Origin of the sequence: Brevibacillus migulae (assembly GCF_004521915.1) — a bacterium.
GTDB lineage: Bacteria > Bacillota > Bacilli > Brevibacillales > Brevibacillaceae > Brevibacillus_F > Brevibacillus_F migulae.
This window is the reverse complement of record NZ_SDKD01000016.1, coordinates 1-115343: the sequence shown is the minus strand read 5'-3', so window position 1 is coordinate 115343 and position 115343 is coordinate 1. Positions and strand designations below refer to the sequence as shown.

The window sequence follows — 115343 nt, the reverse complement described above, 5'->3', positions numbered from 1 at the left end:
TCAATCTGTGCGGCAGTATGAATGCTGCTCGCCCTTTCCAAAAGAGTCACAGGCTCTGACATCCAGTAACAGGATACATACGGCCTCAGTAATGGGGAAGCACTCCTTTCCACGTACCGATAGGAAGTGACCCGGCCATTACCTTGAATGGGACGAAATAATGAACTTAGCTTCGCATGCATCCGATTCCCCTCCTCTATTCTATCATCTTATGACAGCTGCTTTTTTCCAGCAACAGGAAAGCAGACGAAAAGGAGGGGCTTGCGGTTCTTTACTATGCTTTCAGCCGATCCGGATTCAATCCGAGCAGCGCCGGATGAACAAACAATCCGTCTTTGCGAATCAATACATCATCAAACCAGATTTCACCACCGCCATACTCCGGCCTTTGGATGCTGATCAAGTCCCAGTGGATGATGCTGCGGTTGCCATTGTCAGCAGCTTCATAGGCGCGTCCCGGTGTCAAATGAAAGCTGCCGGCAATCTTTTCGTCAAACAAGATGTCCCCCATCGGATTTAGGATATACGGATTGAAAGCGATGGCGAATTCCCCGATATAGCGAGCACCTTCGTCGCTGTCCAAGATCTCAATGAGCTTCTCCGTATGATTGGCAGACGCCTCCACAATTTTCCCATTCTGAAACGTTAGACGCACATTTTCAAACGTAGTTCCCTTATAGTTGCTGGGCGTATTGTAGGTGATGACCCCCTCGATCGAATCGCGAACCGGTGATGTGTACACTTCGCCATCAGGAACATTCCCTTTCCCCGCTGCGATCTTTGTCCCGATTCCCTTAATCGAAAAAGTGAGCTCTGTTCCCGGTCCTGTTATCCGGACCTTGTCCGTCCGGTCCATCAGTTCATGAAGCGGCTGGCATGCTTCGTACATCCTGCGATAGTCCATGGCACAGACGTCAAAATAAAATTGGGTGAAAGCCTCTGTAGACATGTTCGCCTTTTGCGCCAAGGAGGCAGTGGGGTAGTTAATACGTACTCCTTTTGAGCGATTATCGACATAGTGAAAAATATCCTCAAATGCCATGCCGTAGATTCTGCTCTTTTCCTCCGGTACATCCCTCATCTCACTGTCGTTCGTTAAACCGTATATGCCGATAAACCCATGCATGCCCTGCCAAAATGGCTTTTCCCATTCAGCGAGCTGTACCGCCTGTGCCTCCGACAATCCTTTCATCCATTCCCGCTGCAGCGACGGGCGCTGTATACGAACGTGGGGAAACGCACCTTTGGCGTACAGTTGCTTGACCAATTCCTTGGCTAGCTCTTCTCCTTGATCGACAACCATCACCATGACGTGCTCCCCGGCTTGCACATCCAGACTGTAAGAAATCAGATTTTCTGCAATCTTGCTTATACGCTCATCATTCATACCCATGCTCCCCCTTGTCATCAACTCTCCTTTTATGATAAATCCCGATTGTCAGAGCATGATCAGAGCAAAAAAAAAAAAAGAACACCCTCTCAGGTGCTCCTCACAACCGTCCTATGTAGGCGAAAGTATCGCTTAACTAAACTGCTTCTCTGCCAAGATCCCGCGAATCTTGGTGGACAACAGATCCAATGCTACGCGGTTGTATCCGCCCTCAGGAATAATCACATCCGCGTAACGCTTGGTCGGCTCGATGAACTGCAGGTGCATCGGACGCACCACCGACAGATACTGATTCACCACCGAGTCCAGTGTTCTTCCGCGCTCTTCAATGTCCCGCTGGATTCTGCGTACGATGCGCACATCGGCATCCGTATCCACAAAGACCTTGATATCCATCAAATCACGGATACGCGGATCTTCCAAAATCAGCATGCCTTCCAGGATAATGACATCCTTCGGCTCTACCAAAATGGTGTTTGGCTGACGATTATGGATTTTGAAATCATAAATCGGTTTTTGGATCGGCCGACGTGCGAGCAACTCTTGCAGATGAAACATCAGCAAATCGTTGTCAAAGGCGAAGGGGTGATCGTAATTGGTAAGTACACGTTCTTCCATGCTCAGATGGCTTTGGTCCTTATAATAGGAATCCTGTTCGATCAAGGTAACACTCTCATTCTGAAACTGTCGATAAAGCTCCGTAGCTACCGTGGTTTTGCCGGATCCGCTTCCCCCGGCTACCCCAATCAATACGGGGTGACCCATGATGATGTCTCCTTCCTCTTGCTCGTGCAAACATTTTTCAAAAACTGCCTACGTCTGTTGTTTTTTCACGCTAACCGCAATGCCGTCTCCTACGGGGAGAAAGACTGTTTCCAATAAAGGATGATCCCGAAGCCCTTCGTTAAAGCGGATCAGCTTGTCCACCATCGGACGCAAACGCTTCTCCACCTGTTCAGGCTGAGCGACCAGACCGCGAAACAGTACGTTATCGCAAATGACGAGTCCGCCATCGGCCAGATGAGGCAAGTACAAATCAAGAAACTTCTGATATTGGCCCTTTGATGCATCAATAAACAGACAATCAAATCGGTAATGCTCCGGCAATCCGGCTGTCGCATCTCCGGCTATGATCTCGATTCGATCCTGAAGTCCTGCTTCTCGAATATTCTGCTCAGCGCGGACAATGCGCTCCTGATCAAGCTCCATCGTCACTACTTTTGCCTGCGGAGCCGCCTCGGCCAGCCATATCGCAGAGTAACCGATCGCCGTCCCCACCTCCAAAATCGAAGTCGGACGATGCAGCAGCAGCAGCAAGCGCAGCGTTTGGGCACCAGGAAGCTGTATGATGGGAATTCCTTCGGCCGCTGCCTCCGCCTCCATGCGGCTGAGCAGCGGGGAACGCTCGGGTACCAGCTTTGTCAGGTAGGCCTCTATTGTTGGATTGGTAATCACAGGTTTCACCCCCGTTAAAACTGGCAACCGGAATAGTATACCATAGGTTGTGGGTCGAACACAGTCTAAATCACCAGTTTCCGCGACTTTTTGCATCTTTCGACAGATGCTCTTCAAAAGTTTTGGAGAAATAGTGCTCCGAGGTCCCATCCTTTTTCGTCACAAAAAAGAAGTAATCATGGGAAACCGGCTGAACGACTGCAGCGAGGGATGCTCTTCCCGGACTGGCAATCGGTCCAGGCGGAAGTCCCGGATTGATGTATGTGTTATACGGACTTTTCACTTCCAGATCCGCAAAGGTAATCCGATCACGCTGTTTTCCCAGGACGAACTGGACGGTGGCGCAGGACTGCAGCATCCACTTGTCCCGAATGCGGTTATAAAACACACCGGCTACGATCGGTCTTTCTTTGTCCACCACGACTTCGCGCTCGACAATCGAGGCGAGATTGACCGCCTGATCCAGTGTCATATTCCGTTTTTTCAACGCCTCCAGCCATTCCGGTTTCATCTCTTTTTGAAATTGGCCCAGCATTTTGGCAATAATTTCGTGTGCAGTAGCCCCTTTTTTCACTTCATAGGTTTCCGGGAACAGATACCCTTCCAAGCGATGCTTGCGATCCTTGCTTTTCGGGATCTGGGCTACGAACGGGAACTCCGGAAAAGCGCCTTCATTGACTTCCTTTAAAAAGGCCGCTTTGTCGACCAGCTTTTGTTCAGCAAGCCGGTTGGCAATCTGTTCCACATTCAACCCTTCCGGAATCGTAAAGCGCACGGCTTCAACAACAGCTTCACCGTTTGCCATCGTATTCAACAGCTCATCGATAGTTTGCCCGACTTGGAAATTGTAATTACCTGCCTGCAGGCGATTTCCGATGCCCTTGCTTTGGGCATAATAAGCAAACAGCGTACCATTGCGGATCAGTCCCTGCTGCTCCAAGAGTTGTCCAATCTCACGAACGGATGTGCCAGGCGGGATGCTCACTGCCTTTTTCACTGCTTGTCCCTCTGCGGTGACAGGCTGCAGCTGCGAGTATAGATAGAAACCACCGCTTCCAAGGACCACTATGAGTAAGAGACCCAAGAGGGCGATGATCTTCGGCAATCGTCCTCTGCGTCTGCGCTTTTCGTCTTGTTTGATGCTCTTCATCGGCTGATTATCCTTCTCTTTCTTTTGAATCTGCATCTTATCCTCCTCCCTTTGCATATCGTTCTCCATTATAACGGAGATTGTCCGCGCTTGCATCATGGGCAAAAGAAAAAGAAGGGCACGCGGCCCCTCTTAGATACTATCATCTTTCTCCAAATCGGCAATCAGCGTTTCAAAGGTAGCCTCAACCTGCTCCCACTCTTCATCATCTTCAATGGGGGCCAGCATATCGGTTCCTTCATAGCGCAGGAAGTGCACCTCATACTCCTCTTGCTCTTCCTGGTCTACGGGGACAAGCACGAGATAGGAGCGATCTTCGATATCAAAAATATACATGATCCGAAAATCTCTGGGCTCTTCTGTACCTTCTTCCGTAAGGGCGATCACGTCGCCTACTTCAAACTCTTCCATCATCTCTTCACTCATGGAATCACCTCGATTTCGCGTCCAGATAACCCTGCAGGATTAACACGGCCGCCATTTTATCAATCACTTTTTTTCGTTTTTGCCTGCTCACATCTGCTGCAATCAGCATCTTCTGGGCGGCCATCGTGGTCAATCGCTCATCCCACAAGTGGACGGGAAGCGATGTGCGAGCAGCTACCTTTTCCGCAAATGCTTTACAGTTTTCTCCGCTGGGACCAATCGTGCCGTTCATGTTTTTCGGCAAGCCGACGACAATCTCGGTGATCTGGTACTCTTGGATCAATGCTTGCAGGCGGTTGAAATCTTTTTCGTTGGACTGACGCTGGATGGTTTCTATGCCTTGGGCGGTCCAGCCCATTTCGTCGCTGACCGCCACTCCAATCGTCCGTTCTCCGACATCAAGCCCCATAATCCGCATGCTGTCACTCCTGTACTATCTTTCAGCGATTCTGTGACAAATATACCTTTACCAGTTCTTCCAACAATCGATCACGTTCAATTTTCCCGATCAGACTGCGTGCATTATTGTGGCGTGGAATAAAAGCCGGATCACCTGAAAGCAAATAACCGACAATTTGGGTGATGGGATTGTACCCTTTTTCCTGGAGCGCATTGTACACCTCTGTCAGGGTTTCCCGCACATCTGACTCGCTGGTCTCGTTGGGTACCGTGTACTTCATGGTATTGTCCATGGAATTCATTACCAACACCTCGATTCACCATACAGAAAGGATATTCCTTCCTGGTTTCATTCTCTATCAAGTCTATTCGCCTTTTGACCAGGCAAATCCTTGTTTTTCCACAACATTTTTCTTTTCTAACTGTTTTTCGACATTACTTGGCTGCCGTTTGGGTTTGCACCAAATCCTTCACAAGCTCGAGGGCTTCCGCCAGCTTCGCCGGGTCTTTTCCGCCCGCTTGCGCCATGTCTGGACGACCGCCGCCGCCACCGCCGCAGCGTGTAGCAACTTCTTTGATGATCTTGCCCGCATGGAAGCCTTGGTCCATCAGGTCCTTGGTTACCCCTGCTACCAGATTTACTTTGTCTCCCTCTACCGCACCCAATACGATCACGGCGGAGCCCAGCTTGTTTTTCAGCTCATCCACCATGCCGCGCAAGCTGTCCATGTCGACTGCGGAAACGCGTGCCGCCAAGACATTCACGCCAGCAATCTGCTTCATCTGCTCGGTGAGGGAAGCTGCTTCGATATTACCCAATTTGCCGCGCAGGGATTCATTTTCGCGCTGCACTTCTTTCAGCTGCTGCTGCAATCCTTCCACACGTGCCGGAGTTTCAGACAGGAGCGGAGATTTGATCACACTTGCCACTTCACGGAGCGTTTGCAGCTGTGCGTTGAGATATTGGTATGCACCACGGCCTGTCACTGCTTCAATCCGGCGAGTTCCGGCACCAATTCCGCCTTCGCTTATGATCTTGAACAAGCCGATCTCTGCTGTGTTGGTCACATGGCAGCCGCCGCACAGCTCCAGGCTGTATTCGCCCACTTGCACGACACGGACCACATCTCCATATTTTTCACCGAACAAAGCCATCGCGCCCATTGCTTTCGCTTCGGTCAAAGACTTGTTCATGATGTTCACGCCGATGTTTTCCCATACTTTCTGGTTGACGATCGCTTCAATTTGATTCAGTTCTTCCGGAGTGATCGAGCTGATATGGGTAAAGTCAAAGCGTAAACGCTCCGGTGCTACCAGAGAGCCCGCCTGATTGACGTGTGTGCCCAATACGTCTTTCAACGCTTGATGCAGCAAGTGGGTCGCGGTATGGTTTTTGACAATATCCAGTCGCGCTTCCCGATTTACTTCCGCACGGATGGAAGCTCCCACACGCAACGTGCCAGCCTCGACAACTGCCGCGTGTACATGCTGGCCCATCGGCGCTTTTTGCACATCGGTCACACGGACTTTTACTTCATCCGAAATCAAGTAGCCTTCATCATTGATCTGACCGCCGCTTTCCGCGTAGAAAGGTGTCCGCTCCAGTACGAACTGGATGGTTTGTCCCTCTTCCGCAGATTCAACCAGCTGGTTGTTTGCAATGATTGCTGCAACTTTGGTATTCACTACCAATTCATTATACCCAACAAATTCACTCTTAACCGTGAGCTCGCTCAAGACGCCGCCTTGTGTCTGCATGCTGTCCACTTCCTGGCGGGCAGCACGGGCGCGTTCGCGCTGTTCTTCCATCGCTTGCTCAAAGCCTTCACGGTCAACGGTCAATCCATGCTCTAGCGCGAAGTCTTCGGTCAGGTCGATCGGGAAGCCGTACGTATCATACAGCTTGAAGGAATCAGCGCCGGACAACTGCGTTTTGCCGGCTGCTTTTGTCGCTTCTACCATTTGCGCAAGAATGGCGAGACCATCATTCAATGTTTCATGGAAACGCTCTTCTTCGCCGCGAATAACTTTTTCAATGAACGCCCGCTTCTCGACTACTTCCGGGTAGAATTCGCCCATCATATCCCCGACTGTCTTTGTCAGGGTGTACAGGAACGGCTTTTCAATACCGAGCATTTTGCCCATGCGCACAGCGCGGCGCAGCAGACGGCGGATGACGTAGCCACGGCCTTCATTGGACGGCAGCGCACCATCACCGATAGCAAACACGACAGTACGTGTATGGTCCGCGATGACCTTCAGGGCAACGTCCAGTTCTGGATTCGATTTATAGGCAACACCGGAGATGCGGCTTGTTTCTTCAATCAATGGGAACAACAAGTCGGTTTCATAGTTGTTGTCCACGCCTTGCAGAATGGAAGCGAGACGCTCCAAGCCAGCACCGGTATCGATGTTTTTCTTCGGCAGCGGCGTGTAGGTGCCATCCGGATTATGGTTGAATTGGGAAAATACCAGGTTCCATACTTCCAGATAGCGTTCATTTTCCCCGCCTGGATACAGCTCTGGATCGTTCGGATCGTTGCCAAATGCTTCTCCGCGGTCGAAGAAGATCTCGGTATTCGGGCCGCTTGGTCCTTCCCCGATGTCCCAGAAGTTTCCTTCGAGGCGAATGATGCGCTCTTCCGGAATGCCAATCTTTTTGTTCCAGTATTCGAATGCTTCGTCATCTTCCGGGTGAATCGTGACGGACAGCTTTTCCGGATCGAAGCCGATCCACTCAGGGCTTGTCAGGAACTCCCACGCCCACTCGATCGCTTCTTCCTTGAAATAGTCGCCGATGGAAAAGTTTCCGAGCATTTCAAAGAAGGTATGGTGGCGCGCGGTACGCCCTACATTCTCAATGTCATTGGTGCGGATCGATTTTTGCGAATTGGTGATGCGCGGGTTATCCGGAATGATCCGGCCGTCAAAGTATTTCTTCAACGTAGCGACCCCGCTGTTGATCCACAAAAGCGAAGGGTCGTCATGCGGAATCAGCGATGCGCTGGGTTCAACGTGGTGACCTTTGCTGACAAAGAAATCGAGAAACATTTTACGGATTTGATTGCCTGTGAGTTTCTTCAAGGTATGAATCCTCCTTATAAGGTATTTCGGAAGCTTGGCTGCACCCTTTGGGGAGCCCTAGTTGCACTTATGCCTATTAGAATTTTGATGAAATTCTAATAGACGAAAAAAAGCCCCCATCCCCTCAGGGACGAGAACTTGTCGTTAACTCGCGGTACCACCCTGCTTACAAAATGAAAATCCCCTGATGTTCGGGAACTGCATCTGTCGCTTTCATGACGGTAACGGTGTCGGCCGCCGGTTTTTGCCCGGTCTCCGGAATAGCTTTCGGTTCCTCTTCTTCTGGTCATTCTCTCAACCTAGGAATAACCTCTCTGTAGAAGGGCTGAAACGTACTCGTTCCTTCATGGATCCTTTTTCTAGCATTCTGAACGTATTATAAGTTTTTTCGTAAGCCTGTGTCAACTTTCATGGTACAAAAGCGCTATGCGGCTGATGATGACTTTGCAGGCTGCCAGAATCGGCACGGCCAAGATCATTCCCAAAATCCCCCCCATCACCTCACCCGCCAACAGCGCCATGATGATCATGAGCGGATGCAGATGCAGAGAGCGTCCTACGATATTTGGCGAAAGAACGTTGCCCTCCAGCATCTGTATAACAAGGTTGACTACTGCTACAAGCAACACCTTCTTCGTTGAGATCGTCAGTGCAACGACCAAAGCGGGAGCAGCCCCAATCAACGGGCCGACGTAAGGAATGATGTTGGTGATGCAAACAAACGAGGCCAATATGAACGGATAGGGCATATCAATGAACCAATAACCCAGGTATGCGAGCACGCCCACCAACAACGCAACAATCATTTGACCATGTATGTATTTTCCCAAAGAATCATTGACATCCCGCAGGATCATCAGCGTCTGCTTGCGGTATTTTGCAGGCAGAAGCGCCATGCCTGTCTGTTGGACATCTTTCATATCTTTTAACAAATAAAAAGCGATAAACGGAACGACCGCGTAGGCCAGCAGCTTGTCTACCATACTGCGGGCATTATTAATGAAAGAGCTGATTCCCTGAGCCATTTTCTCCTGGGATTGGATGATGACGCGATCGACACCGTTGGAGACACTCTCCGGCAGAAAATATTTATGAGCTTCCCATTCCTGCATCCAGGTATCATACCATTTTGTCAGGCGCGGCAGGTCATCGGAGAGTTCCACCAACTGCCTGGCAAAAATCGGGATCGCATTCATCAACCCGATGGAAACCACCAGGATAAAAAGCACATAGATCAAAAGGACAGCGATCATCCGGGGGACTCTTCGCCTTTCCAGGGCTTGGACCACAGGCAGCAGCAAATAAGCAATGACGAGGCCGACAAAAAAAGGGACGACCATCTCGCCAAGCAAATGAAAGATTTTCGCAAGCAACGGGCGTAAGATCCAGAGGAGATTAACAATCACCAGAAAGAGAATTGCGTAGACCAAAGAGCTGAATAAGCGGTTTCGCCAAGGCTCGTTCACAGTCTGTCCCCCCTCTGATCGGCTACTCCTTTTAGATTGTGCTTCCGTCAGGGGAAACATGTATCTCTTGACACTTTTCTTCCCCGTGGTTTAAAATTGATTCAGTAAGTGGATACACCCAAAGGGGAGTAGCTGGACAACAAACGTCGTCATTACGGGATTTCATATCCCCGGCTTTGTTGGCAACCTCGTGTTGTAAGCAAGACCTTTGCCGTTTCAGGTAAAGGTCTTTTTCTGTTTGAAAACGGCCTTTGCTGGACTGCAAAGGTCGTTTTTTTTCTGGCTCAAGGCTTGTTTTCGCCTGTATCCGGGAAACCACAGACAGAAAGGATAGGTGAGGGGAAATGGAAATTTTATTGACACCGGCGTTTTGGTCTTCCTTGTTAGCTATTATTATGATTGATCTCATCCTCGCAGGAGACAACGCCATCGTGATTGGACTCGCTGCACGCAAGCTTCCCAAGGAACAGCAAAAGAAAGCCGTCATTTGGGGTACGGTGGGAGCGGTCGTCATTCGTGCTGTAGCAACGCTTGCTGTGGTATGGTTGTTGAAAATCCCAGGTTTGCTCCTCGTCGGCGGACTGATGCTGATCTGGATCGCTTACAAACTGCTCGTCGACCATAAGGAAGAAGAGAACGTAAAGGCGGGCGATAGTCTCTGGGCTGCCATCCGCACCATCATCATCGCGGATGCCGCGATGGGATTGGATAACGTCATCGCCGTTGCCGGAGCAGCGCATGGCGACTTCCTGCTCGTGATTCTTGGTCTTTTAATCAGCGTACCGATCATGGTATGGGGAAGCACCTTGATTCTGAAGGTGATGGAGCGTTTTCCCATCGTCATTTACCTCGGTTCCGGGGTATTGGCTTGGACCGCAGCAACCATGCTGATCAAAGAACCGCTGATTCATTCATACTTTGTCGGCAAACCTGTTTTGGAATGGGGAGTCATCATCAGCGTGATTGCCGCTGTACTGATTTTGGGCCGCGTCGCTAACTCTCATCGTCCAGAACCAAAAAAGGAAATCGATGTTGTCGAACAATCATAATGTACGCAAAAAGAAAGACGCCTGATTGGGCGTCTTTTTGGTTTGCAAACGTTATTTCATGACAGCGGGAACCAATCTTGTCGCTGATTTCATCATCTGTCTTCCCCAGCGGCCCCACGTCCGACCCGCGAGTAACATACGTACAGCCCTCATGGAGCCCTTGCGGCGACGTGGCAGCATCATATACCCAATGCCGGCGATGACGCCCCCGGTTACGATAATCCCAACCAAATTGCGTCCACTCATGCTGACACCCCCTCAGAAGATGGCCAAGCTTGTTTGTTAGTGAGCGGGCATGGGCTGGTCTTCCAAAAAGAGATCATTCAAGGAATGAAGCGAGCCATCTTCCTCTACCTGGTAAACGGAAGAAATTTGCTCACCCGCCACACTCATTTCAATGTAGCAATTCCAGCAGTAATACTGATTGGTTCCAATTTTCCCTACATCCTTGGAACTACAGTTTGGACAAATCACACGCATGCTTAAGTCCCCCTTGCACCTTCACGCCAGGACACGATTTGAATCCGGCACTATTAAATGTTGTTTTCCAATGACGACGGACGGCGTGGCATGAAGGCGGCGTCGCCCTTCCTTCACATCCGCTATCCAGCCGTTTGACAGTTCATACCCTATCAGTTTCTCCCAGTCCGGGAGAAAGTAAACATCTTCCACCTTGCCCATGAGTTCGCCGGATGTCGTCAAAACCGCTTTTCCTTTTAGCCGGTTGGGACCGGTCAGAAAAGCGATCATGTCCTTTGCTGCGAGATTGTGCAATGGAGCCGCCGCTGCATCACTGCGAACGGTGAGGCAATCATCCCCTACCGCGTAGAGCATGTCCAAAGGTACATAGGTTCCTGCCTGAAACCAAGTCTCTTCTGTCACCAAGAACCCCAGCACGCGCCACTGTTGGTCGCAAAGAATGTCGCGGACCTTTCCCAGCTCCGCACCTGATTCGAGCGAGAGAATAGGCAACCCGATTACATCCATTGCTTTGCGCATTAGGGACATCCCCCTTCCGCCTTTTTAGTATCCGGCACAAAGGGCCACCCCATGCTCAGTAAACTGTTCCAGCAGCAAGTGCGCTCTAGGAAGAGCGAAGCCTCTCTTCCAGATGCGAGTAACGTACGCCTTCATCATCATTTTCCACGGCAACCCGAAAAGACTCGGGGTCCCCGCAGAGAATCAAAAACGACTTGCTCCTTGTAATCCCTGTATAGGCAAGCTTTCTGCGCAACATCCGGTAGTAATTACGGACAAAAGGCATGATCACGATGGGAAATTCGCTTCCCTGCGATTTATGAACAGAACAACAGTAAGCAAGCGTCAATTGGTGATACTGGGAACGCCGGTATACGACCTCTCTTCCATCGAACGAGACCACCAGCATTTCTTCATTTTCCTGGTTTTCATTGGGGCGGAAAATGGCCACGATTTCGCCCATATCCCCATTGAACACTTGTTCTTCTCCGTTATTGACCAATTGCAGCACTTTATCTCCCGTGCGAAAAACCGTTTCGCCAAATTGGACTTCCCGCTTCCCTTCCCGCTTGGGATTAAACAGCTGCTGCAGCTCTTCGTTCAGTTGGTTGACTCCTGCTGTTCCTTTGTAAATCGGTGCGAGCACCTGAATATCTTTTGCCGTATATCCTTTTTTTACGGCCCCGAGGCAAATTTGTTTCACTGCTTCTGCAATTTCTTGTGGCGAACTTGTGAAAAATCGCCGATCCGGGGTTGTATCCATCAAATCTGCCGGTACAATGCCCTGCCGTACCGAGTGGGCCAGACGAATAATGGAGGACTGCTCCATCTGTCGGTATATCTCGGTGAGCTGTACACGCGGAAGCAGATTGGAATTAATGATGTCCAACAAGACATTGCCGGGACCAACCGATGGAAGCTGGTCCGGGTCGCCCACCATGATGATTTGCATATCATCCGGCAAAGCGCGAAACAATTGATTGGCAAGCCAGATGTCAACCATGGACATTTCATCCACGATCAATAGCTTCCCTCGGACGGGATGCTCGTTGTCATGTTCAAACCCATCGCCCTTCCAGCCGAGCAGACGGTGGATCGTCATGGCCGGAAGTCCTGTCGTCTCCGTCATGCGCTTTGCTGCTCGGCCAGTGGGTGCCGCCAGAACGATGGGAAACGGATTTTCGATCGGATCGTATTTTTTCGGATTCAAATCAATCCCGTGCAAATACGCAAACACGCGGCAAATCCCGCGAATCACCGTCGTTTTTCCGGTTCCCGGTCCGCCTGTTAAAAGCAGCAGCCCAGAGCTGATCGCCCGCTCCACCGCTTCCCGCTGTGCCGGCGCGTAGCTGATGCCCAGCTCTTCCTCGACGGCCCCGAGTGCTTTGTAAAACTCGGACTGCGGGAAGCTGCCAAAATCGGTCCTTTCCGAAAAATGCCGCAGCCGCTTGGCCAATCCGATTTCAGCGAAAAAGAGGGAAGGTAGATAGAGTCGTTCTTCCTCCCAGACAATTTTTTGCTCGGCAAAAAGCTGCTGCAGACAGCTCAAAATATCATCGGCGGTAAAGCTATGTCCCCCGCATTCCTGCAACAGACGCAGCGTCCGTTCACAGGCTTCCGCTTGGGGCGTATACACATTTCCTTCTCCGTACGCCGATTCCTGCAGCACATACAGACAAGCTGCTTTGGCCCGCTCGGGTGAGGAAGCTGAGATTCCTGTCGTACGGGCAATATCATCCGCTCGTTTGAACCCGATCCCTTGAATGTCTTCGATCAGCCTGTACGGCGTCTCGGTCAGAACCGTCATGGTGTCGAGCTTGTACATCTGGTAGATACGCAGTGCCAGATGGACGCCAATGCCAAAATCATAAAGAAAGACCATCGTACGCTCAAGAGAACGATGTTCCAGAACCGAATCAAAAATTTGCTTTGCCCGCGGCGAGGAGATCCCGGGTATCTCCTCCAGACGTTCGGGATGATCGGCAATAATCGTCAAAGCATCTATCCCCAGATGGTCTACGATCCGCTTGGCCATTTTCTTGCCGATACCCGAAAAAAGCCCGCTTGCCAGGTAGCGTTCCACCCCTGCACGAGTCTTGGGTGCTTCCCGTTCATAGCGGGCTGCCGCATACTGCACCCCGAATTTGGGATGTGTTTTCCATTCTCCATAAAAGGTGAAAATCTCTTCTTCGTGCGGCCGGGGGAAGTTCCCCACTACCACCACATCCGATTCCTTTACCTGCTCCGAGGATTCTTCTATTTTCAGGCGGATCACGCCGTACCAATTGTCTTCGTTATAAAAAATTTCCTGCACAACCGTGCCGCGAATAAAGCTTTCAGTAAAAAGCGGGAGCATTTGTTGAGACATGAATGCCGCCTCCCCGTTGGAAATTGGGCCCCATTGCATGTGAAGATCCCCGTACAGACGTAAAAATCCACTTTGAGCAAAGTGGATTTTTACCAGATAGCGTCGTTTTAAATTGTAAACCGTTTTATCCGCTCTGACAACCTTTGTGATTCAAGGAACCGATAGCGTTGCCCATTCGGGATGAGTGCATTTCTCCATAAGCAGAAAAACGCCCCGAAGCATTACACGAATGCCTCGGAGCGATTACACGCGGTAGCTTGCCATCTTCACTTTCCGCTAACCAGCTTCATTTCATTATTTTTTTGTTACCAATTCCAGATCAACCGGGATAAAGCTTTCCACTTTCTCCCCTTTTTTCACTTTCAACGCTGTTTGTACGGCAGTCTCACCGATCGCAGCAGGTTTTTGCGCAACAGTCGCTGCCATTTTGCCTTCGTTCACCGCTTTTACCGCATCATCGGTAGCGTCAAAGCCTACCACCATGATTTGTTTGCCCGCTGCTTCGATTGCTTGCAGCGCGCCGAGTGCCATCTCGTCGTTATGAGCGAAAACGGCTTGGATGTCTTGGTTGCCTTGCAGGATATTTTCCATTACGGTCATCCCTTTAGCGCGGTCAAAGTCGGCTGGCTGCGTAGCCACTACTTTTACGCCGTCTTTGCCGTCAACTGCTTCATGGAAGCCTTTCCCGCGGTCACGGGCAGCGGAAGTACCAGCAATCCCTTCCAATTCCACGAGGTTGCCTTTACCACCAAGTGTTTCCAGGATGTAATCGCCAGCCATTTTTCCGCCTTTTACGTTATCGGAAGCGATGTGGGAAACCACTTGTCCACCTTCAGCGGCACGGTCAACCGTGATGACTGGGATATTCGCTTTATTTGCCGCTTCTACCGCAGTAGCGATCGCTGCGCTGTCTGTCGGGTTGATCAGGATCACATCTACTTTCTTTTGAATCAAGTCTTCCACGCCGCTGATTTGCTTCGCTGTATCATCTTGCGCGTCGACGACAATCAGTTCAGCGCCCGCATCTTTTGCTGCTTTTTCCGCGCCATCTTTCAACGTCACGAAGAACGGGTTATTTTGAGTGGAAATAGACAGGCCGATGGTTACTTTGTCAGAAGCATTGTTTGCTGCACCTTGTTCAGGTGCTTTGTTTTCCAGATTGGACTGAGTGGAGCAGCCTACGAGCATCAATGCAGCCAGAGATGAAGCCATGGCCATTTTCATCAGTTTGTTCATGTTTGATTTCCCCTTTTTGTTTTGTTTATTTATTTGGATTTTGATCGGTCGAGCAATACTGCGATCAGAATCACTCCGCCTTTGACAACCTGTTGGTAGAAGGAGGAGACATTGAGCAGATTGAGACCGTTATCCAACACACCAATTATCATTGCCCCGATGAGGGTACCCACGATCCATCCTTTCCCTCCGGAGAGGCTGGTGCCGCCGAGCACGACGGCCGCGATGGCATCCAGCTCGTACGACATCCCTGCCGTCGCTTGCGCTGAATTGAGACGGGAGGTCAGGATAATCCCGCTCAAGGCTGCCAAAAGACCGCTGATCGAATATACGAAGATTTTTACTCTGCTTGTATTGATACCAGACAGCTTGGTCGCTTCCTCATTGCTTCCCAGTGCGTATACGTGACGACCAAACGTGGAGTGCTTCAGGATGACATAGAGAATGGCAAACGCGATCAACATCCAGATAATCGGCATCGGAATATCCAGGAAAAATCCTTTTCCGAAGAGGGCAAAGCTATCCGGAAGACCCGTAATCGGCTTCCCTTCCGTGTACACGAGCGTCAAACCGCGGAACACGGTCATCGTAGCCAAGGTTGCGATAAAGGGAGCCACTTTTCCTTTTGCGATGAGGATCCCGTTGGCCGCGCCCATCACCGCTCCTGCCGCCAGCCCGACCATGATCGCTACAAACGGATCGGTACCGCTCGCCATCATTCCCGCTGCCAGCGCACTGGACAAGGCGAAGATGGAGCCGACGGACAAATCGATTCCGCCTGTCAAAATGACGAAGGTCATCCCAAAAGCGATCAGCGCATTGATCGAGATTTGCCGCAGCACGTTGAACATATTGCTCACCGTCAAGAAATCGCTGCTGATTAATGAGAGCGCTACGAAAATCACTACCAGCCCCACCAAGGAGCCCATCCGTTGAAATATGGCTTTGCTAACCGTTTGTTTTGCTTCAGCCTGCATGTCGATTCTCCCCTCCTGTCGCAGCATGCATGATCTTCTCCTGTGTCGCCTCTTCTCGAGACAGCTCGGCGGTCACGCGGCCCTCATGCATGACGATGATGCGATCGCTCATCCCAAGCACTTCCGGCAGCTCCGAGGAGATCATGATGATGGCGACTCCTTCTTTTGCCAGCTGATTCATCAGATCATAAATTTCCTTTTTCGCCCCGATGTCTACCCCTCTGGTCGGTTCGTCGAGGATCAGAATCTTCGGTTTGGTCGCCAGCCATTTGCCGATGACAACTTTTTGCTGGTTCCCCCCGCTCAAGGCTCCTACCACTTGCTCCGCGTGCGGGGTGCGGATGTGCAGCTTTTCAATCGTCTCCTCGGAGAGAACCGCTTCTTTCTTGCGCTTCATGAAACCGGATACAGAAAGTGTCGCCAGATTGGGCAGCGACAGGTTTTCCCGGATGGAGAGCGATAATATCAGCCCCTCATGCTTCCGGTCCTCCGTGACGAGAGCGATCCCCGCGCCAATCGCATCAATCGGTTTGCGAATGGTCGTTTCTTTTCCATCAATCAAGATTTTTCCGTGAGTGGCAGGTGTCACACCGAACAGCACTTTGGCCACTTCGGTTCGACCCGCTCCCATCAGGCCCGCAAGTCCCAAGATTTCGCCGCTTCGTACGGAGAAGGAAATATCGCGCAGCTTTTGCCCCAACGACATGCTTTCCACGCGCAACCTTTCTTCGCCTGGCGTGATCTCGATTTTCGGGAAACGGTCATTGATGTCGCGTCCCACCATCATCCGCACCAATTCATCCATATCGGTTTCCTTCGTGTTGCGTGTTCCGATGTATTTTCCGTCACGCAGCACGGTGATGCGGTCGCTGATTTGAAATATCTCTTCCATACGGTGCGAGATGTAAATCATCCCCACGCCTTTCGCTTTCAAGGCAGCGATCACTTCAAATAATTTTTCGATCTCCCGGTCTGTCAAGGCTGCTGTCGGTTCGTCCAGCACCAGGATATCCGCCTGCATCGATAACGCTTTGGCGATCTCCACCATTTGCTGCTGCCCTACGGAGAGCTCCTCGACGATCGTGCGCGGATCGAGGTCCATCCCCAGCTGCTTCAGATAGCGCTCGGCTTCTGAGCGCATTTTCTTCCAGTTGACGAATGGAGTCTTGCCGTGTTTGAATTCGCGTCCGAGAAAAATATTTTCCATGACGGATAAATACGGAATCAAGTTCAATTCCTGATGGATGATCGAGATTCCCAAGCCTTCCGCAACCTTCGTCGAGGTGATCTCTTCCGGCTTCCCTTTGACGATGATCGTGCCGCTGTCTTTGGTGTAAATGCCATTTAAAATTTTCATCAGGGTCGATTTTCCCGCACCGTTTTCCCCCATCAGGGCGTGCAGTTCACCGGCGTACAGGGAGAATTGCACATTTTGCAGGACTTTGACTCCCGGAAATGATTTGTCGATCTCCTTCATTTCGAGCAACATTTCAGCCATACAACCATCCTCCTCTCCTTAGAAAATGACGCCGGCCTTCAGAATCACATTAGCATACGGGGTGAACTCACCGGTACGGATGATGGCTTTTGCCTTTTGGGTAAGCTCTTTAAATTCCTCATGGGAAACGGTTACAAGATCCACTTTGCCCAATGTCTCTTTCATGCTTGCCTCCAGATCCGGGCTGACGACCGCCATTTCCTTGGCAACGATTGCGCTCTCTACCTGCATTTCCAGCAGAACGGTTTCGAGTGTTTCCAAAAAAGTGGGGACGCCTTCCTTGAGAGCCAGGTCAATCCGTTTTACGTGATCGGGAATCGGCAATCCGCTGTCGCATATGACGATTTGATCGGTATGTCCCAATTTTCCGATGACCTCGGAAATTTCACTGTTCAAAATCCCGATTTTTTTCATGATGCTCACCCCTTCTTGCTGATAAAATTTTCGACCTGTTCAAGCGTGGGCATACCTTGCTGTGCGCCCATCTTGGTGACAGCCAATGCAGCGACCTTGCTGGCAAAGACGACCGCTTCCGGGATTCTTCTTCCTGATCCGATGGCGACGGCAAGACCTGCATTGAAGGAATCTCCCGCTCCGGTGGTATCCACAACCTCCACCTTGTAGGCTGGCACGATTTCTACCTGACCGCTTTGATCCAGGAAGGCTGCGCCTTTTGAACCTAGTGTGGTGATGACGTGCTGCACACCTTTGCTTTGCAGCGCTTGCATCGCTTGCTGCAGTTCTACTTCACCGATTTCGAAGCCGGCGAGCTGATAGACTTCCGTTTCGTTTGGCGTCAGGATATCGATGGCGGCAAACAGTCGATCAGGCAAGGCTTGCGCGGGTGCCGGATTTAAAATGACCTGCTTGCCCAAGTGCTTGGCTTTTTCTGCGGCGTAGATCACTGTCTCCAGCGGAATTTCCAGCTGGAGCATGACCACGTCCGCGTCTGCGATCGCCTGCTCATGCTTGTCGATATCCTCGGTGGTGCAATATGCATTCGCACCGGGAACCACGATAATGCTGTTGTCGCCATCCGCAAGCAGGATGTTGGCGATGCCGGTCGCTGCCTGCTCGACGCTTTTGATGGTCTGGCAATCGATCCCTTCCTGCTGCATGGAAGCGAGCAGCTGCTTGCCGAAAGCGTCTTGCCCGACTGACCCGATCATGCTTGTATGCGCTCCCAATCTGGCAGAAGCGACTGCCTGATTGGCCCCTTTGCCTCCCGGGATAAAATGCGCCTGTTGGCCCAGGATGGTTTCCCCCATTCGCGGCGCCCGCTGCGCTTCAATCACGATATCCATATTTAAACTGCCGATAACCGCAATTTTTGGTTTATTCATCCGTTTCTCTTCCCCTTTTTGTCGACCCTCTCCGTATCAAGCTGACTTCCAGCTCATGAATGGGATTGGCTTTTACCGTAGCGGTTATTTTTTCGATCAGTACCTTTGCGGCAAGGCTTCCCATCTCATATATCGGCTGGGCGACTGTCGTGATCTCCGGCTCGGTAATCTCGGTCAGGGCAATCCCGTCAAAGCCGCAGATGGCGACTTCTTCGGGCACTTTTTTCCCCAATCGATACAGCGCCTTGAGCGCTCCAACCGCCATGAGGTCATTGCCCGCAAAGATCCCATCCACATCCGGATGTCTGGACAGCAATTGCTCAATCGCCTTCATTCCGCCATCGATCCGAAAGTTGCCTGGTACCATCAGACTGGGCGAGTACCAGGGCAAATGCCGCACAGCGTCCTCGTAGCCTGTCATTCGTTCCTTGGCGGTCAAGAATTCTTGCGGACCGTAAATGTGTGCGATCCGTTTGCAGCCGACCTCGAGCAAATGCTTCACTGCCAGCTGGGCACCTTCGTAGTTTTTCGACCGGACGACACTGAATGTATCCTGAATGGGCGCTCGGTCGAGAATGACAAGCGGCAAATCATTCTTTTGCATCTCCTCCACGTCTGTTTCGTCCAGCGTGTTGGAGGCGAAGATGATGCCGTCGATATATTTTTTCTTCAAGACTTCGATGTAAGAGCGTTCCTTTACTCCGTGATCATCGGAATTGCAAAGGATCACCGTGTAGCCTAGCTGATGGGCGACGTCCTCGACCCCTCTTGCCATCTCCGGGAAAAACGGGTTGGAGATATCCGGCAAGATGAGTGCAATCGTCCCTGTTCGTTTTCCTGCCAAGCCCCTTGCCACCGCATTGGGCTCATATTGAAGCTGCTGAATCGCGGTGATTACCTTCTGCTCCGTTTCTTTATTCACGTATCCATTTTTGTTAAGCACGCGGGAAACGGTTGCAACGGAAACACCCGCTAGCTTCGCAACATCACGTATGGTTGCCAAAAGCATCATCACCACCAAATGTGTAACCGGTTACACATGAGAGATAAAAAAAAGGTAAATCAAGGGGAATTCATATGTGAAACCGGTTACATCTCTTTCACACTTTTAAATTACTCCTTTCTTTTCAAACTGTCAACCTATTTTAAGCAAATTTGAATGTTTTGCTGTCGTACCATGCGATTCATCCAGATGAATCAGGACGAAAAAAAACCGCACAATCTGTTAGCTTGTTACCGCTAAACCAGAAAGTACGGCTTATTCTCATTTTACCAATCGATGGACGATCTGTACGATTTTCGTTGCTGCTTGTTCGATTTCTTCCAACGTATTCGTGATCCCGAAGCTGAAGCGAATGGCCGATTTTGCCCGTTCATCGTCCAGCTTCATCGCTTGCAGTACATGGGACAGCTCCAACGATCCGGAAGTACAAGCAGAGCCACTGGCTGCCGCGACCCCGGCCAAATCCAGATTCATCAGCATGGTCTCAGTATGGACGCCTGGAAAGCTGACATTGAGGATATGCGGCAAGTAATGTGTGGGATGTCCATTGACCACATAGGAAATCGCCGCTTCGTTCCAGATCGCCAGCATGCGCTTGCGGAACGATTCGTACTTCTCTTGTCGTTTTGCTTTTTCCGCCATGGCGATTTTCGCGGCCTCGGCAAACCCGACGATGCCTGCCACGTTTTCAGTCCCCGCCCGGCGCTTCCGTTCTTGTGAGCCGCCGTGCATATGCGGCAGAAACGGTACGGTGCGAGACATGTATAAAGCTCCGATCCCTTTTGGCCCATTCACCTTATGAGCAGAAATGGAAAGCAGATCGACCGGCAGCTTATTCGCCTCAAACGCCACCGATCCAAACGCCTGCACCGCATCCGTGTGGAACAAGATTCCCTGTTCATGCAAAAAAGCGCCGATTTCCTCGATCGGCTGAATCGTTCCAACCTCGTTGTTTCCGTACATGATCGAAACGAGGATCGTATCTGGTCGAATTGCTTTTTTCAGCTCCCCGAGGGAAACCATGCCGGTCTGATCCACCGCCAGATAGGTCACCTCAAACCCGATTTGCTCCAAATATTCACAGGCATGCAGCACGGCATGGTGCTCGATCTGGCTCGTAATGATGTGCTTCCCTTTTTCCCGATTGGCCATGGCCACGCCAATCAAGGCCATATTGTCCGCCTCCGTGCCGCCGCTGGTAAACACCAGCTGCGACGGCTCTGCCCCCAGAATCTGGGCAATTTCCTCCCGTGCCTTTTCCATGGCCATGCGTGCCTGCCGTCCAAATCCATGCAAGCTTGAAGGATTGCCATAAAACTCACCCAGAAACGGCTGCATCGCTTCCCTCACACGCGGATGTACCGGGGTGGTTGCTGCGTGATCCAGATATACGTATGATTGTGCGATCACCTATCCATCACCTAGCTCTTCTTAAATGTAAAACATATAGCCGTCCGACAAGCCATCATCCTGGAAGCTGATCAAATCCTTCAAGGTCGTGGAATCCAGGACAGCGGAAATGCTGTCGCGAATGCGCAGCCAAAGATAACGCTTTGCCGGATCTTCTTCCTCCGCAAATTCAACCGGGCTGATCGGTCCTTCCAGCACGCGGATGATATCGCCCGACGTAATTTCTTCCGGCGCTTTTGAAAGCACATAGCCGCCATAGGCACCGCGAATGCTTTTTACCAGTCCGGCATTGCGCAAAGGAGCGATCAATTGCTCCAGATAGTGCTCCGACAAGTCATGCCGCTGGGCGATGCTTTTCAGAGAGACCGGCCCTTCGCCAAAGCGATTCGCCAGCTCCATCATGATAGTCAAACCATAGCGACCCTTGGTGGAAATCTTCAATGTACAACTCTCCTCTTGTTGCCTTCGCAAAGGCTTTTATCTGGTATAATTCCCATGAACTGTTATCCCCTGCGCACATGACTGCCTCCCCGAGTGGAGAACAATAGGGTGAGGGGGTGAGTGGAATGGCTACAAACAAAGCATCAGAACGCGGACGCAATCATCCGTCGCAAACGCTCTATGATCAACCTGCCGGCACCATTGCTCACAAAGCGCGCTATGGTGCAAGCGAAGTGAGCAAGCAGCCGAATGAAGAGGGCGATCTGCCCAATAAGCCAGGCGGAACGGTGCGCACCTAAATCTTCCTCTGGCAAACTCCTGATGGATTCGTCCATGAGGAGTTTTTTTGTCCATATTGCCGCTCGTTACTCCCGTCCCTGCTGCTTTCTTCTTTGCTGCAGCGCCAAGATCTGCTGTTCATAGCCGATCGGCTTCGGCTGGTAAAACGTATAATCCACGCCGTCCGGCAAATACTGCTGCGGTACATAGCCTTCGGGATAGTTGTGCGGATAAAGATACCCTTCTCCGTGTCCAAGTCGGGCTGCCCCTTTATAGCTTTGATCCCGCAAATGAACCGGAACGGGCTTGTGCCCTTCATTCCGGATGGTGGCAAGCGCTTGGTTGATCCCGTTGTAGGCGGCATTGCTTTTCGGAGCGGCGGCCAGATAGGTGGTCGCTTGCGCCAAAGGAATGCGTCCCTCCGGCATCCCGATCAGCTCCAATGCCTGAAAACAGGAACAAGCCACCTGCAATGCCTGCGGATCCGCATTGCCAATGTCTTCCGATGCCGAAATGATCAAGCGTCGGGCAATGAAGCGCGGGTCTTCCCCCGCATCGATCATCCGCGCCAGCCAATAGAGCGCTGCGTCCGGATCCGAACCGCGAATGGATTTGATAAACGCAGAGATCGTATCATAATGATTATCCCCACTTTTGTCGTATCGTACAGCCCTGCGCTGAATCGATTCCACCGCCACATCGAGGGTGATGAGAATCGATCCGTCCGCCTGTACCGGCGTCGTCGTGGCGGCAAGCTCCAATGCATTCAACAGTCTGCGCGCATCGCCCTCAGCATAGCGAATCAAATGGTCGGCCGCTTCCGTCGTGATGCTGACGTTCAGCTCTCCCAAGCCTTTTGCCTTGTCCGTTAGCGCCCGATCAATGACCTGGCGCAATTCTTCTTCCGTCAGGGATTGCAGCGCAAAAATTTGCGAGCGGGACAACAATGCTGCGTTTACCTCAAAAAACGGATTTTCCGTGGTAGCGCCAATCAAGATGATGGTCCCCTCTTCTACATAAGGCAGCAAAGCATCCTGCTGCGCCTTGTTAAACCGATGGATCTCGTCAATAAACAAAGTGGTGCGCCGCTTTTCCATATGCAGGCGTTCCTTTGCTTCGTCCACCACTTTGCGGATATCGGCGACTCCCGCTGTCACCGCATTAAGCTCCGCAAAATACGAGCGGGTCGTGCGGGCGATCACTTTTGCCAAGGTCGTTTTCCCGGTGCCTGGCGGGCCATAGAAAATCAGCGAGGAGACTTGATCCGCCTCGATCGCTCTCCGCAATAATTTGCCCGGGCCCAGGATGTGGGATTGCCCCAGCACCTCCTGAATGGTTTCTGGCCGCATCCGGGCGGCAAGCGGCTTCAGCTTGCCTGTGTCTTCCTGTTCATACGCAAACGAAAATAAATCCATGTCCGGCAACCTTTCTTGTTCTACCCTGCAATTTCTTCCGCTTTGTCTAACTTCCATTCTATCTTAACAGAATGAATTCGCAAGTTGAATCCCTACCTGCGTACTCTGTTTTATTCCATTTCCCTACGCAGCTTCGGGAACAGGCTTTTTTGCCGCCTCGCGTACCCGCTTGCCAAATGGCCCTATCGCATATTTCCCATACGGAAGCAGACTGATGACCTTGGTGAATGCCACGGAAACAGCCGCAGCGAGAAGGGTTGCGAGCAATGTCATGCCCAGCTCCGAACCCCATGGCACAAATTTCCGCAATCCGGCAATCACGTAATTAAGGATCATGGCATGTACGAGATACGCTCCAAAGGAGTAGTTTCCAATGAACGAAAAAACGGCAAACAATCGTTGGTGGTGTGCCTGAATCAGTCGGGCCGCTCCATACAGCAGGATGATTTCACAAAGGGTGTAAAGAAACATGCTTGGCTTAAGGGAAGTAGATTGATTGAGATTGACACCGCCCGTAGCAAACAAGGCTTGGCCCACGATCAAAAACAGGAGCAAAAAGAGACCCCCGTTCCAGATGGCGCTTCTTTTGATGAAGGCTCTCCACTTGTACAGAGCAAGACCTGCAACGCCCCCGACGATAAAATAAAAGCTGTAAAAGAGAAAATTGCGATCGCGATAGTCAATCAAGAAAACTTGCATCATCCGCGAATCAAAATGAAGCTTTCTCGTCGGGATATACACGGCCGAAAACCACATCAAAGCCCCATATGCTAGACCACAAGTGATAAGAATCGTCCAAAACTGCCCACGCGCCTTCCCCTCCAACCGCTTTGCTGCCCATCGGTATAGCGGGAAGACCAGATAGCATTGAAAGATCATGACGACAAACCAGAGATGGTAGGCGGCAGTTCCGCTTAAGAGCTCCTTACCGAGGCCTTTCATCCCTGCCCAATCGAAGGTAGGTAGTCCATGATAATAGTACATATAGATCCCGCTCCAGATCAGATACGGAATCAGAATATCGACAGCCCGCTTACGAATAAAACTGGCGTAATGAATCTTTTGATAATAGTTGTAAAATAGAACAATTCCCGTAATCAGCACAAATGTCGGCACGGCAAACTTGGCGAGGTTGAACAAGATGCCAAGCATCGCCGCCTCCTGCAGGCTGATCTCCGGGCGACGTATATAAGCACCGATGGCATGCTGCAGTACAACAGCTAGAAATGCCATTCCCCGCATGATATCCAATTCATCGATGCGTTCCTTCCCGCCCTTTTGCATGATTAAAAGCTCCCCTTCCCAACAGATACACACAACATAAGACTAGTAGGAGCCAGAAAAGGTTACATCATGTTGTCGGAAAAAGAAAAACCGCCTTTCCTTTCACAAAAAGACGGTCAATCGCTCTGAACTTTTTATCCTTTGGCCGGCTGCCAATCAAGCAGATCACGTACAACTACGCTTGCCATGATCAAGCCCGCCACGGAAGGAACAAAGGCATTGCTTGCCGGCGGCTGCTTGACTTTGCGAATCGGTGAATCCGGATTGCTGACGATCTGTTCACGGACATCCGTGCGAGTCGTTACCGGAATCTCTCGGGAGTAGACCACTTTGACGCCTTTATAGATGCCTTCTTTGCGCAGCTCCCGGCGAATCACCTTGGCGATCGGGTCATAGCTTGTTTTGGAGATGTCCTCCACCTCAAAGCGGGTCGGGTCCATTTTGTTGGCTGCCCCCATGCTGGAGATGATCGGGATGTTGCGCTTTTTCGCTTCGATGATCAGATGAATTTTCGCGGAAACGGTATCGATCGCATCCACGATATAATCCGGTTTATGGGCAAACAGCTGTTCAGCCGTTTCTTCGTTATAAAAGAAGTTGAGAGTAATGACCTCGCATTCCGGATTGATGCTGGCAATGCGCTCCTTCATCAATTCGGTTTTCTCTTGGCCAATCGTATTGAGGTTGGCATGGATTTGCCGATTGATATTGGTGATATCCACGACGTCCTTGTCCAACAGAATCAATCTGCCTACGCCGGTGCGAGCCAACGCCTCGACGGTAAAGGAACCGACGCCCCCCACTCCGAGCACGGCGACCGTTGTGTTTTTCAATTTCTCCAGTCCTTCAGGTCCGAAGGCTAATTCACATCGGGAAAATTGGTGTAGCATGCCGTAACAACCTTTCACTTGTTGATGGGATAATGGTAAACAAATCGGAAAAGTAGGAATGAGATCCTTAGAAAAGAGCCCCATTATGCCGTGCGCTCCCTTCGTTTTGAACCTGCAGCTAGCAGGTGGGTGTCCTGCCTATTCACGAATGACGTCCACTCTAACGAGGCATGCCAGCGTGAAACCGGACGACGAACTCCCTAAACAAATCTTGTGGCTCAAAACGATCGGTTGACACGTACATCGCAGGGCTCTTTGTTTGTGCTTCTGTTGACCGCGAGCGGTCGGACCGACACGGTCTTATCCGTATCGGTTGATCTGTCCGTATGTTATCACAGTGGAAGGTACGGTTTCAAGTTGACCGCTCTTCCCTTATGATTTTACTTCTTCCTTCACAGCAGTGGTCTCGATATGAAGCTCACGCAGCTGATCCCAGTCTACTTCGCCTGGCGCATTCACCATCAGGTCGCTCGCACTTGCTGTTTTCGGGAAGGCGATGACATCACGCAGGTTGTTGCGTCCAGCCAGCAGCATGATCACGCGGTCGAGGCCAAGCGCCATACCACCATGCGGCGGTGTGCCGTATTCGAACGCATCCAGCAGGAAGCCGAACTTCTCCTTCGCTTCTTCCGGGCTGTGACCCAAGAGCTTGAACATTTTCTCCTGAATATCGCGCTGGAAGATCCGCATCGAACCACCACCCAGCTCGTAGCCGTTGAGCACCATATCGTACGCTTGCGCACGCACTTTGCCTGGATCGGTGTCCAAAAGATGCAGGTCCTCGTCTTTCGGACGGGTGAATGGATGGTGCAGCGCTACGAAACGTCCTGCGTCTTCATCCCACTCTACCAGCGGGAAGTCTACGACCCACAGGAACGCGAACTTGCTGTTGTCGATCAGGCCTAGCTCTGCGCCCAGTTTGGAGCGTAGCGCGCCCAATGCGTCCGCCACCACTTTCGGCTTATCCGCGACGAACAGGAGCAGGTCTCCTTCCCCAGCATCCATGCGCTGCTTCAGTGCTTCGATCTCTTCTTCCTTGAAGAATTTCGCGATCGGGCCTTTTACCTCGCCATCTTTGAACGCGATATAGGCTAGCCCCTTCGCGCCGTAGCGGTTCGTGAATTTTTGCAGATCATCCGCTTCTTTGCGGGAGTAATGGCCGCAGCCTTTCGCATTGATCGCTTTCACTTGCCCGCCGCTTGCGACAGTGCTCGCGAACACTTTGAAATCGCTGTCCTTCACGAGATCGGACACTTCTACCAGCTCCATGCCAAAGCGCACGTCCGGCTTGTCTGAACCGTAGCGAGACATCGCTTCCGCGTATGTCAGGCGCGGGAATGGTGTTGGCACATCAATGCCGAGCGTTTTCTTGAACACGTGAGCAACCATGTTTTCCATCATCGGGAGCAGCTCCTCCATCTGCAGGAAGGAGGTCTCGATGTCGACCTGGGTAAATTCAGGCTGACGGTCCGCACGCAAATCTTCATCGCGGAAGCAGCGCACGATCTGATAGTAGCGCTCGAAACCGGACACCATCAAGAGCTGCTTGAACAGCTGCGGAGATTGCGGCAGGGCGTAGAATTCGCCCGGATGCACACGGGATGGCACCAAATAGTCGCGTGCCCCTTCCGGCGTGCTCTTGGTCAGCATCGGCGTTTCGACTTCGAGGAAGCCATTTTCATCCAGGTAGTCGCGGAATGCTTTCGCCGCTTTGCTGCGCAGGATGAAGTTGCGCTGCATCTCCGGACGGCGCAGGTCCAGGTAACGGTGTTTCAGGCGCAGCTGCTCATCTACCTCGATGCCATCCTCGATTTCAAACGGAGGTGTTTTCGCCTTGTTGATGATCGTGATCTCGGAGATGTGTACTTCGATTTCTCCTGTTTTCAGCTTCGGATTGACCGCTTCTGCTGCACGTGCCACTACTTTTCCTTTTACAGAAAGCACGTATTCGCTGCGGGCTTTGTCCGCAATTTCCCACGCTTCTTTGTTGAATTCCGGGTTAAATACGATTTGCACGATGCCGGTACGGTCACGCAGGTCGATAAAGATGACGCCGCCCAAGTCACGACGGGTTTTTACCCAACCGTTCAGGGTCACTTCCTGCCCGATCTGCTCCTTGCTTACTTCTCCACAAAAAATGGTTCTGGTGTTCCATTCCATGACTGATTCCTCCACTTTTTCATTCTGTCGCTGTCAATTTATTTGCGTAACACGTTCACCAATTCTGCTGCCGCGATTTCTTTCTGTTCGCCTGTGGCCATTTCTTTTACGACTACTGTGTTGTTCGCCAGCTCGGACTCACCGATGATCACCGTGTATTGGGCAGTGAGGCGATCCGCTGCTTTGAGCTGTGCTTTCATTTTGCGATCCAGATAGTCCATCTCAGCGGCCACTCCTGCGCGGCGCAGCTGGTCAACCAGAGTAAAAGCAACCTCTTTCGCTTCCGGAGTCTGTACGACAATGTAGCAATCGATGCCGGTTTTTACCGGAAGCTCGATGCCTTGCTTTTGCAGGGCGAGCATCAGGCGCTCCACGCCAAACGCGAAGCCGATCCCCGGCATGTCGTCGCCGCCCAATTCCGCCACCAGACCGTTGTAGCGTCCGCCACCACATAGTGTTTCCACTGCGCCGATTTCTGCCATTTTTATTTCAAAGGCAGTGAGCGTGTAGTAATCCAATCCGCGTACAAGGCGAGGATCCACTACAAATGGGATGCCGAGCGCGGTCAAATATTTTTGCACGGAGGCGAAGTGTGCGGCCGACTCTTCGCTCAGGTGCTCCAACAACGAGGGTGCGTTTTTGGTCAGCTCCTGGTCCTTTGGCACCTTACAGTCGAGGACGCGCAATGGATTGCGGTCAATACGGGATTGGCAGTCTTCGCACAGCTCGTGACGAATATCATTCAGAAACGCGAGCAGGTGGGTGCGGTGACGTTCCCGATCCTCGCGTGTACCGACGCTGTTCATGTCGACGCGCAGTCCCTTCAGCCCCATCTCCTCGTAAAAGCGGAACACCATCGCGATCATTTCCGCATCAATCGATGGATCGCTGGAACCCAACGTCTCCGCGCCGATCTGGGTAAACTGGCGCAAACGGCCTGCCTGCGGGCGCTCGTGACGGAACATGGGACCGATATAATAGAGCTTGGTAGGCTGATTGGGCGAGCCGTACATTTTGTTCTCCACATAGGAGCGCACAACGCCTGCCGTATTCTCCGGACGCAGCGTCAGTTGATCCTCGCTGCGCGGATTTTTCACACTGTACATCTCTTTTTCTACGATGTCTGTCGTCTCGCCGACACCGCGCTGAAACAGCTCGGTATATTCGAACAGCGGCGTGCGGATTTCCTGATAATTAAACCGACGAAAATGCTCGCGTGCTTTGGCCTCTATATATTGCCACTGCTCAACTGTTCCTGGCAGAATATCTTGCGTGCCGCGCGGGATCTGAATTCTCGCCATCCTAACTTCCTCCTTCTTTCACACGAACCTGTGTAATAAAGAAAACTTGGGTCCGCCAAGCTTTTGGCGGTGCCTTCGTTGTCCTTAGATCGATGGGATTTTTTTATTAATTCCTATCGACAAATAAAAAACTCCCGCCCCTGACATGTATGCTGCTACATGTCAGGGACGAGAGATTCTCCCGTGGTGCCACCCTGCTTGGATATCCTGAGGATACCCCGCTTGACGAGCTTCGCTGCAGAGACTTGCCTGCATCGTAAAGCTCTCCATCCGTTAACGCCGGTCTACGCCTTACAGTTACTTGACCGTAGTCTTTCACTGGGGTCTTCAGGGAAGTCATTCGCCACGTCGTCATAGGAACACACTCTCAGCCACGGCGTGTTCTCTCTGGCTATGCGTTGCATGGGTACTTGGTCCCGTCATCAGATCAATTGGTAAAACTTTATATGGAATCATAGCAAATGCTCGTTTCCGAGTCAATGTATCGACTCGGAAAAATATTTTTTCTTTAAGATTGGGCCACTTGCCCCCCATAAATCGCGTCCATATCTTCAAGCTTGGCTTTGACCAATTCCCGATACGTCTCGTTATACGTCTTCGGATCTTTCGGATTCGGCCAGCGCGTCAGCTTGCCCGAGCCCGGCTGCATCAGCTTGGAAACCGCTCCGCAGCCCAAGCCGAGGATCGACTGCACCTCTTCCATGATCATGATGTTATAGATGCTTTCCTGGCCCGGCATGGAATAACCGACGTTCTCCAGATTGCCGAGGATATTTTTTTGGCGATACAAATAATAGGGCTGGTAGCCTTGCTCCCGCGTCCATTTTTCGGCGAGCTCCATCATCGCGCGGATTTCATCCCGATCGGCCACGCGGTAGCGTTCCTTGTTTTGGGTCATTTCTGAAGCGCGTTTGAAGGATAGGGTATGCACAGTCAAAGAGGCGGGCATCAGCTTCCCAACTTCCTCCAGGCTATGAGTGAATTCCGCCAGTCCTTCATTCGGCAGCCCGATGATCAGGTCCATGTTGATATTGCGCAGCCCCATCTCCATAGCGAGATGATATTTTTCAATCGTCTCTTCGACCGTATGATGACGGCCGATGGCATGCAGCGTCTCCTGCGTAAAGGACTGCGGATTGATGCTGATGCGGTCTACGTTCCACTTTTTCATGACCGCCAGCTTTTCAGGCGTGATCGTGTCCGGGCGTCCCGCTTCCACCGTCAATTCCCGTACGTTGTCCATATGCGGAAATGATTCATGGATGGAGGCAAACAGCCGATCCATATCGTCTGCCGTGATGCTTGTTGGCGTTCCTCCCCCGAAATAGATGGACGTGATGCGCTGATCATGCTTTTTCAACCATGCGCCGACCTGCTCGATTTCGTAGTGGAGCCCCTCGAGAAACGGATTGACGGAAGCGGTATGGCTTTTGATCGCATACGCGGGAAACGTGCAGTAAGCACACTTCGTCGGGCAAAACGGAATGCCGATGTATACCGAAAGCTCCTGATCGATCGAATAAAAATCCGGCACAACGGCCAGCTGCAGGTCTACGATCTTTTGCAGCAGTTCAAGCTTGTAGGGACGCACCATATAATCGGTACGCAAGCGGCGATGCGCTTCTTCCTTGGTCATTCCCGACGAAAGAAACTGATGCAGCAGCTTGGTCGGACGAATCCCGGTTAAAATGCCCCAGCCCTGTTCCACTCCGGTCAGCTGTTCCATCAGCATGAGTAGCGTGTAGCTGATCGCTTGCTTTGCCGTCTTGCGCATGCTCTTTTCATCGAAGGCAAGATAGAGACGGTCGTAGTCGTACGTAAAGCGAGTCTCCCCTTTTTCGATAATCCCGAGCGTATGAACACCCTTTTCCCCGGGCTGCAAGGTGAGCTGGATATATGTTTCACCATTGGTTGGTATATACTCAGTAACAAAACGAATCTCTGGTTCTTCTTCAAAAAGGGCAAGAATCAAGCCGATCTCCCGCTCAAAAGAATGCCCTTCGCATTTTACGACAATCATGGATTCACCTGCTTTTCAGTATGACATCCCTCATCTTATCGAACCTGAAAAGCCCGGTCAATGCGAAAACAGTGGTTCTACCGTTTCATCCGATGCCGCAAACGCTGTATATCTTGGATGCTGATCTGAAACTCTTGTGATAATTCCACGTCATTATAAGTGGACTCTTTTTCCAGAAAGTCATGAAAGTCTACCGAAAACAGTTTCTTGCTGGATTCCCTTGCGATGATCCCATTTCTTGATTGGCGCATCCTTTTCCACCTTCCTGCAAGCTGATTCTCGCTTTTCCTCCTATTCTTGCCATAAAGTGGCGCTTTGATGTGAGAATTTGTCGGTTTGTGCAGGAAAATGAAGGCAGAATCCCGAAAGACTATCATGGCAGTCCGCCTTTCGTTTTCACACAGGCGGCTGAGTCATACTTAGCATAGAAAGGATGTCCTCCGTGTTTACTCGCATGAAGCTACACGTGCGTATTTTGCTCATCCTGTCACTCTTCGCCCTGCCCTTTACCGCATGGGCCGCTGCCGGTGAAGTACAAGTGACTGTCGATAAGCTCAACGTTCGTTCCGGTCCCAGTCTAAACGATCCCGTCATGACGACGGTTTCCAAAAATACAGTCCTTCCCGTCTTAAGTGAACAAGCCAACTGGGTGAAAGTAAAGCTTCCGGGCGGGCAAGAAGGCTGGCTGGCTGCCTGGATGGTCAAGTCCATCCCGACCGCCGCAGCACAAAAGAAAATAACCAGCAAAGTAACCAACTTGAACATCCGCTCGGGACCAAGTCAGACCTTTCCCGTGGTGGCCAATATCAATCCGGGACAAGCCTATCCCATCCTGCAAAAAAGCGGGGAATGGGTGCAAATCCAGCTTTCCGGGGGGAAAACAGGCTGGGCTGCCGGCTGGCTGGTAACCGAATCCGGCGCGACCACGGCTCCACCTGCCAAAGAGCCCGCGACTGCTCCAACCACTTCGGCACAGAAACCAGCTTCGTCACCAGTACTGGTGACCCAACAGGGCGGCATGGTCACGGTGCATCATTCACCCTATATCTACCCGGAGCCCAACAGCAGTCTGACTGCAATCGGCCAGCTGAGCCCCGGCATGACGGTGAAACAGCTGGCGGAGCAGAGCGGTTGGCTCAAAATTGACATTGATGGCGTCGTTGGCTGGATTTCCAAAACCGAGCAAGCTCCTCCGCCGCTGACCGTTACACCGCAAACACCGACGCAGACGACACCGCCTGCCGCACCCCCGACCGCCAATGAAACCGGTATCGGAAAGGCAAACGTCACCTCGTCCATGGTCAATTTGCGGAGTCAGCCTACGACAGACAGCGACCTCATCTCTACGCTGACGCAAGGGGCAAGCCTTACCCTATTGGAACAGCAGGGTGACTGGTATAAGGTCAAAACATCGGATGGCAGCGAAGGCTGGGTAGCTGGCTGGTTGATCAATGTGGAACAGGCTCCTGTGTCGGCTGAAGCATTCGTTACGATTCTCAATCCAGATACCAATGTCCGCTCCGGTCCGGGAACCACCTATGATATCGTTGGTCGTGTCCAGGCGGGTGAGCGATATGCGATTGTCAAAAAAGATGACGATTGGTTCCAAATCAAGCTGGCAAACGGTTCTACGGGATACATAGCCGGCTGGCTGGTAAGCGCAGACGGCACGGACAACGTAGTCAAAGGAAATGAATTGGTGAATAAAGTCATCGTGGTGGATGCCGGACACGGCGGCGATGACAATGGCGCCACCGGCTCCAGCTTCTCCACCCTGGAAAAAACAATCAATCTGCAGGTCGCATTGCTGCTGAAAAACAAGCTGGAAGCGGCAGGCGCAAAAGTTATCATGACGCGCAGCGATGACCGCAAGCTGACCTTGCAAAACCGGGTAGATGTCGCGATTAACAACAATGCCGATATATTTGTCAGCATCCATCACAACACTCATCCGAACTCGTTGACAAACGGTACGATCGTGTTTTACTACAACGAGGGAAAATCGAGCCAGCTTGCCTCTCTGGTGCAATCGGAGATCGTCCGTTCCACCTCTTACAAAGACCTGAATGCTCGCTTTGGCAACTATTTTGTTCTCCGTGAGAATCCGGTTGTCTCGATCCTTGCTGAAATCGGATTTCTGTCCAATTACCAGGAAGAAATCCGCTTGCGCTCCTCCAAACAGCAGGAGTTGGCTGCAGATGGTCTGTACAAAGGCATTCTTCGATACTTTGCCGCCCAATCACCATAACAGCAAAAAAAGGAGTCCGAACTGCTGCTCGGCTCCTTTTTTTGTGGAGATCAATAAAACATCTGGGCACAGTAGACAACAATCGTGACCGTAATACTGCACAGCATCGTGGAAAGCAGTACGGTCTGTGCCGCATATTCCGGATGATTGTCGTATTCCAAAGCGAATAGGGCACTGTTGCGCGAGCTCGGGAATGAACTGGCAATCAGCAAAGCTTGTGCTGTCGTCCCCTCTAATCCAAGTACAAAAATAATGCACACCGCAATCAATGGCGACAAGAGCAACCGCCCTACGAGACTGAGGAAAAGCGGCAGCGAGATCCCCTCAAAACGGAGAAAGGCACTCTGCGCTCCCAGCGTGACCAAGGCGATCGCCAGAAACGCATCCGCCGCATTCTCAACCGGTTTCCATAAGACAGAAGGCAGCTGCAGATGGAAATGATTCATGACCAGCCCCAGCAGAAAAGCATAGATGACGGGATTTTTGACCATCTCCCGAACCGCGCTTGTTCCTTTGCTCTTAACGGACATCGCATTCATGAGACCGTACGTGTAGGTGAGCAGGTTCTGAAAGATGCTGACTACCACCTGAATGGAAGCCCCCAATGGATTGGCGTGAAACACCAGCTGGCTGACTGGCAAGCCAAAATTCCCCGAATTGTTGAGAACCACGCTGTTTTCAAACGTGGCTGACAACGCACGATCAAATTTCGCAACCTTGGCGATGGCTGTGCTGACAACGATCAAACAAAGATTTTGCAGGATCAAGAAACCGAGTATGCCGATAAACGTTTGACCGTTCATTTTGCTTTCGTAGATGTTGACAAAGCTGACAGCCGGCAGCAGAAAATACGTGGTGATTTTGGATAAAGTATTCATGTCGAATGAGAACTTTCGATGCAAAAATGCCCCTACGCCGATCAGCGCGAAAACAGGCAGGATAACTTGATATACGATCAGAAATAGGACGTTCATACACGTTGACTCCTTTTTACAGCAGCTCGAATATTTGGATGGAGACGGAATAATGGTTTTCGTAGGTCACGCAAAGAGCATGATCATAGGTGTCCGTGCTTTCTTCTTGAATCTCTTTGATGCCGACCAGCGGCAAGCAGAAAAACCTCCCTGTCTGAGGCTCGCTTATGAGAAGGCTGTCGTTTCCGAGCAGGACCTTTCCTTTCGAGATATAGGTGGTGAAATGAAACCCTTCTGCACGCAGATCATCCTGCAGCAGGGCATCAAAGTCTTTTCCTTCATGGCTCTTCATGAAATTGATCAAGCTGGTTCGTTGGTCGCCCATCCCTTTACTTCCCCCTTCTTTCCACATGATAGTACCGATTTGTCATTCTTTAAAATACAATTCTTTTATTACGATCCATAACGAAAAGGAATGGTTTTGCAAACATGGTGGTAGGGGAAGGGAAGAGAGGGCGGGGCTTACGTTCTTGCCACACCCGCAAGGGAGTGGAGACTGTCCGGTTCCGCTTCCAAAAACGGTACGTCGCGCAACAAGTTTCGAAGAAGCTTATTCAACCGGTGGGGTTTGCGCGACAAACGTGTACCGTTTTTGGAAGCTCCACCTCTGTAGGTGTGACAAAGACTCCGCCCGTCCCTCTCTTCCCTTCCTCACGTAGCGTTTGGCTTAACCCTAACCATCGAATAGATGAAAAGAAAAAGCATGAATGTACAAAAAAGATCACTCATGCACAAGCACAAGTGATCCATTACACAATTGATATGAAGGTAACACGTTACTAAAGGTCATGGATGAAATCGAGCCCCTCTACAAACTCTACAAACGCCTTGACCAGATTCATTTGCAGATCGCTCTCGTGGTAAAACATCCATGTGTTGCGGACAAGCGGTTCTCCCGCCTCGTTTTCGAGGTTGATCCGGTACAACTCTTTGTTCTTTTCGACCAGCACGCTAGGCAAGATCCCATAGCCCAATCCGTTCACGACCATTTCCTTGCAGGTATCCGCCTTGTCCACCTCCATGCCGATCAAAGGAGGATGAGAAAAGGTGCCGCTCCACCAATTGTCAATCATGCTCTTGAGCAGGATGTCGGTCTGATAGTCAATCCTGGGCAGATTGGGGAGCTCGTGAAGCTCTATTTTCTCCCTGGAGGTGATGCAGATGTTTTCTTGAAACAAGAGCTTCTTGGCATCCGACCATTGATAGTCGCCGCGGACCATGCCCACATGCACATCTTGATGATAGGCCATCGTGAAAATGTCCTTGCTCCAGCCGGTCGTCACGCTGAATTCTACCTTGGGGTACTGTTCGCGAAAGAGCTTCAGCAAGCGGGGCAGCTTGTGCTGGGTAATGTAGTTTGACACACCCAGACGCAGTGTTCCGCTTACCTCCTGCTCCATATTGAGCGCCCTTTCCTTGATTTGGCGCAACCGCCGCAGCATGTCCTCCGCGCATTTGGCCAAATATTCGCCTTGCGGGGTAAAATGCACCCCTTTTGTTCCCCGCTGCACGATGGTCACCTTGAACTCTTTCTCGATCTGCTGCAGCCGTTTCGTCAAGGAAGGCTGCGATATGTAGAGGCTCTGAGCCGTTTTCGTGATATTCTTCTTTTCGTATAACAGCTTTAGGATCAGCCAATCCCTTTCGTCCATGTTTTATGACTCCACAATCAAAGTAACCGGCCCGTGATTCAGCAGCCTGACGTCCATCATCGCGCCAAAACGTCCTGTTTCCACATGCAGGCCCTTTTCCCGCAGCTTGGCATTGAACAGGTCATACAGCGGCTCTGCCTGCTCGGGACGTGCGGCCGCCATGAAATTGGGTCTGCGCCCTTTGCGGCAATCCCCATAGAGCGTAAATTGCGAGATCGAGAGGATTTGTCCACCCGTATCCAGTACGGATAGATTCATCTTCTCCTCGGCATCTTCAAATATGCGCAGGTTCGCGACTTTTTCCGCAACAAATTCTACATCCTTCTCTGTATCCGTGTGCGTGACACCGACCAGCAGAACCAAGCCGTGCTCGATCTGCCCGACGATTTCTCCCCCTACCGTCACGCTAGCTTCTTTGGAACGCTGCACTACCACTCGCATCTTGCTGCTCCTCCTTTGCAAAATTTGCTGCGTCTGTACCATGACATATACGAAAAATAGACCCGACGCCGGAAATAACGTCGGGTGCTTGAATCGCTTACGTACTTAAAATACGACGAACGGAATAAATGTCTTTGATGCGTTTGATGCGCTCTACGACCTTGTGCAGGTGGTCGAGGTTTCCAATGGAAATGGTCATGTGTATCGTCGCTACCCGGTTTTTATCGGCCTTGCCGCTGACCGCTGAAATATTGGTTTTCGTTTCAGCCACCGCCTGCAGCACGTCATTGAGCAGACCATTGCGATCGTTTCCGGTAATTTCAATATCAACCTGATAGTTGTGCTTGAGCGTGCTTTCCCAATCGACATCAATCAAGCGCTCATTGCATTCCTCCGCCAGTACGTTCGGACAGTCGCTTCGATGGACGGAAACTCCTCTGCCTCGCGTCACGAAGCCAATGATCTGGTCCCCCGGTACTGGCGAACAACAGCGGGAGAGACGCACCAGCAGGTTGTCGACACCGCGGACCTGAACCCCTGACTCACTCCGACCGGCCTTCGAGGTAGATGCCGGTTTGAACTCCGGAATCGCCTGCTCATCCCGCTCACGGCGCAGCTTTTCGGTCAGGCGTGTCGTGATTTGCGAAGCAGTGATCCCGCCGTAGCCAACAGCCGCGTACATGTCTTCCTCACCCTGGAAGTTGAACTTGTCGGCAACCTCTTTGAGATTTTCGGCCGTCAGCACCTCTTTAACATCAAAGCCGCGCGCCTTGATTTCCATCTCGACCATCTGCTGGCCTTTGATCACGTTTTCTTCCCGCTTTTCTTTCTTGAACCATTGCTTGATTTTATTGCGCGCATGAGCCGATTTGGCGATTTTCAACCAATCCTGGCTTGGTCCGTACGAATGCTTGGAGGTCAAAATCTCTACGATATCTCCGGTACGAAGCGCAAAGTCGAGCGGCACGATCTTCCCGTTGACCTTCGCCCCGACGGTCCGGTTTCCGACAGCCGAGTGAATCCGATAGGCAAAGTCGAGCGGTACGGAGCCTTTTGGCAGCTCGACGACATCACCTTTTGGCGTGAATACGAAGACCGTATCCGAGAACAGATCCTGCTTGAGTGATTCCATAAATTCCTGGGCATTTGGCGTTTCTTCCTGACCGCCCTGTATGATTTCACGCAGGTTTCCGATCTTCTCGGCAAACGTGCCCTGTACCACGCTTTTGCCTTCCTTGTACGCCCAGTGGGCCGCGATCCCGATTTCTGCCGTCTGGTGCATTTCCCAGGTGCGGATCTGCACCTCTAGCGGCTCTCCTTTCGGCCCGATTACCGTCGTATGCAAGGATTGATACATATTTGGCTTCGGCATCGCGATATAGTCCTTGAAGCGGCCCGGCATTGGTTTCCACAGGGTGTGCACGATCCCGAGAACTGCATAGCAATCGCGAATGTCATTGACGATGATACGTAGCGCAAGCAAGTCGTAAATCTCATAGAACTGCTTGTTTTGCGTCGTCATTTTTTTATAGATGCTGTATAGATGCTTGGGACGTCCGGAAATTTCCGCCTCGATATGCAGCTCATCCAGCTTTTCCTGGATCATCTCGGACGCTTCGTGGATGTACCCTTCCCGCTCGGCCCGTTTCTTCTGCATGAGATTGACGATCCGGTAATATTGCTGCGGATTCAGATACCGCAAAGCCGTATCCTCCAGCTCCCATTTCACGGAGGCGATCCCGAGTCTGTGGGCAAGCGGTGCAAAGATTTCCAGCGTCTCATCGGAAATCTCGCGCTGCTTTTCCTCCGACATGTGGCGCAGGGTCCGCATATTGTGCAAGCGGTCAGCCAGCTTGATCATGATGACACGAATATCCTGTGCCATCGCCACCAGCATTTTGCGGTGGTTTTCCGCCAACTGCTCTTCTTTTGACTTATATTTAATTTTGTCCAGCTTGGTCACGCCATCAACCAGCAGCGCGACTTCATTCCCAAACTGTTCTCGCAAGTAGTCCAATGTGATTTCTGTATCTTCAACGACGTCATGAAGCAGCCCCGCTGCAATGGTTACGGCATCCATATGCAAATTGACCAGAATGCCTGCAACGGCTATCGGATGCATGATGTAAGGAACGCCTGATTTCCGCACCTGGCCGGTATGTGCTTGATCTGCCAACACATACGCACGCCGGATCATATCCAGATCCTTTTCCGGTAAATAGCTGCTCGCTTTTTGTAATACTTCTTCCATGCCCGTTGTCATAGTTCCCTTCCCTTATCCTCTCAAACTTTACTCATTTACTCTCGTAAGGGTGGAAATGCGCTGTCGTTTAACAAAAGCTTGTACAAAGCGACATACTCCGCTGACGATTTTTGCTGTATTTCATCTTATTATCTTGTAATCCGATACGGTTGTAAAGCAATTACGCTGATCAAAATATGGAGATCTGCCAAAAAAACGAAAAAACGGGCAAATGCCCGTTCTTCTTTACCCACATTAATATTGAACGAGAGATTTAACCGGGATATTGCCCAGATGCTTCCGTCCATCCAAATAAGAAAGCTCGATGAAAAAAGCCGCGCCGACAACCACACCGCCCAGCTGCTCAACGAGTTTGATGGTAGTCGTGATCGTTCCGCCTGTCGCCAGCAGATCATCCGCGATGAGCACACGTTGCCCTTTTTTGATCGCATCCGCATGCATCGCCAAAGAGTCTTTTCCATACTCCAGGCTGTAGTCCGCTTTGATGGTCTCATAAGGCAGCTTGCCTTCTTTGCGCACAGGAATAAACCCAATTTCCAACGAAGTTGCTAGCGGAGCCCCGACTACGAAGCCGCGTGCTTCCGGTCCTGCCACAACCTCTGCATCCAAGTCCTTGGCGAAAGCAGACAGCTCATCAATCGCTGCTTTGTACGCTTTGCCGTCCTTCAACAAGGTCGTAATGTCTTTGAACCTGATACCTGGCTGAGGAAAGTCAGGAATAACGCGAATATACTCTTTAAAATCCATATGATGGCCTCCTATGGAGTGGTTGGTTCCACCCATTGATTCAAGTATTGAACAAGGTTGTCGTATGAGGATAGAAGCAACTCGGTTGCAAGCTCGGCCTCTTCCAGCCAATCCTTGTAGATTTGGGATTGATCAAGCTGCTTTTTACTAACCTCGGGCATCAGCTGATAGCGATCCTGTTCTTCACGGATGAAGCTTAATTCCGTAAATACCGCCAGCATGCCGTCAAGCATATTCCGTTTGATCTGCAGCTTTCGGGCGAGTGCATCCAATTGATGCTTTTCGATCGAAGGAAAACGGCTGAACAGCTGATACAACTGTTTGAACTGCTCACGGCTCGGTGCCTGAATCCGTTCCAAGCCAAGATCAGGGTCCCCAAACAAACAATAAATTCTCTCCACATGGGCAGTATCCTGCAAGATCTTGCCCAAAACGGATTTCTTTTTTGGTAAATCATATAAGACAAGTGTATGATACCCTTTTGCATCCTCTAAAAACAAGTCATTTTCGACAAAACGATGGTGGATGCAGTGCAATGCCTTGGCGACGCCTTCACTCGCCGCAGCCGTCTGTGCATACCCGAGCAGCGCTTCATGCACTGCCGCGTCGAAGACAATCGTCAACGTGTTCGCTTGATTGGCCAAAGGAAGCCACTTGCCTTCCTTGTTCTTGCTGCCGCGCCAATCAAAAATTTGCCGATGCGGGACGGAAAGATCCCGGATGACCATCTGCGGCTTTTTGATGCCATTCCATTCATTGATCGACAGCTCGCCTACAACATGCAGCTTGGCTTTCGCCGTAATCTGCTCCATAGCCTCCGCCCACGAAAAGCCGATCGCATCCAGCGATACCGTGTCCTGCTGCAGGGTACACTTCAGATGGGTGTTATCACGCCCGATTTTGCGAATGCCTTGTGCTTGTGTATCCTTGATGGTCACAAGCGGCGTCGGATTCCCCATCCCAAACGGAGCGAGCGCTTCCAGCTGTTCCACAAGCTCCACATTCACTTCGGAAAGCTCCACCGACAGATCGACTTTTGTCAATGGGATATAGTCCTCCGGCTTTAGCCATTCATTCGCCAACTTGTTCAGCTTCATACGCAATTCAGGAAGATGTTCCACCGGCAGTGTCATGCCTGCTGCCATGGTGTGCCCGCCATAATGAGGCAGGAGCTCCTTGCATTCTGTCAAAGCTTCGTACATATCAAAGCCGGCGATACTGCGCGCGGACCCTTTCGCTGTTCCCTTTTCCGGATCAATGCCCAACACGATCGTCGGACGGTAAAAGCGTTCAACCATGCGTGAGGCCACAATCCCTACGACGCCTACATTCCAGCCTTCCTTCGCGAGGACAAGGACGCCGTTTTCTTCCGGCGGATAATCGGCCAGCACCATCGCGATGGCCTCTTCGGTCATGGTTTGTACAAGCTCCTGCCTTTCCTTGTTCAGATCATCCAGCAGCTGGGCGTAATGCTCCGCTTCCTGGACATCATCTGTCGTCAGCAGCTTCACCGCCGCTTCAGCGGTCTCCAAACGTCCGACCGCATTGATGCGCGGTCCGATCGCAAAGCCGACATTCCCCGCGCTGAGCTCCGTATCCGCCAGACCGCATACCCGGATCAAGGCTTGCAATCCGATGTTGCGGGTCTGATTGAGACGTCGCAGCCCCATGCTTGCCAACAGCCGATTTTCATCCACTAACGGAACGAGGTCGGCAATCGTGCCGATCGAAGCCAAATCAAGCAAATGAAGAGGCGGTTCCTCCAGCAATGCAGTCGCCAATTTAAAGGCAACCCCAACCCCCGCCAGCATGTCAAAGGGGTAGGAACAGCCCGGCTTCTTCGGATTGATGACTGCATACGCATCCGGGATGACCGCCGGCGGTTCATGGTGATCCGTGACGATGACGTCCAGACCGATTGATTTGGCAAATTCAACCTGCTCCACCGCACTGATGCCTGTGTCGACCGTGACAATCAGTTTGTATCCTGACTGCTGCAAATGCGCAAGCGCCTGGTTATTTAAACCGTACCCTTCCTTGAAGCGATTCGGAATGTAATAATCGAAGACAGCTCCCAATTGCCGCATGGTATGCACCATCAAGGATGTTGAGCTGACACCATCCGCGTCGTAGTCTCCATAAATACAGATCGGTTCCTTCAGCCGGATCGCTTCGCGGATGCGGTGAACGCTCTTTTCCATCCCATCAAGCCTATATGGATCATGAAATTGCTCAACACCTACATGTAAAAAAGATCGCGCTTTCTGTGGCGTATCAATCCCGCGGATCACCAACAACCGGGCGATCAGCGGCGATATCCCGCATTCGTCTGCGATCTCCTGCGCTAGCCCATCGTCATACGTGGCCAGTTGCCAACGCGTTTTCGCTTTCAGCATAGGCCTTCCTCCAATCCACATCTAATTATATGAAAAGGGGAAGGCACTGACAATATAAGAGATTAATGAAGATACTCCCTTTCCGGGGAATCATACGTTTCAGGCGGCATAAAATGGGTATTCGTCTCATCATAGGGATTGATGTGCACGAAAACACCCCGCACCTTTGAAAAGTTCGCGAGCAAGGCTTGCTTCACTTGCTTTCCAATGCGATGCCCTTCCTCAACCGTGATGGAGGGTTCCACACTCACCTTTACATCCACGATCAGATAATGGCCGTATTCGCGGGCATGCAGCGTATCGATACGCAATACTCCGGGTACCGCTTCCACCGCCTGTCGCAGATCTGTGGTTTCCTCTTCATGCAGGACATGATCCAATGTCGTATGAATCGATTCGATGAGGATGTTGTATGCCATCTTGAAGACAAGCAGAGATACAAAAATTCCTGCGACCGGGTCAAGATAGAGCAGCCACGGAATGCCAAAGCGTCCCCCCACGATTGCTCCGCCAATCCCGATCAATGCAGCAAAAGAGGAGAATACATCCGAGCGATGCTCCCACGCGTTGGCGATTAAAGATTGGCTGTTTAATTTTTTGCCCAGGTTGTACTTATAACGAAACATCCATTCTTTCAACCCCATGGAGCCAACCGCCGCCCAGATCGCGATCATTTCCGGTGCATGCAAAGGGGCAAATAACGAATCCACCGATGACATGCCGATCTCAAAACCCACGACCCCAAGCAATACAGCAACAATGATCGCGGCGACCGATTCTGCCTTCCCGTGACCATACGGATGATCTTCATCGGGCGGGCGGTCCGCAGCCCGTAATCCGATCAGTACAGCAACGGACCCGATCACGTCGGATGCTGAATGTACAGCATCCGCAATTAACGCTTGGGACCTGCCGATGAGGCCGATCACGAGCTTGGCCCCTGCCAGAAGAATATTTCCCACGATGCCGACCCATGCCGCAAACTGTGCCTGTGCCAGTCGATTGTCCAACGATTTCCCTCCTGTGACAATGTGATATACATACAGGATTCGCATCGGACATGGCGTTTCATACAAAAAAGAAAAACCGCGGAACTGTTGTCCGCGGCTTTTCATGTTAGCTCTCGTTTGGCGCTGAGGAGAAACGCTGTCTCGCCATCTCTCTTTTTTTCAAGGTTACCCATACTTGCGCAGCAATGAAGATGGAGGAATACGTACCGCTCACCAGACCAAAAATCAGCGCCAGGGAGAAATTGCGAATTCCTTCGCTACCGAACAAGGTAATCGCCAATGCAGTGAAAAATACGGTCGCTACTGTGTAAATGGAGCGTCGCATCGTTTGCCACAAGCTGACATTCACCATATGCTCCAGATCCTCGACCGTCTTCACCTTCATCGAACGAAGGTTTTCGCGAATCCGGTCAAAGATGACGATCGTATCGTTGATGGAATAACCGACGATGGTCAAAATCGCCGCGATAAACGTCAAGTCAATCTCCAGTCGGAACAAGGAGAAAAAGGCGATCGGGATAAACGCGTCATGCAGCAATGCAACTACGCAGGCGATCCCGAACAAAAATTGGAAGCGAATCGCGATATAGATCACAATCCCTACCGAAGCGATCGCGATGGCTAAGCCGGCTTTTCCAACCAGCTCTCGTGCAATGGACGGGTCAACCGTCGACTCTTGCTTGGTCACCTGGGGTCCATATTTTGCTTTAAGGGCCTCTTCCACTTTAACCAGCTTTTGGGCTTCGATTACTTGTTCAAAACGTGTCGCAGCTTGGAAGTTACCGTAGGTCGTAACCGGCGTAAATTGAACGCCCGGCAATTGCTCCTTGATCACCGCTTCTACATCCGCTGTCTTGAACTCTTTGCCAATCAACAGATCGAGGCGGGTACCCGCTTTGAAATCCACACCCAGATTCAAGCCCATGATCAGCATCGTGAGCAAACCCAGAATCAAAATCGTTGCGGAGACGGCGTATGCTTTCCGACGGTTTTTTACGATATCGAACTTAACGACTGTATCTTGTTGATTAGAGCTCACCGATTTCACTCTCCTTTACACCGTACCACACTGGCTTTTTAAACATGTTGGCACGAATGACCAACCACAGGAGGAAACGGGAACCGAATACGTTCGTAATGAGACTCACGATGATGGTCATGACCAGCGTAACGGCAAAGCCCTGGATCGCGCTGGAACCAAAGAAAAACAGTACCCCTGCCGCAATGATGGTGGTAACATGGCCGTCAATGATCGTAATGAAGGAACGGCGCTGACCTGCACGGAATGCGGAAAGTACAGTCTTGCCTGCACGAAGCTCCTCTTGAATCCGCTCTGTCGTAATAATGTTGGCATCCACGGCCATCCCCACGGAGAGAATAAAGCCGGCAATCCCTGGCAAGGTAAGCGTAGCGTCCATCCAATCGAGGACAACCAAGCAAAAATAACAGAAAACAGCCAATGTAATGTTGGCAATCATCCCTGGCAAGCGATAAACCACCAGCATAAAAATCAGGATCAGTGCCCCGCCGATGTAACCGGCGTAGATGGTTTTTTGCAAGGCCATTGCACCCAAGCTGGCACCAACCGAGGTAACCTGCTTCTCGATCAATTTGGCTGGCAATGCACCGGAGTTCAAGATACTGGCGAGCTCTTGCGCGGATTCAACCGTATACTCACCGGTAATGGTCGCTGTACCACCCGTAATGGCTTGTTGAATGACCGGATTTGTGATGACGTTTTCGTCCAAATAAATGGCCATATGCTTCCCAATGTAAGTCCGGGTTACATCCTCAAGCTTTTTCGGATCTTTAAACTTTAACACAACAAGTGGTTTGTTCAGATTGTCATAACCTACGGATGCTCCACCCGGAGCCAAATCGGCACCTCTGAAGAGCACTTGTCCCGCCTCATTTCGGAACTCAAGAACAGCAGGTTTGCCGATCAGCGAACGGAGCTTGTCCTGATCAGCGGTTTGCGTAGCAATTTTAACGCGAATCCGATTGGGAAGCTCGATGGTCACATCCGGTTCAGTTACCCCCCCGATGTTCACCCGCTTCTCTACCATTTCCGCGGTAGCTTGCAGCAATTCGGTTGTCACTTTTTGATTCGCTTCCAGCGGCTCTACCTCGTACAGGATCTCGAAGCCCCCCTGCAGATCAAGGCCAAGCGTAATTTTGTTTGCAACTGGAACTGTTGTCGTGATGAGCAATGCAGCCAAAGCACCCACCACAATCAGGAACAAGACTAATCTGCTCCATTTAATCATCTTCTCTGTAACCTCCCCTGGGACTCGTCCCTTTTGAACGCTCCCTCTTACAACCCCTTGTTGTCAATATGCCCATTATAGCCAAGTGCTAAAAACAGGTCAAATTGCGTGTAAAAATTACGAATTATTGCGGTAGACCTTCATCATTTGCCAGTTCATATACTTGGTCGTTTTTAGAGACAAAATGTCATTGACGAGCTTGTGAAGGGCAGGAAATTCCTTGTAGGAGGAGGCGACACATTCCCAGATGTCTTTGGGAGATACATTGTCATACCCCAACATCTCGAACTCCTCTGCCTTGCTTTTGCACAGATTGTACACCTCCATAAACAGCTCCTCTTCGGTGAAACCGTTCAAGTCGGACATCTCTTTCTTCTCCCCTTTTTGAAAATAGTCATTCTCCTAGCGGCACGTCCATATTCTTACAGTAGGCACAAAAATCGAACCATTCGTAAAGGAAAGGGCTTTTCCATGAGACAATCATTTCTTTACGGTACCGTCATCCTCATCGTATCGGGAGCCATCACCAAAATTCTCGGGTTCGCAAATCGCATCGTCTTCTCACGCATCATCGGTGCAGAAGGAGTGGGCTTGTACCAAATGGTGGTCCCCATCCTGTATTTCCTCATCACGCTCACCACATTTGGCCTGCCTGTCGCCATCGCCAAACAGGTAGCAGAAACCGAAGCGGCCCGCGATCCGAAACAGACCCGGCGCGTTCTACTCCTCTCCTTGTTGATCACCGGGGGGATCAGCCTGGTTGTCTGCTTGCTGCTTTTCCTGAGTGCACGGTGGCTGACGCAATGGCTGTTTACCGATCCACGGGCGTATATTGTACTGTTGGCAGCCATCCCTGTCATCCCGATCGCCAGCTTTTCCTCCGTGCTGCGGGGATATTTCCAAGGAAAGCATAACATGATTCCTACGGCAGCATCGCAGCTTCTGGAGCAGATCGTCCGTATGGTGCTGGTGGTCGTCATGACCCTCTCCTTTTTGGACAGGGGCGTCGAGTATGCTACAGCTGGAGCGGTTGCCAGCATCATTTTCGGCGAAGCTGCCGGATTGCTGTACATCATCTGGCAATATCGCCGAGGCAGCAAGCAAACGGCAGAGAAGCTGATCCGCACTCCCGTCTTCACTTCTCTTCAGCAAAGCCGGGATACGCTGTGGCAGCTGCTGTCCGTATCGTTTCCGGTCACCATGAGCAGACTTGTCGGGTCCATCGCTTATGTATTGGAGCCAATGGTCGTACCCTTCGCTTTAATTTACGCTGGCTTTCAGATTGCCGAGGCTACTTCGCTTTACGGCCAGTTTGCCGGGATGGCGGTGCCGCTCCTCTTGTTCCCGACGTTTTTGACGTATTCCTTGTCGGTTTCTCTCGTCCCGGCAGTGGCCGAGGCCGCTTTTCAAAAGAACAGCCGCATGGTCCACCGGCGGATTTATCAATCCATGCGAATCACATTAGTCATCGGCGCGCCTTGCACCGTCTTGCTGTATGTATTTGCCGAGCCGCTTTGTCAATTGCTGTATGGTGATCCCGCGGTCGGCATTTTGCTGAAGGAATTGGCTCCCTTTTCTGTCTTTTTATTCTTTCAGGCACCGCTGGCTGCGGCATTGCAGGGGCTGGATCAGGCCAACGTGGTTTTCCGCAACACCTTTATCTCCGCAATCGTCAAAACCGTTGCCATGTTTGTGATTACGGCTCAACCCGCTTTTGGGATCCACGGCGCGGTCATTGCCCTGAACTTGGGTATCACGCTGACCACGTTGCTGCATTTTGCCAGTCTGATGAAAGGGATTGGCTTTACCATTCAATTCAGCGACTTTGCGAAAATTGGCGCCGCCATGTTTGCCATGGGCTACAGCGGCTCCTATATGGCAAATTATTGGTTCACCAACCTCACCATCGGCCAAAGCCTGCTGTTCAGCTCCTTTTTCAGCTCCTTGCTCTACCTGCTGCTGCTGATCGCACTTCGCATTTTGGGCAAACAGGACGTAGCCCGCATCCCTTGGGTCGGCGAACAGCTTGCCTTGTTTTTTCCCCGCCGCTAAGCTAATGCTTCGGGCGGGGTTTGTCTTTTCGGTCAATGAACAATTTTCCTTGGTTATCGATACTGCAAAAGCTGATCTCCTTGACATCCTTGATGCCATGCTTGCGGATTTCTTTTTTCAGCCAAAATTTATTCTGCCCGATCTTTCCCAGGGCATCGTCGCGGATCTTGCCATCCAGAATGAGCGGAATGGGCAGTCCCTGAAACGTGACCGGACCTACCGGCTTCGGCGGATCCATGTGCAAGTCTTCTCTCGTTACAGCGTGCTTGGATTCCTTTGGAAAGACGCTCATCTGTCCGGTAGGCTCCAAGATCGCGAATTCCACATCAGCCAAATTATTGATATTTTTTTGCCGCAAATGCACCATTAAATCATCCATATTCAATCGATTCCGCCGCATGGCTTCTTCCCGGATTTCCCCGTTTTCAATAATTAAATCCGCCGAGCCGTCTACGACATCGCGAATTTTCTTGCTCCGCATGGAGAGATAGGACATCCCGATTTCCAACAGTGCGATCATTACCATCGGCACATAAAAGTATATGCCCGGCCGATCTACCTGATCGATCGCCAGCACCGCCATTTCCGCGAGCATGATGGAAATGACCACATCAAAGACAGACAGCTTCCCCAGCTCTCGCTTGCCCATCAGGCGGAGCAAGATAAGCAGGAAGAAATACGTAAAAAGGGTGCGCAGCAAAATGGTAGTGAATTCCACTTTGTCCGACCTCCCGCTTTCGATAGTACCCATAGTCTTCTGCGGGAAGGTCCACCCCTATGCGGCGAAGCTTGCGGGAATCAATTCCTGCCTGCTACAGCCATTTTCTCTTTTTGAAGATATACAGCATGGAAAAGGTCATGAGCAGCATGATGGACAAGGCGATCATCAGCATATACGGTTCCGCTTCATGCCCCAGCCACGAAAAAGTATTCATCCCAAACAGGCCAGTGATAAAGGTCAATGGCAGGATGATCGTGGAGATAATGGTAAGCACTCGCATGTTTTCCGTGGTTTTCGCACTGATGATGGTGTAATACGTATCCAATGCCCCATTCACAAGATCACGCGAAGTTTCCGTCGAGTCGGCGATCCGCTCCAGGTGATCCGTCAAGTCAATATAAAATGGCAGGTTTTCTTCCGATATGTCGAAGGAATAACGGCCATTGACGTTGGCAAAAATTCGTTTTTGCGGAATAATGACGCGTCTGATCAAAATCAGCGTTCGTTTCAGCGCGAGGAACTCCTCTGTGATTTCTTCCATTTGATGTTCATAAATTTCATCTTCCAGCTCGTCGACGCGCACGCTGATTCGATCCATAATTGGGAAGTATTCATCAGTAATCCCATCCACAATCGCATATAAAAGGTAATCAGGCCCTCTGTTCAAAAAGCTGTTGGTACGGTGGCACTGTGCCGCGATCCGGCCGATCGTATTCATGGGCGACTTATGAATCGTCACAATATAATTGGGACCCAAGAATACATTCAACTCGACTGTCGTAATCTCATTATCGCTTTCCTCATTGTAGCGCAATGCATGGAAAACGAAGAAATAATACTCTTCATATTTATCCACTTTTGCACGCGGACTGACATGCAGACAGTCCTCAATGGCCAGCGGGTGGAAATCAAAGATTTTGGCGATGTACTGCAATTCATTGTTGCCGACATCATACAAATCGATCCACAGCAAATCCTCCGGCGAACGCAGCCATTCATCTTTTTTCTCGAGATCCACGTCATGAAACATCTTCTGGTCCGAGTGATTGTAAAAGTAAGTTTTGATCATCTCTTCACCCCCGTCTGGTTCCTCATTCATCATACGAAAATTCTTCCTGATGTTCAACGCAGAAGATGAATAAGGCGACCAAGCCCCTCATATAGATGTACAAACTTTACCTAAGAGGAGGGGTTTCATTGCGGAGTACATCCACCTCTGTCATTACCGGGTTGGTATCGACGTTCGGCCTGGTCCTGATCGGATCATTGCTCACTGCGCTGCTGCTGGCGTTTACCAGTCTTCGGGAAAGCACGCTTCCTTATTTTACGTATACCATCAACGTCATCAGCCTGCTCATCGGCGGCTTCATAACCGGCCGGCGTTGCGGGGGGAAGGGCTGGTACTACGGGGGATTGACGGGAGCTGCCTACTTCTTCCTGGTCCTTCTGATCGGCTTTCTCGGTTTTGACGCACCTATGCAATTTTCCACCCTTTTCTACCTGTTTGGAGCCTTTATTTTGGCGGCGCTTGGCGGCGTGATCGGCGTCAATTCCACATCAAAAAGATATTCGTAGATGACGGTCGTGATTGGCAGGAGCGAAAATTCGTTCCTGCTTTTTTCTTGCTTGAAAGTCACTACCAAAATCGGAACATATGTTCTATAATGAAGAAACGATCATGAAACAGCACCTGGACACCATTCCAAGCGAGGGGGATTTCCATGAATCACGCTTTTCATGTTACAGAGCTGGAGCATTTTATCGTTCAAGCAAAACGGAACACGTATGTGGGCAACGGAACACGCTTATTGCCTTACCGTCTCCACTCAAAAGACTTGCAATTCTCCCTAGGGGAATGGATTTATCACGACAGCTACTTTGGCGAAAGCGACTTTATCGGCCAAGAGGTCGTGTACTTTCAGAAGAAGCCGGTATGGGCGATGAATTATTTTGGCTATATCCTGCAGCCGGAACGAATTACGTCACATGCTGCGGGACTTATCATTAAGAAAAGCTTGTCGCTCATGTATGAGGAAGACAGGTTTTTAGGTGCTTTTGAACATCAGGATGGAGCCATGAAATATGTAGATACAAACCAAGGGGATGTAAAGCTCTTTACCGGGAAGGAATGGATCGAACAAGAGGGAGAAGTCCTTTACGAGCTCGTGTATCATGGCGGTATTTTGAAAGCATAAAAATACGAATGAAAAAAGGAGCTGATCCCTTGGAAAGGGTCAGCTCCTTCGTATGTATGTCAGGATTTTACTTCTTCCGTTTTGTCACTCTCAGAAGATGCTGCAGGGGCTGCATTGCTGCTGCTGATTACGTTATTGATCGCACCGCGGTCAAACGCCACGTTCACATTGTGAGCAATGCGCAGCGTCACGCTGTCATCAGAGATGTCCTGAATGGTTCCGTGCATACCGCCGATTGTCACCACTTTATCTCCCTTTTTCAAAGCTGACAGCATTTGGTTGCGTTGTTTGGTACGCTTTTGCTGCGGACGGATCAAAAGAAAATAGAAGATCGCGATCATGACGATGATCGGCAAAAACTGTTGAATGCCTTGCATGGGAAAATCCTCCTTTTAACGTTAAAATGATCTATCTTCACCCAAACCATATTGGGCGAAAAACTGGTCGCGGAAATCAGCGAGCCGGTCTTCCCAAATTGCTTGTCTCACCTGCTCCATCAGTTTGATGAGGAAATGCAGATTGTGGTAGGTGGTGAGACGAATGCCAAAGGTCTCCTCTGCTTTGATCAGATGGCGAATGTAGGCACGTGTGTAATTTTTGCATGTGTAGCAATCGCACGCAGGATCCAGCGGCGTATAATCACGAGCGTATTTCGCATTTTTGATGACCAGACGCCCTTGGCTTGTCATGCATGTCCCATTTCGCGCAATGCGAGTCGGCAGGACGCAGTCGAACATGTCGATGCCGCGGATAGCGCCTTCGATCAAAGCATCAGGCGAACCGACTCCCATCAGATAACGAGGCTTGTTCGCTGGAAGCAGCGGCGTCGTATAATCGAGCACCTCATACATCAGCGGAAATGGTTCCCCTACGCTGAGCCCGCCAACCGCATAACCCGGAAAGTCCATGGAAACAAGATCTCGGGCACTTTGCTCACGCAGATCCCGGTACATCCCGCCCTGCACGATTCCAAACAGCGCTTGCTCCTGCGGACGCTGATGGGCTTTGAGACAGCGCTCTGCCCAACGGGTTGTCCGTTCCATCGACTGCTTAACATAATCATATTCAGCAGGGTAGGGTGCGCATTCATCAAAAGCCATAAAAATATCGGCACCCAACGCATTTTGAATCTGCGTCGCTTCTTCCGGCCCGATAAAGAGCTTTTCCCCATTCAGATGGGAACGGAAGGTAACCCCTTCTTCCGTAATTTTCCGCATGTTGCTCAAGCTGAACACTTGAAACCCGCCGCTGTCCGTCAAGACTGCGCCGGACCAGTTCATGAACTTGTGCAATCCGCCCGCCTCACGGACGATTTCATGTCCGGGCCGCAGGAACAGATGGTAGGTATTGCTGAGGATGATTCCTGCCCCCATCTGTTTCAACTCTTCGGGGCTCATCGTTTTCACGGTTGCTTGCGTACCTACCGGCATAAAGACAGGCGTATCAATCGTACCGTGGGGGGTGTGCAATTTTCCAAGCCGTGCCCCCGTTTGCTTGCATGTTTTTATCAATTCATAGCGTACAGCCAATCTCTCGCACTCCTTAGGTTCATTAACTGAAAGTCTAGTTGAGTGAAGCCGCATTCCTTCGAAAGTACCAAGCCGTTTAGGAAGCTTTTACTATTATAGAGGGAATGGCACAGAATCACAAGGATAGAAGCTTTTCCTCAGAGGATCAGCATGGCATCGCCGAAGCTGAAAAACCGATACCGATGGGCAATGGCTGTCTTGTATGCGTTCAGGACATGCTCTCGTCCTGCCAAAGCGCTCACCAGCATGACAAGGGTCGACTTGGGCAAGTGAAAATTGGTGATCAGTCCATCGATGATCGAAAACTCATAGCCGGGATAAATGAATATATCTGTCCATCCCGACGCTGCGACCAGCTTGCCGCCGTAATCTCTGCCGATGGTTTCCAGCGTCCGGCATGAGGTGGTGCCGACTGCGATGACCCGCCTTCCCTCCGCTTTCGCTGCATTCACCACTTGTGCCGTCTGTTCAGACACCTCATAATACTCAGCATGCATGACATGCTCTTCCACCGAATCCGCACTCACGGGACGGAAAGTTCCCAAGCCAACATGAAGGGTCAGGTAGGCGATCTGAACGCCTTTTTCTTCGAGTTTTTGCAAATATTCGCGGGTAAAATGCAGACCGGCTGTGGGAGCCGCCGCCGAGCCTCTTTCCTTTGCATACACCGTCTGGTAACGCTCTTTGTCTTCCAGTTGGGCATGAATATACGGCGGCAGCGGCATCGAGCCCAGCTGATCCAAAATCTCGTAGAAGATTCCTTCGTAATGAAAGCGAATGATCCTTCCTCCCGTTTCGGTGATCTCTTCGCATATACAGCGGAGCCGTCCATCTCCAAAGACGATCTGCGTTCCGACTTTTACCCGTTTTCCCGGTTTTACGAGAGTCTCCCAGCGGTCATCTCCCAGGGAACGCAGGAGCAGCAGCTCAATGTTGGCTCCCGTGTCCTCCTTCACTCCGATCAGTCTCGCCGGCATTACACGGCTGTCATTCAACACCAGCACATCCCCCGCCTGGAGGAAGTCGATCAAGTCCGTGAATTTTCGATGCTGCAGCTCCCCTGTTTCCTTTTGCAAAACAAGCAGGCGTGATGCCGTGCGATCCTCCAGCGGATGCTGCGCGATCAACTCTTCTGGCAAGTCAAAATCAAACTGATGTACATCCACGTTTCTCTATCTCCTCTGTCGTACGAATACCCCACACGGCCAACAACCCATGTGGGGCTTGCAATGCTTTCCCTGCTGCGAATGGTCAGACTATTAATCATCGATCTTAATGCCACGGTAATAGTGTTGCAAGATTTCCTTGTAGTCATACCCTTGCTCGGCCATCGCTTTGGCCCCGTATTGCGAAACACCCAACCCGTGTCCGAAGCCTTGTCCGCGCAAGAGGAACATCTGGTCTTTGGTTGCGACCCGCCAGTTTCCGCCTCCATCCAGGATCAAAAAGGAATCCGCATAGCTGTTTGGAAGCGACAGTTTCTTTCCTGCCCCCATGGCATACCAATCATGAGCATCACCGGAGACGGTTGTCTTTTTCCCATTCGCTCCGATCGCGGTGATGGTCCCCATTTGCTCAACCTCAAACTTGGTGCTGCGCAGTGAGCTCTCTCCCTGCTTGAATACCGAGCGAAACGCATCGGGCGAAGACACTTTCAGCTCCTTGCCGTCCGCTTCCATCTCTATCACGCGTCCGGATGGGCCTCGCTTGGTGACCTCGAGCGATTGGATCGGCGTGGAAAAGGTGGTTCCTTTGTTAGCCTTTTGGCTGGTGTTGATCATGGCGGTGATCTCGCTAGCCGTATAAGGACCCCTTGTCCAAGCATAGGCATTTTCCTCCGGCTCCTGCCGGATGATGGTCACTTCGGTTCCGAGCGGCAGCGATTGGATCACTTTATGGTACGTGGTGCTCGGCCCGGAGCGGAAATTCAAATTGTCCGTGTTCACCCTTCCGATGGATAGCCCCAGTTCATTGGTTTCTCCATTCATCGTGACAAAATCGTTGCGAACGTACCCGATTGTGCCATCCTGCAAGGAAACCATATACCATTGGTTAGCTGCATTGGCTGGATAGGCGTCATCGCTCTCGACCGGCCGCAAATAAGGGACCTCATTCCCCCACACTTCCGTACCGTCAGCAGTCATGCCGCCCGCATTGGAATAGAACAGCGCTTCGATGATTTTCCCGCGATACTGCAGCACTTCTCCTTCCGTCTTGTCCACCGCCTTGCGCACATCGGCTGCTTCCTTCGTGGCTCCCATGTAGGCCTGCTCCAGCACCGTGTCCGAGACATCAGCGATCCCGTATTTGTCTGGCTGGGACAAGGCTCGGGTACGTGCCAGGACAGCTTGTGCCTTTAGCGCCTCCAAAGGCCAACCGGTCTGCATCTCCGCTCCGACTACGCCGTACAGATATTGTTCTACCGGGAGCTCGTTGATCAGCGTCAGCTTGCCCTTGTATTCGGATACCTCCATGTCCCCGTGATAACGCCGCTGTTCTCTTTCTACTACGCCGATCAGCTCATCTTTTCCCTTTTGGGGAGAAACCGTCAATTTGACTTCAGGCGAAAAGGTGTATGAAACCGCCGTCTCGCCGCTTCCGTCGATTACTTCCTCACTGACAAGTACATATTCTTCGCTCGACGGCTCTTTATAGGAGAAGCGCGGAAACTTGGCCGAAGCCTTCGCTTCGAGAGTATGCAGCTGATCCTCGGATTTTTCCGCGCCGATCCATACTGCATAGTCGGCTTTCTTGCTGCCGCCTACCAATACGGTGTAGGCAGGGATTCCAGCATCTTCAAACTCCTCTACCCATTTTTCCGCTTCTTTCAAAGATTTGAACTCATCGACCTCGAGATGGTAGGGCCCGATGATCTCAGGATTTGTCCCAGTGGCCTGTGCTGCGGTTTTTGCCTGCGTCTGGGCAAGCTGATACGTATCGTACGTCCCGCTCATGACCCGGTATGTATTCTTGTTCCCTTTCTTCACCAGCCGAATCTGCGCGTCAAGCTTTCGCTGGCTTAGCTGCTGCGCAATCCTTTGTGCCTCGTTCAGACTGCTGGTTTCCTTGGCGATCAGCTGGAATTCATCCACACGAAAACGCATGGTCTCCTCATCGACGTCCGGCAGATCCGTCTCGTTTTTTCCCGATAGCGAAAGCGAAAATCCAGTCTCGCTGGTCAGCGTATAGGCAGGCAGCGTATTCCGGTAGCCTTGCCCATTATCAATAAACAGGGCAACACGGATGTCTTTCTGCGCTGCTGAAGCCGTAGTATCTATAGAAGTGAGGGTCAGGGTTAGAAAACCTGCTGCCAAGAGCGATCTTCGTCCCAGCCATCGATTGTTCATGGCGAAAACGTCCTTTCTTTCACAACTCTTGTCGAAAATTGCCTATAACAGTCTTTGTTTTCGACAAAGCCCAATCTATTTCCTTCCTTTTCCTCCGAAATGGGACCAGAGAAATGCCTATAGCCGAAAAATATTGTCGAAAATTTACAAACGTTCAAACTTTTTTATCCCTACTTAATGGTTTTACGCTATGATGTTTCCAACCCAGTTGCACGCGGAGGGACTCATATGCGCTTGATTCGTTACTGGCCATTCGGTATGCTCATCGTGTTTTTATTCATCGGATTTCTTTTTCTGCCTGCGATCAGCTCGATTACCGGCCCCGCCATCACCTCATCCTCTGTCTTGCTGCACGAGCAAATGGACACATTTTATCCGCTTGGTGTTACCGAACGGATCAAATACAGTTATCCCAATCGCCCATTCGACACAGACCTGACGATAGAGGGGATCGGCTGGCAGGGCGGGCAAGCTTTTCTTCTCTGTTCGGCACGCGTACGCACACAGGAAAATACGTATTCCCACATGCCCAAGCATTTTTCACCTCGCGTCACGTATAAGGGGAAGACCGTTCTCTTTTCCAAAACCTTATGGAGCGAAGGCGCCAGCGGCAATTTCAATGGCAGTCTGTATCGGTATGCGGTGGCTGCGGACGATCCCGTATTCCTGCCGATCAATACGCTGCCAGATGCGATTCAGGTCAGCGAAGCGAAATACCCGCTTCCATCCAGCCTGCCAGCTGCCCGGCTGCTCCCCGCCCTTCCCCTCTTGGAAGCAACCATCGGCAGCGTGGAGAAACAAATCAGCAGCGATGATCTTACCTATCAAGTGACGGGGCTGGAAATCAATGAGCATACTCGCGAGATTACCCTCCTCGTCACAAGCGAAATAGGCGGGGATGAAACGAGCTTCTTTTTATTGCAGGATGACAAGGGCAGGATGTATAGCTTTGAACACGATTCCTTGCCTCTTCATTATGAATCCGGTGAAAACGAAGTACGGCTGAAAATAGCAGAACCGCTGCCGGGGGATATCTCGCATTTGAAGCTAGTGCTTTTTGAAGGAGAATTTCAACAATCGGCTCTCTATAACGTGTCATCGCAGGCCAGCATCCAGATCTTTTAGAGGTGCCCCGATGCGCTTCTCCTACTTACAACGTTCTTCCATCTAATAGAGAGTAGGAGTTGGGTAGCATGCAACTCGATCGATATATCTCGGGTCTATCCCATAAAACACCCAATCGAAACCATTCCATCTATAACCGGAAATTTCACCATACTCCACCCTTGTCGGATAAAACCAGTAGGGGCTTCCTTGGGTGGGCCATACATATGTGTATTGATACATACAGTCAATGATATAGGTAGAGTATGGCTGCAGAGGAAATTGGGAAGGGGGCGGAGACGTAGGAGGGCCGTATGCCATTCGTTTCACTCCTTTTATTTTGTCATCAATAATATAGCTATGAACGAATGACTAGGTTGGATTGGGCGTAACAAGCATGAGTTTGCGATCGTTCCCATGATTAGAAAAACTCCTTGCCACTTGGCAAGGAGTTTTGTTTGTAAACGTATGCTCATTTGAAAAGACGAAACAGGTAGCTGATCAACGATAACACAATGCTGATTACGATACAGGTGACCACCGGAAAATAGAAGCGGAAATTGTCCTTTTCTACCGCGATGTCGCCTGGGAGCCGGCCAAAGGGGATGAATCTACCGCCCACTTGCCAGATAATCCCGATTATGACGAGGATCACTCCCCCGATAATAAGCAGCTTGGCTACCGGATTCATGCTTTCATCTCCCGTCCAAAATGTGCGTAGGCACTGGCCGTTACCGTACGGCCGCGTGGCGTGCGCTGCATAAAACCGATTTGCAGCAAGTACGGTTCATATACATCCTCGATCGTCTGGGATTCCTCCCCGATAGTGGCGGCGATCGTATCCAAGCCTACCGGTCCGCCTCCAAAAAGATCGATGATGGAAAGCAGCAGCTTGTGGTCGATATGGTCCAGACCGCATGCATCAACCTGCAGCCGCTGCAGCGCTTCTTTGGCGATCTCGTTGGTGATGATTCCTTGCCCTTTTACCTGCGCAAAATCCCTCACCCGCTTCAACAGACGATTGGCGATACGCGGAGTGCCTCTGGATCGCCGGGCGATTTCCATCGCGCCTTCTTCTTTGATCCCGATCTGCAAAATATCCGCGGCTCGGCTCACGATAAAAGCGAGCTCATTCACCGTGTAATATTCCAATCGATTCACTACGCCGAAACGATCCCGCAGCGGCGCAGAAAGCATCCCCGCACGCGTCGTCGCCCCGACCAGCGTAAAAGGCGGCAAATCAATCCGCACACTGCGAGCGCTCGGGCCTTTTCCGATGATGATATCCAGCGCAAAATCTTCCATCGCTGGATAGAGCACTTCCTCGACGCTGCGATTGAGGCGATGGATTTCGTCTACAAACAGGACATCGCCTTCCTGCAGATTGGTCAGGATCGCGGCCAAATCACCCGGTCGATCGATCGCGGGCCCAGACGTGGTACGGATATTGACGCCGAGCTCATTCGCAATGATTTGCGATAACGTAGTTTTGCCCAATCCTGGAGGCCCGTACAACAATACATGATCCAAAGGTTCATTTCGCATCTTAGCCGCTTCGATGAACACCTTGAGATTTTCCTTCACCTGCTGCTGGCCGATGTATTCATTCAAGTAACGGGGGCGCAGACTGCCTTCGATGTTTTCATCGTCCCACTGCATATGGGTGGTGATCAATCGGTCGTCCATCTCCATGTATGCTTACCCCCTCAAGAGCAGGGAAAGCCCCTGCTTTACGAGCTGCTCGGTAGGTGTCCCGCTCTGCGCCTTTTCCGCCAATGCGCCTCGTATCTGCTGAATTTCTGCATCCGAATAACCCAGCGCCAGCAACGCGTCGATCGCTTCGTCCAAGGATTGTCTCCCCGGCACCTCCGGACTTTGCGGAGAAAGCGCCGCCGCGGCGAAGATGGAAGGCGTATACCCTTTCAATTTGTCCTTCAGATCAATGATAATCCGCTGCGCCGTCTTTTTGCCGATACCCGGGAACTTCGTCAGATACGTGACATTCTCCTGTTGCACCGCCGTCACGATCTGTTCCGGCGTAGCGCCAGCCAGAATGGCTAAAGCCCCTTTTGGCCCGATGCCCGATACCTCCAGCAGCTTGCGATACAGGTCACGCTCGTCACGGGTGGGGAAGCCGTACAGCTGGATCGCATCCTCCCTTACGTGGTGATGGGTAAAAAACCGGCATGTTTCCCCGTCGCGCGAGACAAACGCGTACGGATTCGGGCAAAACACCCGATACCCGATGCCGCCTGTTTCCACGACGACATATTCCGGATCCAGATATGCTATTTTTCCTTCTACAAAATCGATCATCGCTGAGCACCTTCCGAAAAACTATGATAAGTACGAAATTGCGCATGGGTAATGGCAATACCTAAAGCATCCGCCACGTCATCCGGCTTCGGCACCTTCTGCAGCTTGAGCAGAATGCGCACCATCTCCTGAATTTGCTTTTTGTCTGCCGCACCGTATCCGGTTACCGCTTGCTTCACCTGCAAGGGGGTATATTCGTGAACCGGAATACCTGCCAGCTCAGCAGCCAGCAAAATGACCCCACGTGCTTGCCCTACCGTAAATGCCGTAGTCACATTTTTATTAAAAAACAGTTTTTCAACCGCCATCTCGTCTGGCTTGTACGTGGCGAGCAAGCTTTGCATCGATTCAAAAATTTGCTTCAAACGCAGCGGCACGGAAAGTCCCGCTTCTGTTTGTATGCTTCCATATTGAATCGGAATCAGCTGACTCCCCTTTTTCTCCAAGACACCAAACCCCACGATTGCGATACCGGGGTCAATTCCAATGATCCGCATGATTCACTCTCCGCTACATGTTGCTTCTCCTAACTGTACCATAATCGGCCGAAAAAGCGAACATGCATTTGCAAAAGGCATGTACTGCAAACACAAAAAACCCAACCCCTGTTAGAGGATTGGGCTTCACGCCGCCATTTAATGTTTGTTCATACCGAGAGCATCTGCCTGATCATGCTGCATATGGGCGTATTCATCCACGCCCTCCTGCATGTTCTCGTGGATCATATTAATCCGTCGATAATCGAGCTTGTTGTGCCCTTGGTTCAATTGAACATACAAACGCTGATGGAATTGGTCCTTGTAGCTTCCCCGTGGCATCGAAGACATGCGACAAGACTCCCCCTTCGCTAAATGGCGTCGTATGACATCAGTATGGCGCTCCTCGGAAGCATTTATGTAATGCTTCGATTGGAAGAAGAACGGATGCACATACTACTGGCAGGGGTGAAATTCATGCGCAAAGGTCATTTACTCGCAGCCATCTTGCTAGTATTGCTCGTCGTTCCCTTTCCCACATACGCTGGCGAAAGAAACACGATTCAAATATCCGTTCCCGTCTCACCGAAAGCAGCTCGGGTAATCACCGTAAAAGTGGTCGATAATCCCAAATTCGTGAAGCGGCTTTTGCGTGCGCCGATCTTAAAAGCCACGCAGACGCCCGAATTTCCACGGGCTACGATCCAGCTGCGCAAGCGTACCTTTCTATACGATTCGATGGACAGGCTGTTTGAGCCCGCAAAAAAGCAACAGCTGCTTCTGTCCACAGACTTGCGTGAAACACTTGATTTTTACATATCTCAGGCAGAAAAGCAGTATTACGGCCAATTGTTGGCATGGGAAGCGGTTCGCAAGCATTTTTCGCGGATGTCCTATGCCGATGTGGTTGACCTGGAAACTGGCCAACGGTTCCGTGTCCAGCGCAGGGCCGGAAGCCGACATGCGGACGTCCAGCCGCTCACCCGCAAAGACACGGAAATCATGAAGCGAATTTACCAAGGGAAATGGAGCTGGAGACGCCGCGCGATTCTTGTCCTTGTGGATGACAAGGCGTATGCTGCCTCCATGCACGGCATGCCGCATGGGGCGGGGGCTATCGCGAACAACGGGTTCCACGGGCATTTTTGCATCCATTTTGCCGGCAGTACCACCCACACGCGCAACGAACCTGATCCGAGCCACAGCCTAATGATCATGAAAGCGTCAGGCAAGCTTCCGACGCAGCTGATGGAGGCCGAGCCCCATCAATTGATCGAATGGTTTTTGACAGCCGTTCACGAGCACGACGAATCAATCTGGCGCCAAATGACCACCAGCGCCATGCCGCTCCCCTTTCCGCCAGACCAGCTGGAAGCATTGCGTTACGACAATCCTGAAATTCCGGTGGGAGATCAGTCTCTCCTGACCGCTTTCATTCCGGTCAGGGTTCGTTATTATGCAAAGGGGCAAAAGGAGCAAGCTCAAACATGGTGCTTTTACCTGAACCGTTCTTCCCTGGTTGAACGCTGGAAAATCGCTGATATTTTTATCACGGACTAAAAGTTTCATCCAGACAAAAATTACACGTGCCCCTCCCTGTCATCAAATGGTACAATGAAAGGATGAAACTGACACGGGAGTATTGGTAACCATGGACAAACGATTGCGGGAATTTGACTTTATACGGGCCTTTGCCGCTCTTTCCGTCATTGCCATTCACGTCACAGCTGGCTATCTCTCATCCAATCAGCTGGCCTACGTGTGGAATCAGGCAATGCGATATGCAGTTCCCTTGTTTATTATCTTGTCAGGCTTTTTGCTGTATCACGTGGATAAAGGCAGACCTCCGCTTCCTTATGGCGCTTTTTTGAAGAAGCGGTTTCAAAAAGTGCTTTGGCCGTATCTGTTTTGGACGGTGCTGTATGTGGTATACAGCGGACAGGCAAAGTGGGGCGAGTGGCTATCCGGTCAATGGTGGCAACCGTTGAAATTAAGCCTGGAGCACCTGGTGAAAGGTACGGGCTATGTTCATTTGTATTTTGTCTTGATCGTCCTACAGCTGTATGTCCTGTATCCCCTTTTGCGCCGTTGGCTGGAGAAGCATCTGCCTTCCTTGCTGCTCGCTTCACTGCTCTTGACCGGTTTGGCGCAGACCTTGATTTATTTGCATCAGCTGCAGGTTCTCGTGCTGCCAAGTTTATGGATCCCCTATGTCAGCCTGTTTCCGATCTGGCTTTTCTACTTTGTCTTCGGGATGGCTGCCGCTCTGCATAAGTCAGCATGGGAATCCCGATTGAATAACAGGTTGATCGGTCTCGCTGTTTGTTGGCTCGTATCGCTGGTGCTCTTGTTAGTCGACAGCCGCTATACGCAAACGCATGCTTCTTCGATTAAACCTAGCGTGATGCTGTACTGTCTGACCAGCTACTTCTTTTTCTACATGGTCGCCCTACGCTTCAAGCATCTGGGTAATCTTGCTGGGCGCTGGCTGGACTGGCTTTCGCTGCACTCGTTTATGATTTTCCTCTTACACCCGCTCATGCTCAGCCTGTTGGCCAAGCATTATCCACAGCTGTGGCCCGGCACAAAAGGAATGCTGTTTCTGTTCCTTGCCACTACGCTGAGCACGGTCTTACTCACGTATTTGCTGAGCTTCTTGCCGGCCTCGGTCTGGATCGGCGGCGTCTATCAAAAGAAACAAAAAGCCGAGCGTCAAGCCGTTTCCGGTTAAATGCCATATCGCACACACCCCCGTTCGCCTTGTACCATACATGTGCCGAACGGGGGTGTGTGTTTAATGCGCTTCTACCATTGATTCTTCTGTCTGAAATTCGCTAAAGGTCGAAAGGACGCTGTTGTATTCCGAAAGATCACGGACTCTAATCCCTTTTTGCAGCAGCGCAATCTCCTCCTTCGGCAGGGCTGCCTCCATTTTTGCACGATTGATCTGATAAAAGCTTTGGATCACGTTTTGCTCGCCTGGCACGCCATTGAACAGCGTGAGAACACCGTCCGGAGACAAGCCAAAATAACCATTTTCCTTGCATGAAGGGGCTATGTCATTCTCCCGCTTCAGCAGGATCAGTTTCCCTTCCTCGCTGGCGATGATTTCCCAGCCTTTATAGTCGGACAATATCTGTTCAAACGATTCCTTGCCCAGCACTATCCGTTCCTCTTCTTTTACTCCGCACAGATAGCTGCGGGCCAGCACCAATTCATGCGGCTTGCCCATCGCTTCCACCGCTGAGCGGTAGGTCTCCTCGAGCAGCGGCAAAGCGCTCTTGCCTTCGCTCCCCTGATTCGCCATCCAATAGGTTCCACCCGAGATGATCCCGATCAATAGTATTGCCCACGACAAAAAGAACCCTCTATGTCGTTTCATGGCCGAATTTGCTCCTTCACCTGCATTTTTTCCTAGTATTTCCAACAAAAAGATCAGCTATACTTGCGCTTTTCAAGTATTCGCAAATATTCCGATAAGTTAACAAAGGTATAACCTTTCTTGTCTACCAATTCTTACATTTCTGTGATACATTAAAAATGTTCGTCATTAAACCTTATTTTATTGGAGGAATTCGTCAAATGAAGAAAGCTAGCAAGCAGAAGTTTGTCGGTAGTCTTCTCGCTGCGACATTGGTTGTAAGCGCTTTGTCTTTCCCATTGACTCCTGTCAGTGCGGCAACAACTTCCACGCTCAAATTGAGATTGCTGGAGACGACAGACATCCACACAAACATCGTGAACTATGATTACTATCAGGACAAAACCACAGATGAATTCGGTTTGGCCAAAACAGCGAATCTGATCAAAAAGGCGCGGGAAGAAGCGAAAAACAGCTTGCTTTTCGACAATGGCGACCTGATTCAAGGTAACCCTCTCGGAGATTATGTAGCGAAGATTGATCCGCTGCAAGATGGCGAAACACACCCTGTTTTCAAAGCAATGAACCTGCTCGACTATGATGCAGCCAACATCGGGAACCATGAATTCAACTTCGGCTTGGACCATTTGCAAAAGAGCTTGAAAGGTTCCAAATTCCCATATGTAAATGCAAACGTTTACGTAGATGACAAAGATAAAGATCCAAGCAATGACAAAAACTACTTCACTCCTTATCAAATCCTGGAGCGCACGTTCAAAGATGAAGCAGGAAAAGATGTAACCCTGAAAGTCGGTGTCATCGGTTTTGTTCCTCCGCAAATCATGGTTTGGGACAAAAACAACCTGACTGGAAAAGTCATTGCAAAAGATATCGTGGAAACCGCGAAAAAATATGTTCCGGAAATGAAAGAAAAAGGCGCTGACATTGTCGTAGCGATCGCTCACTCCGGACTCGGCTCTGCAGAAGAACCGGTTAACACCGAAAGCGCAAGCTACCAATTGACCCAAGTAGAAGGCATTGACGCCGTTCTCTTTGGCCATGCTCATGGCGTATTCCCTGGAAAAGGCTTTGACAATATTCCTGGCGTTGACAATACGAAAGGTCTCGTAAACGGCAAGCCTGCTGTAATGCCTGGCTTCTGGGGCAATAACCTCGGCGTGGTTGATATGACCTTGGAGCAAGTAGATGGCAAATGGAAAGTGGCCGATGCTGTCTCCAAAGCGGTTCCGATCTATGACAGCGCAAACAAAAAAGCACTGGTTGATGCTGATCAAACGATCGTAGATGCTGTGAAAGAAGATCATGATCATACCGTAGAGTGGGTTCGTTCCGCTGTCGGTACAACAACTGCTCCAATCCACAGCTTCTTCTCCCTCGTACAAGATGATCCATCTGTACAAATCGTAACCAATGCACAAAAATGGTACGTGGAGAAAAATATTAAAGGTACCGAATACGAAGGCATTCCGGTTCTTTCTGCTGGCGCTCCTTTCAAAGCAGGCGGACGTAGCGGCGCTTCCTACTACACCAATATTCCTGCAGGCACCATCGCGATCAAAAACGTTTCCGACCTTTACATTTATCCGAACACATTGAAAGCTGTACTGGTCAATGGTGCTACGGTACAAGAATGGTTGGAGCGTTCCGCTGGCCAATTCAACCAGATCGATCCGAAGAAAACCGAAGAACAAGCGCTCATCAATGAAGAATTCCGTACGTACAACTTCGACATCATTGATGGTGTAACGTATGAAGTGGATGTGACTGAGCCTTCCAAGTACGACCCAGATGGCAAACTGGTTAACGAAAAAGCAAACCGTATTAAAAATCTGCAATTCAATGGAAAACCTGTGAAGAAAGATGACAAATTCATCGTGGTAACCAATAACTACCGTGCAGGTGGCGGTGGTAACTTCCCAGGTCTCGATGGAAGCAATATCATCATCGACTCTCCAGATGAAAACCGTCAAGTTGTGATTGACTACATCCTGGCTAACAAGGAAATCAATCCATCCGCTGACAACAACTGGACCATCGCTCCGGTAAAAGGCGATGTAAATGTTACCTTCATCACTTCTCCAGATGCGAAGCCATTTGCTGAAAAATTGTCCAACATGAAATATATCACGACTGAACAAAGCGGTTTTGCCAAATTCTCGCTCGATCTGTCCAAAAAGTAATCGCTCGACAGCAAAAAGAAGCTGATGCCTTGTCATCAGCTTCTTTTCTTTTATCCAACAAAATGGTAGGCCCCCCATGGCGAGCGCTGCAGGATTTGATTCTCTGCAGCAAGGAACCGATTCCGTTCTTCCCGAAATCTCGCCTCCATCAGCAGCAGCTGCTGGACGTTCCGGGCACGATAGCCGGACCGCTTCCCATATACGCCGGTCACTTCCCGCAAGAAGTTATCCGGATAGCGAAGCAATTGATGGATCATCCATATTTGGTTGTCACTCAGCGGATTGATTTTATTATAAGCATCGATCCCCTCAAAGAACGCATACACCGAATAGCCGTGCAGCAAGAGGATACGCCCAAAAAACTGGACCAGATCGGCTAACTGCATATCAAAGGCAACTGTATCCAAATCAATGAGAAAACAGCTCCCTCTGTCCGCAATCAGGAAATTATGGCTGGCTACATCCCGGTGCGCAAGCGTACCTTCCATGGAAGCCTGATTCATCTCACCGATCAGTTGAATCTTGTAGGAGCGTTCAATCGTTTCCCCTGCATCCCTGAGGACGTCTTCGGACATGGCGAGAATGATTTGCTCCAACCGATTCTGAGGTCCATATCTGTGGATGGTTTCAAGAATCTGTTTAAATTCGTCAAGCCTTCCTTCCCATTTATCCAAAAGCGGCGGCTGGTATCCGGCTATGGGTATCACGTGAGGAAAACCTCTTGCTGCCAGATGAAAACGGGCCAATGTGGAAATGGAACGTTTCATATCCAGGATTAAGGAATGATTCGCTTCTCTGCCATCAATCGCCTTCATCACTGTGTAATATCGGGAACCAATGGGAATCACCTTGTTTCCCTCTGCATCGCCCACATACTGTACCGTATGATGAAATCCATGATCATGCAGGGTATCTGCCAGATCGGTCACCCAATCCGCCTTTTCTTTTTGTTTATATCCCTTCACAATCCACATTCCTCGGTCGGTTTTTGCCAACCATACATTCCTGCGCGGTCTTACCCCATGTATATGACAGCGAAACGCTTTTTGCAGAGAAGAAAGCAATCGTTTATCCATGGCGGAGCCTAGGACGATGAAGTAGAATCCTCATGTCCATGCTCCCAGTGCGGCCATACCTCATGTTGGGGTGAAGGTGCCATGAATGGAGACATGGGGTACATCGAACTGTGCATATGGCCATGGGGTGTCATGCTGGATCCGTGTCCTCCTTGATAGGGCTGCGCATAAGGTTGCTGACCCCAGGAGGAAGACGGTGAATAAGGAGCTGCTTGCCATTGCTCTCCTGCCACTTCGGTCCGATCCGATTCGACGCAATCTTCGGTAGATGCCATCGAGGATTCCCCAAACGAAGATTGATCATCGGACTCATGATGGTACGATTCATGGTGTTGGTAGTGGTAGAAGGAAGAAGACTGCGATTCCTGATGCATGGGAGACGTATGCATAGGAGACGTATACATCGGCATCATATGCATGGGCGGGAGCGGCGGACAAAGCGGCATGGTATATTGCATTTGTGGCAAGTATGGTGTAGGCCTGCATGGTTGGCAAGGATTAAAGGGCATCTGCTGCATAGGCGGGCGATAGCGCGGCTGTGGCTGTGGCTGCGGCGGTTGGACCTGTTGGATCGGCTGCTGCGGCTGTGGAATGATGTAGATTTGCGGCGGCATCGGCGGCATGACCTGTACCGGTGGCATCATCTGCCTCTGTGGAGCTGGCATTGGAGCTGGCATTGGTGCAGGCGGAGTCGCAGGTGCTGGGTAAACCGGTGGCTGATAGATCGGCGGCTGATAGATCGGTGCTTGGTATACGGGCGGTTGCATGTTTACTGGCGGCATTTGCTGGATAGGAGCTTGCGGTGCCGGCTGTGCTGGAAGCTGCGGCAGCGGAGTCGCAGGCTGCTGCGATTGAATGTTGATTTGTGGTGCTGGTGAAGGCATGGGTGGTGGCGTTGGCGATGGTGCTATCGGACGCTCCTTCGCTTCCGGCATGACTCTTTCAGGCAGCTCCATTTCAGGTGCTTCCTGACGCTCTTCCATGTCTTCCTCAATTACCCGTGGTCGTTGCTCTACCTGTGGCGGTACCACTGGCGGTTCTTCCATTTCAGGGGTTGGCACTGGTGCTTCTTTTACGGGCCGCGATGGCTCAAACTGACCTTGCTCCTCACGTGGGCGTACGGGAACGCGTCTGGATGGGATTTTAATCCTAGCCCCTGGATAGATCACATCAGGAGTTGTCAGTTGGTCGTTCAGTCGCAGCAGTTCCTGGAAATCCACACCGTACCGTTTGGCTATCTTCCACATTGTATCGCCTTTTTGCACAATATGAATCCTCACGTAGCGATTCTCCTCCAATCTCTTTCACTAAGTCCATACCATGGTATGCACCCATGGGCTTTTTGCTCTCCTCCCGAGAAAAAGAGTCCCAGCCTAAATTTGTAAGGTGGCTTTGTCGTATGAATACTGCTGTGGTGGAGGAGAAGCGCATTTTCTGGCTCCGCTTCATTCTACGTCCGCAGGGATGTTATTCTGTCCGCTCCAAAGCGAACACGCGGGAACGGCAAAAAGCAGCACCACTTCGAAGCTTACTCAAGTTTGCCCTTCGGATCCACGTGTTCGCTTCTACGCTAGGATGGACTCCGCAGGCGCTCCTCCAGAAAATGCGCTTCTCCTACGGTACGACTCCGGAAAACAGCCCAATAAAAATCAAAAAGACTGCCGGGAATGTTCCCAACAGCCTGATATCATCCTTATTCGCTCTCTGTCACTCTAGTGCGGACATATAACGGATAGGTCCCTAACTGGCGCAGCTGACAGCCAAGCGCTTCAATTTCCGCAAAAGCACCCGGCAACAAGACGTCGTCCATGTGCTGCTCGATATCAATGACGAAATAATAACTGCCCAGCCCTCTTTTTGTTGGGCGTGATTCAATTCTGGAGAGGTTGATCTTTCTCCAGGCAAATGCCGCCAGCACCTGATACAACGCCCCTGGGAAATCCTCGGGCAGTGTCACCAGGATGGTTGTCTTTTCGATCGAAGACGCCGGGAGCTCCGGTGGGTTCTGTTTGCCTACCAGCACGAAGCGCGTGTAGTTATTATCGTAATCTTCAATGTTTTGTCGGGCAAACTGCAGCGGATAGATGTCCGTCAGCAGTCGCGTTCCGATTGCGGCCCATGCCTCTTCCGGGTTCTCGCTGACGATTTTCGCAGCCATGGCCGTGCTGTTGGTATACTCGATCTCCGCTTGCGGCAGGTGCTCTTTGATAAAGTGATGGCATTGGGCTACCGCATGCGGATGTGACAGCACTTTGCGAATTTGGTTCAAGGCAAGCGGCAGGGAGCGCTTGGCCACGACCAAATGCTGAGAAATGGGAATCGCGACCTCCGCATAAATGGGGAGCTCTTCCTCATGTATCAGCCAATCCAGCGTGATATTTACGGTTCCCTCGATCGTATTTTCCAATGGCACTAAAGCGTAGGTAGCTTGATCCGTCGCGACGGCTTTCAAGGCGTCCATGATACTTGGATAAGGCTGGTACGAGATCTCTTCTTGCAAAGGCAGCGTACGGGCTGCTTCTTCTGTAAACGTCCCATTTGGTCCCAAAAAAGCAAGTATGGTCTTCATGGCATCTCCCATCCTACAATTACTCTCTCTTTTCGATCCGCACTCCTTGGTTATCTGCTGCCAGCACCATGGAACGGTAACTTATCCTGTATTTTGCCATGATTCCTTCGACGAAAGCAAGCAATCTTTCTTTTTGCTCATCCCCTGCATAGAAAAATAAAGTCGTCGGTCCTGCCCCGCTTAGCGCTGCCCCCAACGCTCCATGGTCCGTCGCATCCGTCAGCATTTCCTGCAATCCCGGCACTAGCTTTGCCCGATACGGTTGATGGAGGCGATCCCGCATCGCTTTCCCCAACAAATCCAAGCGTCCTTGTGCCAGAGCTGCGACCAACAGGCTGCTGTGTCCGATATTGTAGACAAAATCAGCTCTGCTGTAGGAGTCTGGAAGGGCTTTGCGAGCTTCCTCCGTAGACAGCCAGTAATCCGGAATCACGACAAGTGTCTGCAACCCTTCCGGTACCGGAAGCTTGACATAAGGAACGCTCGTTTCTCCTTCCTCCGGCATGCTGGCGACGACCACGCCTCCAAAAAAAGAAGCGCCGACATTGTCGGGATGCCCCTCCATGTCACTGGCCATCGCAAACAGCTGGTCCTGTGAAAACGGCTCACCCGCCAACGCATTTGCCGCTGTCAATGCTCCTACGATGGCAGCAGCACTGCTTCCCAACCCCCTTGTCAGCGGAATATGCGACTCCACTTCGATCATGAGCTCAGGAGCAGGCAAGCCTGCCTTTGCAAAAAGCGCTGCTGCAGTCTGATAAAGCAAATTGCTTTTATCCGCCTGAATCCCTTCCATTTCTTTGCCGATCAGTTTGATGGCGGTTTGATCCGCCAGCGCCATGGTAAGCTCTGTGTAAAGCTGGAACGCCATGCCCAGCGAATCAAAACCCGGTCCTAGATTAGCCGTACTGGCGGGCACTCGCACCCGCACCGATCTGACATCCACCTGCTCATTCACCTGCTTTGTCGGCCTTGATTAGCGATAGCACGGCATCACGGCTAGCCGGTACAGTACGAGGTTCCTCCGCGATTACCTTCAGCGCGATGTTCGGATCTTTCAAGCCATGCCCAGTCAATACGCAAGCAATCGTTGCCCCCTCGCCCAGCTTGCCTTCTCTGCGGAGCTTCACGATACCCGCCAGTGAAGCTGCAGAAGCCGGTTCACAGAAGATCCCCTCCTGGCTGGCCAGCATCCGGTACGCTTCCAGAATCTCTTCATCCGTGACTGCATGGATTTGTCCGTCAGATTCTCGCAAAGCCTTCAAGGCACCTTCCTTGCTCGCCGGGTTGCCAATACGGATAGCTGTCGCAATTGTTTCCGGATTGGTTACCGTTTCGCCAATCACCAGGGGAGCGGCCCCTGCCGCCTGGAACCCAAACATTCTTGGCAGCTTCTCAATCCGGCTAGCCGCCTGATACTCGACAAAACCCTTCCAGTACGCCGTAATATTTCCGGCATTGCCCACCGGGATCGCCAAAATGTCCGGCGCCTTGCCCAATGCGTCACAAATCTCAAAGGATGCTGTTTTTTGTCCTTCGATGCGATAAGGATTGACCGAGTTCACCAACGTAATCGGTTCGGATGCCGTGATGTCCCGTACGATGTTCAAGGCTTCATCAAAATTGCCATCGATCGCGATCACTTCCGCTCCGTAGGCAATCGCCTGAGCGAGCTTGCCAAGTGCGATATTGCCCGATGGAATGAGCACGATACAGCGCAGGCCGGCACGTGCGGCATAAGCGGCGGCAGCGGCTGATGTATTGCCCGTAGAGGCACACATGATCGTGGTGCTTCCTTCTTCGATCGCCTTGGCAACCGCCATCACCATGCCACGGTCTTTAAAGGATCCGGTTGGATTCAAGCCTTCGTATTTTACATAAAGCTCAACGCCCAGCTGCTTCGATAGGTTGCCAGCATACAGCAGTGGGGTATTCCCCTCATGAAGCGTCAAAAGTGGCGTGCGCTCCGTCACCGGGAGAAAAGCGCGATAACGATCGATGATTCCGGATTGTCTGCTGAAATTGATGGTTTGCGTCATGTTTATTCCTCCTCCCCTTCCACGCGATAACAGCTTTTTACTTCCACGATGATATCCAAATCAGCGAGGATGGCCAGCACCGCATCCATATCCCGCTTCGCTGCCTGGTGGGTGACCAGGATGATTTCGGCTTGTGCCCCTGCATTGTATGGCTGCTGCAGCACTTGGACAAGGCTGATATTGTTCTCCGCCAGCAATTGGGTAAGCTGGGCCAGCACACCGCGTTTATCCGTCACGATCATCCGCAAGAAATATCGGGACAGCTTGTTCGAATCATCCTTGAGCACCTTTTCTTTATATGGAGCGACCATGCCGCGGCCGTTCACACCAAGCTTCATGTTTTTCACGACCGTCACCAGATCGGATACGACCGCTGTCGCTGTAGGCAGCTCGCCTGCACCCGGTCCGTAGAACATCGTTTCCCCGACCGCTTCCCCATGAACATAGACGGCATTGAACACCCCGTTCACGGAAGCGAGCGGATGCGTCTTGTGAACCATCGTCGGCTGCACGCTTACCTCGATTTCTTCTCCGTCACGCTGAGCCAGACCAATCAACTTGACGGCATAACCCAGCTTTTTGCCATACGCGATATCTTCCCGGCTGACTTTGCTGATGCCTTTCACCTCGACATCCTCCAGGCGCAATGGCACCCGGAAGCCAAGCGTGGACAAAATCGCCATCTTGCGGGCCGCATCGAAGCCCTCCACATCGGAGGTAGGATCAGCTTCGGCATATCCAAGCGCCTGCGCCTCTTTGAGGACATCCGCATAAGCCGCGCCTTCCTCGCTCATTTTGGTGAGGATATAATTGGTCGTCCCATTGACGATGCCCATCATTTTGGTGATGCGGTCGGAAGAGAAGCCCTCTACCAGTGCACGCAAGATCGGGATTCCCCCCGCTACGCTGGCTTCATAAAACACATCACAGCCCTTTTCTTGCGCCTTTTCGAGAATCTCAGCCCCATGCAAAGCCATCAGATCTTTGTTGGCTGTCACTACATGCTTACCGTGCTCCAGCGCGGCTAATATATACTCTTTGGCAGGATGGATGCCGCCAATGACTTCGACGATGACATCGATTTGTGGATCCTGCAGCAAATCATCGGGTTTGTCCGTCACTTGCTCATCCAGCCCGTCGATGCTGCGCGGCTTCGCTTTATCTCGTACGAGGATCTTGGCTACTTCGATGCTGACCCCCGTTTGCTTGAACAGATCTTCCTGATGCCCTTGGATCAGTCGGATGACTCCGGTGCCAACGGTCCCAAACCCCATTAACCCAACCTTGACCAGCTTTCTCTCCATCACACTGCCTCCTTGTGCCTCTCTATTGTTGTTCTCCATGTTTCTATCCCCGTCCGACAATCATCGCCTTGCGTACTCCCGGCAGGTCCTGCAAGCCATCGAGAAAATCGGTTGTGGAAATGGTCAAATGTGCCATATCCACCGACATTGCGACATTGGCAATGCCCTGCAGCGGAATGGTCTGATTGATCGTGAGAACGTTTCCGCCCTGTTCGGCCACATACTGCAGCACACGCGACAAGATTCCTGAGCGATGCTCCAGCGTAAAGGAGATCGTCATGATTTTCTCGCTCATCATCGCATTGAATGGAAAAATTCCATCCTTATACTTGTAGTAAGCGCTGCGGCTCAATCCCACTCGATCCACCGCTTCATTAACCGTATCCACCTCGCCTGCTTCCAGCATTTTCTTCACTTCGATGGTCTTGGCGATGGACTCGGGAAGTATATCAGATCGTATCAAGTAGAACTTTTCTTCACGCTTTGTCATTTGTCCTCCCAGAAAAAACATTTGTTCACTTATAGAGGACATTATAGCGGACTCTTTCTTTCCTGACAACTCCTAATTCTCCGTGTTGTCGCCCAATTGCTGAGAAACGCCAATTTCTTTTCACATGAAGCTTGTTCGCTTTGCACAAAATAACCTTGATCGAATCCAAGTGAGGTGAGAAAAATGGCTGGACGAGGAAAATCGGACAAATCCGAACGACGCAATAATCACCCTGCGGCAAAACCCAGTGATCTGGACCAATTTGGCGGTGATTTCGGCGGCAAACGCATGGCCCAATCTCCCCATGTCGTCGAAGATCCAAAAGGAAACGGATAACGAATCACTGGAGTCGAGCCTCGCCCCATCAGCGGGGCTTTTGTATTTTTCGTTCACATTTCCCCCTGCTTCCGCTCCCGAACAGGCAATCGTCATTTCTCCGCCATATCATGCTCCTAGATCCCCAAAAAGGAGTTGTTACCATGCCGCCATCGAATAAACAGGCAGGCGCCAAGCGTGAAAAAATCGACGTAATCATCCCTGCGATTGAAAAGGATTTGCCCACCCTTCCTCATGTCATCGACTCCATCCGAAAGCATGTAAAGCATCCAATCGGCCAGATCATGGTCGTTTCTCCCCTCAGCAAAAAAATCAAGGCTCTTTGCCGCGAAAAGGATTGCCGGTATATCCACGAAAAGCGGCTGCTCCCCATTGGCAAAAAGGACATACACTACCGCTCGAAAAGATGGGATCTATCCGGCTGGTTGCTTCAGCAGCTGTTGAAATGGAGCGGTGACAAAATCAGTACCCAAAAAAGCTACTTGGTGATCGATGCCGATACGGTTTTGATCCGTCCCCATGTGTTCAAACTCAACGGGAAATCGGTCTTTTATTGCCGGAACTGGAGCCGCAATGAATACTTCCGCACCTACCGCCGGCTGGTTGGAAAAAAGGCGGACTCTCCCGTTTCTTTTGTCACGCATTACATGCTTTTCGAAAAAGCGAAGCTGGCACGGTTGAAAAAGATCATTGAGCGCCGCCATGGCAAGACTTGGCATGAGGCGATCTTGAAATGTATCAATCGTTCTCGGATTTTTGCCTTTTCCGAGTTTGAGACATACGGTAACTTCGTCCGTTCTACCTATCCTGACAGCTACCTGGTCCGCCGGGCCCTGAACAAGAGTCTGTACACAAATGCCTCGGCACTATCCCCGCAGCGGATCGCGAAGCTGTCCCAGAAGTATCGATCACTCTCCTTTCATAAACGAAAAGGTTACTACAAGAAAAAGAAATAGAGGAGGAACAGATACTCGCGATGGATTGGAAAAGTCATTATCAACGATGGATCAATTTCCCTGCTTTGGATAAGGAGTTGCGGGATCAGTTAGAGCGGCTGCAGCAAGATCCGCAGAAGCTGGCGGATTGCTTTTCCCAGCCGCTCGAATTCGGGACGGGCGGTATGCGTGGAGAGCTTGGACCCGGCACAAACCGGATGAATGTGTACACGGTACGGAAAGCATCGGAAGGCTTGGCTCGTTACTTGCTGGAGCAGGAACAAAGCGTGCAGCATCCTACCGTCGTGATTGCCTATGACACACGGCATAAATCCCATGATTTCGCCATGGAAGCCGCCAAAGTCATCACTCGCCATGGAATTCGCGTCTGCTTGTTCGATCGCATTTGCCCGACTCCCCTGCTCTCTTACGCCGTTCGCCATTTGCATGCGTCTGCGGGGATCGTCATCACTGCCAGCCATAATCCCCCCGAATACAACGGCTACAAGGTATATGGAGCGGATGGTGCGCAAATCGCGCTGGATACGACCGAACAGCTCACGGCCCATATCAAGAACGTGGAGGATGAATTGACCGTCGCGGTTGCCTCGGAGGAAGATATCCGTCAAAACGGTCTGCTGCACATGATCGGACAGGACATCTTCGCCAGCTATTTCGAGCAGCTGAAAGCATTGCGGCCGGCTGTGGGGAAAGGAGCTGACTTGTCCATCGTTTTTACCCCGCTTCACGGCACCACTTTCGCTTCCATTACCGAAGGACTGCGGCATTTTGGTTACACAGATGTGACCATCGTGCAAGAACAAGCCGCACCGGATCCCGATTTTTCACAGGTCGTCTCCCCGAATCCGGAAGATCCCCATGCCTTCAAGCTGGCGATCGACTATGCCAAACGAAAGGATGCGAATCTCATACTCGCTACGGATCCGGATGGAGACAGGCTCGGTGTAGCGATCAAAGATCCGAGCGGCGGGTATACGGTTCTTACAGGCAATCAAGTCGGGGCAATTTTGCTGTATTATGTACTGACGACGAAATTGAAAGCCGGTAAGCTTCCGGATAATGGTGCCGTGGTAAAAACCGTGGTTACGTCCGAGATGGGCAGGGCCATCGCCGCTGATTTTGGTCTGATGACCATAGATACATTGACCGGATTCAAATACATCGGCGAGAAAATAAAGGCGTTTGAGGCGACCAAAGAAGCTGTGTTCATCTTTGGATACGAGGAAAGCTGCGGCTATTTACTGTTCGACCTTGTCCGCGATAAAGACGCCGTGCAAACCGCACTCATCCTGGCAGACGCTTGCGCCGCTTTTCAAGCAGAAGGGAAAAGTCTTCATCAAGTCCTTTTTTCCTTATACGAAACATATGGGTATTATTCAGAAGATCTGGTCTCCCTGACGATGAAGGGGGCCGATGGTCAGAAAAAGATAGCGGAGATCCTCGCCGCTTTGCGAAGCCAACCATTCAGCACGGTCAATAGCTGTGCGGTTGCCATCGTTGAAGATTATCTGAGCGGACAACGAAAAAACGTGCTTACAGGGGAAACAGGAAAAATCATCCTGCCGGCATCCAATATGCTGAAATATATTCTGGCAGATGAAACCTGGTTTGCAATTCGCCCGTCAGGAACCGAAGCAAAGATGAAGGTTTATTTCGGGGTAAAGGGTATTTCTATGGAAGAAAGTCAACAAAAGCTGGAACGAGTAAAAAAACACGTTATGGACCACATCAAAAGTTTATAAGAGAAAAGGAAAAAGCCTTCAGAGACATTCCGCCCTCTGAAGGCTCCCCTATCCTTGCTCCTGTACATCTGCGTTTCCCTCCGGCAGTCGCCGCACCTCTTCCCATGTCGTACAGATCCGTTCCACATCGGTTTCCGCCAAATTCTCTCCCATCTGTATCTCTATCAGCTTCAGATCGTTTATCGCCCGTATTCCATGCCTGGCACCAGCCGGAATTTGAAAAACATCTCCCACACCAGCTTGCAGCAATTGATCGTCCATCGCGATTTCCCCTCGTCCCGCCACGATGATCCAGATCGTTTTTCGTTGATGATGGACATGGTAGCTTGTGTGTTTTCCTGCGCGGATCAGCATTTGTCTCGTCAGCACTTCCTGATCAGGTGCAGTCCTGCCGCTGCTCAACACTTGCACCCAGCCCCATCGTTTTTCCTGATACATGGACATGGGTACTGTATCGATTCCACTCACGATGTCTTTCACGAGATGACTTTTTGCCTTGTCTGCCATCAATATCCCATCGGGACTCACCGCTACGATTGCATGGGAAATGCCGATCACCACAACCGGGATCTCCAGCTCATTGATGACACTGGTATCATCGCAGTCTTCATGCAAATAGCCTTTGCCCAGCGGATTGTGCTCCATGACCGCTGTCAACGTATTCCACGTGCCGATGTCCATCCACTCCCCGTCATAGGGAACTACGGCGACCCGCTCTGTTTTTTCCACAATTTCATAGTCAAAGCTGATTTTCGGCAGTTTTTCGTACTGTCTTTGCAGCTCGTGATACTGGGCAGGCAGCCCTCTTGCTTGAAGTTGCTGCAGCATGTATCCCAAGCGGAAAGCAAACACCCCGCAATTCCACAGTGCCTGCTGCGTGATCAGCTGCGTGGCAATCGCTTCGGTCGGCTTCTCGATAAACTGCTTGACCCGTTTGTATGTCTGCACGGATTCATCCGCGTTCTCAGCTGCGATTGGCAGGATATAGCCGTATTTCGTGGACGGATAGTCGGGCTTGACACCAATCAATGCGATATCCATCGCTGATTGGCGAATAATCTGCTCCAGTTCTTTTACTTTCTCGAAAAAATGGTCGTCCACATAAGGGTCGACCGGCATAACAATGACAACCTCATCTACAGCAATGCTTTTCACACTGTGCAAATAAGAAGATGCCAAAGCGATCGCGGGGAACGTATCCCTTCGCTGCGGCTCGATGATGCATGGAATCTGTGCACCCAATTGATTTTCGATAAGCTCGACCTGTGACTCATTCGTTGAAAGAAGCGCATCGCCTGCAAGTCCATTCTTCTCCAGTTGTCTCCATATCCGCTGCACCATGGACTCGGCCTGCTGCCCGGAATTGGTCAGCAATTTCAAAAACTGTTTCGATCTTGAATCGTTGGACAGCGGCCACAGTCGTTTGCCTGATCCCCCTGACAGCAATACAATCTTCATCATTGCACCTCTATCGATATGATGAAATATCATATGAGGGCCTGCTGGAATCGGAGATGGGCAACCCCATCAAAAGTCAGGAAATCATCACTTGTCTCGAAAACGGGAATGCTTGGCTGCAGCAAGTCTATATACCCAAAGAAAAAAGCGCTTCTCAGCTGAGAGGCGCTTGCCTTTTTACTCGATAAATTCAAATTCCCAGGTTCCAATGCGGACGGTGTCCCCGTGCTTGGCCCCTTCACGGCGCAGGGCGTCATCAACCCCCATATTGCGCATGATGCGGACGAAGCGTTGGACAGAATCGTAGCTGTTCAAATTGGTCATCCGAACCAGCTTCTCCAGCTTGTCACCGGTCACCACATACGTATCATCTTCCATGATGATGTGGAATTCATCCGGCTCTTTCTCCGCACGGTAGACGACGCGCTCTTCCACTTCGGCTACATCTTCCACTTCCAGGCGGGTAGGAATGGTCTCCAAACGATCCGCGACTGCGTACATGAGCTCCTGGACACCCTGTCTCGTTGCTGCCGATATCGCATATACGGGCACATCAGGGAATTGTTCCTTGAACCGCTTGAGGTTTTCTTCCGCCTCTGGCACGTCCATTTTGTTGGCTGCCACGATTTGCGGACGATCCTCCAGCTTAATGTTGTACAGTTTCAGCTCTTCATTGATCTGTTTATAATCCTCAATCGGATCACGGCCATCTGTCGCCGCCATGTCAATCACATGCACAATCAGGCGAGTACGCTCTACATGGCGCAAAAATTGATGTCCCAAGCCTACGCCCTCATGTGCCCCTTCAATCAAGCCGGGGAGATCGGCCATGACAAAGCTTTTTTCGCCAAGGTCAACCACTCCGAGATTCGGCGTCAGCGTCGTAAAGTGATACGCGGCAATCTTCGGTTTTGCGGCTGTCACACTGCTCAACAGAGTTGATTTTCCGACGCTCGGATAGCCGACAAGCCCGACATCGGCGATCAGCTTCAGCTCTAAAATCACTTTTCTCACTTGACCCGGTTCCCCGTTTTCCGAGATCTCCGGAGCCGGATTGGACGGTGTAGCAAAACGCGTGTTGCCTCTGCCGCCGCGACCGCCTTTCGCGATGATCGCGCGCTGCCCGTGCTCCAACAAATCCGCGATCACTTCACCCGTATCCGCATCAGTCACCGTTGTACCCGGCGGCACACGTACGACCAAGTCTTCTGCGCCAGCACCGTGCATGTTTTTGGTGCGGCCATTTTCTCCACGAGGAGCACGGAAATGACGTTGATAACGAAAATCGACGAGCGTGCGAAGACCTTCATCTACTACGAATACTACGTCAGCGCCGCGTCCTCCGTCACCACCCGCTGGACCGCCCATGGGCACATATTTCTCCCGGCGAAACGATACAGAGCCATTCCCGCCGTCTCCGCCTTTTACTTCAATCATTACCTGATCGACAAACATGGATGTCACCCTCTTCCTATGTACGGCAAGGAATACTCAAAGCCAATACCCATTCCTGATCCGACTTTGACCATTCCTCTACAATCATCAGTGTATTTTCGCCTCTTTCCAAGAGTTTCTCCACTTCTTCATTTCCAGATTCAAAGAGACGACCCGTTAGATCAAAACGAACCTCAACCGCATGATCGTTGCTTGCAAACGAAACCAGCAAACTGTTCGCTTCATACTCCGAAACCTGCTGGTGTTCCTTTATGATGGAGATCAGCTCTGTGACCAGCGCTGCAAATCTGTCCGAGCCCATGACGAGTGTCGAAAGGTCAGTCTGATTCGCAACCTCCACTTCCAAGAGCAGATCTTTATGCAACGCATTGAACGTGAGGAATAGCACGGCCAGTGGAGGACAATTGATGCGAGCGATCATGCTTTCCTGACAGACCAAGCTGGTAATGCGTTGCAAATACTCTTCACCTTGTTCTGGTTTTCCCAATCGCAAATACCCTAACAAAACCTGGAAATGATTCAACCAGTCATGGCGCTGATGATTTAACACCTGCAACAGCAGATCGGTCTGTTCCGTAAATACTTTCAACTCGCCTTTCATCAATCCTCACCCGTACTCTTCACATTTTTTAACGTACCACTAATTGTAACACAAGATAGTCGTGTGACCTATAAGAAAAACTACAATAGAAGTCCTCTCAAAGAAGTTATCGAGTCCTCTTTATGAAGTAGTTTTTCGCTGTATCGGAATGATGAATCATGAGGTGAACCCTTTCTGATACAGTAAAAAAACCCAGCGGCTAGGCTGGGTTTTTATGCGTGCATCCATTACGCTTCAGTTGCAACTGGTTCGATCACAACTTGTTTGCGATCACGACCCAGACGTTTGAAGCGAACGATACCATCTGCAGTAGCAAACAGTGTGTCGTCCCCACCGATACCAACGTTTGTACCAGGGAAGATCTTCGTTCCGCGTTGGCGAACCAAAATGTTGCCCGCTTTTACGAATTGACCGTCACCACGCTTGGTGCCAAGACGTTTCGCGATGGAGTCGCGTCCGTTCTTTGTGGAACCTACCCCTTTTTTGGAGGCGAAATATTGCAGGTCCAAATTCAACAGCATTTTCATTGTGAAGCACCTCCTTGCCATTTTGGATCTTTCACTGAAACATACCTGGCATACTGCTGGGCGATGCTAATCAAGGCGATTACCATGCTTTCGGCAAGCAATTGTTGTTTTTCATGAAGTGCATCATCCGCAGTAGAAGCTAGTCTCCAACGAAGATACCCGCCATCTTTCGCAGCCTGCTGTATGTCAGGTGTTATCCCGAGCAGATGATCGATTCCGTTCAAAATCCCGATGCTGACTGCCGATACACCGGCGCAGACAATGTCCTCGCCGTGCCGGGCCGCATTGGCATGTCCGGTAATCACAATCTCTGCGATACCAGTTTGATTCCGTGTTACAGTCACTTCAATCATGATTCACCGTAATTAAGCGTTGATTTTTTCAATCACAACTTTGGTGAATGGTTGACGATGACCTTGTTTGCGACGGTAGTTTTTCTTGGCTTTGTATTTATACACGATAACTTTTTCACCTTTACCGTGTTTTTCTACTTTACCAGTTACCGAAGCACCTGCAACAGTAGGAGCACCTGCTGTTACTTTGCCGTCTTTGCTCACAAAGAGAACTTTGTCGAAAGTAACCGAGTCACCTTCTGTAGCAGCCAGTTTCTCGATGAAGAGAACTGCGCCTTCCTCTACTTTGTATTGCTTGCCACCTGTTTCGATAATAGCGTACATATCTGCACCTCCTCTTATACTCAGACTCGCCTACCCAGGTGCGACCTCAGCCGGCTTTGAACCTGTCTCGTGCGGTTACAGTATCCTTGTGCAGATGATCTGCCAAGCATAGCTGCATGAACAAAGAATAGAATAACACGGAGCCCAGCACTAAGTCAAGAACTCTCGTGAACTGTTTAGCTGGTAAAGTCGATTGGCCTCCTCCCGCTTCCCCGCATACATGATCCTGTACTCGTCTGGCCGCAGCGTCGGGTCGTTTTTTGCCAAGATCGCTACATGGGCAAATGAATCGCCATTGAGGATTTGTTGAAGTACGGCATGCACAGCAGGTGGAAGCACCGCTACGATTGCTTCTGCTTCTTGGTTTCTGATCAGACCTCTGACTTCTTCCTTGAAGCGCCGCGCCACCTCCTCCTCGGTGTACACCCGGCCGCTGCCTGCACAGCTTGGGCAGGACTTCGTCAAGATTTCTGCTATGTTTTTTCGCTCTTTTTTTCTTGTCAGTTCTACCAGCCCCAGCCGCGTAAATCCGGCCAAGCGCGTAGGTGTCGGGTCTTTGCCTAGCTCCCGGCGCAATCGCTCCAGCACCTTTTCCTGATTCTCCGGCAGCTTCATATCGATAAAATCAATCATCACGATCCCGCCAATATCACGCAAACGAAGCTGTCTCGCAATCTCTGCCGCAGCCTCCACGTTCATCCGGACAATCGTATCTTCCCACTGGGCGCCGCCTTGTCCCGTAAATTTGCCGGAATTCACATCGATCACCGTCATGGCCTCCGTCCGGTCGAAGACGAGAAACCCGCCATTGTCCAAGGGAACTTGCCGGGCCAGCAGTTGATCGAGCTGGGCATCAACCCCAAAACGTTGAAAAAGCGGCTGACTTTCCTGATAAAAATGAAGCCGTTCAAGATACTCCGGATAAAGCTGCTCTACGAACCGTTTGACCCGATGGTAGCTGTTAGCATGATCGATCACGATCTCGCTCGCTTGCGCCTGGAATGCTTCACGGACATAACGGCCGAGCAGCTCACCTTCCTCCAGGATCAGAGCCGGGGTCTTCCGCTTTGTCTCCACGTCCAGCGCTTCCTGCCAACGCGAACGCAGATAGGTGATTTCGGCTAAAAGCTGCCGCTCATCTGCATGTGCTGCTTCCGTCCGGATAATCGCCCCTTCCTCCTCCGCCAGATGCGGCTGAATCAATGCCTGTAAACGCTCACGATCTGCTGGATCTGTTATTTTCCGTGAGACAGAAATTTGCTTTCCCGCTGGAAGATAGACAAGATATCTCCCTTGCAGGCTGATCTCTGTCGTTACCCGAGCCGCCTTTGTGCCTGTGGACTCTTTCACGATCTGTACAAGCAAGGCTTCTCCTTCATGAATGAGCTCGTTGATTTTTCCGCTTCTTCCAGCATTTTTGTGATCCTTGGCCCCAACGATATCGTCCGCAGAAAGATACGCATTTTTTTCCAAGCCAATATCGACAAACGCTGCCTGCATCCCAGGGAGCACATCCCGGACACGTCCCCGATAGATATCGCCCGCTTTTTCCTTGGATTCGATCGTCTCTACACGTATGGCAATCAGACGTCCCGCCTCTCTTTGCGCGAGACGGATCTGTTTCTCATCAACTTGAATCAATATCTGCTTCATAACACTTTCTCCCTCTTTTGTCTTTCCTGTCCATCATTGTACTGCACCAAAAGCAGAAAGGCACGTCCAATGGCCGCGCCTACTCGAGGTCTTTCACAAACGGGACTTCAAAGTACCAGATGAGGACAAACATGATGAGAAAAGAAAGCGGCCAACTAAGAAACGGGTGACGATAGTGAAACCGGAGCATGGGAAACATGATCACATTAAACAAAACTGACCAATAAAGATTCCAGTCGTTTTCGTAGGTAATGCTTTCAAAAAGGGTTGCGACCCATTCCAAACCGACAAAAACGGCGATCCATTTGGCATAGTGCAGGAGCTTGCCCTTCCACTCATGCGGATAATTCGATAAAAAAAGAAAGGTTGCAAACGGTAAAATGAGATAGCTGTATAGTAAATCCACATGCAAATGATTGGGGAAAAGCTCCTCCCCCATTTTCCATAGATGATAATCAAAGCTATGGCTCAGCACACTGTATTGTAAATTAAAGACGAGAATGTACAGCATCGTGGGGTAATAGGCGTAAATCTTTGACCAATCCCCCCAGCGCCAAGCAGCAAGCACCACCCATATCGATATGACGAGATGCATGGGCATCATTCCCCCCTCTGCATCTTATATTTACCAAATTATGTTATCGCTACTCCTACAGCAAGCGATGAATAGCGGCATGCTGTTTTTGCTCAAACAAGAGCGCTTTCAACAACTGCTCCTCAGATAAAATTCCTCCGTTTTCTCCCGTGATGTAAAAAAGGTGGTAAGAGCCTTTCCGCATTAAAAGGGCTGCATCCCAAGCGGTCGTTTCCGGCGACAAACGCACCGGCCGGATGGGATGTTCATCCAAGGCTTGTACGTATTTCTCCATGAGAAAGCGAATAAATTGGTAGGGAAAGCGCAGAAACGCCTGCACATTCAATGCGAGCAAATATGTTCCGACAGCCAGCGCGTTGACATGAAAGTGGAATATTCCGATTCCGAGCATCAAGGCAGCCAGGAATATGCTGAGGCCGATCGAGCCAAGTGCCGCCGTCCGATACGGCAGCTGGCTGGACAACACCGCTTGCAGAATACGCCCTCCATCCAAAGGCCAGATCGGCAGCAGGTTAAATCCTGCTACCAGAAAATTGCTGGTGACAAAATACTCAGTCCAGGATTCCGACCAGATGCCCAGCTTCCAGCAAACCAAAGACACGAATGCCATAGCCACATTCATAAACGGCCCTGCCAACGCAACAACGATTTCATCCAATGGTTCAGCGGCCGCCTCATCCTCGATATGTACGTAACCGCCAAAAGGCAGCAGCTCAATCTGCGTCACATGCCAGCCCAATTCCCGCGCGACCGCGACATGCCCCAATTCATGGATAAACACAATGACAAACAGCGTGATCACTTCAACAAAGTATCCCGTGGCGACGGAAATGCCCAGCACCGCCCAGAACAGGAGATGAATCCGTATGCGAATGCCCCAAAACAATCGTTCACTCAAGCGGTATCACTTCCAGTGGATCGATAAATTGCTGATTCTCCCTCACCCCTAAGTACAGCAGCCTGTTTTTTTCCGGCGTGGCCCCTGCAACACCCAGCACATCCCCTGGGTTTACCATCTCATCCTTTTCTACTGCTACGGCCTCCAAATTTCCATACCACGCTTCGCGATTCCCTGCCATACGTACCACTACCGTCAAACCATAGCCTGGCTTGTCACCCACGAAGGTAACCCAACCAAGCTCACCGTTTTTGATTTGCCCAGTGCCTTCTACCCCGAGAATGAGCTTGGAGCTGGTCGGATCATACGGCTTCAGGACCTTCCACTCTCCCGCTACCTGCCACGGTTGATTTACCGCGCTCCCTTGAGCAGGGACAGCCTTATTGGTCGGCGTAAGGACAGGCAAAATCGTCGGCACTTGCCCAAATTTCTCCTGATACCAAGCAGAAACTCCTTCAAAATTAAATTCTCGGGTCATGACTTCCCGCACGGTCTCCTTCCAGGAGGCAGGCAAAGGCGTGCTGCTCTTGAACATCAGCCAGATCGAACCGAGCAAAAATAAGGATAAAAAGATTTGAATGCCGATTTTTTCCTGAGGCGGCATGGCCGGCGGTTGGTCTTCGTCAGCCTGACTTGAAAAGGGAAATGAGCTCGCCGTATAACGTGTTTCCACAGGATCGACAATATCATGCAAATATGGAGGCATGCTGTCTCTGACCTGCATCCGAATGCGCTCCATCCTTTCCCGCCGTCTCTCTTTGACGCGGTCTCCACCACTTGGCATACGAATCCCCCCGTCCCACTCTTTCTCTCATCTTATGACTTGTCTACATCCAATATGATAAATCCCCCCAAACATGCGAAAAAGCAGTCCCTCCGGAGAGAGACTGCTTTTTATGCTACAAGGAATATTACAGTTTTACTACGTTAGCAGCTTGTGGTCCACGGCTGCCTTGAACGATTTCGAATTCAACCTTTTGGCCTTCTTCGAGAGTTTTGAAACCTTCAGCTTTGATTGCGCTGTAGTGAACGAATACGTCGTCTCCGCCCTCTACTTGAATGAAACCAAAACCTTTTTCTGCGTTAAACCATTTAACTGTACCTTGTTGCATTGAGAAAAACCTCCTAAAAATGCGCCAATTGCTTGGCGTAAAAGTGTTGCGTTAACCCCGACCACTCACCCGATCCTTTCAATGCACTGAAAAAAGCCGCACCTGTAGAGATTTGATCACATGGTGATTGCATCTCATAACGGGTACGACTTATCATCCAATCCATCAAATCGTTCTATGGGAAAAAATCTGGTTAACTTACCTTAAGTGTAGCATATTTCCAATAGTTTGTCACGTATTTTACAATTTGTTCCCACTAGTTAGTCAAATCGAAGTGTATCTTTTCGCATCCCAATATTCAAGACGACGCCCATGATCAAAAAGTTACTGAGCAGCGAGCTTCCCCCATAACTGATAAAGGGAAGAGGCAAGCCTGTAATTGGCATCAACTGAATCGTCATCCCAATGTTTTCGAATACCTGGAAGGTCAGCATCCCAACCACTCCGGACACAACATAGCTGCCAAACGGATCCGTAGTCTCGAAGGCGATGCGAATCATCCGGTAAATGAGGAAGAAAAAGAGAATCATCAGACAGCCCGCACCGATAAAACCCATTTTTTCCGCAATGACCGTAAAGATGAAATCACTTTCACCGACGGGAACCCAGCCGTAGCTGGCCTGTGTGGAGGTGTTCAGGCCTTTTCCCATCAACTGGCCGGAGCCAACCGCAATCAAAGACTGCTTCAGCTGAAATCCTCTGCCCATGGCTTCCAAATCCGGATTCAACCAATAAACGATCCGATCCCACTGATACTCTTTAATGATTTTGTGAAAGATATCCCGCTTATACTGATACAGAAAAGTCATGCCCACAAAAAAGCTGCCAATGAGTGTTCCGATGTACATGACATGACGCAAGCGAATACCGCCTACAATCAGCATCGTCGCGAGCATTCCGCAATAAACAACTGCTGTTCCCAAGTCCGGCTGGATCAGGATGAGCAGCGTAGGAACTGCGAGCAGCAATCCAGCAGGCATCAACTGATAAAAGCTTCGATACCGATCCGGGTTATCCGCTTGATTCGCCATAATACGAGCCACGGCCAGGATCGTAAACAATTTCATCAGTTCTGACGGTTGAAAGTTGATGGAGCCGATCTTGTACCAGCTCGTTGCACCGTACTGTTCTTCTGTGCCGAGAACGCCAATCAAGAGAATGATCCCGATCCCGTAAAGAATATACGCCGTCTGATGAAAAATCCGAAAATCAAACAACAGGGTCACCAGCAAGACAACGAAACCAAATGCATACCACAGCAGCTGCATATTGGCTTTCTCAACACCATCAGCCGATCCCGAGATTCCTAAGTAGCTAAACAATCCAAACGCAAGAAGAATAGCGAGAATCGACCAATCCAGCTGTTTCAGGTGTCTCTTTTCAAGATTCATCTTTTCCCCCTCTTTCTCCCATAGCCCCTGCACTTCTTCGAGAAATGCCGTGAAAAAGGAACAGGTTCATCCCTGTCCCTTTTCCCATTTATTATTTGAGTCCGAAAAACTTACGGAACTTTGTAAGCACACCGGCCTTTTCTTCCATCGGCATCAAAGGCACCGATTCGCCCAACAAGCGGCGTGCGATATTGCGATAAGCCAGCGATGCTCGCGACTCATGGCTCATGACCGCTGGCTCCCCTTGGTTGGCAGACTTGATCACAAATTCATCATCGGGCACGACGCCAAGCAAGTCAATGGCTAATAAATCCAAGATGTCTTCAACATCCAGCATATCCCCATTTTTCATCATATGAGAGCGGACACGGTTGATCACCAGCTTCGGCATACCTACCTTTTCGCGCTCCAATAATCCGATGATGCGGTCTGCGTCGCGCACCGCTGCCTTCTCCGGAGTCGTGACCACAATCGCTTGGTCTGCACCGGCAACGGCATTTTTAAAGCCTTGCTCAATCCCTGCTGGGCAGTCAATGATGACATAGTCGAATTCTCGTTTGAGCTGGGTGACGATCTCTTCTATCTGCTCGGGAGTTACCGCCGATTTATCTTTGGTTTGCGCTGCCGGAAGCAAGGAAAGCGTCTCGAAGCGTTTATCCTTAATCAATGCTTGTTGCAGGCGGCAGGCTCCCTCAGCCACATCGACCAGATCGTAAATAATCCGGTTTTCCAGCCCCATGACCACGTCCAAATTCCGCAGTCCGATATCGGTATCCACCAGACATACCTTCTGACCATGAAGGGCCAGAGCGGTTCCGATATTGGCCGAAGTGGTCGTTTTGCCGACCCCGCCTTTTCCTGAAGTTACTACGATTCCGATACCCACGTCGCTACCTCCTCATTCTTGCACGCACTACCGTTTCTTCTCTCCCAAATCGGGTCTGACCCGTGACAGATAGTTCATCTTGGCTACCAGCATTTTGCCTTCTTGCAAATAGGCAAATTCAGTAGCACCCGTGACTTCTGCCCATTCCTCACCAGGACGGCTGATCACTTCGGCAATCCTGAGCTGCGTCGGCTGCATGGAAGCAGCAGCGATGATGACCTCGTGATCCCCATTTGTTCCCGCATGAGCAATCCCGCGTAAATTCCCGATCACATAGATACTGCCTGTGCTTTTCACCGTGCCTCCCGGGTTCACATCACCCAGAAGAAGCACGTCTCCGTCAAATTCCAGCACTTGTCCGGAGCGTACCGTATGTGTCTGGATTTTGAAGCTGGTTTTTAATCGTTCGGCAAAAGCTTCTTCCTTCGTGATCACGTCAGCATCGATCGTATGGATCACCAGGTTCCCTTTTTGTCGGATGATATCCGTCAACTGCTCCTGCTGCTCGGCGGAGCAATAACGGTTTCCCAATTTTATCGAAACCCGCACAAGCGGTCCGGTCAATATCTGCTGATGACTATGCTCAATCTTTTCCCGCAGATCGGCAACCAGATCGTCGAATGAACACGTGTCGTCCATGTAGAAGACTAAGCCATCTTTCGTTCCTTTGATTGTTACTTTGTTCGTTACCGTCGACATGGACCTGTTTCACCTCAACCGTTACCATTCGTCGTCCCGGGACTAAATTCCTGCTCATGTTGAAAATTTTGCCGAAACAGATCGCTACTTTTTCTTCCCAGTCGCTTGGGCCGGTGGCGAAGTCATCAGGCCTGGGTTAAGCTCGTTGAAAGCCTCCAGCATTTGGCGAGCAATTGGACCCGATGCATCCGAGCTAGACCACCCATCCTTCAAACCGTTCGGGATGATGACGACAAATGCGATTTTTGGATTTTCATATGGAGCATAACCAACCAAAAGGGCATTGTCACTCCCCTTACCGGTTTGGGCAGTACCTGTTTTAGCTGCTACGTTATAAGGTAGTCCGGCAAAATGTCGATATGCAGTCCCGCCAGGCATTGTTACCATACGCATTCCTTCTTGTGCAACCTTAATCCACTGGGGGTCAATCTGGATCTTGTTTAATACTTCTGGTTCAATTTTCATCAATGTTTGACCTGGTTTATTCGGATCGTTTGTACCGCGGCGAATCTCTTTGACGAAGTGAGGACGGAGGCGGTAGCCGCCATTGGCGATAGTCGATACGTATTGGCCAAGTTGCATAGGAGTGAACAAGTCGTACTGCCCGATGAACGCATGGGCCAGGTTTCCATAGAAGCTGTTTGGATTTTCCCAGCCTGCGCTTTCATACGGCAAATCCACACCGGTTTTCACACCCAGTCCAAACTGTGCATTGTAGTAATCGAGCGCTGCGAATTGCTCCTTATAGCTGTGCTTCGCCCGATCTGCGAAGCGTATAGCCATTTCATACATGTACGTGTTGTTGGATACCTGAAGTGCGCGACGAGCATTCACATAACCGTGACCACCTGGTTTCCAGTTCCGCATGATAACATTACCGACCTTGCGATAACCTGGATCAAAGATCGTTTCATTCGGATTCGTCAGCTTTTCCTGCAAGGAGAGCATGACCGACACGGGTTTGACCGTCGACCCAGGCGGATAGGCCGAGTTGATGAACCGGTTGGACTCATTCGGCAAAATCAGTGACGTCCAATATTGATTAAATTTTTGTCGATCGTAATAGAGATTCAGGTCATAGTCAGGGTAACTCGCCATTGCCAAAATCTCACCCGTCATCGGATCCATCGCCAACGCGTGGACCTCTTTTAAGGAGCTTGGATAAGCCGGATTCCCTTTCATTTCATCAAATTTCTTTTTGATGATATCTTCAACCTTGCTTTGGAAGCGCCAATCGAGGGCAAGCACCAAATCATTGCCTGGCTCCGGAGCCTGGCGCTCCTTCTTCTCAATCGTCTGGGAATCCTTGTTCACATGGACTTCCATGACGCCGTCTTTCCCGCGCAAATAACGCTCGTAGTACTTCTCAAGGTTCGTAATCCCGATCTGGTCAGATGGGTTGTAGCCTTGGGCAATGTACTCATCCACCTGGTTTTCAGGAATGGGCTTGATGTATCCCAAAAAGTGGGTCCCGAACGCACCGCCTGAATCTGGGCGAATCTGCCGGATCGGCTCCAGCACCACGCTGATTCCGGGCAGCTCCGTCCGACGCTCTTCAATCATGAACATTTCATTCGGCGAGATGTTCACTTTGACACGCCGCGGGATATAGCTTGGCGTATTAAACCCGCGCATCTCTTTCAAGATCCCCAGCTTGTGCCATTGGAATTTCCGCTGCTGATCCGTCAGTGGCAGTTTGACGTCCAAATCAAGCATCGCCGCATAGCGCAAGAGATTCATATCGGATTCTTCCCGCAGCTTTTCCACTGCCGGGAATATCCCCATTTGATCCTTTACGCTTTTTACAAGCGTTTTTCGATCCTCGGCCGGAATCTTGACATTCACCTTCATCTTTTGCTGGGTGGCATGGGTCAACAAATCCCGATCGGTCATGTCCGCCAGCGCTGTTCCTTGAGCAGTCGTTTTAAATGTATTTTTCAGTCCCGCGCGGATGCGTTCACGTTCTTTGTCATCAAATGGAATTCTCGCTCTCAGTCCAACCGAGTAGGCCGTATTCAACAGATCCAGGTCGCCAAGCTGGTCGACCGCAGAGATGGAAGGCAAGCTTTTCAGGCGCGGCTCGATTTGCGCGATTAGCTGCTCTGTGCCCTTTTCATCAAAGGCAACCGGAAGCGTCGCGCGCAGCTCGAGAGCCTGCTTGATCATCTCTTTGTCTGTCCCCAGTTTCTCGTTATTGTCCATGGTCAAAATATGGGCCAGTTTTTCCGCCACTTCCACTTCATCGATGGATTGATTTTGCTCCTCCACGTACATGACGGTATATACCGGCTTATTGGCGACCAGCACTTCCCCGTTTTTATCCAGAATACGTCCCCGCGGCGCAGAAATCGAAAGCTCACGGGTGCTGTATTTCTCCAGCGCGTGCTTATATTGCTCGCCTTCTACCAATTGCACATACGCGAGTCGTAAAATGATGGCAGCGAAAAATAGGAAGACAATAAAAAACAGGACATTCAGCCTGACGGGAATGTGCGAGTGCTGTTCTTTTTTTTCTCCCACCTCAATTACCCCCTTCACGGCGAAACGAACGCCGAATCTCCCCCCTGCTATTCGTGCCGGGCGCTTTTTCGCAAATCAACCGCTTCACATAGACGTGAAAGCGGCAAATAAATCAGGACAGCGAACACAAAATTACATCCGACGCTGGGCAGAATTTGATTGCTTATCACCCATTGTACATCAACAGGGGATGTCGAAAACAACCGGTATAAACTGTACAAAAGCCATTCATGCCCAAAAAGCACCAAGCAAACCGTCACAAAGACAACCGCCAAATTCCGTTGAAACAGCAGAACCACAAGGCCGGCGAAATAGCAGGCAACCATCATGGTCAGGGAATAAACGCCAATGATGTGCCCATACAGGATATCCTGAAGAAATCCGATCCCGAGTCCATAGTAAAGCCCTTCCCGCCTACCTAAAAAGAACGAAACCAAAATGGCCCCAACAAGCGCAAAGCGGGGCACTGCCTGCCATGGCAGTCCCCATGCGGTTGGTGACACCACCTGCAGGATCGTTCCTTCCAATAAAAAAAGCAGCAAAAGTGTCAATGTTAAAAAGAGCCGAGGCATCATTGACCTCCCCCGCTGCTGGTCGCTGGCGTTCCCGTAGTCCCCGGTGCAGTCGTTTGCCCCGAACCGTTTGTTTGCGTGGATGGTACCAATTGCCCATCCGGCGTTACCACAAAGGAACGTTCGACCACAAACACCTCATTGATTTGGGAAAAATCTGCGCTGGTCTGGATATAGGCTGTCTGCGTCAGGCCCAATACATCTGGCTGTACCTTGGCGACATAGCCAATCGGGAGTCCACGCGGAACAACACCGCCGAGTCCGGAAGTAATGACTGGCTGATTCGGCACAATCTTCGCACCCACTGGAATTTTGCGCATAATTAGAAGTCTTTGCTGCGGATCATATTCCTCAATTACTCCGTCAACCGGCTGCTGTGTAGATTGCTGAGGCTGACCAGCTTGTGGTGGCGTCTGACCAGTTTGCGGTGACTGCCCGGTTTGCGGCGTTTGTCCGACTTGAGGCGTTTGTCCGGTTTGTGGAGCTTGCGCCGTTTTACCGCCAACTGCAGTCAAAGGATAGATTCTGGCGGAGATATGGTTGCTGCGTTCAATATCAGTGAGCAGTTCGACCGTGGAAGAGAAATTGGACACGGATTCGATTCGTCCAATCAAGCCTCGCGATGTGATGACAGCCATATCTTTTTTAATTCCGTGCTGCAATCCTTTGTCAATGGTTAATACGTTGTTCCATTGATCCGCGTTACGAGCAACAACCTCCGCAAAACGAAGCTGAAAATCATGCAGCTGTGATTTTGCTTGCAGCTGTTCCCGCAATCGTTCGTTTTCCTCTTGTAAAATACTTAATTCAGAAGAGACCTGAGCGTATTGGTCCACGCTCGCCTTCAATGCCCGATTTTCCTCATATACGTTATAAGCCGACTTCACATCCTGAATAAAGCCGGAAAAAGCCTGAGCAGGGCGATAAAAAATGCCCTGCACCACGCTAAATACGTCTTTTGTAAACATTTCCGGCCATGTAAGATTCTCGCGCTCTCTCGAGGTAAATCCCATGACGGTAATTAATAATACCAGGCCGACTAGCACGATAATCAGCCGTTTGTTTCCAAAGAACGACATGCCGATTCCTCCACGTTATCTGCCGCGTTTTGAGCGGGAAGAAGTAATGCCGTGTTTCGATTTGAACAGATGCAGATTCTCCAAGGCGCGACCCGTGCCGATCGCGACGCAATCCAGTGCATTTTCTGCGACGTGAACTGGCATACCCGTTTCTTTGCTTAATAGGCGGTCCAGATTGCGCAGCAGCGCCCCGCCCCCTGTGAGTACAATCCCACGGTCCATGATATCGGCCGCAAGCTCTGGCGGACTTTTCTCCAGCGTGATTTTCACGGTCTCGATGATGGCGGTGACCGTCTCCGATAAAGCTTCCGCAATCTCCTGGCTCGTCACCGAAATGGTTTTTGGCAGACCGGACACGAGGTCACGTCCGCGAATATCGACCGCCTCGCCATCTTCCGGAGCAATCGCCGAACCAATCTCCAGCTTCAGCGTTTCTGCCGTACGCTCCCCGATCATCAGATTATAGCGGCGTTTGATATATTGGATAATGGCCTCATCCATCTCATCCCCAGCTGTCCGCAGCGAACGCGCGGTCACGATTCCTCCCAATGAGATGATGGCGACCTCCGTCGTCCCTCCACCGATGTCCACAACCATGCTGCCGGTCGGCTCCCATACAGGTAGGTCTGCCCCGATGGCTGCCGCAAACGGTTCCTCAATGGTGTAGGCTTCCTTGGCCCCTGCTTGCTTGGTAGCGTCCTCTACCGCCCGCTTCTCCACCGCAGTAATCCCCGACGGCACACATACCATCACGTTGGGACGGCGGCTAAACATCCCTTGGTTTTTTTGTGCCTGACGGATGAAATAGCGCATCATCGTAGCAGTAGTCTCAAAATCTGCGATCACGCCGTCCTTCATCGGTCTGACAGCCACGATATTTCCAGGAGTACGGCCGATCATGCTTTTCGCAGCATTCCCGACTGCTTCAATGGTATTTGTATCTGTACGGATCGCCACCACTGACGGTTCCCGAACGACGATCCCTTTTCCTTTTACATAAACAAGTGTGTTTGCCGTGCCAAGGTCAATACCCATGTCACGTGAAAAGCCTCCGAACATAGAAAAAATCTCCTTCCGTTAGTCCCACAGCTGATCTTTTGTCGGCTGGCTGACCAGCGACAAACAAAAAGCTGCACGCATCCGACTTGTAGTCCATTTTCTGGTTGTTATTGCGTTACTTTACATATACCCTGCTTCTTTTAAACTGATGTACCGATCGTCCCCTATGATCACGTGATCCAGCACAGAGATGCCCACTACTTCCCCCGCTTGGCGCAAGGTACGGGTTACCTCAATATCTTCACGACTTGGCGTAGGATCGCCACTGGGGTGATTATGTAAGCAAATCACTGCCGCACTGCTTCGCTTGATCGCTTCTTTGAAAACCTCACGCGGATGCACAATAGACGCATCCAAACTCCCCACAAAAATGGTCTGCTTACCAATAATGCGGTTTTTTGTGTTCAAAAACAAGCAAACAAAATGTTCCTGTTTCAGATCTCTCATTTCAGGGATCATGATTTCAGCTACATCACGAGGCAAACGGATTGCTTTTTGCTGGAATTTTCCTTTGCTAGACAGTCTTTTTCCCAACTCAAAAGCAGCACGCAGCTCAGCTGCTTTTACAGGTCCGATCCCACGCAAGGCTGTCAACTCCTCTTGCGTCGCTTCGGAAAGTCCGCGCAAATCTTCGAAGTGAAAGAGCAAACGCTGTGCTAGCTGATAGGCAGACTCTTCTTCGGTACCTGTCCGCAAAAGAATGGCGAGCAATTCGGCATCGGCTAAAGCGGCACTCCCGTATGCAAGCATTCTTTCGCGTGGACGTTCATATATAGGGACGTGATTTCCTCTTATTTTGTTACAATTTGTCGCCGACATATTCGATTGCCTCCCTTTTTTGCATGACCGTCTGTCAAAAGCGGATAGCCAACAGGGGGACAATCTGGGAAGCAACAAAGCGTACCGCTATAAAATTTGCACGCCAAAGCGCGAAAGCATGCCTGCCAACAGGTTTAACGGCAAGCCTACAACCGTGAAATAATCGCCATCAATGCTGTCGACAATGGTCGCGCCAATCCCTTGGATCGCGTAGGAGCCGGCTTTGTCCATCGGTTCTTTGGTGGCAATATAAGCATTTATTTCTTGCTCGGTCAAGGAACGTATGCGGACTTTGGTCGAACGATGGGACACTTCCTCTCGTCCAGTTTTCACATCCACGATGGTCACACCACTGTAGACCGTATGCTCTCTCCCTTGCAGTGATTGTAGCATCTGAAAAGCATCTGCTTCGTCACGGGGCTTGCCCAGCACCTTTCCGTCCAGAACCACGATCGTGTCCGCTCCAATCACCAGCCCATCGTTGACGTCTTTGGCTACTTCACGCGCTTTTCGCTGAGCGAGACTTTCTACAATCTGTTGTGGTGATAAATCTGGGGAGGTCGACTCATCCACATCGCTGCTTTGCACGGTAAAAGGGATTCCCAATCCTTGCAACAGTTCACGGCGTCGTGGTGAAGAGGAAGCCAGAATAACAGGTATGGTTGTCTGTATCATTTCATTCTCTCCTACTTCTTCTATTCACTCATTCGCAACTTTACTTGATTTTACGGTAAATCCAAAATGCAAGTGCTAACCCGCCAATACTCGCCAGGTTTAGTTTTACCTGAAAGTTCAAATCGTACTTGATAATTTCCAGATCAGCGGCTGGGGACCAGGTCATTGTCTTCGCAACCTTCAAGAAAGGCAGCCATGGACCCAGTATGTCACCGATGATACTCCCAAATAGTGTCCCTGCCAAAAGGATCACTATGAACGTCAAGGTCTCTTTCCCTTTCATGCTCCCCATCCCTTGTCTCGAAAGCGCCTGGCTGATTTTCTTGTAACGGAAATTCAATGGCTTTTCAGCAGGCTCTCTGTAAAGTTACCAAACTTAAGTGTAGCAAATGGGAAAGGGCGACACAATCCCCGAAACGCTTGTTGTAAATGTATAAAAAGACAGATTAATCACGCAAGAAAGTTTGTGTGATAAACCTGCCTCATTTGCTGCCTCAATCAGGGATATTTTTATGAATTTTGCTCCCCTACCCAGAGCGCATAATGCTCCAGATAACTGATCACCCCTGTCTGTACCTGCCAGGCATGGGATTGTGCATTTGCCTGCTTTCCTGCCGCAACGGCCGATTTTGTTTGGTTGATCGCCGCGACGGCTTGGTTCAATCCGTTGATCATCCCGGTAATGTGGTCTTGCCACTCTGGCGGGGCAGCTGTCTGAATGGCCGTGCTGGCATCGAGAAACTTGCGATGCAATTCCTTTATGGCTTGTTCATCCTCAGCCGTGAGCTTTGTCGCACCTGGATTGCTCAAGAATCGGCCGGTCCAATTCGCCATGATATTGGACAGCTGCACGCCGTTTTCAAAGAAGGCGCCGATTTTCGTCTGATCAATGCTTCCCGGAGAACCGGCTGCACTGCGCAGCTCAATCATTTTCTGCAAACCCGGCAATGTCAGTTCTTTTACATACACATCCATGCCATTCCCTTTAAATGAGCTTGCCAGGCCGAGAATATCATCCCGATTGGAAGTTGTTGCGGTAAATAAATAAAAAGTGCCTGCTTCTTCATGCAAGAAATGAGGGTAGCCCTTTTTCACCAACGAGTCGATGGCAACCTGTGCCGATTCCTTGTCTGTGAAGGCACCTACCTGGGCCATAAAGAGCCTTGTTTCCGGGAGCTGCAAGGACATCGGCGCAGTCGGGTCTGTTTGTTCTGGAGCAGCTTGATTTTCCGCTGTGCCCGAACCCGAAACCTCAGTCTCTGCAGGCAGCGCGGAGGATGGCGCTGGAATGACGGATTGGAATGTTTCTCCCACCACTGAACGATAAGAACTATTTAGCTGATCTTGGGTAAATACAGCCAGCACTAAAAAGCCAAAAACCAACCCGATTGCAACGGCGCTTACCGCAGAAATCAGCCAGGCAAAAGGGCGGCTGTTGAAAAAGACGGATCGGCTTTTCCGGCGCGCAGGTAAATGAATCAAATCGGCATCAGGCTCCGCCGGATCTAATTCCCGTTCTTGGGATTCCGGCAGCCATCGCTGTTCATCCATCGTTTCTCTTACGTCTTTTTCCATAGGAACATCTGCCGCATTTCGCTGACGAATCTCTTGCAGGCGATCAATGGCGCTTTCTTCTTTTCCGACAAACTCTGGTTGGACAATCTCTTTCTTGCTGACTGGCTCCGTTAACAACGGTTCTTTCAGGACACTCTGAATCGGCGTCGTTTCTTTTGGCGCCGACTGCTGCTTTGGCTTTTCGCGACCGTTTGGCGTCAATTTAATAGAGATTCTTGCTGTTCCGTTCTTTTCCACAAAAAAACCTCCTCCTCCGTACATTCTCTTGGTTCTAGCATACGTACGGGCAAAAGAGGTTATGACAATTTGTCCAAAATCTAGCTCTCTTTTCTATTCACTCTCGTATCGAGAATGGCGAAACAATTGAAAAAATTCGTCCGGCGGAAGCGGCTTGCTGAACAAATACCCTTGGATATAGTCACAGCCTATCTTTTTTAATGCGTTGTACTGCTGCCAGGTTTCTACTCCTTCCGCCAATACCTCCAGGTTCAATCCCTTCGCAAGGGTTATGATGGAAGATTCAATCACTCGTATATCTTGTTCATTTTCAATGTCGTCGATGAAAGCCTTGTCCATCTTTAACGTATTGACCGGCAGCTTCTTGAGGTAGAGCAACGAACAGAACCCTGTCCCAAAATCATCGATCGAAATGTTGACGCCCAGCGATCGGATCTCCTCCATGATCTTGCTCATCTTCTCGATCTCTTTCATCAATACGGTTTCTGTAATCTCCAGTTCCAACAAGGAGGCGTCCATGCCCGTTTCCTGCAATACCTCTCGAACCGTATCTACCAAGTCAGACTGGGTGAACTGAATCCCCGATACATTGACCGAGACAACGAGCGGGGCAAAACCTTGTTCCTGCCATTGCTTATTTTGCCAGCATGCCTGGTTAAGCACCCATTTTCCCAAAGGAACAATCAAACCGGTCTCCTCAGCAAGCGGAATAAACTCAGCGGGACTGATTCTCCCTTTTTCCGGATGATCCCAGCGTACAAGTGCTTCCATCCCAATGATTTTTTCGCTTTGCAGCTGAAGCTTCGGTTGATAGACCAGTGCAAACTGACCTTCCTCAATCGCGTTTCGCAGCTCTTTCTCAAGCTCCATCTTTCTCTTATACTGCTGCTTCATGGAAGCTGCGAACATCTGAACATTGTTTTTTCCTGCTTCTTTCGCTTGATACATGGCAATATCCGCATGTTTCACCAACTCTAAGCCGTTCAGACCGTCACTCGGGTAGAAGCTCGCACCAATACTCGCGGTGACGGTCAAAAGATGGTCCCCCACCTGATAGGATTCTGCGAGCAATTCCCGCAGCTCATTCAACAATGGCAGCGCCTTTGCCTCGTTACTCAAGCCCGGAATCACAATCGTAAACTCATCCCCGCCTAATCGCGAAACGAAGTGATCTCCCCCGTTTATCAGCTTTTGCAAACGATTGGCTACCTGTACGAGCAGCTCATCGCCTGATTCATGTCCCAGTGTATCATTAATGTATTTGAACCTGTCCAAATCGATAAACACGACTGCGACTCTTTCTCCCGTCTCCTTTGCCCGTTCGATCGATTCGTTGAGATATTCACGAAACATCAAGCGATTCGGCAGCAGCGTCAGGGGATCCTGCATGGCAAGTTTAAGTATTTCGTCATGCGCAATCGCTACTTTTTCAATCATTTCATTAAACCCTTGCTCCAGCGAGGATATTTCATCCTTGCCCGTAATCGCTACACGTGTCAGCAAGTCCTGTGTATGCTGTACATAGTCCATCCGTTCTTTCAAATGCAGCAATCGCCGGATAACCGTCTTGTCCACTAAAAACCAGCCAAGTACGGCAAAGATGCTCCCGAGAAGCAGCACCATAGAAAGAAAGGACCAGATTGTTGTTTTTCCTTGTTGATAGATTCCGCGCTCCATCTTGACCGTCAATACTGTACTGGGCTTGGCCCAAAGATCTTCCAGGATGACGTTTCCATAGATATACTCTTCGCCGTCCGCTTCCATATAGGCGGGAATCCGTTTCAGCTCTGGAACGAGATCGAGATTGATCTGTTTCGTTTCAGAAAGAATTTCTTTTTTCGCCGAGATCGGACTGAACGTGACATGAAGCTTGAGCAGCTCCGATAGTTCTTTTATTTTGCGTTCATCCAAAAATCGGCCGAAAACAAGCGTCCCCTCGACCGGTCCTTGAAAGAGGCTGTCTACGATCGGTCGATAGGCTACAAGAAACGGTTTCCCATTCACCATGTCCAAGCCTTTTACATAATCATTCGGAAACTGTAACGAACGAAGCGCTTCCTGATGGGAGAGAATTGTCTCCAGCATGTTTTTTTCCATGGGCACCAATTCGCCAATCTTAAAATCGTACGACTTGGCGAAAGCAACTTTTCCTTCTCCGTTTAAAATGACAATAAAGTCCAATTGATTCTGCAGAAATGTATCCGTTAAATAATTGCGGAAAATATACGGGTGCTGATCCGAAAAATTGCCCTCTTTCACATACGTTACGGTATCGTCCCATGCCGAATAATCCGTGGCCTGTGCAGCCAGGTCGTCCAAATCGTCTTTCAGGAACGAAAGCACTCGCTGGAGATGGGATTCCAGTCTCCCCTTTTCATACTCCTCATAATTTTGAAACAAATATGTACGTGCCATGATCAGCAGTACGGAAAATAACACAAGTAAGACGATCCCAGTAAAAAGAACGGTTTTAATCCGCAGTCTCATCTTTTGCACCACCAATTGCTTCGTCGAATTTCCCTCTTTTCTCTTGTACTTATACACATTTCCCTTTTTCTACCTGAATGAAACCTCTTCCATTTAATCGAAATTTCTTTGCAGCAAAAAAGCGGTTGGCAACGCAAATTGCTGTTTGCGCCGACCATCCCGCTTTCCGCAAGTGTCCAAGGGATTGTATTCGTTATCCGTTCAGAGTGAAATACCAGATTAGCAGTGCTCTTCCGTACACGTAAGCTGTCACCGCTCCCAATGCGATAAATGGGCCGAACGGAATCATCGTCGTGCGCGATGCTCGTCCGCGTATCCACTGGAAAAGACCAAAGAAGGCTCCCATGGCCGACGAAAAGAAGATCGTCAATACCAATAAGGCTGGCGGCAAAAAAAGACCGATCACCGCAAACAGCTTGACGTCCCCTCCCCCTACGCCACCTCGGCTAATGACAGCCAGAACCAAAAAGAAAAGAAAGCCCGCCGCCATCCCAATCAGGTGCCCCTCATAGCTTGTTTCTCCATAAGGATGGATGAAGCGCAGGATGAGGAAGAGCAGCATGAAAGGAAGCAGCACTTTGTTCGGGATCAGCTGATACTCGAGATCCGATACCGTAATGATAATCAGCAAGGAAACGAACAGCAATCCGCATACTGTTTCCCACGTCCAAGCGTATTGCAGAAAGACCAAAAGAAAACTGATACCCGTGAGTCCCTCCATGATGGGATAGAGCGGTGGGATGGGAGTACCGCAGCCTTTGCATTTTCCCCTCCCTTTTAGGAAAGAGAAGATCGGGATCAACTCAGCTGGACGCAAGCGGCTTTTGCAGCTCGGGCAATGCGGCCGAGCGTGAAGGATGGAATCCTTTTTCGGAACGCGGTGGCCGACCATGGTGTAAAAAGAGCCGAAAAACAGGCCAAGGAGGAAAAGGATGATGGAAAACACGAATGTTTGCACGATTGCGCCTCTCTTCTCGGGTTACCTATCTCCGCCCCATGCTCCCGTGTGCTTTTGGATAAAATCTTTCACGACTTCTCCGGCGTTCCGCGGTTGATCCAGCCAGACAAACGCATGTGCGGACTCTTTGATATGGATTATCTCGTAAGACTCCAGAAAACTTGCGAAAGCGGTCAGGCTCTCTCTGATTTTTTCATCTTCCCATTCTTTTTCGCTCGGAAGAAATAGGACAGGACAGCGAACCTTTTTATAGTAGTCTTCGAAACGAAGTTCCCAATACTTTTGAATATATTCCGATCTGACAACGTTCTGAAAATGATTGGTATAAGTCCCTTCTGCCGTCTCGGCTGCGGTGCTTTCTATGTAAGTCTGGAAATGCTCGTTCCAATGTCCATGCTCTATGTACGCTTTCGATGTTTCTTCGATATAGGCGGATTTGGTTTGATAAATTGCTAGTGTTCTTTCTTTCAATTGAATGCGGCGCCTCTCTTTTTCCGCCTCGATTTCCTGCTCGCTCCCCTTGAACAATCCATATTCCCCGAATTCATTATAAATCGCACCTTCACACACGAGGGATTCGACCATGTCCGGATGAGCGGCAGCAAGGCTTAGCCCTACTTCTGCCCCCATGGAACTGCCTACGATGTGACATTTCGCGATATTCAGCTCCTGCAGAAGCAGGTAGAGATCGTTTGCCATAACATCAATATGATAGCCCGACTGCGGCTTATCTGATTTTCCATGACCGCGAATATCCGGCGCTACGATCTGATATTCGTTTTCAAAAAGCGGGATGACTCCGTTCCACATCTGCAAGGTCCCTCCGCTAAAATGGAGGAACAGCACTGTTGGCCCTTGTGCTTTTTCATAATGTACATTCATTTTCAATCCATTTTTCAGTTGAACAATCTGTTCCATTTTTTCCGCCTCCAGCTATGTAGTAGCACAATGAAACCTTCTATTCGATGTTGTCGAGGACACTTATCCCAATTCTTTGGCAAACAAGACTCGATCTTGACCTTTCCCATCATAGTTTCGGGTTACTGGCACACCATCAACCTCTCCATTCCCTTCTTCGATTTGGAACCCCATCCGCGTGTGAAAAGCAATCGAAGTTTTATTAACCGGTGATGTGACGCAACGAACGACTTTACAACCCTTTGCCTGCACCTTGTCAAAAAACATCCGGTACAGCGATTTGGCAACCCCGTCCTTCCGATAGTCCGGATGTACACCAATAAAGTGAATGTATGCTTCGGTCGGATATGTTTGTGAGACAAAGCCGATCAAGAAGCCAATGAGTTGACCATCCTGTTCAGCTATATAACTAGTGTCTTGAATATGCTGAAAAAATAGTTTCGGCAGCATGTCAGCCATATGCCGGCCGCCCCACCAATCATTGACGACGGATATGACTGGAATGTAGTCAGATTCACGCACATGTCTCACCTTCATAAAAATGAAGCCTCCCCGTCAAAAAATCACTCCCGGCCGCGCTGTATACGATCGGCTCTCCATACAGCTTGTACGAATGCACATTTATGTAACTAGCTTCCAATTGTACTACACCATTCTTCAATGGGAAACATCTCCAGTTACATTAGCTTACTTTATTACTCGGATCAATTGGCGCTCTTTCCACTCGAATTCATCTTTCAATTGAAAGGCAGAGAGTTGAAGTAAAAGTTCGAGTTCCTTTTTTGGTGTATCCGGGAATCTCTGATGCTCATTGGCCCAGCAGGAGTAGAGCTCTATCTCTTCACCCGCTTCCATGTTCCGGCGAAGATAATCGAATAGTTCCGATAAGCATTTTTTGCTGCACTGGTATTGGATCGGGTGAGTCTGTTTCATTTCTTCGGTCATCCGAAACGAACCGAACTCGGGGTACACTTGATAAACAAATGGTTGTGTAAACAGATGCCGGGTCTCTTGGGTAGAGATGGGATCGGCTATAGAGATGCCTGCTGCATCCACTTCTGTCACGTAAATCTCCATAAGCTTATCTCCTTGTGGATATTTCTCTAATAAGACTTGCATAGGGAATTGATCCTTTGCGGCTGGATTCACTTTCCTACTGTAATCCGATATGGTCATAACCGTATATTGTTGTCCAAACGAGCCCGTGGGAAGCTCACGACTTGCAGCTGCATAGTAGAAAAGGCTCATAATTCCATCCCATCTCCTTTTAAAAAGAACAAAAGCAGCGCTCTTCTTCTCATCCTCGATTCCATATGAATCACCGATTCATGCGAAATACAGATATTTCTTGATCACAGCCAGGCTAATTTCTATTACAATAACGATGTCAGAAAAAGAATATTTTAATCTATATTATCTATTGTTTATATTGATTAAAAAATTATAAAATGGATTTTATGGAAAATACAGAAGCAAGGAGTTGACATCATGAAAAGAATGGGACTGGCTTGGCAAATTTTAATAGGTTTGGCTCTCGGTATTGCCGTTGGTGGGATTTTTTACGGAAATCCCCACGTCGCTGAATACTTGAAGCCAATCGGAGATACGTTCATCCGCTTGATCAAAATGATTGTGATCCCCATCGTTATTTCCAGCTTGATTGTTGGTGTTGCTGGGACAGGCGATATGAAGTCATTAGGAAGATTGGGCGGGAAAACCCTCCTCTATTTTGAAATCATCACTACCATCGCCATCGCGATCGGGTTGTTGGCGGCAAACATTTTCCATCCGGGAACGGGAGTAGACCGCACCCATCTTGCGAAAACCGATATTCAATCGTATGTACAGACAACGGAAACGTCAGGGTCACATTCGATGGTCGATACCTTCGTGAATATCGTCCCTACGAACATCATTCAATCCTTAGCCGATGGGAACATGCTCGCGATCATTTTCTTCTCCGTCATGTTTGGATTGGGAGTAGCGGCGATCGGTGAAAAAGGTAAACCGGTTATCCAATTCTTTAAAGGAACCGCGGATGCGATGTTTTATGTGACGAACCAGATCATGAGGCTGGCACCCATTGGAGTATTCGCCTTGATTGGCGTGACGGTTTCCAAATTCGGGTTATCTTCTTTAATACCACTCGGTAAACTGGTCCTGGTTGTGTATGGTTCGATGATTTTCTTTGTAGTTGTCGTATTCGGCATTACAGCAAAACTGGTTGGAGCGAATATTTTTAAACTACTCAAGTATTTAAAAGATGAACTCATATTGGCGTTCTCAACCGCCAGCTCCGAATCCGTGCTTCCTAAAATCATGGAAAAAATGGAGAAACTGGGCTGCCCTAAGGCAATCACATCCTTCGTCATTCCAACCGGCTATTCATTTAACCTTGATGGATCCACGCTCTACCAAGCGATCGCAGCCATGTTTATCGCGCAGATGTACGGGGTTCATATGAGTATCGGTCAGCAGATCACATTGATGCTTGTATTGATGGTAACATCCAAAGGTATTGCCGGTGTTCCGGGTGTTTCCTTTGTTGTTCTTCTCGCGACTCTTGGAAGTGTGGGAATCCCGCTTGAAGGACTCGCCTTCATTGCAGGTATTGACCGTATCCTTGATATGGCGCGGACAGTTGTAAATGTTACCGGAAACTCTCTGGCAGCCATTGTCATTACAAAATGGGAGAGCAAGAAGGGTGAAAAGGTCGATCAAAACTTTGCTTAAAATGAAGATTTGTCGTGAAGCTTATACTTTCTGATACAGGAATGGAAGGTGCCATTTCGAGATTTCTCGAGGCACCTTTTTTCTTTTTGCTATGGTTGCTTCCCCCATCTTTCGGCCCATCTCTCCATCTCCTTAAGCGCACTAAGAAAATCCACGCCCTTCTCTGTCAATGAGTATTCAACTGTTACCGGTACTGTAGGGAACACTTGCCTCAGAACAATTCCATTTTGCTCTAAGTGCCGAAGCGTATCCGTTAATGATTGGGTTTTGATGATGGCTACATCTCGATGGAGCTGTTTAAATCGTTTCGGCCCTCTTGATAACTCAGCGATCACCAAAAATGCCCATTTAGCTCCAAGTATTTGCAGCACGGAGCAAATGTTGGGGAAACTCTGTCCCTCTTCTTTCGCAGGTTCCAAACGACTCACCTACTTACTTTTTGTTATTTAGTCAATTTACTTGGATAATATCCAAATACTTTGCCTTCTTACATTATTTCCGCTATGTATTTATGATTCCTTTAAAGGGATCTCAAGAAGATTTAGAAAAACTTGGCTACGCCAAGTCTTTGGCGGAGCTTAGTTGCTCTTATGTCGATGAGAATTTTATAAATTCTTATCAACCAAGAAAGGAATGAAACCTATGAATCAGGTAAATCGATTGGCCATTTATCTTCTTACGCTCGGTGTTTTTATCACCGCGACCTCCGAGTTGGTTGTCTCCGGCATTCTTCACGTCATTGCCAAACACTTTGCCATATCCATCGCCCTTGCCGGACAATTGATCAGCACTTATTCCATTGCTTTTGCTATCGGAACGCCCATCCTGGTATCACTCACGTCACGCATGGAGCGCAGAAACGTATTGATTGGTTCATTGATGATGTTTATGCTGGGTTGCTTGGTTTCTTTTAGCAGTTCGGATATCTCGATATTAATGGTTTCCCGGGTGATTCTCGGTGTAAGTTCAGGCGTCTATCTTGTTGTCGCGTTCGGTACGGTTGCGAAATTGGTGCCCCCCGAAAAACTTGGCAGTGCGATCAGCACGATTGTTCTCGGGTTTAGCAGTGCATTGATCCTGGGTGTACCAATCGGGATAGCCATTACCACCTGGTTGAGCTGGCAAGCCATTTTTATCACGTTAGGCTTACTCAGTCTTGTCATCACATTTGTCATTTACCGATTTTTGCCGAAGATCGATGGGGATGCACCGGTGTCTTTTCAACAGCAATTGAAGGTGCTGGGAAGTTTTGTGATCGTGAGTGGCTTGTTTCTCACCTTTTTCAGGGAATCAGGTAATTCAATCCTGATTACTTATCTTACACCATTTATCAAAGACATTCTTCATTTGAATGCCTCCCACCTCAGTATGATCATGCTCGTACTTGGAATTGTCGGCACAATCGGTTCGCGTATAGGAGGGTATGGTGTCGATAAATGGGGTGCCGAGCGAATGATCACGGTAAGCATTGTCGTAAATGTATCCGCATTAGCGCTGCTGCCGTTGTTTTCTGATCATTTCGTGCTGGGAGTGCTATTGATCTGTGTTACGCTATTCTCCATGTTTGTGACTGGTCCTGCCATCCAGACATACTTTATTCAGCAAGCTCCTCAGTCGTCCAATCTCATTCTTAGTTTGAATACATCGATTATTCATCTGGGTTTAGCGGCTGGTGCTGGCATGGGAGGAATCATGGTTAACGTGACTTCCACACCCCTTTATAATCCATGGATGGGAAGCTTCATGGTCACACTCGGGTTGGTGGCGGCGATCGTCAGCTTTTCTTTTGGGAAAAAACAAGAAGGCAGACTTCAATCATCAACGTAATTCACTGGCATGTAACATCTAAGAAACATTTCATTCGAAGCCACACATATTGGAGAACTCGGCTTCACCAAGCCTTAGCAGCAAAAAGAGGTATAGCAGTGTTCGCTATACCTCTTTCTTCGTTATGCTTCCTATTATTTCACTAATCGTTCCGCCAACCAATACGCCGACTTCCAAATATCGCCGGCTCCCATCGTCAGGACCATGTCTCCCGGGCGAATTCTCTCGATCAGATGCTCCTGGACTTGTTCCTTCGTCGGAATGTATTGCGCACGCGGATGGCTGTTCGTGCGGATCTTTTCGACCAACACTTCCGAGCTCACACCCTCGATTTTCTTTTCCCCTGCAGGAGAATAAATATCAGTAATGATCACTTCATCCGCCTCGGAAAAAGCGCGGCTGAACTCATCCATCAAAAAGTAGGTGCGCGTGTAGCGCTGCGGCTGAAAAATGGCGATGACCCGACGGCCGCTGGCTTTTGCTCCCTGCAGAGTCGCTACGATTTCTGTAGGATGATGCGCATAGTCATCGACGACTAAAATATCTTTCACATCCCCGATGATCTGAAAACGACGCTTTGCCCCGCGGAAGGTGGACAATGCTTGGGCGATTTCAGCAAACGGCAAGCCCGCTTCCAAGCAAACGATCGCAGCCGCCAAAGCATTGGCAATATTGTGCTTGCCCGGAACATGCAGGACCAGCTCACCCAGCAGCTGCTCGCGATGCCAGATTTCACAACGGGTCCGGCGATCGCCCATTTCGATTTGGGTCGCGCGGTATTCGGCCTGGCCGGCATATTCTGGACTGATGCCATAAGTCACAATGCTTCGGTTTACCTGTGGAATCAGCTCACGCACATGCTCGTCATCCAAGCAGAGTACAGCCTTCCCGTCCTCTCTGACATGGCTGAGAAACTGTGCATACGCCTTTTTTAAATTGGCAAAATTGCCGTCAAAATGCTCCAGATGATCCGGCTCGATGTTGGTCACAATGGCCAGCAACGGGCGGTATTCCAGAAAGGAACCATCGCTTTCATCCGCTTCAGCGATCACGTAATCGCTTTTCCCGGCCTTGGCATTAGTCCCCGCATTCATCAGCTCACCGCCAATGATATATGTCGGATCTACCTTGCATTCCTCCAAGACATGCGCGATCATCGACGTCGTCGTCGTTTTCCCATGCGCCCCCGCTACGGCAACACCTTTGCGCTCATTGAGAATCCGCGCCAGCATTTGCGAACGGTGCAGCACCGGCAAACCTTTGGCGATCGCCGCTTGGATTTCTTCATTTTCCTTCGGGATGCTCGTCGAATACACCACGATCTGCGCCCCATCCAGATGAGCTGCGTCATGACCGATATAGACCACTGCCCCGCGTGCTTCCAGCTTTTTCGTGAGATCATTTGCTGCCACGTCTGAGCCCGTTACTTTATAGCCAAGGTCGACCAAGACGCGGGCGATGGCGCTCATTCCATAACCACCTATGCCCACAAAGTGGACGTGTTGTCCATGATCCACCCTATTCACCTGCCCCTTCTACGATTATGGATAAGGTTGAACGCACTTCAGAAACGAAGTAGAGCGACCCACAGACGATCAACCAATCGTCTTCATGCATCGCCTTATTTTCGATCCAAGCGCGCAAAAAGGAGCGCCAATCAGGAACCGGGCTTATCCTCCCGGGTTCCAGCCCACTCAAACGCCAGATCTCCGTCAAGCTGTCCATGGGGGCTGCACGCGGAAAATCAAATGACGTGACAAATACCGTGGCCAACCGCTCCCCAAGCGAATGCCATTTTTCCACCATCTGGGGAAGCGGCTTGTCACTGAGAGCCGCCATCAGCAAATGGACACGCTTCGTGCTGGGGAGAAGTTGTTCCACGCTCTGTACAAGCGCTGTCATACCTTCAACATTATGGGCCCCATCTAATAAAATGACCGGGGTATGGACGAATGTTTCCAACCGTCCCAGCCAGCTGGTTTTTTGCAAACCTCTGGCAATCTCTTCTTCCTCCACCAAAAAGGAGAAATACTCTTTCAGCAAATCAAGCGTCATCAAGGCAACAGCTGCATTTGCCGTCTGGTGCACCCCGTTCATCTGCAGCTGATACGTCGCTTCCGACCGTCGAAAAATACTTGCATAGCGGATTTGCTTCTTGCCCAACTGCTCCTCGAGCGTCTCTGCTTGAAACTGCTCACCGCTTCTGTAGATCGACGCTTTTTTGCTATGCGCCACCTGACTGATCACATCAAACGCTTCTGGCTGGAGATCTCCCACCACTACCGGCACTCCCGGCTTGATAATGCCCGCTTTTTCTTTGGCAATATCGGCTATAGTGGGCCCTAATACTTCGGTATGATCCAAACCGATGCTCGTGATCACTGAAACTAGCGGGAAAACAATGTTGGTGGAATCCAGGCGGCCTCCCAGACCCGTTTCCCAGAGTACCACCGCCGGACGAACCACACGGGCAAAATACAGAATCGCCAAGAGGGTGATCACTTCAAACTCCGTGGGAGCCCCATACTGGGTCTCCTGCTCGCAGCGTTCTACTAAAGGCTTCAGCTCATTAACGAGTGTCAGTAAATCTTCCTGGGGAATCCACTCTCCGTTGTAACGGATGCGTTCCCGAAAATCAGCAATATAAGGGGAAGTAAATTCACCCGTGTTATAACCTGCTTCTCGCAGCATATGGGCCAAATAAGTGACTACGGAACCTTTTCCATTCGTTCCCGCCACATGCACAAAGGCAAGTGTCCGTTCCGGATGCTGCAACTGCTCAAGAATCCATTGCATGCGGTCCAGCCCCGGCTTTACACCGAATCGAAGCAGGCTGTGCAACCATTCCAGTGCTTCATCATAGGTGGAAAAACTTTCTGCTCTCATACCGTATGACTCCTATCACCATCTTATGACTGGTATATTGTGGCCAGCTCATAGAGATTGCCTTCTTATCTGAGAGGACTCCCCACCCGATTTTTCAGGTGGGGCCTACTCGTTACCCTTTTAGCTCAGCCAAGCGAGCCAGTACTTTTTCCCGTTTTTGGGCATAGTCGGCGAGCTTCGCTTTTTCCTCATCGATGACTTTGGCTGGAGCTTTCGCCACAAAGCCTTGATTGTTCAACTTCTTCTCGATACGCTCTACTTCAAAATTCAGGGTTTCCACTTCTTTTTCCAGACGCTTGAGCTCCTGCTCAATATCGATCAGCCCTGCGAGCGGCAAGAAGATTTCTGCCCCGGTTATCACGGCGGACATCGCTTTATCCGGCGGTGTCAAATCGGCGGCAATCTCTAGGCGTTCCGGATTGCAGAAGCGAACGATATACTCTTCGCCTCGTTTCAGGCGTGCCAAGCTTTCCGCATCGGAAGCCTTGATCAGCAGCTCGATTTTTTTAGACATCGGTACATTTACCTCAGCCCGGATATTTCGCACACTGCGGATGATTTCCGTATACAGCGCCATCTCCGCCTCCGCTTCCGGGTTAACCAGCGACTCTTGCACCTGCGGCCATGCAGCTACCGTGATGCTTTCTCCTTGATGTGGAAGCGCCTGCCATATTTCCTCGGTAATAAATGGCATGAACGGATGGAGCAGGCGAAGCGTCTGATCCAGCACGGTCACCAAGACAGATTGGGTGGTTTTCTTCGCTGCCGCGTCTGTACCATAGAGAGCGAGCTTCGCCATCTCGATGTACCAGTCGCACAGATCATCCCAGATGAAGTTATACAGGATGCGTCCCGCTTCCCCGAATTCAAACGTGTCCATGAGGCGTGTCACATCCGCAATCGTGGATTGCAGACGGGAGAGAATCCATTTATCCGGTGCGGACAACGTTCCGTTTAAATCAATGTCCTCGTAAGCAAAGCCTTCCAGGTTCATCAGGGCAAAGCGGGAAGCGTTCCAGATCTTATTGGCAAAGTTGCGGTTGGACTCGACCTTCTCCCAATAGAAGCGCTGATCGTTCCCTGGCGAATTTCCGGTTGCCAGTGTGAAGCGGAGAGCATCTGCCCCATATTTTTCGATGACTTCCATCGGATCGACACCATTGCCCAGCGACTTGGACATTTTGCGCCCCTCGGAGTCACGGATGATGCCGTGTATCAGCACATTTTCAAATGGATTTTGCCCGGTAAATTCAAGTCCGGAGAAAATCATGCGGGCCACCCAGAAGAAAATGATGTCATAACCGGTAACCAGCACATTGGTGGGATAGAAGTATTTCATGTCTTCCGTTTCCTCCGGCCAGCCCAGTGTAGAGAACGGCCAGAGACCTGAGCTGAACCAGGTATCCAATACGTCATTGTCCTGCTCCAGCTTGTGGCTGTGGCATTTCGGGCACTCGCTTATATCGGTGCGCGATACGATCTCTTCTCCGCAATCCTGGCAATACCATGCTGGAATACGGTGTCCCCACCAGAGTTGGCGGGAAATACACCAGTCGCGGATATTTTCGATCCAGCGCAAATAGTTGTTTTTGAACCGCTCCGGCACAAATTTCACACTGTCTTCACTTGCTGCGCTAGCCAAAGCTGCATCCGCGAGCGGCTGCATTTTGACGAACCATTGGGTAGACAAGTACGGCTCAACCACCGCATCGCTTCGTTCGCTATGTCCGACCTGATGGATATGCTCCTCGATTTTGAACATCACGCCCTGCTCGGTCAGATCCTTGATAATCTGTGCGCGGCAGGCAAAGCGATCAAGACCAGCGTATGGTCCAGCCTGCTCATTCATCGTGCCGGATTCATCCATCACGACGATCTGCGGGAGGTTGTGGCGCAGACCAAGCTCAAAATCATTTGGATCGTGGGCAGGTGTGATTTTTACCGCACCGGATCCGAACTCAGGGTCGACATAGTCGTCGGCTACAATCGGGATGTGTCGGCCAGTGATCGGCAGCACGACCATTTTCCCGACCAGATGCTTGTAGCGCTCGTCTTCCGGATGCACCGCTACGGCTGTATCCCCCAGCATGGTCTCCGGACGGGTAGTCGCTACCTCGATATAGCCAGTGCCGTCCACCAGCGGATAACGCATATGATGCAACGCGCCTTTTACTTCCTTGTAGATCACTTCAATATCGGACAAGGCTGTGCGTGCTGCCGGATCCCAGTTGATAATCCGGTTGCCGCGGTAGATCAAGCCTTTTTCATAAAGTCGTACAAATACTTCACGGACTGCTCGGGACAACCCTTCGTCCATCGTAAAGCGCTCGCGGGAGTAATCCAGCGCAAGTCCAAGCTTTTCCCATTGCTCGCGGATGTGGTGGGCATAGATATGCTTCCACTCCCATACCTTTTCCAGGAATTTCTCCCGTCCCAGATCGTGACGGGAAATCCCTTCTTCACGCAGGGTAGCTTCCACACGGGATTGTGTGGCAATCCCCGCATGGTCCATCCCCGGCAGGAAAAGGGTGCTGTAGCCCTGCATCCGCTTCGCGCGGGTAATGATATCCTGCAGGGTTGTGTCCAGTGCGTGTCCCAAATGCAACTTCCCTGTTACGTTCGGCGGCGGGATCACGATGGTGAACGGTTTTTTCTGCGGATCACGCTCCGCTTTAAAAAACTGCTTGTCGATCCAGTACGGATACCATTTGGATTCCGCTGCTTTCGGATCATAGTTTTTCGGCAGCAGACTGTCGATGTCTGGCGTCGTTTGATTGGACATACACAATTCCTCCTACATGTTTTCGCAGATAAATAAAAAAACTCCCTCATCCAAAGGACGAAAGGAGTTGCTTCGCGGTACCACCTTTGTTAGCAGCCTATGCCAAAAACGCATGAGATCTGCTCACTCATCAACGATAACGGCGTTTTTACCGATTCCAACTACTGGAAAAGGGAAATCATCCCCTTCTCGTTCACCAGAATTACTCATGGGCGACCTTCAACTCATCCACCTTAGAGAATCTCGCACCCGTTGATTCTCCCTCTCTGCCAAAGGCTTCCTAAGTTTACTCTTCCCAATCATTGCATGTGTTGTACATATTTTTGTATAACAGCTATTATAAACGAGCAATTTCCCCTCGTCAAATAGGCGTTTCCCTACTATACCTGCTTCAAAGGCACACCCAAGGCTTCCGCAAATCCGAGGATGCGCAGGATATCCATGATCTCTTCTTGAATATTGACGATTTCGATCTGTTTGCCCGCTGCCAAAAGGTCTTTGGTTGTATAAAAGAGACTGCCGATCCCGGAAGAATCAACGAAGCTTACACCGAGAAAATCGAGTGTAATTGCTTGATTGCGCTCCCCGTACTGGCGAATGACCTCACCTAGTTTATCACCGACGCTCATGTCCAATTCGCCTTCCAAATATATGATGGCATGATCCTTTTCTTCTTCAATTCGGTAATCCATGGATAGTGCTCCTTTCCCCTTGTGCTCTCCCGCACACGTTGGCGATCGCCCTATACTCTATATCTACCCGTTTGGCGTCAGCCTAAACCTCTTTTTGGACAACCCTCGCTTGCAAGGCATAGTCAAGTACGATTGTAGTCCCCTTTGAAGAACTGTGCAACCAGATCATGTCCGCATACTGTAGCATCACCTGAAATCCCAGACCCAATGTATTATTGGTGGAAAACCCGGGCTGCAACGCTGCTTTCGGTAGATCCGCCAGCGAAATGCCTCTGCCATGATCCGTTACAATGATACGGCAATATTCATCCTTTTGTAAAAGATTCACCTCTACTACTCCGCCACCTGCATGTGACAGTGCATTGGTGGCCGCTTCATTGACGGCAACCGTAAAATGTAGAACACTGCTCCCCGATATCCCAAACGGGGCAATCTGCTCCCGAATTGCCTTGCGCAATACACCCAAATCCGCTGAACAGGCGATTTTGCAAGATACCTTTCTCTCTCCTTGCCGTTTCACTTCAAAAAGCCCTTGCTCATCGATCAATTGGAGCTTGCCTTTTGTAACCAAGGCAACGACATCGCGGCAAAATTCCCACTGCTGTCGATTGCGCTCACGCTCCATGGCGATCGCATCGGTAATATCAATCACCGCTACCCCGCACGTATTGTCATCAAAGGGGAACACATGCAAATCATAGAGGCGCTTTCTCGCTGCAGACAGCGATTGTTCGCGCTTCCCTCTTCTTTCTTTTAGCGCTTGCCGTGCCAACCGATTGATCTCCTCTTGCGCCACCAGATCAATCTGACTCTCGCCAAGGGGTTTCACCGAATCATGCTCCCATACATACATGTGAACTTCGCGAAGTTTTCGCAGGATGGAGAGCCTCTTCAGCTCTTGTACGATCATCTCTTTGCGCTCGCTGTCCAAGCTCTGCTCATCATTGGTCAGCAAACATTCGGGTTGAAGCTCCTGCGACAGTTGCCAGGAGTGGAATTCATCGAGCAGCAAGCGATCGAACATATCTTCCTTGCGCAAAACTTGCTCGATATCAAGGACGATGTAGGACGCATTGTGGACCGCCCCAACTGTCGAGGCAATAATCCGAAAATCCGCAGCCAGTTCTAACTCATATCGGCCGGGCTTCCACTCCGTCTCAGCATATACACCCAGCACCAAACGACTGACTACCCGCAGCTCCGCTTCCACCTTTGTCCCCGTCAGCAAATGAACGATACTGATCGGCCGGGGGGGAAGTACCTTGCGAGCAGCTTGTCCAACGCCCAACTGTTCGACACATGTCTGGCAATCGGGGTTATCCGGACAATTCCCACATACGTGCATCCGCATTGCCTCCTGTTTCTACATCACGTTGCTGCTGAAAAAGAAAGGATTAGTAAGGAGAGATCATCTTCCTGTTGTTTCGTTTTTGTCAGTTTCCCTACTTCTTTTTCGATTGCCGCGATCCGATCTTCGTCTCCGGGTGCGAGCTGACAGGAAACCGCATGGAATCTTTGCAGCCATTGGTCTGCTGTCATCGCTCCTTCTTTTCGTCCCAGATCGATCAAGCCATCGGTATAAATAATCAGGGTGAAATCTTCCTCAACAGGCCATTCATCTCGCCGATAGCGTGCTGATTCCTGCAAACCCAGGCCCAAGCCATTCGAACATGGCAGCAGAGTCTGCTTGGTTGCCGAGAGATAAAATGGCTGCGGGTGTCCGGCACGGCTGGTGCGAACGATCTTTTCCTCTTGGTCGTAAACCGCTACAAACATCGTAATATACGAGCGAATTTGGGAAAGATCCTCATACAACAATTGATTCAATCGGGTAAGAATATCATCCGGATTCTGATAGGTTTGCACGACCGCACGGAAATAGCTGCGCAGTCCATTCGTCAATAAACTCGCTGGAATCCCGTGACCCGCTACGTCTGCGACCAAAAAACAAGTGTAACGATCGTGGACCGTAATATAATCGACATAATCGCCGCCAACCGAAGCCGCCGGGAGATACACGGCCTTCGCCTCGAGAGATGGTATCCGCAGCCGCTCCTTCGGTATCAGGGATAACTGGATTCTGGCAGCCAGCTCCATCTCTTTCTCCACCAAGCGCAGCTCCAGTGCCTGCTGATTTTGCAAGCAACGATGGATCAAGCCGCGTACATGAATGGCCAGCAAATTGAAAAAGGAATCCTCGAGCTCCGTATCCTCTCGAAAGAACGAGCTGGTTAACCCGTCGATGACAATCTGGTCAGGTACATAAGGCGTGTCGATATGCTCTTCCACTTTAATCGACAGCGAAAACGGTCGCTGCTGCCACTTGCCAGCGGCCTGGGGGCAGCCTCGCTCGATTTCGTAATAATCGTCACCTTCTTTGGACTGCAGCGAAATACGCAGATAATCCAATCCGATCATGTTGTCATGCCAGACGTCCGCAATCTCTTCAATCAGCGTATGCAAATTTTCGAAGTCAATCTGCTGCATATTTTGCCGGTTGCTCTCCATCAAGAGCTTTTCATAGCTTTGCTTTACCGAGAGGAGGTTGGACAGATGGTCATTCTTTTGCCTGATCTCATGCATATTTTCTTCGAATTGTTTTTCCAGACTGCGAGACAGCCCAAACATTTCCTTCATTGACTCATTATTCGCACGGCGCGTCAGATATATCCGTACACTCAAGAGCAGCAGGGACGCAATCATCCCCCACATATAGAAAGACGACCATTCCGGAAGTACCAGCAAAATGATCACTAGCACGAATAAATAGAAGCGGTTGACATGATCGTCCCGAATTTGAAAGCTCAGCTTTTCATGAAAATACAGATACTCGTCCAAAATATTGACTCTTTCACCGAGCTTGCCCATCTTTCGCAATCCGATCAGCATCATGATGAAAATGATGATTGTCGCCGCTTGCATGGGAAGCTTGAATACATCATGCCCCGTGGCATCGACCAAAAGAAAGAGAGCGGCACTGATCAGCAACAGATTGTTATGATCACGCTGGGAATTTTTCGTGTTTCCCATAAAAATCGTAAAAGCTCTTCCTAAGATAAATAAAGAGCCTTGCAAATGAAGCAGGTGTATATACCACCAAGCATGCCCTGGCAGATTCCAGATGGTGATCGTAGTCGTCAGATAGATCGACGTAATGATCACGACATCAAACGTCGTTTTCCAGCGATCGTAGTACAGATGCGGAGAAAGTGGAAACGCGTGAAAGGACAGCAGCAAAAACAAATAAAACAGGAATGTCACGGGGGAAGACAGAAATTGGAGGAGCGGAGCAGGATGCATCTCGAATAAGTGTCCCAGCCCCCAAGCAAGGAGAGCCAAGCCATATAAGAATGAAAAGTCGTACCATCGTTTAAAGGTAATCAGATGTCGCGAAGATAACAAAAACAAACATGCGACAAACACGCTGCAAGCATATAAGGATGCGTCCAAAACCACTTCATCACCCACTTAACCCTCTGTCTCCCAATGTAATACCCGTAATCATCTATATACAAACCTCATTGTTTCCCACGTTAATGAATATCTCTTTTTTTGAAACGTCCGCCTTTTACATCGTGAATGGTCCCTATCGCCAGAAAGGCAGTTGGATCCGTTTCTTCCACGATCAGCTTCAGTTTTGCTTCTTCCAGGCGTGTCACTACGCAAAAGATGACTTTTTTGTCGTCCCCTGAATAGCCGCCTTCTCCATTCAAATAGGTAACGCCCCGGCCAAGACGGGCAAGCAATGCGTCTCCAATCTCTTTGTGCTGATCACTAATGATCCAGACAGATTTCGATTCGTTGAAACCTTCAACCGTAATATCAATCATCTTAAAGGCAATGAAGTAAGCAATCAGCGAGTACATGGCATTGTCCCAGCCAAAAATGAAGCCTGCGCCGCCGAGGATAAAAATGTTCAAAAACATGACCACTTCACCGACAGAGAAAGGCGTCTTCTTATTGACCAGAATCGCGACGATCTCTGTCCCATCGAGCGAGCCTCCGTAGCGGATGACCAATCCGACTCCGATTCCGAGGATAATGCCACCGAATACTGCGGCCAAGAGCGGTTCTTGGGTCAAGCTCTGCACAGGATGCAACAGCGTCGTGCCGATCGACATGACGGTGACACCGTACAGTGTAGATAATGCAAAGGTTTTCCCGATTTGTTTGTACCCCAAGATCAGAAACGGCAGATTGAGACCCAGCAAGAAGATCCCGATAGGCAAGCTGGTCAAATGTGCCAGCATGATGGAGATACCGGTGATCCCACCGTCAATCACCTGATTGGGCACCAGAAAAATTTCCAAACCGACAGCCATGAGGGCTGCCCCCAGCGTAATGAATAAACCTCGTTTGACGATTTTACCAGCCGACAAGTTTTTGTGTTGGATGGTTCCTCACTCCCTTATCTGTATTATTGTAATCCTTCTTAATTATAACAAACTTCCGATGAATGACACTGCCTTTTCCCAATTCGCATATATTGGACCGAGGTGATAACCATGAGTTCACGTTGGAAATACAACCCGACTTATCTCAAGATCAAATATGGCTGCAAGCAAATCTTGCTGCCTTTGATCATCTTTCAATTCGCTCGCACCGTGATCTTTCCTACGACATTTGATGTCATTATTCTCGGCATTCTCGCAATGCTTTATGTTGCCATTTGGCTGGAGTGGCTTTAAATAGAGGACAAATCGAGTAGGAGGGGGTGACTAACCCCCGACCTCTCACA

General features: G+C 50.3%; 109 protein-coding genes, 1 other RNA gene, 1 pseudogene and 2 other annotated features (1 of these 113 running past the window's edge). Of the genes and pseudogenes, 16 read left to right on the top strand and 95 right to left on the bottom strand.

Features of this window, described 5'->3' with window-relative positions:
- The 10 genes from EIZ37_RS17950 to EIZ37_RS17905 all read right to left on the bottom strand — a co-directional run.
- Nucleotides 1-182: the beginning of a DUF6597 domain-containing transcriptional factor gene (locus EIZ37_RS17950; protein WP_134686144.1), read on the bottom strand. Its footprint begins 448 nt before the window's first position; only the first 182 of its 630 coding nucleotides appear in the window; it begins with the start codon at nt 180-182; the stop codon falls past the left edge of the window.
- Nucleotides 183-274: 92 nt separating this feature from the next.
- Nucleotides 275-1387, bottom strand: a complete 1113-nt coding sequence (locus EIZ37_RS17945) for an aminopeptidase (protein WP_134686143.1) — start codon at nt 1385-1387, stop codon at nt 275-277.
- A 135-nt stretch (nt 1388-1522) separates the two neighbouring features.
- Nucleotides 1523-2155 carry a uridine kinase gene (udk, locus tag EIZ37_RS17940; protein WP_134686142.1) on the bottom strand — a complete coding sequence of 211 codons (633 nt, stop codon included), beginning with the start codon at nt 2153-2155 and terminating at the stop codon, nt 1523-1525.
- A 48-nt stretch (nt 2156-2203) separates the two neighbouring features.
- A complete protein-coding gene (locus EIZ37_RS17935) occupies nt 2204-2845 on the bottom strand; it encodes an O-methyltransferase (RefSeq protein ID WP_134686141.1) in 642 nt (213 codons plus the stop codon).
- Nucleotides 2846-2915: 70 nt separating this feature from the next.
- The gene (gene mltG / locus EIZ37_RS17930) at nt 2916-4031 is read right to left on the bottom strand and encodes an endolytic transglycosylase MltG (RefSeq protein ID WP_134686140.1); all 1116 of its coding nucleotides are present in this window, start codon (nt 4029-4031) and stop codon (nt 2916-2918) included.
- A 96-nt stretch (nt 4032-4127) separates the two neighbouring features.
- Nucleotides 4128-4421: a DUF1292 domain-containing protein gene (locus EIZ37_RS17925; protein ID WP_134686139.1), complete on the bottom strand. Its 294-nt coding sequence runs from the start codon at nt 4419-4421 to the stop codon at nt 4128-4130.
- Nucleotides 4422-4425: 4 nt separating this feature from the next.
- The gene (gene ruvX, locus EIZ37_RS17920; RefSeq protein WP_134686138.1) at nt 4426-4839 is read right to left on the bottom strand and encodes a Holliday junction resolvase RuvX; all 414 of its coding nucleotides are present in this window, start codon (nt 4837-4839) and stop codon (nt 4426-4428) included.
- A gap of 22 nt (nt 4840-4861) precedes the next feature.
- Nucleotides 4862-5122 (bottom strand): IreB family regulatory phosphoprotein, encoded by a 261-nt coding sequence (locus EIZ37_RS17915; RefSeq protein WP_134686137.1) that lies wholly within the window; start codon nt 5120-5122, stop codon nt 4862-4864.
- A gap of 133 nt (nt 5123-5255) precedes the next feature.
- The gene (gene alaS / locus EIZ37_RS17910; RefSeq protein WP_134686136.1) at nt 5256-7904 is read right to left on the bottom strand and encodes an alanine--tRNA ligase; all 2649 of its coding nucleotides are present in this window, start codon (nt 7902-7904) and stop codon (nt 5256-5258) included.
- A gap of 401 nt (nt 7905-8305) precedes the next feature.
- On the bottom strand, nt 8306-9370 hold the full coding sequence (locus EIZ37_RS17905) for an AI-2E family transporter (protein ID WP_134686135.1): 1065 nt from the start codon (nt 9368-9370) through the stop codon (nt 8306-8308).
- Nucleotides 9371-9714: 344 nt separating this feature from the next.
- Here EIZ37_RS17905 and EIZ37_RS17900 point away from each other — a divergent pair, with 344 nt between their 5' ends.
- Nucleotides 9715-10419, top strand: a complete 705-nt coding sequence (locus EIZ37_RS17900) for a TerC family protein (RefSeq protein WP_134686134.1) — start codon at nt 9715-9717, stop codon at nt 10417-10419.
- A 51-nt stretch (nt 10420-10470) separates the two neighbouring features.
- Here the strand turns inward: EIZ37_RS17900 and EIZ37_RS17895 are convergent, their stop codons facing one another.
- The 12 genes from EIZ37_RS17895 to cymR form a co-directional block, all read right to left on the bottom strand.
- A complete protein-coding gene (locus EIZ37_RS17895) occupies nt 10471-10665 on the bottom strand; it encodes a hypothetical protein (protein WP_134686133.1) in 195 nt (64 codons plus the stop codon).
- Between the two features lie 36 nt (nt 10666-10701).
- On the bottom strand, nt 10702-10899 hold the full coding sequence (locus EIZ37_RS17890; RefSeq protein WP_134686132.1) for a hypothetical protein: 198 nt from the start codon (nt 10897-10899) through the stop codon (nt 10702-10704).
- 21 nt (nt 10900-10920) lie between these two features.
- Nucleotides 10921-11418, bottom strand: coding sequence for a PRC-barrel domain-containing protein (locus EIZ37_RS17885; protein WP_134686131.1), 498 nt, complete (start codon nt 11416-11418; stop codon nt 10921-10923).
- 85 nt (nt 11419-11503) lie between these two features.
- Complete coding sequence (gene recD2, locus EIZ37_RS17880) at nt 11504-13765, bottom strand: SF1B family DNA helicase RecD2 (RefSeq protein ID WP_134686130.1); 2262 nt, start codon at nt 13763-13765, stop codon at nt 11504-11506.
- A gap of 294 nt (nt 13766-14059) precedes the next feature.
- On the bottom strand, nt 14060-15001 hold the full coding sequence (gene rbsB, locus EIZ37_RS17875; protein WP_134686129.1) for a ribose ABC transporter substrate-binding protein RbsB: 942 nt from the start codon (nt 14999-15001) through the stop codon (nt 14060-14062).
- Nucleotides 15002-15030: 29 nt separating this feature from the next.
- Nucleotides 15031-15978, bottom strand: a complete 948-nt coding sequence (locus EIZ37_RS17870) for an ABC transporter permease subunit (RefSeq protein WP_134686165.1) — start codon at nt 15976-15978, stop codon at nt 15031-15033.
- On the bottom strand, nt 15968-17476 hold the full coding sequence (locus tag EIZ37_RS17865) for a sugar ABC transporter ATP-binding protein (protein WP_328591365.1): 1509 nt from the start codon (nt 17474-17476) through the stop codon (nt 15968-15970). Before EIZ37_RS17865 ends, EIZ37_RS17870 begins: the two co-directional genes overlap by 11 nt.
- 18 nt (nt 17477-17494) lie before the next feature.
- The gene (rbsD, locus tag EIZ37_RS17860) at nt 17495-17890 is read right to left on the bottom strand and encodes a D-ribose pyranase (RefSeq protein ID WP_134686128.1); all 396 of its coding nucleotides are present in this window, start codon (nt 17888-17890) and stop codon (nt 17495-17497) included.
- A 5-nt stretch (nt 17891-17895) separates the two neighbouring features.
- The gene (gene rbsK / locus EIZ37_RS17855; protein WP_134686127.1) at nt 17896-18819 is read right to left on the bottom strand and encodes a ribokinase; all 924 of its coding nucleotides are present in this window, start codon (nt 18817-18819) and stop codon (nt 17896-17898) included.
- Nucleotides 18812-19822, bottom strand: coding sequence for a LacI family DNA-binding transcriptional regulator (locus EIZ37_RS17850; RefSeq protein WP_134686126.1), 1011 nt, complete (start codon nt 19820-19822; stop codon nt 18812-18814). Before EIZ37_RS17850 ends, rbsK begins: the two co-directional genes overlap by 8 nt.
- 261 nt (nt 19823-20083) lie before the next feature.
- Nucleotides 20084-21160 carry a cysteine desulfurase family protein gene (locus tag EIZ37_RS17845; RefSeq protein WP_235828094.1) on the bottom strand — a complete coding sequence of 359 codons (1077 nt, stop codon included), beginning with the start codon at nt 21158-21160 and terminating at the stop codon, nt 20084-20086.
- A gap of 93 nt (nt 21161-21253) precedes the next feature.
- Nucleotides 21254-21673 carry a cysteine metabolism transcriptional regulator CymR gene (gene cymR, locus EIZ37_RS17840; RefSeq protein ID WP_134686125.1) on the bottom strand — a complete coding sequence of 140 codons (420 nt, stop codon included), beginning with the start codon at nt 21671-21673 and terminating at the stop codon, nt 21254-21256.
- A gap of 125 nt (nt 21674-21798) precedes the next feature.
- On the opposite strand from cymR, the gene EIZ37_RS26055 reads away from it, so the two are divergent.
- A complete protein-coding gene (locus tag EIZ37_RS26055) occupies nt 21799-21972 on the top strand; it encodes a hypothetical protein (RefSeq protein WP_167568975.1) in 174 nt (57 codons plus the stop codon).
- Nucleotides 21973-22038: 66 nt separating this feature from the next.
- Here EIZ37_RS26055 and EIZ37_RS17835 read toward each other — a convergent pair whose 3' ends face one another.
- The 8 genes from EIZ37_RS17835 to EIZ37_RS26050 form a co-directional block, all read right to left on the bottom strand.
- Complete coding sequence (locus tag EIZ37_RS17835) at nt 22039-23367, bottom strand: AAA family ATPase (protein WP_134686124.1); 1329 nt, start codon at nt 23365-23367, stop codon at nt 22039-22041.
- A gap of 123 nt (nt 23368-23490) precedes the next feature.
- Complete coding sequence (locus EIZ37_RS17830) at nt 23491-24651, bottom strand: acyltransferase (RefSeq protein WP_134686123.1); 1161 nt, start codon at nt 24649-24651, stop codon at nt 23491-23493.
- Nucleotides 24652-24785: 134 nt separating this feature from the next.
- Entirely contained in the window at nt 24786-25541 is a 756-nt protein-coding gene (locus tag EIZ37_RS17825; protein ID WP_134686122.1) for a tRNA threonylcarbamoyladenosine dehydratase, read from the bottom strand.
- Between the two features lie 73 nt (nt 25542-25614).
- Nucleotides 25615-25796: non-coding RNA, 6S RNA (gene ssrS, locus EIZ37_RS17820), on the bottom strand.
- 117 nt (nt 25797-25913) lie between these two features.
- The gene (gene aspS / locus EIZ37_RS17815; RefSeq protein ID WP_134686121.1) at nt 25914-27701 is read right to left on the bottom strand and encodes an aspartate--tRNA ligase; all 1788 of its coding nucleotides are present in this window, start codon (nt 27699-27701) and stop codon (nt 25914-25916) included.
- A 38-nt stretch (nt 27702-27739) separates the two neighbouring features.
- Nucleotides 27740-29002 (bottom strand): histidine--tRNA ligase, encoded by a 1263-nt coding sequence (gene hisS, locus EIZ37_RS17810; protein WP_134686120.1) that lies wholly within the window; start codon nt 29000-29002, stop codon nt 27740-27742.
- A gap of 508 nt (nt 29003-29510) precedes the next feature.
- Nucleotides 29511-31022 (bottom strand): coproporphyrinogen III oxidase, encoded by a 1512-nt coding sequence (locus EIZ37_RS17805; protein WP_134686119.1) that lies wholly within the window; start codon nt 31020-31022, stop codon nt 29511-29513.
- Between the two features lie 77 nt (nt 31023-31099).
- Complete coding sequence (locus tag EIZ37_RS26050; protein WP_167568973.1) at nt 31100-31273, bottom strand: hypothetical protein; 174 nt, start codon at nt 31271-31273, stop codon at nt 31100-31102.
- A gap of 182 nt (nt 31274-31455) precedes the next feature.
- On the opposite strand from EIZ37_RS26050, the gene EIZ37_RS17800 reads away from it, so the two are divergent.
- Entirely contained in the window at nt 31456-33270 is a 1815-nt protein-coding gene (locus tag EIZ37_RS17800) for an SH3 domain-containing protein (protein ID WP_134686118.1), read from the top strand.
- 50 nt (nt 33271-33320) lie between these two features.
- Here the strand turns inward: EIZ37_RS17800 and EIZ37_RS17795 are convergent, their stop codons facing one another.
- The 11 genes from EIZ37_RS17795 to EIZ37_RS17745 all read right to left on the bottom strand — a co-directional run bounded on the left by EIZ37_RS17795 (nt 33321) and on the right by EIZ37_RS17745 (nt 45386).
- Nucleotides 33321-34244, bottom strand: coding sequence for an AEC family transporter (locus EIZ37_RS17795; RefSeq protein ID WP_134686117.1), 924 nt, complete (start codon nt 34242-34244; stop codon nt 33321-33323).
- A 16-nt stretch (nt 34245-34260) separates the two neighbouring features.
- Complete coding sequence (locus EIZ37_RS17790; RefSeq protein ID WP_134686116.1) at nt 34261-34569, bottom strand: hypothetical protein; 309 nt, start codon at nt 34567-34569, stop codon at nt 34261-34263.
- 454 nt (nt 34570-35023) lie between these two features.
- Entirely contained in the window at nt 35024-35896 is an 873-nt protein-coding gene (locus tag EIZ37_RS17785) for a LysR family transcriptional regulator (protein WP_134686115.1), read from the bottom strand.
- Between the two features lie 3 nt (nt 35897-35899).
- Nucleotides 35900-36337: a D-aminoacyl-tRNA deacylase gene (dtd, locus tag EIZ37_RS17780; protein ID WP_134686114.1), complete on the bottom strand. Its 438-nt coding sequence runs from the start codon at nt 36335-36337 to the stop codon at nt 35900-35902.
- A gap of 97 nt (nt 36338-36434) precedes the next feature.
- Nucleotides 36435-38600, bottom strand: a complete 2166-nt coding sequence (locus tag EIZ37_RS17775; RefSeq protein ID WP_134686113.1) for a RelA/SpoT family protein — start codon at nt 38598-38600, stop codon at nt 36435-36437.
- A gap of 234 nt (nt 38601-38834) precedes the next feature.
- Complete coding sequence (locus EIZ37_RS17770; protein ID WP_134686112.1) at nt 38835-39347, bottom strand: adenine phosphoribosyltransferase; 513 nt, start codon at nt 39345-39347, stop codon at nt 38835-38837.
- An 11-nt stretch (nt 39348-39358) separates the two neighbouring features.
- On the bottom strand, nt 39359-41743 hold the full coding sequence (recJ, locus tag EIZ37_RS17765; protein WP_134686111.1) for a single-stranded-DNA-specific exonuclease RecJ: 2385 nt from the start codon (nt 41741-41743) through the stop codon (nt 39359-39361).
- 62 nt (nt 41744-41805) lie between these two features.
- Nucleotides 41806-42753, bottom strand: a complete 948-nt coding sequence (locus EIZ37_RS17760) for a cation diffusion facilitator family transporter (protein ID WP_235828091.1) — start codon at nt 42751-42753, stop codon at nt 41806-41808.
- 106 nt (nt 42754-42859) lie between these two features.
- Nucleotides 42860-43792 (bottom strand): protein translocase subunit SecF, encoded by a 933-nt coding sequence (secF, locus tag EIZ37_RS17755; RefSeq protein WP_134686110.1) that lies wholly within the window; start codon nt 43790-43792, stop codon nt 42860-42862.
- Nucleotides 43782-45020 (bottom strand): protein translocase subunit SecD, encoded by a 1239-nt coding sequence (secD, locus tag EIZ37_RS17750; RefSeq protein WP_134686109.1) that lies wholly within the window; start codon nt 45018-45020, stop codon nt 43782-43784. Before secD ends, secF begins: the two co-directional genes overlap by 11 nt.
- A 117-nt stretch (nt 45021-45137) precedes the next feature.
- The gene (locus EIZ37_RS17745) at nt 45138-45386 is read right to left on the bottom strand and encodes a post-transcriptional regulator (RefSeq protein ID WP_205683850.1); all 249 of its coding nucleotides are present in this window, start codon (nt 45384-45386) and stop codon (nt 45138-45140) included.
- A gap of 105 nt (nt 45387-45491) precedes the next feature.
- Here EIZ37_RS17745 and spoVB point away from each other — a divergent pair, with 105 nt between their 5' ends.
- A complete protein-coding gene (gene spoVB / locus EIZ37_RS17740; protein ID WP_134686108.1) occupies nt 45492-47072 on the top strand; it encodes a stage V sporulation protein B in 1581 nt (526 codons plus the stop codon).
- A gap of 1 nt (nt 47073) precedes the next feature.
- On the opposite strand, the gene EIZ37_RS17735 is transcribed toward spoVB, so the two are convergent.
- Together EIZ37_RS17735 and corA are read right to left on the bottom strand one after the other, a co-directional pair.
- Nucleotides 47074-47790: a DUF421 domain-containing protein gene (locus EIZ37_RS17735; protein ID WP_235828089.1), complete on the bottom strand. Its 717-nt coding sequence runs from the start codon at nt 47788-47790 to the stop codon at nt 47074-47076.
- A 94-nt stretch (nt 47791-47884) separates the two neighbouring features.
- Nucleotides 47885-48862, bottom strand: coding sequence for a magnesium/cobalt transporter CorA (gene corA / locus EIZ37_RS17730; protein WP_134686161.1), 978 nt, complete (start codon nt 48860-48862; stop codon nt 47885-47887).
- A gap of 128 nt (nt 48863-48990) precedes the next feature.
- Here corA and EIZ37_RS17725 point away from each other — a divergent pair, with 128 nt between their 5' ends.
- Together EIZ37_RS17725 and EIZ37_RS17720 are read left to right on the top strand one after the other, a co-directional pair.
- On the top strand, nt 48991-49368 hold the full coding sequence (locus EIZ37_RS17725) for a TIGR04086 family membrane protein (RefSeq protein ID WP_134686106.1): 378 nt from the start codon (nt 48991-48993) through the stop codon (nt 49366-49368).
- 146 nt (nt 49369-49514) lie between these two features.
- On the top strand, nt 49515-49988 hold the full coding sequence (locus EIZ37_RS17720) for a DUF5680 domain-containing protein (protein WP_134686105.1): 474 nt from the start codon (nt 49515-49517) through the stop codon (nt 49986-49988).
- 59 nt (nt 49989-50047) lie between these two features.
- On the opposite strand, the gene yajC is transcribed toward EIZ37_RS17720, so the two are convergent.
- From yajC to EIZ37_RS17700, 4 genes are all read right to left on the bottom strand, one after another.
- Entirely contained in the window at nt 50048-50365 is a 318-nt protein-coding gene (gene yajC, locus EIZ37_RS17715; RefSeq protein ID WP_134686104.1) for a preprotein translocase subunit YajC, read from the bottom strand.
- Between the two features lie 21 nt (nt 50366-50386).
- A complete protein-coding gene (tgt, locus tag EIZ37_RS17710) occupies nt 50387-51517 on the bottom strand; it encodes a tRNA guanosine(34) transglycosylase Tgt (RefSeq protein ID WP_134686103.1) in 1131 nt (376 codons plus the stop codon).
- Nucleotides 51518-51654: 137 nt separating this feature from the next.
- Nucleotides 51655-52683, bottom strand: coding sequence for a tRNA preQ1(34) S-adenosylmethionine ribosyltransferase-isomerase QueA (gene queA / locus EIZ37_RS17705; protein ID WP_134686102.1), 1029 nt, complete (start codon nt 52681-52683; stop codon nt 51655-51657).
- Between the two features lie 93 nt (nt 52684-52776).
- Complete coding sequence (locus EIZ37_RS17700; protein WP_134686101.1) at nt 52777-54864, bottom strand: SpoIID/LytB domain-containing protein; 2088 nt, start codon at nt 54862-54864, stop codon at nt 52777-52779.
- Between the two features lie 228 nt (nt 54865-55092).
- Here EIZ37_RS17700 and EIZ37_RS17695 point away from each other — a divergent pair, with 228 nt between their 5' ends.
- On the top strand, nt 55093-55989 hold the full coding sequence (locus EIZ37_RS17695; RefSeq protein ID WP_134686100.1) for a hypothetical protein: 897 nt from the start codon (nt 55093-55095) through the stop codon (nt 55987-55989).
- A 451-nt stretch (nt 55990-56440) separates the two neighbouring features.
- Here EIZ37_RS17695 and EIZ37_RS17685 read toward each other — a convergent pair whose 3' ends face one another.
- From EIZ37_RS17685 to EIZ37_RS17665, 5 genes are all read right to left on the bottom strand, one after another.
- A complete protein-coding gene (locus tag EIZ37_RS17685) occupies nt 56441-56659 on the bottom strand; it encodes a DUF2905 domain-containing protein (protein WP_134686098.1) in 219 nt (72 codons plus the stop codon).
- Entirely contained in the window at nt 56656-57654 is a 999-nt protein-coding gene (gene ruvB / locus EIZ37_RS17680) for a Holliday junction branch migration DNA helicase RuvB (RefSeq protein ID WP_134686160.1), read from the bottom strand. Before ruvB ends, EIZ37_RS17685 begins: the two co-directional genes overlap by 4 nt.
- A 12-nt stretch (nt 57655-57666) precedes the next feature.
- The gene (gene ruvA, locus EIZ37_RS17675; RefSeq protein ID WP_134686097.1) at nt 57667-58284 is read right to left on the bottom strand and encodes a Holliday junction branch migration protein RuvA; all 618 of its coding nucleotides are present in this window, start codon (nt 58282-58284) and stop codon (nt 57667-57669) included.
- Nucleotides 58281-58781: a crossover junction endodeoxyribonuclease RuvC gene (gene ruvC, locus EIZ37_RS17670; protein ID WP_134686096.1), complete on the bottom strand. Its 501-nt coding sequence runs from the start codon at nt 58779-58781 to the stop codon at nt 58281-58283. Before ruvC ends, ruvA begins: the two co-directional genes overlap by 4 nt.
- A 138-nt stretch (nt 58782-58919) precedes the next feature.
- Nucleotides 58920-59111 (bottom strand): hypothetical protein, encoded by a 192-nt coding sequence (locus EIZ37_RS17665; RefSeq protein WP_134686095.1) that lies wholly within the window; start codon nt 59109-59111, stop codon nt 58920-58922.
- Between the two features lie 126 nt (nt 59112-59237).
- Between EIZ37_RS17665 and EIZ37_RS17660 the strand changes: the two genes are divergently transcribed.
- Nucleotides 59238-60320: a hypothetical protein gene (locus EIZ37_RS17660; RefSeq protein ID WP_134686094.1), complete on the top strand. Its 1083-nt coding sequence runs from the start codon at nt 59238-59240 to the stop codon at nt 60318-60320.
- 91 nt (nt 60321-60411) lie between these two features.
- Nucleotides 60412-61491: an acyltransferase gene (locus EIZ37_RS17655; protein WP_134686093.1), complete on the top strand. Its 1080-nt coding sequence runs from the start codon at nt 60412-60414 to the stop codon at nt 61489-61491.
- 63 nt (nt 61492-61554) lie between these two features.
- Here EIZ37_RS17655 and EIZ37_RS17650 read toward each other — a convergent pair whose 3' ends face one another.
- A complete protein-coding gene (locus EIZ37_RS17650) occupies nt 61555-62142 on the bottom strand; it encodes a BofC C-terminal domain-containing protein (RefSeq protein ID WP_134686092.1) in 588 nt (195 codons plus the stop codon).
- A 200-nt stretch (nt 62143-62342) separates the two neighbouring features.
- On the opposite strand from EIZ37_RS17650, the gene EIZ37_RS17645 reads away from it, so the two are divergent.
- On the top strand, nt 62343-64322 hold the full coding sequence (locus tag EIZ37_RS17645; protein ID WP_134686091.1) for a bifunctional 2',3'-cyclic-nucleotide 2'-phosphodiesterase/3'-nucleotidase: 1980 nt from the start codon (nt 62343-62345) through the stop codon (nt 64320-64322).
- Between the two features lie 50 nt (nt 64323-64372).
- Here EIZ37_RS17645 and EIZ37_RS17640 read toward each other — a convergent pair whose 3' ends face one another.
- The 7 genes from EIZ37_RS17640 to EIZ37_RS17610 all read right to left on the bottom strand — a co-directional run bounded on the left by EIZ37_RS17640 (nt 64373) and on the right by EIZ37_RS17610 (nt 71800).
- Nucleotides 64373-65398 carry a phosphotransferase gene (locus tag EIZ37_RS17640; RefSeq protein WP_134686090.1) on the bottom strand — a complete coding sequence of 342 codons (1026 nt, stop codon included), beginning with the start codon at nt 65396-65398 and terminating at the stop codon, nt 64373-64375.
- An 8-nt stretch (nt 65399-65406) separates the two neighbouring features.
- The gene (gene safA / locus EIZ37_RS17635) at nt 65407-66678 is read right to left on the bottom strand and encodes a SafA/ExsA family spore coat assembly protein (RefSeq protein ID WP_134686089.1); all 1272 of its coding nucleotides are present in this window, start codon (nt 66676-66678) and stop codon (nt 65407-65409) included.
- A gap of 413 nt (nt 66679-67091) precedes the next feature.
- On the bottom strand, nt 67092-67967 hold the full coding sequence (pheA, locus tag EIZ37_RS17630; protein WP_134686088.1) for a prephenate dehydratase: 876 nt from the start codon (nt 67965-67967) through the stop codon (nt 67092-67094).
- 19 nt (nt 67968-67986) lie between these two features.
- Complete coding sequence (thrB, locus tag EIZ37_RS17625; protein ID WP_134686087.1) at nt 67987-68913, bottom strand: homoserine kinase; 927 nt, start codon at nt 68911-68913, stop codon at nt 67987-67989.
- A 4-nt stretch (nt 68914-68917) separates the two neighbouring features.
- Nucleotides 68918-70006 (bottom strand): threonine synthase, encoded by a 1089-nt coding sequence (thrC, locus tag EIZ37_RS17620; protein WP_134686086.1) that lies wholly within the window; start codon nt 70004-70006, stop codon nt 68918-68920.
- A 2-nt stretch (nt 70007-70008) separates the two neighbouring features.
- The gene (locus tag EIZ37_RS17615; protein ID WP_134686159.1) at nt 70009-71310 is read right to left on the bottom strand and encodes a homoserine dehydrogenase; all 1302 of its coding nucleotides are present in this window, start codon (nt 71308-71310) and stop codon (nt 70009-70011) included.
- A 43-nt stretch (nt 71311-71353) separates the two neighbouring features.
- A complete protein-coding gene (locus EIZ37_RS17610; RefSeq protein ID WP_134686085.1) occupies nt 71354-71800 on the bottom strand; it encodes an ACT domain-containing protein in 447 nt (148 codons plus the stop codon).
- A 183-nt stretch (nt 71801-71983) separates the two neighbouring features.
- Here EIZ37_RS17610 and EIZ37_RS26045 point away from each other — a divergent pair, with 183 nt between their 5' ends.
- From EIZ37_RS26045 to EIZ37_RS17600, 3 genes are all read left to right on the top strand, one after another.
- Nucleotides 71984-72136, top strand: coding sequence for a hypothetical protein (locus EIZ37_RS26045; protein ID WP_167568971.1), 153 nt, complete (start codon nt 71984-71986; stop codon nt 72134-72136).
- Between the two features lie 143 nt (nt 72137-72279).
- The gene (locus EIZ37_RS17605; protein WP_134686084.1) at nt 72280-73092 is read left to right on the top strand and encodes a DUF6492 family protein; all 813 of its coding nucleotides are present in this window, start codon (nt 72280-72282) and stop codon (nt 73090-73092) included.
- A gap of 20 nt (nt 73093-73112) precedes the next feature.
- Nucleotides 73113-74834 (top strand): phospho-sugar mutase, encoded by a 1722-nt coding sequence (locus tag EIZ37_RS17600; RefSeq protein ID WP_134686083.1) that lies wholly within the window; start codon nt 73113-73115, stop codon nt 74832-74834.
- Between the two features lie 48 nt (nt 74835-74882).
- Here EIZ37_RS17600 and EIZ37_RS17595 read toward each other — a convergent pair whose 3' ends face one another.
- From EIZ37_RS17595 to EIZ37_RS17465, 27 genes and pseudogenes are all read right to left on the bottom strand, one after another.
- Nucleotides 74883-76292: a sugar phosphate nucleotidyltransferase gene (locus EIZ37_RS17595; protein WP_134686082.1), complete on the bottom strand. Its 1410-nt coding sequence runs from the start codon at nt 76290-76292 to the stop codon at nt 74883-74885.
- Nucleotides 76293-76469: 177 nt separating this feature from the next.
- Nucleotides 76470-77747, bottom strand: coding sequence for a GTPase ObgE (obgE, locus tag EIZ37_RS17590; protein WP_134686081.1), 1278 nt, complete (start codon nt 77745-77747; stop codon nt 76470-76472).
- Nucleotides 77748-77763: 16 nt separating this feature from the next.
- The gene (locus tag EIZ37_RS17585) at nt 77764-78348 is read right to left on the bottom strand and encodes a Spo0B domain-containing protein (RefSeq protein ID WP_134686080.1); all 585 of its coding nucleotides are present in this window, start codon (nt 78346-78348) and stop codon (nt 77764-77766) included.
- A 227-nt stretch (nt 78349-78575) separates the two neighbouring features.
- Nucleotides 78576-78869 carry a 50S ribosomal protein L27 gene (gene rpmA / locus EIZ37_RS17580; protein WP_134686158.1) on the bottom strand — a complete coding sequence of 98 codons (294 nt, stop codon included), beginning with the start codon at nt 78867-78869 and terminating at the stop codon, nt 78576-78578.
- Nucleotides 78870-78871: 2 nt separating this feature from the next.
- The gene (locus tag EIZ37_RS17575) at nt 78872-79228 is read right to left on the bottom strand and encodes a ribosomal-processing cysteine protease Prp (RefSeq protein WP_134686079.1); all 357 of its coding nucleotides are present in this window, start codon (nt 79226-79228) and stop codon (nt 78872-78874) included.
- A gap of 12 nt (nt 79229-79240) precedes the next feature.
- Nucleotides 79241-79552 (bottom strand): 50S ribosomal protein L21, encoded by a 312-nt coding sequence (gene rplU / locus EIZ37_RS17570; protein ID WP_134686078.1) that lies wholly within the window; start codon nt 79550-79552, stop codon nt 79241-79243.
- Nucleotides 79553-79564: 12 nt separating this feature from the next.
- Nucleotides 79565-79639 (bottom strand) — a sequence feature (ribosomal protein L21 leader region).
- Between the two features lie 63 nt (nt 79640-79702).
- Nucleotides 79703-81205 carry an Rne/Rng family ribonuclease gene (locus EIZ37_RS17565; protein WP_134686077.1) on the bottom strand — a complete coding sequence of 501 codons (1503 nt, stop codon included), beginning with the start codon at nt 81203-81205 and terminating at the stop codon, nt 79703-79705.
- 79 nt (nt 81206-81284) lie between these two features.
- Nucleotides 81285-81800: a CBO0543 family protein gene (locus tag EIZ37_RS17560; RefSeq protein ID WP_134686076.1), complete on the bottom strand. Its 516-nt coding sequence runs from the start codon at nt 81798-81800 to the stop codon at nt 81285-81287.
- A gap of 55 nt (nt 81801-81855) precedes the next feature.
- Nucleotides 81856-82698: a site-2 protease family protein gene (locus tag EIZ37_RS17555; protein WP_134686075.1), complete on the bottom strand. Its 843-nt coding sequence runs from the start codon at nt 82696-82698 to the stop codon at nt 81856-81858.
- Nucleotides 82691-83482, bottom strand: coding sequence for a M23 family metallopeptidase (locus EIZ37_RS17550; RefSeq protein WP_134686074.1), 792 nt, complete (start codon nt 83480-83482; stop codon nt 82691-82693). Before EIZ37_RS17550 ends, EIZ37_RS17555 begins: the two co-directional genes overlap by 8 nt.
- A 127-nt stretch (nt 83483-83609) precedes the next feature.
- Nucleotides 83610-83810 carry a cold-shock protein gene (locus EIZ37_RS17545; protein ID WP_134686073.1) on the bottom strand — a complete coding sequence of 67 codons (201 nt, stop codon included), beginning with the start codon at nt 83808-83810 and terminating at the stop codon, nt 83610-83612.
- A 260-nt stretch (nt 83811-84070) separates the two neighbouring features.
- Nucleotides 84071-85201: a rod shape-determining protein RodA gene (gene rodA / locus EIZ37_RS17540; RefSeq protein ID WP_134686072.1), complete on the bottom strand. Its 1131-nt coding sequence runs from the start codon at nt 85199-85201 to the stop codon at nt 84071-84073.
- Between the two features lie 91 nt (nt 85202-85292).
- Nucleotides 85293-86087: a septum site-determining protein MinD gene (gene minD, locus EIZ37_RS17535; protein ID WP_134686071.1), complete on the bottom strand. Its 795-nt coding sequence runs from the start codon at nt 86085-86087 to the stop codon at nt 85293-85295.
- Between the two features lie 27 nt (nt 86088-86114).
- Nucleotides 86115-86814: pseudogene (minC, locus tag EIZ37_RS17530) on the bottom strand (septum site-determining protein MinC).
- Between the two features lie 56 nt (nt 86815-86870).
- Entirely contained in the window at nt 86871-89306 is a 2436-nt protein-coding gene (locus tag EIZ37_RS17525) for a peptidoglycan D,D-transpeptidase FtsI family protein (RefSeq protein WP_134686069.1), read from the bottom strand.
- Nucleotides 89307-89353: 47 nt separating this feature from the next.
- Entirely contained in the window at nt 89354-89881 is a 528-nt protein-coding gene (gene mreD, locus EIZ37_RS17520; protein ID WP_235828088.1) for a rod shape-determining protein MreD, read from the bottom strand.
- Complete coding sequence (gene mreC / locus EIZ37_RS17515) at nt 89878-90957, bottom strand: rod shape-determining protein MreC (protein ID WP_134686068.1); 1080 nt, start codon at nt 90955-90957, stop codon at nt 89878-89880. Before mreC ends, mreD begins: the two co-directional genes overlap by 4 nt.
- A 15-nt stretch (nt 90958-90972) precedes the next feature.
- A complete protein-coding gene (locus EIZ37_RS17510; RefSeq protein ID WP_134686067.1) occupies nt 90973-92016 on the bottom strand; it encodes a rod shape-determining protein in 1044 nt (347 codons plus the stop codon).
- Nucleotides 92017-92136: 120 nt separating this feature from the next.
- Nucleotides 92137-92835 (bottom strand): RadC family protein, encoded by a 699-nt coding sequence (radC, locus tag EIZ37_RS17505; protein ID WP_134686066.1) that lies wholly within the window; start codon nt 92833-92835, stop codon nt 92137-92139.
- An 87-nt stretch (nt 92836-92922) separates the two neighbouring features.
- Nucleotides 92923-93510, bottom strand: a complete 588-nt coding sequence (locus tag EIZ37_RS17500; protein ID WP_134686065.1) for a Maf family protein — start codon at nt 93508-93510, stop codon at nt 92923-92925.
- A gap of 40 nt (nt 93511-93550) precedes the next feature.
- A complete protein-coding gene (locus EIZ37_RS17495) occupies nt 93551-93793 on the bottom strand; it encodes a DUF4321 domain-containing protein (RefSeq protein WP_134686064.1) in 243 nt (80 codons plus the stop codon).
- Between the two features lie 227 nt (nt 93794-94020).
- Nucleotides 94021-95322: an SPOR domain-containing protein gene (locus tag EIZ37_RS17490; RefSeq protein WP_134686063.1), complete on the bottom strand. Its 1302-nt coding sequence runs from the start codon at nt 95320-95322 to the stop codon at nt 94021-94023.
- Nucleotides 95323-95415: 93 nt separating this feature from the next.
- Nucleotides 95416-97809, bottom strand: a complete 2394-nt coding sequence (locus EIZ37_RS17485) for a bifunctional diguanylate cyclase/phosphodiesterase (RefSeq protein ID WP_134686062.1) — start codon at nt 97807-97809, stop codon at nt 95416-95418.
- 193 nt (nt 97810-98002) lie between these two features.
- Nucleotides 98003-98767, bottom strand: coding sequence for a prepilin peptidase (locus EIZ37_RS17480; RefSeq protein WP_235828087.1), 765 nt, complete (start codon nt 98765-98767; stop codon nt 98003-98005).
- 21 nt (nt 98768-98788) lie between these two features.
- A complete protein-coding gene (locus EIZ37_RS17475; RefSeq protein WP_134686061.1) occupies nt 98789-99685 on the bottom strand; it encodes an alpha/beta fold hydrolase in 897 nt (298 codons plus the stop codon).
- A 63-nt stretch (nt 99686-99748) separates the two neighbouring features.
- Nucleotides 99749-100222 carry a GNAT family N-acetyltransferase gene (locus EIZ37_RS17470; protein ID WP_134686060.1) on the bottom strand — a complete coding sequence of 158 codons (474 nt, stop codon included), beginning with the start codon at nt 100220-100222 and terminating at the stop codon, nt 99749-99751.
- 150 nt (nt 100223-100372) lie between these two features.
- Nucleotides 100373-100762 (bottom strand): hypothetical protein, encoded by a 390-nt coding sequence (locus tag EIZ37_RS17465; protein ID WP_134686059.1) that lies wholly within the window; start codon nt 100760-100762, stop codon nt 100373-100375.
- A 411-nt stretch (nt 100763-101173) separates the two neighbouring features.
- On the opposite strand from EIZ37_RS17465, the gene EIZ37_RS17460 reads away from it, so the two are divergent.
- Nucleotides 101174-102418 (top strand): cation:dicarboxylate symporter family transporter, encoded by a 1245-nt coding sequence (locus EIZ37_RS17460; protein ID WP_134686058.1) that lies wholly within the window; start codon nt 101174-101176, stop codon nt 102416-102418.
- 89 nt (nt 102419-102507) lie between these two features.
- Here the strand turns inward: EIZ37_RS17460 and EIZ37_RS17455 are convergent, their stop codons facing one another.
- Nucleotides 102508-102837, bottom strand: a complete 330-nt coding sequence (locus EIZ37_RS17455; protein WP_134686057.1) for a winged helix-turn-helix transcriptional regulator — start codon at nt 102835-102837, stop codon at nt 102508-102510.
- A 223-nt stretch (nt 102838-103060) separates the two neighbouring features.
- Here EIZ37_RS17455 and EIZ37_RS17450 point away from each other — a divergent pair, with 223 nt between their 5' ends.
- A complete protein-coding gene (locus EIZ37_RS17450; RefSeq protein WP_134686056.1) occupies nt 103061-104245 on the top strand; it encodes an MFS transporter in 1185 nt (394 codons plus the stop codon).
- 134 nt (nt 104246-104379) lie between these two features.
- Here the strand turns inward: EIZ37_RS17450 and murC are convergent, their stop codons facing one another.
- The 7 genes from murC to EIZ37_RS17415 form a co-directional block, all read right to left on the bottom strand.
- Nucleotides 104380-105762: a UDP-N-acetylmuramate--L-alanine ligase gene (gene murC / locus EIZ37_RS17445; RefSeq protein WP_134686055.1), complete on the bottom strand. Its 1383-nt coding sequence runs from the start codon at nt 105760-105762 to the stop codon at nt 104380-104382.
- A gap of 1 nt (nt 105763) precedes the next feature.
- A complete protein-coding gene (locus EIZ37_RS17440) occupies nt 105764-107131 on the bottom strand; it encodes a bifunctional folylpolyglutamate synthase/dihydrofolate synthase (RefSeq protein ID WP_134686054.1) in 1368 nt (455 codons plus the stop codon).
- A 112-nt stretch (nt 107132-107243) separates the two neighbouring features.
- On the bottom strand, nt 107244-109913 hold the full coding sequence (locus tag EIZ37_RS17435) for a valine--tRNA ligase (protein ID WP_134686053.1): 2670 nt from the start codon (nt 109911-109913) through the stop codon (nt 107244-107246).
- A gap of 50 nt (nt 109914-109963) precedes the next feature.
- Nucleotides 109964-110225, bottom strand: a binding site (T-box leader).
- Between the two features lie 68 nt (nt 110226-110293).
- The gene (locus EIZ37_RS17430; protein ID WP_134686052.1) at nt 110294-110605 is read right to left on the bottom strand and encodes an STAS domain-containing protein; all 312 of its coding nucleotides are present in this window, start codon (nt 110603-110605) and stop codon (nt 110294-110296) included.
- 82 nt (nt 110606-110687) lie between these two features.
- Nucleotides 110688-111950: an ATP-binding protein gene (locus EIZ37_RS17425; protein WP_167568969.1), complete on the bottom strand. Its 1263-nt coding sequence runs from the start codon at nt 111948-111950 to the stop codon at nt 110688-110690.
- A 23-nt stretch (nt 111951-111973) separates the two neighbouring features.
- Nucleotides 111974-114073 carry a PP2C family protein-serine/threonine phosphatase gene (locus EIZ37_RS17420; RefSeq protein WP_134686050.1) on the bottom strand — a complete coding sequence of 700 codons (2100 nt, stop codon included), beginning with the start codon at nt 114071-114073 and terminating at the stop codon, nt 111974-111976.
- 65 nt (nt 114074-114138) lie between these two features.
- Entirely contained in the window at nt 114139-114999 is an 861-nt protein-coding gene (locus EIZ37_RS17415) for a YitT family protein (RefSeq protein ID WP_235828093.1), read from the bottom strand.
- 111 nt (nt 115000-115110) lie between these two features.
- On the opposite strand from EIZ37_RS17415, the gene EIZ37_RS17410 reads away from it, so the two are divergent.
- Nucleotides 115111-115293: a hypothetical protein gene (locus EIZ37_RS17410; RefSeq protein ID WP_134686048.1), complete on the top strand. Its 183-nt coding sequence runs from the start codon at nt 115111-115113 to the stop codon at nt 115291-115293.
- The last annotated feature ends 50 nt before the right edge of the window (nt 115294-115343 follow it).

Bases quoted from the DNA above. Each gene is read 5' to 3' on its own strand.
- EIZ37_RS17945 (WP_134686143.1), bottom strand. From the start codon at position 1,387: ATGAATGATGAGCGTATAAGCAAGATTGCAGAAAATCTGATTTCTTAC.
- udk (WP_134686142.1), bottom strand. From the start codon at position 2,155: ATGGGTCACCCCGTATTGATTGGGGTAGCCGGGGGAAGCGGATCCGGC.
- mltG (WP_134686140.1), bottom strand. From the start codon at position 4,031: ATGCAGATTCAAAAGAAAGAGAAGGATAATCAGCCGATGAAGAGCATC.
- EIZ37_RS17925 (WP_134686139.1), bottom strand. From the start codon at position 4,421: ATGAGTGAAGAGATGATGGAAGAGTTTGAAGTAGGCGACGTGATCGCC.
- ruvX (WP_134686138.1), bottom strand. From the start codon at position 4,839: ATGCGGATTATGGGGCTTGATGTCGGAGAACGGACGATTGGAGTGGCG.
- EIZ37_RS17915 (WP_134686137.1), bottom strand. From the start codon at position 5,122: ATGAATTCCATGGACAATACCATGAAGTACACGGTACCCAACGAGACC.
- EIZ37_RS17900 (WP_134686134.1), top strand. From the start codon at position 9,715: ATGGAAATTTTATTGACACCGGCGTTTTGGTCTTCCTTGTTAGCTATT.
- EIZ37_RS17895 (WP_134686133.1), bottom strand. From the start codon at position 10,665: ATGAGTGGACGCAATTTGGTTGGGATTATCGTAACCGGGGGCGTCATC.
- EIZ37_RS17890 (WP_134686132.1), bottom strand. From the start codon at position 10,899: ATGCGTGTGATTTGTCCAAACTGTAGTTCCAAGGATGTAGGGAAAATT.
- EIZ37_RS17885 (WP_134686131.1), bottom strand. From the start codon at position 11,418: ATGCGCAAAGCAATGGATGTAATCGGGTTGCCTATTCTCTCGCTCGAA.
- recD2 (WP_134686130.1), bottom strand. From the start codon at position 13,765: ATGTCTCAACAAATGCTCCCGCTTTTTACTGAAAGCTTTATTCGCGGC.
- rbsB (WP_134686129.1), bottom strand. From the start codon at position 15,001: ATGAACAAACTGATGAAAATGGCCATGGCTTCATCTCTGGCTGCATTG.
- EIZ37_RS17870 (WP_134686165.1), bottom strand. From the start codon at position 15,978: ATGCAGGCTGAAGCAAAACAAACGGTTAGCAAAGCCATATTTCAACGG.
- EIZ37_RS17865 (WP_328591365.1), bottom strand. From the start codon at position 17,476: ATGGCTGAAATGTTGCTCGAAATGAAGGAGATCGACAAATCATTTCCG.
- rbsD (WP_134686128.1), bottom strand. From the start codon at position 17,890: ATGAAAAAAATCGGGATTTTGAACAGTGAAATTTCCGAGGTCATCGGA.
- rbsK (WP_134686127.1), bottom strand. From the start codon at position 18,819: ATGAATAAACCAAAAATTGCGGTTATCGGCAGTTTAAATATGGATATC.
- EIZ37_RS17845 (WP_235828094.1), bottom strand. From the start codon at position 21,160: ATGCAGCCGTTTCTGGGTGAGTTTTATGGCAATCCTTCAAGCTTGCAT.
- EIZ37_RS26055 (WP_167568975.1), top strand. From the start codon at position 21,799: ATGGCTACAAACAAAGCATCAGAACGCGGACGCAATCATCCGTCGCAA.
- EIZ37_RS17835 (WP_134686124.1), bottom strand. From the start codon at position 23,367: ATGGATTTATTTTCGTTTGCGTATGAACAGGAAGACACAGGCAAGCTG.
- EIZ37_RS17830 (WP_134686123.1), bottom strand. From the start codon at position 24,651: ATGCAAAAGGGCGGGAAGGAACGCATCGATGAATTGGATATCATGCGG.
- EIZ37_RS17825 (WP_134686122.1), bottom strand. From the start codon at position 25,541: ATGCTACACCAATTTTCCCGATGTGAATTAGCCTTCGGACCTGAAGGA.
- aspS (WP_134686121.1), bottom strand. From the start codon at position 27,701: ATGGAATGGAACACCAGAACCATTTTTTGTGGAGAAGTAAGCAAGGAG.
- hisS (WP_134686120.1), bottom strand. From the start codon at position 29,002: ATGGCGAGAATTCAGATCCCGCGCGGCACGCAAGATATTCTGCCAGGA.
- EIZ37_RS17805 (WP_134686119.1), bottom strand. From the start codon at position 31,022: ATGATTGTCGTAAAATGCGAAGGGCATTCTTTTGAGCGGGAGATCGGC.
- EIZ37_RS26050 (WP_167568973.1), bottom strand. From the start codon at position 31,273: ATGCGCCAATCAAGAAATGGGATCATCGCAAGGGAATCCAGCAAGAAA.
- EIZ37_RS17800 (WP_134686118.1), top strand. From the start codon at position 31,456: ATGTCCTCCGTGTTTACTCGCATGAAGCTACACGTGCGTATTTTGCTC.
- EIZ37_RS17795 (WP_134686117.1), bottom strand. From the start codon at position 34,244: ATGAACGTCCTATTTCTGATCGTATATCAAGTTATCCTGCCTGTTTTC.
- EIZ37_RS17790 (WP_134686116.1), bottom strand. From the start codon at position 34,569: ATGGGCGACCAACGAACCAGCTTGATCAATTTCATGAAGAGCCATGAA.
- EIZ37_RS17785 (WP_134686115.1), bottom strand. From the start codon at position 35,896: ATGGACGAAAGGGATTGGCTGATCCTAAAGCTGTTATACGAAAAGAAG.
- dtd (WP_134686114.1), bottom strand. From the start codon at position 36,337: ATGCGAGTGGTAGTGCAGCGTTCCAAAGAAGCTAGCGTGACGGTAGGG.
- EIZ37_RS17775 (WP_134686113.1), bottom strand. From the start codon at position 38,600: ATGACAACGGGCATGGAAGAAGTATTACAAAAAGCGAGCAGCTATTTA.
- EIZ37_RS17770 (WP_134686112.1), bottom strand. From the start codon at position 39,347: ATGGATTTTAAAGAGTATATTCGCGTTATTCCTGACTTTCCTCAGCCA.
- recJ (WP_134686111.1), bottom strand. From the start codon at position 41,743: ATGCTGAAAGCGAAAACGCGTTGGCAACTGGCCACGTATGACGATGGG.
- secD (WP_134686109.1), bottom strand. From the start codon at position 45,020: ATGATTAAATGGAGCAGATTAGTCTTGTTCCTGATTGTGGTGGGTGCT.
- EIZ37_RS17745 (WP_205683850.1), bottom strand. From the start codon at position 45,386: ATGTCCGACTTGAACGGTTTCACCGAAGAGGAGCTGTTTATGGAGGTG.
- spoVB (WP_134686108.1), top strand. From the start codon at position 45,492: ATGAGACAATCATTTCTTTACGGTACCGTCATCCTCATCGTATCGGGA.
- corA (WP_134686161.1), bottom strand. From the start codon at position 48,862: ATGATCAAAACTTACTTTTACAATCACTCGGACCAGAAGATGTTTCAT.
- EIZ37_RS17720 (WP_134686105.1), top strand. From the start codon at position 49,515: ATGAATCACGCTTTTCATGTTACAGAGCTGGAGCATTTTATCGTTCAA.
- yajC (WP_134686104.1), bottom strand. From the start codon at position 50,365: ATGCAAGGCATTCAACAGTTTTTGCCGATCATCGTCATGATCGCGATC.
- EIZ37_RS17700 (WP_134686101.1), bottom strand. From the start codon at position 54,864: ATGAACAATCGATGGCTGGGACGAAGATCGCTCTTGGCAGCAGGTTTT.
- EIZ37_RS17695 (WP_134686100.1), top strand. From the start codon at position 55,093: ATGCGCTTGATTCGTTACTGGCCATTCGGTATGCTCATCGTGTTTTTA.
- EIZ37_RS17685 (WP_134686098.1), bottom strand. From the start codon at position 56,659: ATGAATCCGGTAGCCAAGCTGCTTATTATCGGGGGAGTGATCCTCGTC.
- ruvB (WP_134686160.1), bottom strand. From the start codon at position 57,654: ATGGACGACCGATTGATCACCACCCATATGCAGTGGGACGATGAAAAC.
- ruvA (WP_134686097.1), bottom strand. From the start codon at position 58,284: ATGATCGATTTTGTAGAAGGAAAAATAGCATATCTGGATCCGGAATAT.
- ruvC (WP_134686096.1), bottom strand. From the start codon at position 58,781: ATGCGGATCATTGGAATTGACCCCGGTATCGCAATCGTGGGGTTTGGT.
- EIZ37_RS17665 (WP_134686095.1), bottom strand. From the start codon at position 59,111: ATGTCTTCGATGCCACGGGGAAGCTACAAGGACCAATTCCATCAGCGT.
- EIZ37_RS17660 (WP_134686094.1), top strand. From the start codon at position 59,238: ATGCGCAAAGGTCATTTACTCGCAGCCATCTTGCTAGTATTGCTCGTC.
- EIZ37_RS17655 (WP_134686093.1), top strand. From the start codon at position 60,412: ATGGACAAACGATTGCGGGAATTTGACTTTATACGGGCCTTTGCCGCT.
- EIZ37_RS17650 (WP_134686092.1), bottom strand. From the start codon at position 62,142: ATGAAACGACATAGAGGGTTCTTTTTGTCGTGGGCAATACTATTGATC.
- EIZ37_RS17645 (WP_134686091.1), top strand. From the start codon at position 62,343: ATGAAGAAAGCTAGCAAGCAGAAGTTTGTCGGTAGTCTTCTCGCTGCG.
- EIZ37_RS17640 (WP_134686090.1), bottom strand. From the start codon at position 65,398: ATGGATAAACGATTGCTTTCTTCTCTGCAAAAAGCGTTTCGCTGTCAT.
- pheA (WP_134686088.1), bottom strand. From the start codon at position 67,967: ATGAAGACCATACTTGCTTTTTTGGGACCAAATGGGACGTTTACAGAA.
- thrC (WP_134686086.1), bottom strand. From the start codon at position 70,006: ATGACGCAAACCATCAATTTCAGCAGACAATCCGGAATCATCGATCGT.
- EIZ37_RS17615 (WP_134686159.1), bottom strand. From the start codon at position 71,310: ATGGAGAGAAAGCTGGTCAAGGTTGGGTTAATGGGGTTTGGGACCGTT.
- EIZ37_RS17610 (WP_134686085.1), bottom strand. From the start codon at position 71,800: ATGACAAAGCGTGAAGAAAAGTTCTACTTGATACGATCTGATATACTT.
- EIZ37_RS26045 (WP_167568971.1), top strand. From the start codon at position 71,984: ATGGCTGGACGAGGAAAATCGGACAAATCCGAACGACGCAATAATCAC.
- EIZ37_RS17605 (WP_134686084.1), top strand. From the start codon at position 72,280: ATGCCGCCATCGAATAAACAGGCAGGCGCCAAGCGTGAAAAAATCGAC.
- EIZ37_RS17600 (WP_134686083.1), top strand. From the start codon at position 73,113: ATGGATTGGAAAAGTCATTATCAACGATGGATCAATTTCCCTGCTTTG.
- EIZ37_RS17595 (WP_134686082.1), bottom strand. From the start codon at position 76,292: ATGAAGATTGTATTGCTGTCAGGGGGATCAGGCAAACGACTGTGGCCG.
- obgE (WP_134686081.1), bottom strand. From the start codon at position 77,747: ATGTTTGTCGATCAGGTAATGATTGAAGTAAAAGGCGGAGACGGCGGG.
- EIZ37_RS17585 (WP_134686080.1), bottom strand. From the start codon at position 78,348: ATGAAAGGCGAGTTGAAAGTATTTACGGAACAGACCGATCTGCTGTTG.
- rpmA (WP_134686158.1), bottom strand. From the start codon at position 78,869: ATGCTGTTGAATTTGGACCTGCAATATTTCGCCTCCAAAAAAGGGGTA.
- EIZ37_RS17575 (WP_134686079.1), bottom strand. From the start codon at position 79,228: ATGATTGAAGTGACTGTAACACGGAATCAAACTGGTATCGCAGAGATT.
- rplU (WP_134686078.1), bottom strand. From the start codon at position 79,552: ATGTACGCTATTATCGAAACAGGTGGCAAGCAATACAAAGTAGAGGAA.
- EIZ37_RS17565 (WP_134686077.1), bottom strand. From the start codon at position 81,205: ATGAAGCAGATATTGATTCAAGTTGATGAGAAACAGATCCGTCTCGCG.
- EIZ37_RS17560 (WP_134686076.1), bottom strand. From the start codon at position 81,800: ATGCATCTCGTCATATCGATATGGGTGGTGCTTGCTGCTTGGCGCTGG.
- EIZ37_RS17550 (WP_134686074.1), bottom strand. From the start codon at position 83,482: ATGCCAAGTGGTGGAGACCGCGTCAAAGAGAGACGGCGGGAAAGGATG.
- EIZ37_RS17545 (WP_134686073.1), bottom strand. From the start codon at position 83,810: ATGCAACAAGGTACAGTTAAATGGTTTAACGCAGAAAAAGGTTTTGGT.
- rodA (WP_134686072.1), bottom strand. From the start codon at position 85,201: ATGAATCTTGAAAAGAGACACCTGAAACAGCTGGATTGGTCGATTCTC.
- mreD (WP_235828088.1), bottom strand. From the start codon at position 89,881: ATGATGCCTCGGCTCTTTTTAACATTGACACTTTTGCTGCTTTTTTTA.
- mreC (WP_134686068.1), bottom strand. From the start codon at position 90,957: ATGTCGTTCTTTGGAAACAAACGGCTGATTATCGTGCTAGTCGGCCTG.
- EIZ37_RS17510 (WP_134686067.1), bottom strand. From the start codon at position 92,016: ATGTTCGGAGGCTTTTCACGTGACATGGGTATTGACCTTGGCACGGCA.
- radC (WP_134686066.1), bottom strand. From the start codon at position 92,835: ATGTCGGCGACAAATTGTAACAAAATAAGAGGAAATCACGTCCCTATA.
- EIZ37_RS17500 (WP_134686065.1), bottom strand. From the start codon at position 93,510: ATGATACAGACAACCATACCTGTTATTCTGGCTTCCTCTTCACCACGA.
- EIZ37_RS17495 (WP_134686064.1), bottom strand. From the start codon at position 93,793: ATGAAAGGGAAAGAGACCTTGACGTTCATAGTGATCCTTTTGGCAGGG.
- EIZ37_RS17485 (WP_134686062.1), bottom strand. From the start codon at position 97,809: ATGAGACTGCGGATTAAAACCGTTCTTTTTACTGGGATCGTCTTACTT.
- EIZ37_RS17475 (WP_134686061.1), bottom strand. From the start codon at position 99,685: ATGGAACAGATTGTTCAACTGAAAAATGGATTGAAAATGAATGTACAT.
- EIZ37_RS17470 (WP_134686060.1), bottom strand. From the start codon at position 100,222: ATGAAGGTGAGACATGTGCGTGAATCTGACTACATTCCAGTCATATCC.
- EIZ37_RS17465 (WP_134686059.1), bottom strand. From the start codon at position 100,762: ATGGAGATTTACGTGACAGAAGTGGATGCAGCAGGCATCTCTATAGCC.
- EIZ37_RS17460 (WP_134686058.1), top strand. From the start codon at position 101,174: ATGAAAAGAATGGGACTGGCTTGGCAAATTTTAATAGGTTTGGCTCTC.
- EIZ37_RS17450 (WP_134686056.1), top strand. From the start codon at position 103,061: ATGAATCAGGTAAATCGATTGGCCATTTATCTTCTTACGCTCGGTGTT.
- EIZ37_RS17440 (WP_134686054.1), bottom strand. From the start codon at position 107,131: ATGAGAGCAGAAAGTTTTTCCACCTATGATGAAGCACTGGAATGGTTG.
- EIZ37_RS17435 (WP_134686053.1), bottom strand. From the start codon at position 109,913: ATGTCCAATCAAACGACGCCAGACATCGACAGTCTGCTGCCGAAAAAC.
- EIZ37_RS17430 (WP_134686052.1), bottom strand. From the start codon at position 110,605: ATGGATTACCGAATTGAAGAAGAAAAGGATCATGCCATCATATATTTG.
- EIZ37_RS17425 (WP_167568969.1), bottom strand. From the start codon at position 111,950: ATGCACGTATGTGGGAATTGTCCGGATAACCCCGATTGCCAGACATGT.
- EIZ37_RS17410 (WP_134686048.1), top strand. From the start codon at position 115,111: ATGAGTTCACGTTGGAAATACAACCCGACTTATCTCAAGATCAAATAT.